The organism is Streptomyces sp. NPDC017095, from assembly GCF_044332325.1.
Lineage (GTDB): Bacteria > Actinomycetota > Actinomycetes > Streptomycetales > Streptomycetaceae > Streptomyces.
In genome coordinates, this window is sequence record NZ_JBIROU010000010.1 from 1 (window position 1) to 115,343 (window position 115,343).

The 115,343-nt window shown below is 72.1% G+C and carries 97 protein-coding genes, 3 pseudogenes and 1 riboswitch (1 of these 101 running past the window's edge); of the genes and pseudogenes, 64 read left to right on the forward strand and 36 right to left on the reverse strand.

Going from position 1 to position 115,343, the window contains the following annotated elements:
• Positions 1-1,128 (reverse strand): maltotransferase domain-containing protein (locus tag ACH4OA_RS20880; protein ID WP_397970121.1); only part of this gene is annotated, 1,128 nt, incomplete at its 3' end.
• Between the two features lie 334 nt (positions 1,129-1,462).
• On the opposite strand from ACH4OA_RS20880, the gene ACH4OA_RS20885 reads away from it, so the two are divergent.
• Positions 1,463-4,090: a glycosyltransferase family 1 protein gene (locus tag ACH4OA_RS20885; protein WP_365874635.1), complete on the forward strand. Its 2,628-nt coding sequence runs from the start codon at positions 1,463-1,465 to the stop codon at positions 4,088-4,090.
• A 3-nt stretch (positions 4,091-4,093) separates the two neighbouring features.
• Here the strand turns inward: ACH4OA_RS20885 and ACH4OA_RS20890 are convergent, their stop codons facing one another.
• The 3 genes from ACH4OA_RS20890 to ACH4OA_RS20900 form a co-directional block, all read right to left on the reverse strand.
• Complete coding sequence (locus ACH4OA_RS20890) at positions 4,094-4,615, reverse strand: DUF1990 domain-containing protein (protein WP_365874637.1); 522 nt, start codon at positions 4,613-4,615, stop codon at positions 4,094-4,096.
• A 72-nt stretch (positions 4,616-4,687) separates the two neighbouring features.
• On the reverse strand, positions 4,688-6,340 hold the full coding sequence (locus ACH4OA_RS20895) for a M4 family metallopeptidase (protein WP_397942930.1): 1,653 nt from the start codon (positions 6,338-6,340) through the stop codon (positions 4,688-4,690).
• 237 nt (positions 6,341-6,577) lie between these two features.
• Complete coding sequence (locus tag ACH4OA_RS20900; RefSeq protein WP_397942932.1) at positions 6,578-8,632, reverse strand: M4 family metallopeptidase; 2,055 nt, start codon at positions 8,630-8,632, stop codon at positions 6,578-6,580.
• Between the two features lie 339 nt (positions 8,633-8,971).
• On the opposite strand from ACH4OA_RS20900, the gene ACH4OA_RS20905 reads away from it, so the two are divergent.
• Both ACH4OA_RS20905 and ACH4OA_RS20910 read left to right on the forward strand, forming a co-directional pair.
• Positions 8,972-10,816, forward strand: coding sequence for an ABC transporter ATP-binding protein (locus tag ACH4OA_RS20905; RefSeq protein ID WP_397970122.1), 1,845 nt, complete (start codon positions 8,972-8,974; stop codon positions 10,814-10,816).
• Complete coding sequence (locus tag ACH4OA_RS20910) at positions 10,813-12,735, forward strand: ABC transporter ATP-binding protein (protein WP_397948779.1); 1,923 nt, start codon at positions 10,813-10,815, stop codon at positions 12,733-12,735. The genes ACH4OA_RS20905 and ACH4OA_RS20910 overlap by 4 nt, the downstream gene beginning before the upstream one ends.
• 26 nt (positions 12,736-12,761) lie before the next feature.
• Here ACH4OA_RS20910 and ACH4OA_RS20915 read toward each other — a convergent pair whose 3' ends face one another.
• The 5 genes and pseudogenes from ACH4OA_RS20915 to ACH4OA_RS20935 form a co-directional block, all read right to left on the reverse strand.
• Positions 12,762-14,168, reverse strand: coding sequence for a sulfatase (locus ACH4OA_RS20915; RefSeq protein WP_397970124.1), 1,407 nt, complete (start codon positions 14,166-14,168; stop codon positions 12,762-12,764).
• Positions 14,169-14,271: 103 nt separating this feature from the next.
• Complete coding sequence (locus ACH4OA_RS20920; RefSeq protein WP_365874649.1) at positions 14,272-14,367, reverse strand: putative leader peptide; 96 nt, start codon at positions 14,365-14,367, stop codon at positions 14,272-14,274.
• A 60-nt stretch (positions 14,368-14,427) separates the two neighbouring features.
• Positions 14,428-15,666, reverse strand: a complete 1,239-nt coding sequence (locus ACH4OA_RS20925; RefSeq protein ID WP_365874651.1) for a glycosyltransferase family 39 protein — start codon at positions 15,664-15,666, stop codon at positions 14,428-14,430.
• Positions 15,667-15,689: 23 nt separating this feature from the next.
• Positions 15,690-16,463: pseudogene (locus ACH4OA_RS20930) on the reverse strand (dolichyl-phosphate beta-glucosyltransferase); the annotation flags it as partial.
• A 77-nt stretch (positions 16,464-16,540) separates the two neighbouring features.
• Positions 16,541-17,056 carry a hypothetical protein gene (locus tag ACH4OA_RS20935; protein WP_397970126.1) on the reverse strand — a complete coding sequence of 172 codons (516 nt, stop codon included), beginning with the start codon at positions 17,054-17,056 and terminating at the stop codon, positions 16,541-16,543.
• Between ACH4OA_RS20935 and ACH4OA_RS20940 the strand changes: the two genes are divergently transcribed.
• Positions 17,051-17,284, forward strand: coding sequence for a hypothetical protein (locus ACH4OA_RS20940; protein WP_397970128.1), 234 nt, complete (start codon positions 17,051-17,053; stop codon positions 17,282-17,284). The two genes, ACH4OA_RS20935 and ACH4OA_RS20940, sit on opposite strands and share 6 nt — an antisense overlap.
• On the opposite strand, the gene ACH4OA_RS20945 is transcribed toward ACH4OA_RS20940, so the two are convergent.
• Both ACH4OA_RS20945 and glgX read right to left on the reverse strand, forming a co-directional pair.
• Positions 17,265-17,771, reverse strand: a complete 507-nt coding sequence (locus ACH4OA_RS20945; protein WP_397943062.1) for a SigE family RNA polymerase sigma factor — start codon at positions 17,769-17,771, stop codon at positions 17,265-17,267. The two genes, ACH4OA_RS20940 and ACH4OA_RS20945, sit on opposite strands and share 20 nt — an antisense overlap.
• Positions 17,772-17,911: 140 nt before the next feature.
• Positions 17,912-20,155, reverse strand: coding sequence for a glycogen debranching protein GlgX (gene glgX, locus ACH4OA_RS20950; protein WP_397948785.1), 2,244 nt, complete (start codon positions 20,153-20,155; stop codon positions 17,912-17,914).
• Positions 20,156-20,389: 234 nt separating this feature from the next.
• Between glgX and ACH4OA_RS20955 the strand changes: the two genes are divergently transcribed.
• From ACH4OA_RS20955 to ACH4OA_RS20980, 6 genes are all read left to right on the forward strand, one after another.
• Positions 20,390-21,613, forward strand: coding sequence for an Ig-like domain-containing protein (locus ACH4OA_RS20955; RefSeq protein ID WP_365874659.1), 1,224 nt, complete (start codon positions 20,390-20,392; stop codon positions 21,611-21,613).
• Positions 21,614-21,772: 159 nt separating this feature from the next.
• Positions 21,773-23,002 carry an Ig-like domain-containing protein gene (locus tag ACH4OA_RS20960; RefSeq protein WP_397970130.1) on the forward strand — a complete coding sequence of 410 codons (1,230 nt, stop codon included), beginning with the start codon at positions 21,773-21,775 and terminating at the stop codon, positions 23,000-23,002.
• An 81-nt stretch (positions 23,003-23,083) separates the two neighbouring features.
• Entirely contained in the window at positions 23,084-23,851 is a 768-nt protein-coding gene (locus tag ACH4OA_RS20965; RefSeq protein WP_397970131.1) for an enoyl-CoA hydratase/isomerase family protein, read from the forward strand.
• A gap of 196 nt (positions 23,852-24,047) precedes the next feature.
• Positions 24,048-24,656: an ATP-binding protein gene (locus tag ACH4OA_RS20970; protein ID WP_397948786.1), complete on the forward strand. Its 609-nt coding sequence runs from the start codon at positions 24,048-24,050 to the stop codon at positions 24,654-24,656.
• 64 nt (positions 24,657-24,720) lie between these two features.
• Entirely contained in the window at positions 24,721-25,521 is an 801-nt protein-coding gene (locus ACH4OA_RS20975) for a polysaccharide deacetylase family protein (protein WP_397942952.1), read from the forward strand.
• Positions 25,521-26,708, forward strand: a complete 1,188-nt coding sequence (locus tag ACH4OA_RS20980; protein WP_397970132.1) for a hypothetical protein — start codon at positions 25,521-25,523, stop codon at positions 26,706-26,708. The genes ACH4OA_RS20975 and ACH4OA_RS20980 overlap by 1 nt, the downstream gene beginning before the upstream one ends.
• Here ACH4OA_RS20980 and ACH4OA_RS20985 read toward each other — a convergent pair.
• Positions 26,675-27,328: a GNAT family N-acetyltransferase gene (locus ACH4OA_RS20985; protein ID WP_397970134.1), complete on the reverse strand. Its 654-nt coding sequence runs from the start codon at positions 27,326-27,328 to the stop codon at positions 26,675-26,677. The two genes, ACH4OA_RS20980 and ACH4OA_RS20985, sit on opposite strands and share 34 nt — an antisense overlap.
• A gap of 118 nt (positions 27,329-27,446) precedes the next feature.
• Here ACH4OA_RS20985 and ACH4OA_RS20990 point away from each other — a divergent pair, with 118 nt between their 5' ends.
• Positions 27,447-27,659 carry an EF-hand domain-containing protein gene (locus ACH4OA_RS20990; RefSeq protein ID WP_397942957.1) on the forward strand — a complete coding sequence of 71 codons (213 nt, stop codon included), beginning with the start codon at positions 27,447-27,449 and terminating at the stop codon, positions 27,657-27,659.
• Positions 27,660-27,721: 62 nt separating this feature from the next.
• Here ACH4OA_RS20990 and ACH4OA_RS20995 read toward each other — a convergent pair whose 3' ends face one another.
• Positions 27,722-28,510 (reverse strand): ABC transporter ATP-binding protein, encoded by a 789-nt coding sequence (locus tag ACH4OA_RS20995; protein WP_397970135.1) that lies wholly within the window; start codon positions 28,508-28,510, stop codon positions 27,722-27,724.
• Complete coding sequence (locus ACH4OA_RS21000; RefSeq protein WP_397970137.1) at positions 28,507-30,189, reverse strand: 2-isopropylmalate synthase; 1,683 nt, start codon at positions 30,187-30,189, stop codon at positions 28,507-28,509. The genes ACH4OA_RS20995 and ACH4OA_RS21000 overlap by 4 nt, the downstream gene beginning before the upstream one ends.
• Before the next feature lie 210 nt (positions 30,190-30,399).
• Between ACH4OA_RS21000 and ACH4OA_RS21005 the strand changes: the two genes are divergently transcribed.
• Positions 30,400-31,098, forward strand: a complete 699-nt coding sequence (locus tag ACH4OA_RS21005; RefSeq protein ID WP_397970373.1) for a FadR/GntR family transcriptional regulator — start codon at positions 30,400-30,402, stop codon at positions 31,096-31,098.
• Between the two features lie 114 nt (positions 31,099-31,212).
• Here ACH4OA_RS21005 and ACH4OA_RS21010 read toward each other — a convergent pair whose 3' ends face one another.
• A complete protein-coding gene (locus tag ACH4OA_RS21010) occupies positions 31,213-32,136 on the reverse strand; it encodes an AraC family transcriptional regulator (protein ID WP_397942962.1) in 924 nt (307 codons plus the stop codon).
• Between the two features lie 104 nt (positions 32,137-32,240).
• Between ACH4OA_RS21010 and ACH4OA_RS21015 the strand changes: the two genes are divergently transcribed.
• Positions 32,241-33,233 carry a zinc-dependent alcohol dehydrogenase family protein gene (locus ACH4OA_RS21015; RefSeq protein ID WP_397942964.1) on the forward strand — a complete coding sequence of 331 codons (993 nt, stop codon included), beginning with the start codon at positions 32,241-32,243 and terminating at the stop codon, positions 33,231-33,233.
• Between the two features lie 102 nt (positions 33,234-33,335).
• Positions 33,336-34,022 (forward strand): NAD(P)-binding domain-containing protein, encoded by a 687-nt coding sequence (locus tag ACH4OA_RS21020; RefSeq protein WP_365874823.1) that lies wholly within the window; start codon positions 33,336-33,338, stop codon positions 34,020-34,022.
• Between the two features lie 6 nt (positions 34,023-34,028).
• Here ACH4OA_RS21020 and ACH4OA_RS21025 read toward each other — a convergent pair whose 3' ends face one another.
• From ACH4OA_RS21025 to ACH4OA_RS21050, 6 genes and pseudogenes are all read right to left on the reverse strand, one after another.
• The gene (locus tag ACH4OA_RS21025) at positions 34,029-34,583 is read right to left on the reverse strand and encodes a glycoside hydrolase family 25 protein (RefSeq protein WP_397970139.1); all 555 of its coding nucleotides are present in this window, start codon (positions 34,581-34,583) and stop codon (positions 34,029-34,031) included.
• 37 nt (positions 34,584-34,620) lie between these two features.
• Positions 34,621-35,652 carry a phosphatidylinositol-specific phospholipase C domain-containing protein gene (locus ACH4OA_RS21030; protein WP_397970140.1) on the reverse strand — a complete coding sequence of 344 codons (1,032 nt, stop codon included), beginning with the start codon at positions 35,650-35,652 and terminating at the stop codon, positions 34,621-34,623.
• A 53-nt stretch (positions 35,653-35,705) separates the two neighbouring features.
• Positions 35,706-36,893: a WD40 repeat domain-containing protein gene (locus tag ACH4OA_RS21035; protein WP_397942968.1), complete on the reverse strand. Its 1,188-nt coding sequence runs from the start codon at positions 36,891-36,893 to the stop codon at positions 35,706-35,708.
• On the reverse strand, positions 36,880-37,284 hold the full coding sequence (locus tag ACH4OA_RS21040) for a hypothetical protein (protein WP_365874815.1): 405 nt from the start codon (positions 37,282-37,284) through the stop codon (positions 36,880-36,882). The genes ACH4OA_RS21035 and ACH4OA_RS21040 overlap by 14 nt, the downstream gene beginning before the upstream one ends.
• A 67-nt stretch (positions 37,285-37,351) precedes the next feature.
• Positions 37,352-37,693, reverse strand: coding sequence for a hypothetical protein (locus tag ACH4OA_RS21045; RefSeq protein WP_397970381.1), 342 nt, complete (start codon positions 37,691-37,693; stop codon positions 37,352-37,354).
• A 32-nt stretch (positions 37,694-37,725) separates the two neighbouring features.
• Positions 37,726-37,935: pseudogene (locus tag ACH4OA_RS21050) on the reverse strand (IS5/IS1182 family transposase); the annotation flags it as partial.
• Positions 37,936-38,380: 445 nt separating this feature from the next.
• Between ACH4OA_RS21050 and ACH4OA_RS21055 the strand changes: the two are divergent.
• The 4 genes from ACH4OA_RS21055 to ACH4OA_RS21070 are packed head-to-tail and all read left to right on the forward strand — an operon-like array spanning position 38,381 to position 45,710.
• Complete coding sequence (locus ACH4OA_RS21055) at positions 38,381-39,856, forward strand: ATP-binding protein (protein WP_397970142.1); 1,476 nt, start codon at positions 38,381-38,383, stop codon at positions 39,854-39,856.
• Positions 39,857-39,905: 49 nt separating this feature from the next.
• Entirely contained in the window at positions 39,906-42,695 is a 2,790-nt protein-coding gene (locus ACH4OA_RS21060; RefSeq protein WP_397970143.1) for a Z1 domain-containing protein, read from the forward strand.
• Positions 42,692-43,699, forward strand: coding sequence for a PD-(D/E)XK motif protein (locus ACH4OA_RS21065; protein ID WP_397970144.1), 1,008 nt, complete (start codon positions 42,692-42,694; stop codon positions 43,697-43,699). Before ACH4OA_RS21060 ends, ACH4OA_RS21065 begins: the two co-directional genes overlap by 4 nt.
• Positions 43,692-45,710, forward strand: coding sequence for an AIPR family protein (locus tag ACH4OA_RS21070; RefSeq protein ID WP_397970145.1), 2,019 nt, complete (start codon positions 43,692-43,694; stop codon positions 45,708-45,710). Before ACH4OA_RS21065 ends, ACH4OA_RS21070 begins: the two co-directional genes overlap by 8 nt.
• Before the next feature lie 722 nt (positions 45,711-46,432).
• Here the strand turns inward: ACH4OA_RS21070 and ACH4OA_RS21075 are convergent.
• Positions 46,433-48,409 (reverse strand): DNA cytosine methyltransferase, encoded by a 1,977-nt coding sequence (locus tag ACH4OA_RS21075; RefSeq protein ID WP_397970147.1) that lies wholly within the window; start codon positions 48,407-48,409, stop codon positions 46,433-46,435.
• Between the two features lie 485 nt (positions 48,410-48,894).
• Between ACH4OA_RS21075 and ACH4OA_RS21080 the strand changes: the two genes are divergently transcribed.
• From ACH4OA_RS21080 to ACH4OA_RS21095, 4 genes are read left to right on the forward strand one after another with little or no spacing between them, the layout of a single operon-like run.
• The gene (locus ACH4OA_RS21080) at positions 48,895-49,923 is read left to right on the forward strand and encodes an ATP-binding protein (protein ID WP_397970149.1); all 1,029 of its coding nucleotides are present in this window, start codon (positions 48,895-48,897) and stop codon (positions 49,921-49,923) included.
• Positions 49,872-50,939, forward strand: coding sequence for a hypothetical protein (locus ACH4OA_RS21085; RefSeq protein WP_397970151.1), 1,068 nt, complete (start codon positions 49,872-49,874; stop codon positions 50,937-50,939). The genes ACH4OA_RS21080 and ACH4OA_RS21085 overlap by 52 nt, the downstream gene beginning before the upstream one ends.
• Complete coding sequence (locus tag ACH4OA_RS21090) at positions 50,936-51,145, forward strand: ATP-binding protein (protein ID WP_397970153.1); 210 nt, start codon at positions 50,936-50,938, stop codon at positions 51,143-51,145. Before ACH4OA_RS21085 ends, ACH4OA_RS21090 begins: the two co-directional genes overlap by 4 nt.
• Positions 51,142-52,296: a hypothetical protein gene (locus ACH4OA_RS21095; protein ID WP_397970154.1), complete on the forward strand. Its 1,155-nt coding sequence runs from the start codon at positions 51,142-51,144 to the stop codon at positions 52,294-52,296. The genes ACH4OA_RS21090 and ACH4OA_RS21095 overlap by 4 nt, the downstream gene beginning before the upstream one ends.
• 1,053 nt (positions 52,297-53,349) lie before the next feature.
• On the opposite strand, the gene ACH4OA_RS21100 is transcribed toward ACH4OA_RS21095, so the two are convergent.
• From ACH4OA_RS21100 to gcvT, 4 genes are all read right to left on the reverse strand, one after another.
• Entirely contained in the window at positions 53,350-54,717 is a 1,368-nt protein-coding gene (locus ACH4OA_RS21100; protein WP_365874813.1) for an L-serine ammonia-lyase, read from the reverse strand.
• A 115-nt stretch (positions 54,718-54,832) separates the two neighbouring features.
• Positions 54,833-56,098, reverse strand: coding sequence for a serine hydroxymethyltransferase (gene glyA, locus ACH4OA_RS21105; protein ID WP_397942969.1), 1,266 nt, complete (start codon positions 56,096-56,098; stop codon positions 54,833-54,835).
• A gap of 14 nt (positions 56,099-56,112) precedes the next feature.
• On the reverse strand, positions 56,113-56,490 hold the full coding sequence (gcvH, locus tag ACH4OA_RS21110) for a glycine cleavage system protein GcvH (RefSeq protein ID WP_397970156.1): 378 nt from the start codon (positions 56,488-56,490) through the stop codon (positions 56,113-56,115).
• A 129-nt stretch (positions 56,491-56,619) separates the two neighbouring features.
• A complete protein-coding gene (gcvT, locus tag ACH4OA_RS21115; RefSeq protein ID WP_397970158.1) occupies positions 56,620-57,738 on the reverse strand; it encodes a glycine cleavage system aminomethyltransferase GcvT in 1,119 nt (372 codons plus the stop codon).
• Between the two features lie 156 nt (positions 57,739-57,894).
• A riboswitch (glycine riboswitch) is annotated at positions 57,895-57,996 on the reverse strand.
• 173 nt (positions 57,997-58,169) lie between these two features.
• Between gcvT and ACH4OA_RS21120 the strand changes: the two genes are divergently transcribed.
• The 11 genes from ACH4OA_RS21120 (at position 58,170) to ACH4OA_RS21170 (ending at position 70,997) form a co-directional block, all read left to right on the forward strand.
• The gene (locus ACH4OA_RS21120) at positions 58,170-58,844 is read left to right on the forward strand and encodes an AAA family ATPase (RefSeq protein WP_397943065.1); all 675 of its coding nucleotides are present in this window, start codon (positions 58,170-58,172) and stop codon (positions 58,842-58,844) included.
• Between the two features lie 66 nt (positions 58,845-58,910).
• Positions 58,911-59,702, forward strand: a complete 792-nt coding sequence (locus tag ACH4OA_RS21125) for an enhanced serine sensitivity protein SseB (RefSeq protein WP_397942974.1) — start codon at positions 58,911-58,913, stop codon at positions 59,700-59,702.
• 175 nt (positions 59,703-59,877) lie between these two features.
• The gene (locus tag ACH4OA_RS21130; protein ID WP_397943067.1) at positions 59,878-60,648 is read left to right on the forward strand and encodes an enhanced serine sensitivity protein SseB C-terminal domain-containing protein; all 771 of its coding nucleotides are present in this window, start codon (positions 59,878-59,880) and stop codon (positions 60,646-60,648) included.
• A 351-nt stretch (positions 60,649-60,999) separates the two neighbouring features.
• Positions 61,000-61,998, forward strand: a complete 999-nt coding sequence (locus ACH4OA_RS21135; RefSeq protein WP_365874799.1) for an ABC transporter permease — start codon at positions 61,000-61,002, stop codon at positions 61,996-61,998.
• A 34-nt stretch (positions 61,999-62,032) separates the two neighbouring features.
• Positions 62,033-63,799, forward strand: coding sequence for an ABC transporter substrate-binding protein (locus tag ACH4OA_RS21140; protein WP_397970159.1), 1,767 nt, complete (start codon positions 62,033-62,035; stop codon positions 63,797-63,799).
• Positions 63,800-63,871: 72 nt separating this feature from the next.
• Positions 63,872-64,879: an ABC transporter permease gene (locus ACH4OA_RS21145; RefSeq protein ID WP_397942978.1), complete on the forward strand. Its 1,008-nt coding sequence runs from the start codon at positions 63,872-63,874 to the stop codon at positions 64,877-64,879.
• Entirely contained in the window at positions 64,876-65,970 is a 1,095-nt protein-coding gene (locus tag ACH4OA_RS21150; RefSeq protein WP_365874793.1) for an ABC transporter ATP-binding protein, read from the forward strand. The genes ACH4OA_RS21145 and ACH4OA_RS21150 overlap by 4 nt, the downstream gene beginning before the upstream one ends.
• Entirely contained in the window at positions 65,967-67,877 is a 1,911-nt protein-coding gene (locus ACH4OA_RS21155; protein ID WP_397970161.1) for a dipeptide ABC transporter ATP-binding protein, read from the forward strand. The genes ACH4OA_RS21150 and ACH4OA_RS21155 overlap by 4 nt, the downstream gene beginning before the upstream one ends.
• Before the next feature lie 98 nt (positions 67,878-67,975).
• Positions 67,976-69,367: a M1 family metallopeptidase gene (locus ACH4OA_RS21160; protein WP_397970163.1), complete on the forward strand. Its 1,392-nt coding sequence runs from the start codon at positions 67,976-67,978 to the stop codon at positions 69,365-69,367.
• A 47-nt stretch (positions 69,368-69,414) separates the two neighbouring features.
• Positions 69,415-70,074 carry a trimeric intracellular cation channel family protein gene (locus tag ACH4OA_RS21165; RefSeq protein WP_365874789.1) on the forward strand — a complete coding sequence of 220 codons (660 nt, stop codon included), beginning with the start codon at positions 69,415-69,417 and terminating at the stop codon, positions 70,072-70,074.
• Between the two features lie 62 nt (positions 70,075-70,136).
• Positions 70,137-70,997, forward strand: a complete 861-nt coding sequence (locus ACH4OA_RS21170) for a thioesterase family protein (RefSeq protein WP_365874787.1) — start codon at positions 70,137-70,139, stop codon at positions 70,995-70,997.
• 107 nt (positions 70,998-71,104) lie between these two features.
• Here ACH4OA_RS21170 and ACH4OA_RS21175 read toward each other — a convergent pair whose 3' ends face one another.
• Positions 71,105-71,731, reverse strand: a complete 627-nt coding sequence (locus ACH4OA_RS21175; protein WP_397942984.1) for a TetR family transcriptional regulator — start codon at positions 71,729-71,731, stop codon at positions 71,105-71,107.
• Between the two features lie 162 nt (positions 71,732-71,893).
• On the opposite strand from ACH4OA_RS21175, the gene ACH4OA_RS21180 reads away from it, so the two are divergent.
• From ACH4OA_RS21180 to ACH4OA_RS21195, 4 genes and pseudogenes are all read left to right on the forward strand, one after another.
• Entirely contained in the window at positions 71,894-72,061 is a 168-nt protein-coding gene (locus tag ACH4OA_RS21180) for a hypothetical protein (protein ID WP_365879373.1), read from the forward strand.
• A gap of 32 nt (positions 72,062-72,093) precedes the next feature.
• The gene (locus ACH4OA_RS21185) at positions 72,094-72,384 is read left to right on the forward strand and encodes a DUF4190 domain-containing protein (protein WP_365879371.1); all 291 of its coding nucleotides are present in this window, start codon (positions 72,094-72,096) and stop codon (positions 72,382-72,384) included.
• A 53-nt stretch (positions 72,385-72,437) separates the two neighbouring features.
• A complete protein-coding gene (locus ACH4OA_RS21190; RefSeq protein WP_397970165.1) occupies positions 72,438-73,607 on the forward strand; it encodes a cysteine desulfurase family protein in 1,170 nt (389 codons plus the stop codon).
• Between the two features lie 186 nt (positions 73,608-73,793).
• Positions 73,794-73,913, forward strand: a pseudogene (locus tag ACH4OA_RS21195) (cysteine desulfurase NifS); the annotation flags it as partial.
• A 371-nt stretch (positions 73,914-74,284) separates the two neighbouring features.
• Here ACH4OA_RS21195 and ACH4OA_RS21200 read toward each other — a convergent pair.
• The gene (locus ACH4OA_RS21200; RefSeq protein WP_397948794.1) at positions 74,285-74,977 is read right to left on the reverse strand and encodes an N-acetylmuramoyl-L-alanine amidase; all 693 of its coding nucleotides are present in this window, start codon (positions 74,975-74,977) and stop codon (positions 74,285-74,287) included.
• Positions 74,978-75,036: 59 nt separating this feature from the next.
• Between ACH4OA_RS21200 and mnmA the strand changes: the two genes are divergently transcribed.
• Positions 75,037-76,167 (forward strand): tRNA 2-thiouridine(34) synthase MnmA, encoded by a 1,131-nt coding sequence (gene mnmA / locus ACH4OA_RS21205; protein ID WP_397942988.1) that lies wholly within the window; start codon positions 75,037-75,039, stop codon positions 76,165-76,167.
• Between the two features lie 46 nt (positions 76,168-76,213).
• Here mnmA and ACH4OA_RS21210 read toward each other — a convergent pair whose 3' ends face one another.
• Together ACH4OA_RS21210 and ACH4OA_RS21215 are read right to left on the reverse strand one after the other, a co-directional pair.
• Entirely contained in the window at positions 76,214-76,996 is a 783-nt protein-coding gene (locus tag ACH4OA_RS21210; RefSeq protein WP_397970167.1) for an alpha/beta fold hydrolase, read from the reverse strand.
• Between the two features lie 38 nt (positions 76,997-77,034).
• Positions 77,035-77,358: a DUF427 domain-containing protein gene (locus ACH4OA_RS21215; protein WP_365881744.1), complete on the reverse strand. Its 324-nt coding sequence runs from the start codon at positions 77,356-77,358 to the stop codon at positions 77,035-77,037.
• 64 nt (positions 77,359-77,422) lie between these two features.
• On the opposite strand from ACH4OA_RS21215, the gene ACH4OA_RS21220 reads away from it, so the two are divergent.
• From ACH4OA_RS21220 to gatB, 10 genes are all read left to right on the forward strand, one after another.
• On the forward strand, positions 77,423-77,962 hold the full coding sequence (locus tag ACH4OA_RS21220) for a TIGR00730 family Rossman fold protein (protein ID WP_365881742.1): 540 nt from the start codon (positions 77,423-77,425) through the stop codon (positions 77,960-77,962).
• A gap of 16 nt (positions 77,963-77,978) precedes the next feature.
• A complete protein-coding gene (locus tag ACH4OA_RS21225; RefSeq protein WP_397942992.1) occupies positions 77,979-78,668 on the forward strand; it encodes an SDR family oxidoreductase in 690 nt (229 codons plus the stop codon).
• 30 nt (positions 78,669-78,698) lie between these two features.
• On the forward strand, positions 78,699-79,706 hold the full coding sequence (locus tag ACH4OA_RS21230; RefSeq protein ID WP_397970169.1) for a methionine synthase: 1,008 nt from the start codon (positions 78,699-78,701) through the stop codon (positions 79,704-79,706).
• A gap of 15 nt (positions 79,707-79,721) precedes the next feature.
• Complete coding sequence (ligA, locus tag ACH4OA_RS21235; protein WP_397970171.1) at positions 79,722-81,917, forward strand: NAD-dependent DNA ligase LigA; 2,196 nt, start codon at positions 79,722-79,724, stop codon at positions 81,915-81,917.
• A 259-nt stretch (positions 81,918-82,176) separates the two neighbouring features.
• The gene (locus ACH4OA_RS21240) at positions 82,177-84,414 is read left to right on the forward strand and encodes a putative bifunctional diguanylate cyclase/phosphodiesterase (RefSeq protein ID WP_397942996.1); all 2,238 of its coding nucleotides are present in this window, start codon (positions 82,177-82,179) and stop codon (positions 84,412-84,414) included.
• Between the two features lie 140 nt (positions 84,415-84,554).
• Complete coding sequence (locus ACH4OA_RS21245; protein WP_397970173.1) at positions 84,555-85,049, forward strand: cupin domain-containing protein; 495 nt, start codon at positions 84,555-84,557, stop codon at positions 85,047-85,049.
• Between the two features lie 94 nt (positions 85,050-85,143).
• Positions 85,144-85,440 carry an Asp-tRNA(Asn)/Glu-tRNA(Gln) amidotransferase subunit GatC gene (gene gatC / locus ACH4OA_RS21250; protein WP_006130840.1) on the forward strand — a complete coding sequence of 99 codons (297 nt, stop codon included), beginning with the start codon at positions 85,144-85,146 and terminating at the stop codon, positions 85,438-85,440.
• A 5-nt stretch (positions 85,441-85,445) separates the two neighbouring features.
• Positions 85,446-86,942 (forward strand): Asp-tRNA(Asn)/Glu-tRNA(Gln) amidotransferase subunit GatA, encoded by a 1,497-nt coding sequence (gene gatA / locus ACH4OA_RS21255; protein WP_365941844.1) that lies wholly within the window; start codon positions 85,446-85,448, stop codon positions 86,940-86,942.
• Entirely contained in the window at positions 86,939-87,178 is a 240-nt protein-coding gene (locus ACH4OA_RS21260; RefSeq protein ID WP_365883766.1) for a hypothetical protein, read from the forward strand. The genes gatA and ACH4OA_RS21260 overlap by 4 nt, the downstream gene beginning before the upstream one ends.
• A 16-nt stretch (positions 87,179-87,194) precedes the next feature.
• On the forward strand, positions 87,195-88,709 hold the full coding sequence (gene gatB / locus ACH4OA_RS21265) for an Asp-tRNA(Asn)/Glu-tRNA(Gln) amidotransferase subunit GatB (RefSeq protein WP_365883765.1): 1,515 nt from the start codon (positions 87,195-87,197) through the stop codon (positions 88,707-88,709).
• Between the two features lie 50 nt (positions 88,710-88,759).
• On the opposite strand, the gene ACH4OA_RS21270 is transcribed toward gatB, so the two are convergent.
• Positions 88,760-89,557, reverse strand: a complete 798-nt coding sequence (locus tag ACH4OA_RS21270; protein ID WP_397970174.1) for an SAM-dependent methyltransferase — start codon at positions 89,555-89,557, stop codon at positions 88,760-88,762.
• Between the two features lie 184 nt (positions 89,558-89,741).
• Here ACH4OA_RS21270 and ACH4OA_RS21275 point away from each other — a divergent pair, with 184 nt between their 5' ends.
• From ACH4OA_RS21275 to ACH4OA_RS21295, 5 genes are all read left to right on the forward strand, one after another.
• Positions 89,742-90,308, forward strand: coding sequence for a GNAT family N-acetyltransferase (locus tag ACH4OA_RS21275; RefSeq protein WP_397943003.1), 567 nt, complete (start codon positions 89,742-89,744; stop codon positions 90,306-90,308).
• A 35-nt stretch (positions 90,309-90,343) separates the two neighbouring features.
• Positions 90,344-91,000 carry a hypothetical protein gene (locus ACH4OA_RS21280; RefSeq protein WP_397970176.1) on the forward strand — a complete coding sequence of 219 codons (657 nt, stop codon included), beginning with the start codon at positions 90,344-90,346 and terminating at the stop codon, positions 90,998-91,000.
• Between the two features lie 181 nt (positions 91,001-91,181).
• Positions 91,182-91,370, forward strand: coding sequence for a hypothetical protein (locus ACH4OA_RS21285; RefSeq protein WP_397943006.1), 189 nt, complete (start codon positions 91,182-91,184; stop codon positions 91,368-91,370).
• A 227-nt stretch (positions 91,371-91,597) separates the two neighbouring features.
• Entirely contained in the window at positions 91,598-94,639 is a 3,042-nt protein-coding gene (locus tag ACH4OA_RS21290; RefSeq protein WP_397970177.1) for an AAA family ATPase, read from the forward strand.
• 36 nt (positions 94,640-94,675) lie between these two features.
• Complete coding sequence (locus tag ACH4OA_RS21295; RefSeq protein WP_397970179.1) at positions 94,676-94,927, forward strand: DUF6191 domain-containing protein; 252 nt, start codon at positions 94,676-94,678, stop codon at positions 94,925-94,927.
• A gap of 379 nt (positions 94,928-95,306) precedes the next feature.
• Here the strand turns inward: ACH4OA_RS21295 and ACH4OA_RS21300 are convergent, their stop codons facing one another.
• Both ACH4OA_RS21300 and ACH4OA_RS21305 read right to left on the reverse strand, forming a co-directional pair.
• Positions 95,307-96,479 (reverse strand): PQQ-dependent sugar dehydrogenase, encoded by a 1,173-nt coding sequence (locus ACH4OA_RS21300; protein ID WP_397970181.1) that lies wholly within the window; start codon positions 96,477-96,479, stop codon positions 95,307-95,309.
• 114 nt (positions 96,480-96,593) lie between these two features.
• Entirely contained in the window at positions 96,594-97,592 is a 999-nt protein-coding gene (locus ACH4OA_RS21305) for an aldo/keto reductase (RefSeq protein WP_397943011.1), read from the reverse strand.
• A gap of 75 nt (positions 97,593-97,667) precedes the next feature.
• On the opposite strand from ACH4OA_RS21305, the gene ACH4OA_RS21310 reads away from it, so the two are divergent.
• The 6 genes from ACH4OA_RS21310 (at position 97,668) to serA (ending at position 107,887) form a co-directional block, all read left to right on the forward strand.
• Positions 97,668-98,645 (forward strand): 2-hydroxyacid dehydrogenase, encoded by a 978-nt coding sequence (locus tag ACH4OA_RS21310; protein ID WP_397943013.1) that lies wholly within the window; start codon positions 97,668-97,670, stop codon positions 98,643-98,645.
• Positions 98,646-99,022: 377 nt separating this feature from the next.
• Positions 99,023-102,220, forward strand: a complete 3,198-nt coding sequence (locus ACH4OA_RS21315; RefSeq protein WP_397943014.1) for a putative bifunctional diguanylate cyclase/phosphodiesterase — start codon at positions 99,023-99,025, stop codon at positions 102,218-102,220.
• Positions 102,221-102,550: 330 nt separating this feature from the next.
• Complete coding sequence (locus ACH4OA_RS21320) at positions 102,551-104,401, forward strand: acetolactate synthase large subunit (protein ID WP_365874743.1); 1,851 nt, start codon at positions 102,551-102,553, stop codon at positions 104,399-104,401.
• 30 nt (positions 104,402-104,431) lie between these two features.
• A complete protein-coding gene (gene ilvN, locus ACH4OA_RS21325; RefSeq protein ID WP_365874741.1) occupies positions 104,432-104,956 on the forward strand; it encodes an acetolactate synthase small subunit in 525 nt (174 codons plus the stop codon).
• Between the two features lie 116 nt (positions 104,957-105,072).
• Positions 105,073-106,071, forward strand: a complete 999-nt coding sequence (ilvC, locus tag ACH4OA_RS21330; RefSeq protein ID WP_365874739.1) for a ketol-acid reductoisomerase — start codon at positions 105,073-105,075, stop codon at positions 106,069-106,071.
• A 226-nt stretch (positions 106,072-106,297) separates the two neighbouring features.
• Complete coding sequence (gene serA, locus ACH4OA_RS21335; protein ID WP_397943017.1) at positions 106,298-107,887, forward strand: phosphoglycerate dehydrogenase; 1,590 nt, start codon at positions 106,298-106,300, stop codon at positions 107,885-107,887.
• Positions 107,888-107,988: 101 nt separating this feature from the next.
• Here serA and ACH4OA_RS21340 read toward each other — a convergent pair whose 3' ends face one another.
• From ACH4OA_RS21340 to ACH4OA_RS21350, 3 genes are all read right to left on the reverse strand, one after another.
• Complete coding sequence (locus ACH4OA_RS21340; protein WP_397970375.1) at positions 107,989-109,173, reverse strand: RNA polymerase sigma factor; 1,185 nt, start codon at positions 109,171-109,173, stop codon at positions 107,989-107,991.
• A gap of 8 nt (positions 109,174-109,181) precedes the next feature.
• Positions 109,182-109,589: a YciI family protein gene (locus ACH4OA_RS21345; protein WP_397943019.1), complete on the reverse strand. Its 408-nt coding sequence runs from the start codon at positions 109,587-109,589 to the stop codon at positions 109,182-109,184.
• Positions 109,590-109,707: 118 nt separating this feature from the next.
• The gene (locus ACH4OA_RS21350) at positions 109,708-111,006 is read right to left on the reverse strand and encodes a PucR family transcriptional regulator (protein WP_397970182.1); all 1,299 of its coding nucleotides are present in this window, start codon (positions 111,004-111,006) and stop codon (positions 109,708-109,710) included.
• 164 nt (positions 111,007-111,170) lie between these two features.
• On the opposite strand from ACH4OA_RS21350, the gene ACH4OA_RS21355 reads away from it, so the two are divergent.
• The 5 genes from ACH4OA_RS21355 to ACH4OA_RS21375 all read left to right on the forward strand — a co-directional run.
• The gene (locus ACH4OA_RS21355; protein WP_397970184.1) at positions 111,171-112,097 is read left to right on the forward strand and encodes a proline dehydrogenase family protein; all 927 of its coding nucleotides are present in this window, start codon (positions 111,171-111,173) and stop codon (positions 112,095-112,097) included.
• Positions 112,098-112,136: 39 nt separating this feature from the next.
• Entirely contained in the window at positions 112,137-113,768 is a 1,632-nt protein-coding gene (gene pruA, locus ACH4OA_RS21360; RefSeq protein ID WP_397970186.1) for an L-glutamate gamma-semialdehyde dehydrogenase, read from the forward strand.
• 88 nt (positions 113,769-113,856) lie between these two features.
• Positions 113,857-114,396 carry a GNAT family N-acetyltransferase gene (locus tag ACH4OA_RS21365; protein WP_397970187.1) on the forward strand — a complete coding sequence of 180 codons (540 nt, stop codon included), beginning with the start codon at positions 113,857-113,859 and terminating at the stop codon, positions 114,394-114,396.
• Positions 114,397-114,658: 262 nt separating this feature from the next.
• Positions 114,659-114,790, forward strand: coding sequence for a hypothetical protein (locus tag ACH4OA_RS21370; RefSeq protein WP_268744354.1), 132 nt, complete (start codon positions 114,659-114,661; stop codon positions 114,788-114,790).
• Positions 114,791-114,866: 76 nt separating this feature from the next.
• Positions 114,867-115,343: the 5' end (the start) of a 3-isopropylmalate dehydrogenase gene (locus tag ACH4OA_RS21375; RefSeq protein ID WP_365874720.1), read on the forward strand. Its footprint extends 567 nt past the window's final position; the window shows 477 of its 1,044 coding nt (coding positions 1-477); it begins with the start codon at positions 114,867-114,869; its stop codon lies off the right edge, out of view.

The following is a 115,343-nucleotide window of genomic DNA, read 5'->3' on the forward strand; positions in this document are numbered from 1 at the left end:
GGGGCGGTGGTGGAACCACTCGGGGTGTTTCTCCACCCAGGGGTGGTCGGGGGAGCACTGCAGGGCGAAGTCGAGCGCGATCTCCAGACCCAGCTCGCGGGCTTCGGCGACGAAGAAGTCGAAGTCGTCCAGGGTGCCCAGACCGGGGTGGACGGCGTCGTGGCCGCCTTCGGGGGAGCCGATGGCCCAGGGCACGCCGACGTCGTCGGGGCCGGCGGTCAGGGCGTTGTTGCGGCCTTTGCGGAAGGTGGTGCCGATGGGATGGATGGGCGGCAGGTAGACGACGTCGAAGCCCATCTCGGCGATCGGCCGCAGCCGGCGGGCGGCGGTGCGGAACGTGCCGTGCGGGCGCTCCGCGGTGCCCTCGGAGCGGGGGAAGAACTCGTACCACGAGCCGTACAGGGCGCGTTCGCGTTCCACCAGCAGCGGCATCGGATCGGATGCGGTGACCAGCTCCCGCAGCGGATGACGGGCCAGCACCGCCTCCACCCGCGGCGACAGGGCCTCCGCCAGGCGCCAGGCGGCCGGCCGGCCGGTGTCGCGCAGCGCCGCCACCGCGTCCAGGACCGGCTGCCGGTCCGCCTCCGGGACCCCGGCGGCGGCCCGCTCGTACAGCAGCGCGCCCTCCGTCAGGACCAGCTCGCTGTCGATGCCGGCCGGGATCTTGATCCGGGCGTGGTGCCGCCAGGTGGCGAGCGGGTCCGACCACGCCTCCACCGTGTAGGTCCAGCGGCCGGGTTCGCCCGCCGTGACGGTCGCGCCCCAGCGGTCGGTGCCCGGCGCGAGTTCCCGCATCGGCGTCCAGGGGCCGGGCCGGCCTGCCGGGTCCCGCAGCACCACGTTGGCCGCGACGGCGTCATGGCCCTCCCGGAACACGGTGGCGGACACCTCGAAGGACTCGCCGGTCACGGCCTTGGCGGGCCGGCGGCCGTGCTGGACCACGGGGCGGACGTCGAGCACGGGGATGCGGCCCACCGCGGTGGCCGCCCGCGCGGTGGGCCGTTCCCCGGCGGCCGGGGAAGCGGCGGCGCCGGGGGGCGTTACTCCTTTCCTGCCCGTCGTCTTCTTTCCTGCTGCCTTGGTCTTGCCGGGTGTCGGGGGTGGTGACGAGTGGTGCCTGGCGGGCATGACCGCTCCTGTCCGCTTCAACGGTGGTGTGGGCGGAGGGTGTGGGGAGGTGGGTCCTGCGGTGGTGCAGTGGTGCGCGTGCGGGATGTGTACCGGTGGAGCCTTCCCACCCGGTTCGGGTGGGCAATCCGGCACTGTGTTAACTACTCACGCGTACGTCCCTCCACAAGACCCTCCTCCTTCCGGGTGCCCGGCGACCGGGTCTTGACGCACCCCGACACCCCAGGCCGGTACGTCCCCACCGACCGCGCGGTAACCACTACCGTCGAAGGCGACGACGAGACGCACGACCGGACCACGTGCGTCTCACCCCGTAACGCGTCCGAGGTGGAATGTGAAGGCGATCCGTCGGTTCACCGTCCGTCCCGTTCTCCCCGACCCCCTCCGGCCGCTGAGCGACCTGGCGCGCAACCTGCGCTGGTCCTGGCATGCGGAGACGCGCGACCTGTTCCAGTCCGTCGACCCCGAGGCGTGGGCCGCGGCCGGCGCCGACCCGGTGCGGCTGCTGGGCAGCGTGCGGCCCGACCGGCTGGCCGAACTGGCCGGTGACCGGAGGTTCCTGCGCCGGCTCACCGCCGTCGCCGACGACCTCGACGACTATCTGTCCGGCGACCGCTGGTACCAGGAACAGGCCGACGGCCTGCCCGGTGCCGTCGCCTATTTCTCCCCGGAGTTCGGCATCACGGCCGCGCTCCCGCAGTACTCCGGCGGCCTCGGCATCCTCGCCGGCGACCATCTGAAGGCGGCCAGCGACCTGGGGGTGCCGCTGATCGGCGTGGGACTGCTGTACCGGCACGGGTACTTCCGGCAGACCCTCTCCCGGGACGGCTGGCAGCAGGAGCACTACCCGGTGCTGGACCCCAACGAGCTGCCCCTCACCCAGCTCGAGGAGGCCGACGGCACCCTCGCCCAGGTCTCGCTGGCGCTGCCCGGCGGCAAGGCGCTGCACGCCCGGATCTGGCTGGCGCAGGTCGGCCGGGTGCCGCTGCTGCTGCTCGACTCGGACGTGGAGGAGAACGACCTCGGCGAACGCGGGGTCACCGACCGGCTCTACGGCGGCGGCAGCGAGCACCGGCTGCTCCAGGAGATGCTGCTCGGCATAGGGGGTGTGCGGGCGGTGCGGACGTACTGCCGGCTCACCGGGCACCCGGTGCCCGAGGTGTTCCACACCAACGAGGGCCACGCCGGGTTCCTCGGCCTGGAGCGGATCGCCGAACTGTGCGCGGAAGGGCTGGACTTCGACGCGGCGCTGGAGGCCGTGCGGTCCGGGACGGTGTTCACCACGCACACCCCGGTCCCGGCCGGCATCGACCGCTTCGACCGGGAGCTGATCGCCCGGCACTTCGCCCCGGACGCCGAACTGCCCGGCATCGACGTGCAGCGCGTGCTGGAACTGGGCCGGGAGACCTACCCGGGCGGTGAGCCGAACCTGTTCAACATGGCCGTGATGGGACTGCGGCTGGCCCAGCGCGCCAACGGCGTCTCACTGCTGCACGGCCAGGTCAGCCGGGAGATGTTCGCGGGGCTCTGGCCGGGATTCGACGCCGAGGAGGTGCCGATCACCTCCGTGACCAACGGGGTGCACGCGCCGACCTGGGTGGCGCCGGAGGTGCTGCGGCTCGGGGCCCGGCAGGTCGGCGCCCAGCGGGCCGAGGACGCGCTGACCGTCGGCGGCTCCGAGCGCTGGGACTCGGTCGCGGACATCCCGGACGAGGACGTCTGGGAGCTGCGCCGCACCCTGCGCGAGCGGCTGGTGCTGGAGGTGCGCGAGCGGCTGCGCGCGTCCTGGCGGCAACGCGGTGCCGGGGACGCCGAGTTGGGCTGGATCGAGGGCGTGCTCGATCCGGACGTGCTGACCATCGGGTTCGCGCGCCGGGTGCCGTCGTACAAGCGGCTGACGCTGATGCTGCGCGACCCCGACCGGCTGACCGAGCTGCTGCTGCACCCCGAGCACCCGGTGCAGATCGTGGTCGCGGGCAAGGCGCACCCGGCGGACGACGGCGGCAAGCGGCTGGTGCAGGAGCTGGTCCGGTTCACGGACGACCCGCGGGTCAGGCACCGGATCGTCTTCCTGCCCGACTACGGCATGGCGATGGCGCAGAAGCTCTACCCGGGCTGTGACGTCTGGCTGAACAACCCGCTGCGGCCGCTGGAGGCGTGCGGCACCAGCGGGATGAAGGCGGCGCTCAACGGCTGCCTCAACCTCTCCGTGCTGGACGGCTGGTGGGACGAGTGGTTCCGGCCGGACTTCGGCTGGGCCATCCCCACGGCCGACGGCGCCGGCACCGATCCCGACCGCCGGGACGACATCGAGGCGGCGGCCCTGTACGACCTGCTCGAACAGCGGATCGCGCCGCGTTTCTACGAGCGCGGGCGGGCCGGGCTGCCGGACCGCTGGATCGAGATGGTCCGCCAGACGCTGTCCCTGCTCGGCCCGAAGGTGCTGGCCGGCCGCATGGTCCGCGAGTACGTCGACCGGCTCTACGCGCCCGCCGCCCGCGCGCACCGGGCGCTGACCCCGGACACCGCCCGGGACCTGGCCGGGTGGAAGGCGCGGGTGCGGGCCGCCTGGCCGGCGGTGAGCGTCGACCACGTGGAGACGACCGGGACGACCGCGGCGACGGCCACGGCGGAGCTGGGCGCCACCGTGGGGCTGCGGGTCCGGGTGGCGCTCGGCGAGCTGACCCCGGACGACGTGGAGGTGCAGGCGGTGTCCGGCCGGGTGGACGCGGAGGACCGCATCACCGACGCCACGGTGGTGCCGCTGAAACCGGCCGGCCCGCCCGACCTGGAGGGCCGCGTGCTGTACGAGGGCCCGCTCTCCCTGGACCGCACCGGCCCCTACGGCTACACGGTCCGCATCCTGCCCACGCACCGCCTGCTCGCCTCCCCGGCGGAGCCGGGTCTGGTCACGGTGCCGTCGCAGGAGGTGGTGGAGGGGGCGGGGATGGTGCTGCGGTGAGCCTCAGTCCTCGGACCCCCGGGTGGCCAGTTCCCTGAGCACCTTGCCGCACCGGCGGGCGTAGGCGTGCTGGAGGCCGCGGGTGGCCGGGCCGCCGGCCCGGGCGTACCACTTCGCCGCCTTGCTGAACGCGGCCACCGTGAGCCAGACGGTGCCGTCGCCGGTGCGGTCCACCACGAAGGCCTCCTCGCCGCACTCGGGGTGGCCTTCGAGGGTGCCGTAGGCCCAGCCGGCGCGGCGGGGTTCCTCCGCCGTCCAGATGATGCGGCAGGGGGCCTTGACGAGGCCGGCCAGGGTGACGGTGATGTCGACCCCGGGGGCCGCGCGGTCGGCGCCGGCGTCGATGCCGACGCCCAGGGCCCGGTGCATCTCCCAGGTCAGGACCGCCTCGGCGGCCCGCTGGAACACCGCCGCTCCCTCGCCGAGGCGGGTGCGGACGAGCAGGGGGTGGAAGCCGGGCGGACAGAAGGCCAGGTCGTCGCGGGTCGCGCCGACCGGCTCGTAGGTGAAGGGCGCCGAGGACATGGGTCACAAGGGTAGGGCGGCACCCGGGACCGGTCGGTCCCGGGTGCCGCCCTCGGCCGGAAAGGGGTGCGACTAGCTGACGTTGACCGCCGACCAGGCCGCCGCCACCGCGTTGTACTCGGCGCTGGACGAGCCGTACAGCGCGGACGCCGCGTTCAGGGTCGCCGTGCGGGCGGCCTTGTAGTTGGTCGTCGACGTCATGTACGTGGTGAGCGCCTTGTACCAGATCTGCAGCGCCTTGGCGCGGCCGATGCCGGTGACCGTGGAGCCGTTGTACGTCGGCGAGTTGTAGGTCACACCGTTGATCGTCTTCGAACCGCTGCCCTCCGCCAGGAGGTAGAAGAAGTGGTTCGCGACGCCGGACGAGTAGTGCACGTCCTTGCCGCCGACGGAGGAGGACCAGTAGTCCGACGAGCCGCCGTCCTTGCTGGGCTTGTCCATGTAGCGCAGCGGGGAGCCGTCGCCGTTGATGTCGATCTTCTCGCCGATGAGGTAGTCACCGGGGTCGCTGGCGTTGTTCGCGTAGAACTCCACGCCGGTGCCGAAGATGTCGGAGGTGGCCTCGTTCAGGCCGCCGGACTCGCCGGAGTAGTTCAGGCCCGCGGTGTTCGAGGTGACGCCGTGGCTCATCTCGTGGCCGGCCACGTCCAGCGAGGTCAGCGGGTCCGCGTTGCCGGAGCCGTCGCCGTAGGTCATGCAGAAGCAGCTGTCGTCCCAGAAGGCGTTGACGTACGCGTTGCCGTAGTGGACGCGGGAGTAGGCGCCGACACCGTTGTTCTTGATGCCGTTGCGGCCGAAGGTGTTCTTGTAGAAGTCCCAGGTCACGCCCGCGCCGTAGGCGGCGTCGGCCGCCGCGGTCTGGTCGGAGGAGGAGGTGGAGGCGGTGCCGGTGCCGAAGACGTTGGTGGAGCTGGCCACCAGGGTGCCCGTGCCGGACGTCTTGCGGGCCAGGTTGTACGTCTTGTGGCTGCCCCGCGCGCTGTCGGTGAGCTGGTACGTCGAGCCCGACTGCACCGAGTTGAGGGTGACCGTGCCGGAGTACAGCGTCTTGCCGGTCGCGTTCTCGATGCCCTGGTACTCGTAGAGCTTCTTGCCGGTGGCCGCGTCGGTGATGACGTGCAGCTGGTTCGGGGTGCCGTCGTCCTGGAGGCCGCCGACGACGGTCTCGTAGGCGAGGACGGGCTTGCCGGAACCGGCCCAGATGACCTTGCGGGCGCCGTCCGCGGTGGTCTTCGCGGAGCCGAGGGTCTTGGCGGCGGACACCGCCTGCTTCTCGGCGTGGGCGGCGCTGATCTGCGGCTTGAGCGAGGCCACCTTGACGGCCTGCTTGGTCGCCTTGGTGACGCCCTCGGTCTTGCCGGACTTGGCGGTGTGGACGATCAGGTCGCCGCCGAGTACCGGGAGGCCCGCGTAGGTGCGCTCGTAGCGGGTGTGGACGGTGCCGTCGACGTCCTTGACGACGTCCTTGACGACCAGCTTCTCCTTGGCGCCGAGGCCGATGCTCCGCGCGGTGTCGGCCGCGCCGGCCTGGGCCTTCTGTATCAGGGTGGTGCGGGCCGCGGCGGACAGCGTGGTCGGGGCGGCGGCCAGGGGCTTCGCCGCGGCGCCGGCCGGGGTCTGGGCGCTGGCGCTGGTGGTCACACCGGTGGCGAGGAGGGCTCCGGCGGCGACAGCGGTGGCGATGGCCAGCATGCTGCGCTTGTGACGCGTGTAGAGGGGGCTCACGCAAGCTCCTTCGTGGGGGAGTCCGGTCAGCGTGGGGTCACTGGCCGGAGTGTGTGGCGTGGGTGCTGCGGCGGGTGGAGAGAGAGTGACATCAGGGCCGCGTACATGTCATGACCCTGAAGTGATGTTGGCTGGAAATCGACGTTCAGGTGAATGTTTCACCGGGATGAACGGGTGTTGCCCGAAGGTGTCGAGCCCCCGGGCAGCGCCGTGATCACCGGCCTGACGAGGCGTTGCTTACGGGAACGTCAGCTTCCAGCCGTTGATCGTTCCCGTGTCGTAGGTGGCCTGATCCTGGACGCGCAGCTTCCAGGTGCCGTTGGCCGGTTCCGCCGAGGCGTTGACCGTGTAGGTCTCGGACACGTCGTCCGCCGAGTCCGAGGAGCTGGCGTTCTTCAGCCGGTAGGCGGTGCCCGAGGGGCCGACGAGGTCGATCACCAGGTCGCCCCGCCAGGTGTGCGCGATGTCCACGCTCACCTGGAGCGCGGCCGGCGCGTTCCCGGTCCGCCCGGAGACGGCGATGTCGGAGGTGACGGCCGGTCCGTTGTCCGGGATGGCCACCGGCGTGGTGCTCTCGTACGACGTGCCGCCGCCGCCCCCGCCACCGGAGCGGGAGCCGACCGCGATGCCCGCCCAGGCGTCCTGCACCGCCTTGTACTCCGCGCTCGTGGTGCCGTACAGCTCGCCGGCCGCCGCGAGGGTGCCGGTGCGGGCGCCCGCGTAGTTCGTGGTGGACGTCCACTTGGTGGTCAGCGCCCGGTACCAGATCTGCAGCGCCTTGTCCCGGCCGATGCCGGTGACCGGAAGCCCGTCCGCGGTGGGCGAGTTGTAGCTGACGCCGTTCACGACCTTGGCGCCGCTGCCCTCGCTCAGCAGGTAGAAGAAGTGGTTCGCCGGACCCGACGAGTAGTGCACGTCGACGCCGCCGATACCCGAGTACCAGTTGTCCTTGGACGCGCCGTCCTTGCTGGGCTTGTCCATGTAGCGCAGCGGGGTGCCGTTGCCGTTGATGTCGATCTTCTCGCCGACGAGGTAGTCGCCGGGGTCGGTGGTGTTGTTCGCGGAGAACTCCACACCCGCGGCCATGATGTCGCTGGTCGCCTCGTTCAGACCGCCGGATTCCCCGCTGTAGTTGAGGTTCGCGGTGGCCGAGGTGACCCCGTGGCTCATCTCGTGGCCGGCCACGTCCAGCGAGGTCAGCGGCTTGGTGTTGCCGGTGCCGTCGCCGTAGGTCATGCAGAAGCAGCTGTCGTCCCAGAAGGCGTTGACGTACGCGTTGCCGTAGTGGACGCGGGAGTAGGCGCCGACGCCGTTGTTCTTGATGCCGGTGCGGCCGAAGGCGGACTTGTAGAAGTCCCAGGTGAGCGCCGCGCCGTAGTGGGCGTCCGCGCCCGCGGTGGCGGCGTTCGACGCGGTCCCGTTGCCCCAGGTGTCCGAGGACTGCGAGAACAGGGTGCCGGTGCCGGAGGTGCCCCGGTTCAGGTTGTACGTCTTGTGGCCGCCGCGCGCCCCGTCGGTGAGCGTGTACGCCGAGCCGGACTGGGTCGTGGTCAGCGCGACCTGGCCGCTGTACTGGGTGTTGCCGGTGCCGGTCTCGATGCCCTGGTACTCGTGCAGCTTCTTGCCGGTGGCCGCGTCGGTGACGACGTGCAGCCGGTTCGGCGTGCCGTCCTCCTGGAGCCCGCCGACCACGGTCTCGTAGGCCAGCGCGGGCTTGCCGGTGGCCGCCCAGATCACCTTGCGGACGCTGTCCGCGGCCGTCCGGGTCCCGCCGAGCGCCTCCGCCCGCCGCACGGCCTGCCGCTCGGCGGCGGCCGCGGGGACGGCCGGGGTGAGCCCGGGGACCTTCAGCGTGGCGTTCGTGGCCCGGACCACCTCCATGGTCTTGCCGGACCGCGCGGTGGTCACGACCAGGTCGCCGCCGAGCACCGGCAGCCCCGCGTACGTCCGCTCGTACCGGGTGTGCAGCGTGCCGTCGCCGTCCTTGACCACGTCCTTGACGACCAGCTTCTCCTGGCCGCCCAGGCCGATCGCCCGGGCCGCGGCGGCCTTGCCGGCGTCGGCGTCCCGCATCAGCTCGGCCCGCTGCGAGGGGCTGAGCCGGAGCGCCGCGTGGGCGGAGCCGGTCTGCCCGGCTCGCGGCTGAGCCGGGGCGGCGGTGGCCGCGCCCGCCTGGACGGCGGCGGCGATCAGGGCGGTGACGCCCGCGAGGGCGACGGCGGCGGTGCGGCGGTGCGCCGGGTGGCGCCGGGCTGCGTGGGGGGTGCGTCCGCGAGAGGAACTGCTTCTCAACACTGACTCCTTCTGCATGACCGCGGGTCGCGCGGCCAGGGGAGACCGGACGGTGGGTTCGGGCGTCCGGGCAGAACAGGGCGTTACGCGGAACCAGGTGCGCGCTCGACCGGCCCGCACAGGTGTGCGGAAGCTGTGGGGTCGCTGTGAGTCGGCCTGGGAAGAGTGGCAGGGGATCTCCCGGTCTGTCAGGACCGCGTCAGAAAGTTGGCCGGAAACGGTTCGTTGACCGGATGTTCGGGTTCGGTATGCGAACTGTTGGTAAGCGACGGCCTGTTGAGCGGGGTCCGGCCAAAACTCGGTGGGCGACGCGGGCGGCGGTCCGTACGCTCCGGACTGATGTCCACGACACCCGCGACCGCCGACCGTTCCGCCGACCGGTCCGCCGTCCGCACCCTGCTGCGGCTGTGGCCGTACGTCCGCCCCGTCCGCGCGCGGCTGTTCACCGCCGCGTTCGTCGCGATCGTCGCCTCCTGTACCGGACTGGTCATCCCGCTCGTGCTGAAGTGGCTGGTCGACGGGCCGGTCGCGAGCCGGGACCCGGCGGGCATCCGGCTCGGCGCGCTGTACCTGCTCCTGCTCGGCCTCGCCGAGGCGGTCCTGTTCGGCGTCCGGCGCTGGCTCGTGGCCCGGCCGCTGTCGCACGTGGAGGCGGAGATGCGGGCCGCCCTCTACCGCCGGCTGCAGCGCCTGCCGGTCGCCTTCCACGACCGCTGGGCCTCCGGGCAACTGCTCTCGCGCGCCACCACCGACCTGATGCTGCTGCGCATGTTCCTCGCCTTCCCGCTGACCTTCCTGCTGGTCAACGCGGTGACGATCCTCGTCGGCCTGGTCATCATGCTGATGCAGGACTGGCTGCTGGGACTGGTCGTCCTCGGGCCCGCCCTGCCCGTGCTGTGGACCTGCGTGGTCTTCGAGGGGCGGTACGCGCGGGTGGCGCGGCGCGCCCAGGACCAGGTCGGGGACCTGACGACGGTGGTCGAGGAGAGCGTGCTCGGCATCCGGGTCGTCAAGGGGTTCGGCCGCCACCGCAGCCAGGAGCGCGCGTTCCGCGCGCTGTCGGCCCGGCTCCGCGGCACCGAGCTGCGCAAGGCGCGTCTGCTGGCCGTCATCTGGGGCGTCATCGTGGGCCTGCCCGAGATCGCGATCGGGGCGGCGCTGGTGCTGGGCACGGTCCGGGTGGCCGACGGCGGCCTGTCCGCGGGCACGCTGGTCGCCTTCCTCAGCACCGCGCTCGCGCTGCGCTGGCCGGTCGACTCCATCGGGTTCCTGCTGGCGATGAGCCAGGAGGCGGCGACCGCCACGGAACGCTACTTCGAGGTGATGGACGAACCCCCGGAGGACACCGCGGTCCTGACGCCGGGGGACCCGGCCACGGCGGACCCGGCGGATCAGGGCCCGGCCCCGGCGGCTCCGGCCACGGCGGGAGGCGGGGGCGGCAAGGGGCTGCGGTTCGAGGGTGTCTCGTTCCGGTACCCCGACGCGCCCGCCGGCTCGCCGCCCCTCCTCGCCCGGATCGACCTGCACATCCGCCCCGGCGAGTCCATGGCCCTGGTCGGCGCCACCGGCAGCGGCAAGACCACCCTCACCGCCCTCGTCCCCCGGCTGTACGAGGTCACCTCCGGCCGGATCACGCTCGACGGCGTGGACATCCGGGCGATGTCCCGCGCGGAGCTGCGCACCCGGGTCGCCGTGGCCTTCGAGGAACCCACGCTCTTCTCCGCCGGTGTCGGCGAGAACGTGCTCATGGGCGCGCCCGAAGGCGCCGGGAAAGAGGAGCTGGACCGGGCCCTTGCCATCGCCCAGGCCGGCTTCGCGCACGCCCTCCCGCACGGCACCGACACCCGCGTGGGCGAGCAGGGCCTCAGCCTCTCCGGCGGCCAGCGCCAGCGTCTCGCGCTGGCCCGCGCGGTGGTCGGCCGGCCCGCCTTCCTGGTGCTGGACGACCCGCTGTCCGCCCTGGACGTGCACACGGAGGCCGCCGTGGAGGCGGCGCTGCGGCAGGTCCTCGCCGACACCACCGCGCTGATCGTGGCGCACCGCCCGTCCACGGTGCTGCTCGCCGACCGGGTCGCCCTGCTGTCGGGCGGCCGGATCGCGGCCGTCGGCACCCACCAGCGGCTGCTGCGCGAGAACGCCGAGTACGCCCATCTGATGTCCGGGGAAGAGGAGGACTCCCGTTGACCAGTACGACCGCCTCCACTCCCGCGGTGTCCGACGACGACGGACCCGGCCGCTCCCGGCAGCCGGACGGCCCGGACGGCACCGGCGGTCCGGTCGGCACGGGTGGCCCGGACGGCACCGGCGGTGCGGACGACTCCTTCGAGCAGGACGTCCTGCCCGCGCCGCCCGGCGCCACCGCCGCCCTGCTGCGCTCGCTGCTCGCGCCCATGAAGGCCCGGGTCGCGCTCACCTCCGTCCTGCTGCTGGTCCAGCAGGCCGCGGCGCAGGCCGGCCCGCTGCTGGTGGCCTACGCCATCGACACCGCCGTACCCGCGGTCCGGGACGACCGGCACGGCCCGCTGATCGCGGTCGCCGTCGGCTACCTGCTGTGCGCCCTCGCCTCCGGCGGGCTCCAGTCCGCCTTCGTCGAGACCTCCGCGCGGGTCAGCCAGGACGTGCTGCTGGACCTGCGGGGCCGGATCTTCCGGCACGCGCAGGCGCTGAGCATCGACTTCCACGAGCGGTACACCTCCGGGCGGCTGATCTCCCGGTCCACCACGGACGTCGAGTCGCTGCGCGAACTCCTCGACGACGGGCTCCACGAACTGGTGTCCGTCATCCTGTCCTTCGTCTACATCGCGGCCATGCTGCTCTGGCTGGACCCCGGCCTCGGCGGGCTCGCGGTCGCCTCCCTCGTCCCGCTGTACCTGCTCGTCCGGCTCTACCAGCGGCGCGCGGGACGGGTGTACGGGGTGCGGTCCACGGCGATCGCCGCGGTGATCGTGAAGTTCGTGGAGACGGTGAACGGCATCCGGCCGGTGCGCGCCTTCCGCCGGGAGGCCGCCAACGACGCCGATTTCGCGGTGCTCAACACCCGCCACGAACGCAGCAACGGCGACGCGCTGCTGGAGATGGCCCGCTATGTGACCGGCTCCCGGCTGGTGGCCAACACGGCGGTCGCGGCGATCGTGCTCTGGGGCGCCCACCGGGTGGCGGACGGCTCGCTGGAGCTGGGCGTGCTGGCGGCGGCGGTGCTGTATCTGCGCCGGCTGTACGACCCGATCGACCGGCTCGGCATGTTCCTGAACTCCTACCAGTCGGCCGCCGCCTCCCTGGAGAAGATCGCCGGACTGCTGGCGCAGGAGCCGTCCGTGCCGGAACCGGCCGTCCCGCGCGGACTCCCGCCCGCCCGGCCCGGTTTCCCCGGCCGCGAGGTCGTCTTCGACGGCGTCCGGTTCGGCTACCGCACCGGCGGCGAGGTGCTGCCCCGCTTCGACCTCACGCTGCCCGCCGGACAGACGGTCGCGGTCGTCGGCTCCACCGGCGCGGGCAAGTCCACCCTGGCCAAGCTGCTCGCCCGGTTCTACGACCCCTCCGCCGGGCGCGTGCTGCTCGACGGCGTGGACCTGCGCGAGCTGTCGACGCCCGAACTGCGGCGCGGGGTCGTCATGGTGACGCAGGAGGCGTTCCTGTTCTCCGGCACGGTCGCCGACAACATCGCCATCGGCCGGCCCGACGCCACCCGGGAGGAGATCGAGCGGGCCGCGAAGGCGATCGGCGCGCACGAGTTCATCAGCGCGCTGCCCGACGGCTACGACACCGACGTCCGCAAGCGCGGCGGGCGCGTCTCCGCCGGGCAGCGCCAGCTTGTCGCCTTCGCCCGGGCCCTGCTCGCCGACCCGGCGGTGCTGATCCTGGACGAGGCGACCAGCTCGCTGGACGTGCCGGGCGAGCGGGCGGTGCAGCGGGCGATGTCGACGGTGCTGCGGGGCCGCACCGCCGTGGTGATCGCCCACCGGCTGTCCACGGTGGAGATCGCGGACCGGGTGCTGGTGATGGAGCACGGCCGCGTCGTCGAGGACGGCCGCCCGGCCGACCTCATCGCCGCGACCGGCCGGTTCGCGGACCTCCACCAGGCGTGGCGGGACAGCCTGGCCTGACCGCCCGGCCGCCTTATCCTCCGGCCCTATCCCGGGTACGGCAGCAGGCCGCTGGCGATCTTCTCCCAGGCCGCCTTCAGCTCGGCCAGCAGTTCGGGCCGGTCCTGGGCGAGGTCGGCCTGTTCGCGCAGGTCGGCGGCGAGGTGGTACAGGTGGTCGGTGCCGGCCGCGTCCTGGTAGTACTTCCAGCCGCCGCGGCGCAGCGCCCGGTTGGCCCGCACCCGCCAGAACAGGTCGCGTTCGGGCAGCCGTTCGCCGCGCAGCAGATAGCCGGCGAGGCTGGTGCCGTCCAGCGGGTAGGCGGGGTCGGGGCGGGCGCCGCCGAGTTCCAGCAGGGTCGCGGTCCAGTCGGGGGAGAAGTTCGGTTCGTGGCTGACCTGGCGGCCGTCGATCCGGGCCGGCCAGCGCACCAGGGTGGGCACCCGGATGCCGCCCTCCTGGAGGACGAACTTCTCGCCGCTCAGCGGCCACTGGTAGGACCAGCGCTCGCCGCCGTTGTCGCTGGCGAACAGCACCAGGGTGTTCTCCTCCTGCCCGGAGCGGCGCAGCGCGTCCAGCACCTCCCCGACGGCCGCGTCCAGGCTCTGCACCATCTCGGTGTACTTGGCGACCGAGCCGCCGTCGTAGTGGTTGAGGGCCGCGGTGACCTGCGCGGGTGTGCGCGCGGCGCGGATCCTGCCGGCGATCTCGGCGCCGGTCTCCTCGTCGCCCTCGGCGAGCCAGGGCCAGTGCGGGGTGGTGAAGTTGAGGTTGAGCAGCCAGGGCCGGGTGTGCCTGCGGCCGACGTACTCCACGGCCCGCTCGGTCAGCACGGTCGTGTAGTAGCGCAGGTCGCGGTACTCGGCGTCGCCCTCGTACAGGTCGTAGGTGCCGAGCTGGCCCAGCTTGGAGAAGTACTCCAGCACACCGCCGAAGTTGCCGAAGAACTCGTCCCAGCCGGACTTGGTGGGGCTGTAGTCGGGCAGCCAGCCGCAGTGCCACTTGCCGATGAGGGCCGTGTCGTAGCCGGCCTTCTTCAGCAGCGAGGCGAGGGTCGGATGGCTCGGGTCCAGGCCCTGGGAGGTGTTCGCCACGGGCTCGGCGAGGCCGCCCTTGGTACGGCCCGGGTAGCGGCCGGTGTAGAGGCTGAACCGGGTCGGCGAGCAGGTCGCCGAGCCGGAGTAGGCGTCGGTGAACCGCACGCCCTGCCGGGCCAGCCGGTCCAGGTTCGGCGTCTTGATGTGCGGTGCGCCGTAGGAGGAGAGGTCGGCCCAGCCGAGGTCGTCACCGAGGATGACCAGGAAGTTGGGGCGGCGTCCCGGGGAGGCGCCGGTGCGGGCGCGGAAGGGCTGCTCGGCGGGGGCGGCCTGGGCGGCGGTCGCGGGGCCGGCGACGGTGGAGACCGCGCCGCCGCCGAGCAGACCGCCGAACGTGCGGCGGGATATGTCGGACATGCGAGATCCTCGAAACGGCCGTGCCCCGGGGCGGGGCACGGCGAGGTGAAGGAGGGGAGAAGAGGCAGCAGAGGCAGCAGAGCAGAGGGAGCGGGGGCGCGGCTCAGCGACACAGGGCGCTGGACTGCCGGCACAGATCCACGTGCCGCCGCGCCACGAGCGCGAGGTGCGCGCGTGCGTGTTCCGTGGCAGGCCTCATGATCACAGGACGGTGCCAGCCGGCCGTGCGCGCCGTCAAGACGCTGTCCGCCAGGCGGGATCACGGCACGCCCAGCTCGAACAGGGCGTAGCCGGCGTACGAGCCGGAGGCCAGGGCCGCGATGCCCAGCAGGGTGCACTGCACCGGCAGGCTCAGCCGGCGCATGGCGACCGCGAGCGGCAGGAACAGCGGGAAGCACGGCAGCAGATAGCGGGAGATGTTGGCGACGATCTGCTGGCTGCCGAGGACCAGGGCGAGCGTGAGGACGGTGTACAGCACCAGCACGGCCGGCGGGCGCAGCCGCAGCAGCAGCGGCAGCAGCGCGCAGGCCAGCAGGATGACCCCGACCGAGATGACGTCCGCGAAGGGGTAGGCGAAGAGGTAGTCGAACTTGCCCACGGGCACGGACGTCAGCACGTCCAGGGTCTGTGCGCCGTAGTCGAAGCTGTGCGCCCAGGCGCCCGACTGGAGCTTGAAGTAGCCGCCCGGGTCGCCCATGCGGTCGCCGACCCAGAGCAGGTAGCCGAGCAGTCCGAGCGGTGCGATCGCCATGGCCAGCACCGGGCGCAGCACCCCGTCCTCGCGGCGGCGCAGGGCGAGCAGCGCGGCCACGGCGAGCGCGGCGATCAGCGCGCCGGCCGTGGGCCGGTTGAGGCCGGCCGCGAAGGCGAGCACCCCGGCGGTGAGCCAGCGGCGGGTCAGGACGGCGTGGCAGGCCCAGGCGGCCAGGGCCACGTAGAGGGAGTCGGAGTAGACCGCCCACTCCACGCCCGAGCCCGGCCACACCGCCCACAGCCCGGCCGCCGCGAACCCGGCCCGCCGGCCGCCGAACCGCTCGGCGACGGCGTAGACGCCCAGGGCGGCGGCGAAGGAGGCGACGACCGAGACCAGCAGCCCGGCGCCGTACGAGCCGAGGCCGGTGACCGCCGAGGCGAGCCGGATCAGGGCCGGGTAGAGCGGGAAGAACGCCGCCGAGTTGCCCTCCAGCGTGATCAGGCCGGTGGCGCCCGGGACCGGGACCAGCTTCGGGTCGTAGCCGTGCAGCGCGATCTGCTGGTACCACCAGCCGTCCCAGGTGGCCAGCACGTCCCAGGCGTGCGCGCCGCCGCCGAACCGCGGGTGCTTGGCGCGGTAGTCCCCGGTGGCGGACAGCAGGTACATGAAGGAGCAGAAGCCGGCCAGTTTCAGCGTGCCGAACACGGCGAGGACCGGTCCGTGCCGGCGGGCGGCGGCCCGTGCCCGGGAGCCGGGCGCGGGCGGGGCGGCCGGGGGCCGTATGCCGGGCAGGGTCGCGGTCACCGGACCACCGGGCCCGGGCGGCGGCGGGCCAGGGTGCGCCGCATCCGGACGATCCCGCGCAGGTCCGCGAGCGCCGTGGCCAGCAGGTCGACGCTGCTGTCCGGGTCGTCGACCCAGTCCACCGGCACCTCGTGGATGCGCAGGCCCGCCCGCTCGGCGAGCACCAGCAGCTCGGTGTCGAAGAACCACTCCCCGTCCCGCACCAGCGGCAGCAGCCGCTCGGCGGTCTCGCGCCGTACCGCCTTGAAACCGCACTGCGCGTCGGAGAAGCCGACCGCGAGGGTGCAGCGCAGCAGGACGTTGTAACAGCGGGATATCACCTCGCGCTTGGTCCCGCGCACCACTCGCGACCCGGGCGCCAGCCGGGTGCCGATGGCCAGGTCGGAGTGGCCCGAGATCAGCGGGGCGACCAGCGGCAGCAGCGCGGCGAGCCCGGTGGACAGGTCCACGTCCAGATACGCCAGCACGGGCGCCCGGGAGGCCGACCAGGCGGCCCGCAGCGCCCGGCCGCGGCCCTTCTCGGGCAGCCGCAGCGAGGTCACCTCGGTGAGTTCGCCGGCCAGCCGGGCGGCGATGGCCGGGGTGCGGTCGGTGCTCGCGTTGTCGGCGATGGTGATGCGGAACGGGTAGGGGAAGGTGTCCCGCAGGTGCGTGTGCAGCCGGCGGACGTTGGGCTCCAGGTCCTTCTCCTCGTTGAACACCGGTACGGCCACGTCCAGGACGGGGTCCGCGTGGGCCGCCCGCACAGGGGCGGCCCGGGGGGTGCGCCGGGGCGCCGGCGGCCGGCTGGGTCGGATGTGGGTCACGTGATTCCCCGTTGGTTCTGGTGTGCCGGGCGGGCCGCGGGCACACGGGTCGGGCGGAGGGACGCGGGCTAGCCGGCCGGGGGAGCCGTCGACGACGGCCCGTCCGACGGTTCCCCCGACGGCCCGGTGGGCGTGCCGGCGGGTGGGGTGGCCGGCGCCGTGGTGGTGCCGCCGGCGCGGGCGGTGGCCGTGGCGGACGGCGGCCGGTCCGTGGCGGTGGCCGTGCCGTCCGGCGGCTCGGAGGTGCCCCGGGTGCGGCCCGGCGCGGGCGGGTACGTCGGTGTCACGGACTCCGGGGAGGACGGCGTCCGGGACGGCGGCGCGGACGGAGTGGCGGACGGGGTGGCGGACGGGGTGGCGGGCGGGGTCGGTCCCGGACTGGTCAGGGGCGGCGCGGGCGCGGCGGGCCGGTCGCCGGCGGGGCCGGGCGGCCACAGCAGCAGGGCCATGCCGAGCCCGGCCACCGCCAGTACGGAACCGGCGGCCCGGCGCGCCGCGCGCACCCGGCGCCGGGCCCGCACCCCGGCCCGCAGCGCCTCCCGGTGCCGGGGTTCGAAGGGCGCCGGCTGCCGGTCCTGTTGCATGAGCCGCGTCAGCCGCCGCTCGAAGTGATCGGCGGGTTCGAAGGAATCCGCGGGCCCGAAGTGATCCCCGGGCTCCAAGGAATCCGCGGGCCCGAACGGATGCGCGGGCTCGAAGTGATCTCGGTGATCACCCGGGTGACCGAGGTGATCGGTGTGATCCATGTGATCGTCGTGATCGGTCTGGTCCATGCGGTCCACGGGCTCTCCCTCACCCCACCGGCTCGGTGACGTCGGCCAGCAGCCGGCGCAGCCGGGCCACCCCGCGCGCGGCATGGGACCGGGCCGTGCCCACCGGGCAGCCCAGGGTCTCGGCGACCTGCCGGTCGGGCAGGTCCTGGTAGTAGCGCAGCACGACGGCGGCCCGCTGGCGCGGGGTCAGCCGGGCGAGCGCCGCCTCCAGCCGGGAGCGCTCGGCGACGGCGGCCGACAGATCCCCGGCCGCCGCCGTCTCGGGCAGCTCCTCCACGGGCCGCTCACCCCACCAGCGGCGGCGGGCCGAGCGGGCCGCGGCCCGCGCCAGCACCTTGCGCACATAGGCCTCCGGCGCCTCGTCGGCGACCTTCGGCCAGACGAACCACAGCTTGACCAGGGACTCCTGCAACAAGTCCTCGGCACGGTGCCGGTCGCCCCCGGTGAGCAGACGGGCCAGATGGAACAACACCGACCAGCGGGCCGCCACGAACGCGTCGTACTCACCGGCCCTGGCCTGCTCCATCCTCACGGTCCCGTCCTCGCCGGCTGTCTACACCAGGAGAAAGGCCCTGGACCCCGGTCGGCGCTGCACCCGGCGGACGTGATCCGCGTCACGCCCGGCGTTCACCGGGGTCCCGCGCGGGTGTGCGGGTGTGCGGGTGTTCAGCGGACCCGCAGCAGCAGCACCGCCCGGGCCGGCACCGTGATCCGCGCACCCGCCCGGTGCACCGTGCCCGGCGCCTGGTCCTGCCGCTCCGCGGAGGTGTCCACGACGACCTCGTACCGCTCGGCCCACGGCGGACCCGGCAGCACGAAGGCGGCCGGCCGCTCGCCCGCGTGCAGCACCGCGAGGAAGCTGTCGTCCACCACCGGCGCGCCCCGCTCGTCCCGGCCCGGGATGTCCCGCCCGGACAGGTACATGCCGAGCGTGGCCGCGGGCGCGTACCAGTCGCCCTCGGTCATCTCCGCGCCCCGCGCGGTGAACCAGGCCAGGTCCCGCAGCCCGTCCGCGGTCTGCGCCCGCCCGGAGAAGAAGGCCCCCCGGCGCAGCACCGGGTGCCGGTGGCGCAGCGCGATCAGCCGCGCGGCCAGCTCGGACAGCGCCCGCCAGCCGGGCTCCCGGAGCAGCGACCAGTCCACCCAGCCGGTCTCGTTGTCCTGGCAGTAGGCGTTGTTGTTGCCGCGCTGGGTGCGGCCGAACTCGTCGCCCGCCACCAGCATCGGCACCCCGGTGGACAGCAGCAATGTGGTCAGCAGGTTGCGCAGCTGCCGGCGGCGCAGCGCCCGGACCCGCTCGTCGTCGCTCTCGCCCTCCGCCCCGCAGTTGAAGGAGCGGTTGTCGTCCGTGCCGTCCCGGTTGTCCTCGCCGTTGTCCTCGTTGTGCTTGGCCTGGTACGACACCAGGTCGCGCAGGGTGAAGCCGTCGTGCGCGGTGACGAAGTTGACGGAGGCGTAGGGCCGCCGGCCGCCCCAGGCGTACAGGTCGCTGGAGCCGGACAGCCGGTAGCCCATCTCCCGCACGTCCGGCAGGGCGCCCCGCCAGAAGTCCCGGACGGTGTCGCGGTAGCGGTCGTTCCACTCGGTCCACAGCGGCGGGAAGGCGCCCACCTGATAGCCGCCGGACCCGATGTCCCACGGCTCGGCTATCAGCTTCACCCGGCGCAACACCGGGTCCTGGGCGATGACCGCGAGGAACGGCGAGAGCATGTCGACATCGTGCATCGAACGGGCCAGCGCCGCCGCCAGGTCGAAGCGGAACCCGTCCACGCCCATTTCGGTCACCCAGTAGCGCAGCGAGTCGGTGATCAGTCGCAGCACCTGCGGCCGGACCACGTGCAGGGTGTTGCCGCAGCCGGTGTAGTCGGCGTACCGGCGGGCGTCGTCCTGGAGCCGGTAGTAGGCCCGGTTGTCGATGCCCCTCAGCGACAGCGTCGGGCCCAGCTCGCCCGCCTCCGCCGTGTGGTTGTAGACCACGTCGAGGATGACCTCGATGCCGGCCGCGTGCAGCGCGCGGACCATCCGCTTGAACTCGCCGACCTGCTGGCCGGCGGTGCCGGAGGCGGCGTAGGCGGCGTGCGGGGCGAAGTAGCCGATGGAGTTGTAGCCCCAGTAGTTCCGCAGGCCCCGGCGCAGCAGATGGTCCTCGTGCGCGAACTGGTGCACGGGCAGCAGTTCGACGGCCGTGACGCCCAGGGCGGTCAGGTGCTCGACCGCGGCCGGGTGCGCGAGCCCCGCGTAGGTGCCGCGCAGCTCCTCGGGGACGCCCGGGTGCAGCTTGGTGAAGCCCCGCACGTGCAGCTCGTAGATGACCGAGTCCGCCCAGGGCGTCTTGGGCCGGCGGTCGTCGGACCAGTCGTCGTCGTCGTGGACGACGACGCCCTTCGGGACGTACGGCGCCGAGTCCCGTTCGTCGCGCACGGTGTCGGCGACCGGCTGGTCCGGCCAGTCCCGCACATGCCCGTACACCTGCGGCGGCAGCGCGAACTCGCCGTCCACCGCGCGGGCGTACGGGTCGAGCAGCAGCTTGGCCGGGTTCCAGCGGGCGCCGGTCCACGGGTCCCAGCGGCCGTCGACCCGGTATCCGTAGCGCTGCCCGGGCAGCACGCCGGGCACGAAACCGTGCCATATCTCGTGCGTCAGCTCGGTCAGCGGCACGCGGGTCTCCCGGCCGCCCTCGTCGAACAGGCACAGCCGGACCGCCTCCGCCCCGCCGGCCCACAGCGCGAAGTTGGTGCCGGCCACCCCGTCCGGGCCGGTCCGGAACCGGGCACCCAGCGGGGTCGGCGTCCCCGGCCACACCGCCGGGGAGGGCGGTGCGGCCCGCCGGGCGCCGTTCACCACCGCCGGCTGCCCGCTTACGGCGGCCGGCTCCCCGGCCGGTGCCCGCTGCTCGGCTGCGCTCGTCACTGTCGGCCCCTCTTCTCGGTGGCTCGCCCGGGGCGCCCGGCCGCGCCGGCCGGCCCGGGGAGCGCCCCGCCCCCCGGCCGCCCGGCACGGCCGCGCCCCCCACGGCTCCGACGCGAACGCCGGGGTGCCCCCTGCCCGCGGCGGCACCCCGACGTGTCGTTCTCCCCCATGTTCTGCCCACCGCGTGGCTCGCACTCACGTTTCCCCGCGGCGGGCCCCGTCGTTGAGCCCGGTGTGAGGCACGCAACTGGACGCGCACGGCGCGCGGGGGCCGCGCTGGCCGCCGTACTGACATGGGCGGGGCTGCTCGCGGGCTGCTCCGCGACCGGCCCGGGACCCCTGGGCATGGGCGGGACGCTGGGCAAACCGGCGGTCCCCGAGGACGTCATCCGGGTGAATCCCGACGACGGGAGCAAGGCCGTACGGCCGGGCGAGCGGCTGCGGATCCGGGTGCCCGGGGGGCGCCTGGAGAAGGTGACCGTCGTCCGGGAACAGGACGCGCAGGCGTCCCCGGTGCCCGGCCGCATCAGCGACGACGGGCTGACCTGGCGGCCCGACGCGGACCGGCTGGCGCTCGCCGCCCGGTACACCGTCGACGCGGTCGCCCTGGACGCCCGGGGCCACCGCTCGGCCCGGCACACCACCTTCACCACCTACGTCCCCGACGAACGGTTCATCGCCTACGTCACGCCCGAGAACCGGGCCACCGTCGGCACCGGGATGATCGTCTCGCTCTCCTTCAGCCGGGAGATCACCGACCGCGCCGCCGTCGAACGCGCCGTCCGCGTCACGGCCCGGCCGCCCGTGGAGATCCGCCCGCACTGGTTCGGCAAGGACCGCCTGGACTTCCGTCCCGAGCGGTACTGGAAGCCCGGCACCGAGGTCACCGTGGGCCTCGGCCTGCGGGACGTCGAGGGCGCGCGCGGTGTCTACGGTCTCCAGGACAAGACGTTCTCCTTCACCGTCGGCCGCGACCAGGTCTCCCTGGTCGACGCGGCCCGGCACATGATGGAGGTCCGGCGCGACGGACAGCTCGTCGCCACCGTTCCCATCACCGCGGGCGCGCCCAAACACCCCAGCTACAACGGCAAGATGGTGGTGATGGACATGCTGGAGGTCACCCGCATGAACAGCCGCACGGTCGGCTTCGGCGGCGAGTACGACATCCCCGACGTCCCGCACGCCATGAAGCTCACCGACTCCGGCACCTTCCTGCACGGCAACTACTGGGCCCCGGACGCGCCCGGGCAGACCAACGTCAGCCACGGCTGCGTAGGCCTCAGGGACGTCAAGGGCGGCGCGTCGGACACGCCGGCCGGCTGGTTCTTCGACCGCAGCCTGGTCGGTGACGTCATCGAGGTGGTGCACAGCAAGGACAAGACGGTGGCGCCGGACAACGGGCTCGGCGGCTGGAACATGGCCTGGCGGCAGTGGACGGCGGGCAGCGCGGTGCGGTGACCGGGCCGAGGGGGCCGGAGTCGCGCTGGCGGGCGGGAGTTGCGACGGAACGGTGACATTCACCGGGGCGCCGCGCCCTCCACCAGGCAGTTAATATGCGCGCACCGAAGTGGTGGGGAGCGGGCCGGGTCCGACCTGGTCCGGCGAGGGGAGAACAACTTGAACATGCGGCCGGAAGCGGGGGCGTCGGTGGTGGGGCGACGAGGCCGCGGGAGACTGGTCCTGACAGCCGGGGCCCTGGTGCTGTCGCTCGCCGCGTGCGGCGGGGGCGGGGGCTCCGGGGCCGGCGCCGGGCCGGGCGGGGACAAGGGCGGCGCGCGCGACGGGCAGTCCGCGGCCGCGGTCAGCATCGCGCCCCGCCCCGGTGCCACCGGCGTCGACACCAGCGGCGCCCTGAAGGTCGGTGTCACCCGGGGCAGGCTGACCGAGGTGACCGTCAAGGACGCCAAGGGCGCGAAGGTCGAGGGGTCCATATCCGGCGGCGGCGCCTCCTGGACGCCGTCGACCCATCTGGCCGCGGGCACCGCGTACACCGTGCACGCGGTCGCCGAGGACTCCGCGGGCCGCAAGGCCGCCGAGGACTCCCGCTTCACCACCCTGACGCCGAAGAACACCTTCGTCGGCTCCTTCACCCCGGAGGACGGCTCCACGGTCGGCGTCGGCATGCCGTTCTCGCTGCGCTTCTCCCGGGGCATCACGCACCCGGCGGACGTCGAGAAGGCCGTCCGCGTCGCCACCGAACCGGCCGTGGACGTGGAGGGCCACTGGTTCGGCAACGACCGCCTGGACTTCCGCCCCGAGAAGTACTGGAAGGCCGGCACCAAGGTCACCGTCGACCTCGACCTGGACGGCGTCGAGGGCCGCGAGGGCGTCTACGGCAAGCAGCACAAGACCGTGACGTTCACCATCGGCCGCAACCAGGTGTCCGTCGTGGACGCCGAGAAGCACACCATGAAGGTCACCCGGGAGGGCAAGGTCGTCAAGACCATCCCGGTCACCACCGGCAAGCCCGGCTACGAGACCTGGAACGGCCAGATGGTCATGAGCGAGAAGCTGGCCGTCACCCGGATGAACGGCGAGACCGTCGGCTACGGCGGCGAGTACGACATCAAGGACGTCCCGCACGCCATCCGCCTCACCACCTCCGGCACCTTCATCCACGGCAACTACTGGGGCGGCGGCGCCTTCGGCAACTACAACGCCAGCCACGGCTGCGTGGGCCTGCGCGACGTGCGCGGCGGCTACGACGGCTCCGTCCCGGCGGCCTGGTTCTTCGACCACTCGATGATCGGCGACGTGGTGGTCGTCAAGAACTCCCACGACCGCACGGTGGACCCGGACAACGGGCTCAACGGCTGGAACATGCCGTGGGCCCAGTGGAAGAAGTGAGCCCCCGCTGACCCGACGGGCCCGGTGCTGTGACCTACCGCACCGGGCCCGATCGCGTTAGTCGCCGTTAACCTGGCCCCCATGACCGTCTCTCTCGAAGTCGCCGACGGCGTCGGTACCCTGCGTCTGGACCGGCCGCCGATGAACGCGCTGGACATCGCCACCCAGGACCGGCTCAAGGAGCTGGCCGAGGAGGCCACCCACCGTGCGGACGTGCGCGCCGTGGTCCTCTACGGCGGCGAGCGGGTGTTCGCGGCGGGCGCGGACATCAAGGAGATGCAGACCATGGACCACGCGGCCATGGTCCGGCGCGCCCGTGGCCTCCAGGACGCCTTCACCGCCGTGGCCCGCATCCCCAAGCCCGTCGTCGCCGCCGTCACCGGGTACGCGCTCGGCGGGGGCTGCGAGCTGGCCCTGTGCGCGGACTACCGCATCGCCGGGGACAACGCCAAGCTGGGCCAGCCGGAGATCCTGCTCGGGCTGATCCCGGGCGCCGGCGGCACCCAGCGGCTGCCCCGGCTGGTCGGCCCCTCCAGGGCCAAGGACCTGATCTTCACGGGCCGTCAGGTCAAGGCCGACGAGGCCCTGGCCATCGGCCTGGTGGACCGGGTCGTCCCGGCCGCCGAGGTGTACGAGCAGGCGCACGCCTGGGCCGCGCGGCTCGCCCAGGGCCCGGCGATCGCGCTGCGCGCGGCGAAGGAGGCCGTCGACACCGGTCTGGAGACCGACATCGACACCGGCCTCGCCGTCGAACGCGGCTGGTTCGCGGGCCTGTTCGCCACCGAGGACCGCGAGCGGGGCATGCGCAGCTTCGTGGAGGAGGGTCCGGGCAAGGCCAGGTTCCTGTGATCCCAGGGGGTGCGGAGCCGACCCGTCCAACCCGTTAGGAGGACGGGTACTGACGCGTTGTCCCGTTCGGGGTCCCTCGAAGGAGCGGTTTGTGGCAGCCTTGGAGCGGCCATGGACCCGTGCCGTCGAGGGAGCCCGGCGCTTGCCCGGAAGTGAACCGTCGCCGCAGGTCAGCCGGGACACCCGGAACATCGACATGACTGCGGCATATGCCGCTGGATTGGTGCCGGACGGAGGCGTACGGGGGGCGTATTCCTCCGGAACGGCCCCCAACGCGGCTCCGGACGGCCATCATGGGGGCATGGCGGGGCTGGAGGGCAACGGACAGCCGCGGGGAGACAGCCGTGCGGCCGTGGCACGCTGGTCGCCCGCGGTCGAGGACGAGCAGGCGCTCAAGGCGCTCGAACTGTTCGGCGATCCGGCACAGGGCGAGGTCCCGCTGCCCTCCCGTCCGGAGTCCGCCGCCACCGCCCGCCGGCTCACCCAGGTCGTCGTCCTGCGCACCTGGCGGCTGACGCCCCGGCTGGCCGAGGACGCCGTCCTGCTCGTGTCGGAACTCGTCGGCAACGCCGTGCGCCACACCGGCGCCCGCGTGTTCGGACTGCGGATGCGGCGCCGGCCCGGCTGGATCCGCGTCGAGGTCCGCGACCCCTCGCGTGGCCTGCCCTGTCTGATGCCGGTGCAGGAGACGGACATCAGCGGCCGCGGACTGTTCCTGGTGGACAAGCTCTCCGACCGCTGGGGCGTGGACCTGCTGCCGCGCGGCAAGACCACCTGGTTCGAGATGCGGGTCACCGACCGCTGAACGTTCCGCCGGGGCCGGTGCGTCATCGGGTGAATCACCCGATTTCTTACCGAACAACCCTTAAATGGTGCGGGTGACCCCCACCAACCGACGCGGTGCGCTGCGGGCCGGTGCCGGGCTCGTCGCCGGCGGCGCGCTCACCGCCGGATGCGGCACCGGCCCGGCCGCCGGCCCACCGGTCCCCGCCTCTCCCGCCGCCGCCTCCTCCGCATCGGCCCCGGCCGCCCCGCTCCCCGCCGCCCCCGGACCCCGCGCCTACCCCGGCCTGCCCGCCCAGATCTCCCACGGCCCGCGCACCCGCCCCCGGGTGGCCCTCACCTTCCACGGCCAGGGCGACCCGGCGCTCGCGCGCGCCCTGCTCACCACCGCCGAACGGCACGGCGCCCGGCTCACCGTGCTCGCCGTCGGCACCTGGCTGGACGCCCACCCGGCCCTGGCCCGCCGCATCCTCGACGGCGGCCACGACCTCGGCAACCACACCCAGCGGCACATCGGCGTCAACACCCTCGCCGAGGCGGACGCCCGCCGGGAGATCACCGAGTGCGCCGAGCGGCTCCGGCGGCTCACCGGCTCCATCGGCACCTGGTTCCGCCCCTCCCGCGCCCCGGCCGCCTCGCCGCTCGTCACCCGGCTGGCCCGCGCCGCCGGCTACCCGCACGTGCTGTCGTACGACGTCGACTCGCTCGACTACACCCGCCCCGGCGCCGCCGCCGTCACCCGCGCGGTCCTGGCCGGCGCGCGCGCCGGCTCGGTGGTGAGCCTGCACTTCGGCTATCCGGACACCGTCGCCGCCCTCCCCGACGTCCTCACCGAACTCGGCCGCCGCGGGCTGCGCGCGGTCACCACCACGGAGCTGCTGAGCTGATGCGAACCACGAAAGCCGTCCGTCTGCTGGCCGCCGGTGCCGCCGTCACCGCCCTGGCGCTGCTCTCCGCGTGCGACGGCGGATCCGGGGACCGCCCGCGGCGGGCTCCCGGCAGCACCGCGCCGGTCCAGCCGCGGGTGGACCGGCCGCGGGTGAACGTGCTGCCCGGGATGCCACCGGTCGACGACCCGGCCGACCTGTACGCGGCCGACCGGCCGAACCGGCTGTCACCCGCGGTCCGCGGCTTCCCCTCCCGGGTCTACGTCCCCAACACCAACTCCGACACGGTCACCGTCATCGACCCCGCGACCTACCGGGTCGTGGAGACCATCCCGGTCGGCCGCCAGCCCCAGCACGTCGTGCCGTCCTGGGACCTGAAGACGCTCTGGGTCAACAACGACCTGGGCAACACCCTCACCCCGATCGACCCGCGCACCGGCCGGGCCGGCCGGCCGGTGGACGTGCACGACCCGTACAACCTGTACTTCACGCCCGACGGCAAGTACGCCGTCGTCATGGCCTCCATGGACCGCCAACTGGTCTTCCGCGACGCCCACACCATGAAGGTCGTCAAGTCCGTCCCGGCCGGCTGCCACGGCGTCAACCACGCCGACTTCTCCCGCGACGGCCGCTACTTCATCGTCTCCTGCGAGTTCAGCGGCGACATCCTGAAGGTCGACACCGCGCGGATGAAGGTGCTGGGCCGGGAGAAACTCCCCCTGAGCGGCGCGATGCCGCAGGACGTCAAGGTCTCCCCGGACGGCAAGCTGTTCTACATCGCCGACATGATGGCCGACGGCGTGTGGATCCTCGACGGCGACCGCTTCACCCGGCCCCGGTTCCTCGCCACCGGCAAGGGCGCCCACGGCCTGTACGTCAGCCGGGACTCCCGCGAGATGTACATCTCCAACCGCGGCGAGGGCACCGTCTCCGTCTTCGACTTCGCCCGGAACCGGCTCACCCGGAAGTGGCGGCTGCCCGGCGGCGGCAGCCCCGACATGGGCGGGGTCTCCGCGGACGGCAAGGTGCTGTGGCTGTCGGGCCGCTACCACTCCGAGGTGTACGCCATCGACACCCGCACCGGCGCCCAGCTGGCCCGGATCAAGGTCGGCAGCGGCCCGCACGGCCTGGCCGTCTACCCCCAGCCGGGCCGCTACTCGCTGGGGCACACCGGCATCTTCCGCTGAAGCAGCAGCTCCGCGCCCACCACCCGGTAGCCGGCCGCCTGGAACGCCCGCAGACTGCGGGCGTTCCCCGGCGCGACCTGCGCCCACAGCGGCTCGGTGACGAGCTGCCGGGCGGCGGCCGCCAGCAGCCGCCCGAGCCCCCGGTGCCGGGCGTCGGCGTCCACCTCGACCGACACCTCCAGCCGCCCGGCGACCCCGCGCCCGAGCACCAGCACCCCGCCGTCGGCGGTCCAGGCGCGCACCGCGTCCCGGCGTTCGCGCGCGTACCGGATGCGCGGATGGCCGGCGTCCTCGATCTCGCGCAGCGCCGGCACCGGTTCCCCGGGCAGCGGACCGGCCACCAGCACCGCGTCCACCGTCTCGGCCCGGCGCCCGGTCCGGTCCAGCAGGGCGGTCAGGAAGCGCGGGTGAAGCGGTGCCGCCAGCGGATCGCAGTCCGTGCCGCGCAGCGCCGCCCGCACCCACTGCGGGTCCTCGTCGGTGAAGACCACCGAGTGCGCGGTGAAGGACAGCACGCCCGCGTCCCGCGGCGAAGGCTGCGGCAGCACGGTCGTACCGCCGTCCGCCGGCGGGAAGACGCCGGCCGCCGCCGCGTCGAGCAGGTCCCGCAAGGTCTGCATGGCTCCCCTCCCCGGGTCGTGGGTGGTCACCGTACTGGCGGGCGAGTGCGGGCCGTTAATCTGACCAGCGTCAGTACGCCAGCACGGCATGTGAAACACGAACAAAAGGGGCGGATCGGTGGCGGACATCGAGGAAGCACGCAAGCAGTTCCAGCGGATCGACGCGGACGGTGACGGGTTCATCACCGCGGCGGAGTTCAAGTCCGCCCTGGCGCAGCAGGGTGACTGGAACGTCACCGACACCGTCGCGGAGGCCATCATCAGGACCCGCGACCTGGACGGCGACAAGGTGCTGTCCTTCGACGAGTTCTGGACCTACCTGAACAAGTGACCCGAAGGACGGCAGGGAGCCGCCCGCCCCGTACGGGCCGGGCGGCTCCCTGCCGTCGTCCGTCAGCCGGTCCGCCGGACGCGCACGTTCCAGCGGCCCCCGTGCCGCTCCAGCGTCAGCGGCAGCCCGAAGCAGGCGCCGACCCGGTCGCCGGTGAGGACGGACTCGACCGGCCCGCAGGCCAGCACCCGGCCCGCGCGCAGCAGGACGGCGTGCGTGGTGCCCGCCGGCAGCTCCTCCAGATGATGGGTGACCAGCACCGTCGCCAGCGCGGGACGCTCCGCCCGCAGCGTCTCCAGCGCCTCGATCAGCCGCTCCCGGCCAGGCAGGTCCAGACCCGTCGCCGGTTCGTCCAGGAGCAGCAGCCGCGGCTCGGGCATCAGCGCCCGCGCGATCAGCGTCCGGCCGCGCTGCCCCTGCGACAGCGTCGGCCACCGGGCGTCCCGCAGCGCGCCCAGCCCCAGCGTGGCCAGCAGCGCCTCGGCCCGCTCCGCCTGCTCCGGGGTGGGCCGCCACCGCGGCACCGGCTCGACGGAGTTCGTCACGCCGGTGAGCACCACGTCCCGCACCCGCAGCGGCGAGGTCAGCGGATGGCGCGGGTCGACGTGCCCGACGCGCGTCCGCAGCTCGCGCAGGTCCACCCGGCCCAGCCGGTGCCCGAGCACCTCCACCGTGCCCCGGGTCGGATGCACCAGCGCGCCGAGCAGTCCGAGCAGCGTGGACTTGCCCGCGCCGTTGGCGCCGAGCAGCGCCCAGTGCTCCCCGGCCCGGACCGTCAGTGACACGTCCCGCAGCAGGGCCGTGCCGTCCCGGACGACGTCCACGCCCTCGGCGCGCAGCACCTCGCTCACCGCGCCGCCCGGTTCACCGCGGACAGCACCGCCCGCACCTCGGCCGACGGGCCCGTGCCCGCGCCCCAGACCGGGACGCCGTCCACCCGGCACTCGGCGAAGGCCGCCGCCGCGTCCCGCGTGACGCGCAGGACCTCCACCGTGAACCCGGCGCCGGCCAGCGCCGCGGCGAACGCGGCCGGCACCCCGGGGCCCGTGCCCTCGTGGTCGCCGGTCCGGCCGCCGGCCTCCAGCGTGCCGGTGAACCGGTGCACACCGGGCGCCTCCTCCTGCGCGGACCAGGCGTGCAGCCGCAGCGCGCCCTCCGTCAGATAGGCCGCGCGGAACAGCTCGTACAGCTCCTTCGGGGTGGCCTCGCGTCCGCTGTCGTCCGTCGCCTCCTGCACGATCCGCGCGAACTCCGGCCGCAGGTCCGGCGGCAGGTCGATCCCGGAGCCGCTCTTCAGCAGGTACGCCACCCCGCCCTTGCCCGACTGGGAGTTGACGCGGATCACCGCCTCGTACGACCGCCCGAGGTCCGCCGGGTCCACGGGCAGGTACGGCACCTCCCACGGCGCCTCCCGCTCGCTCAGCCCCGCCTCGGCGGCCCGGCGGGCGTGGTGGGCCAGCCCCTTGCTGATCGCGTCCTGGTGGGTGCCGGAGAACGCGGTGTGGACCAGCTCGCCGGCGTACGGGTGCCGGGGGTGCACGGGCAGCCGGTTGCAGTGCTCCACCGTCTCCCGTACGGCGTCGATGTCGCCGAGGTCGAGCATCGGGTCGACACCCTGGGCGTAGAGGTTGAGCGCCAGGGTCACCAGGTCGACGTTGCCGGTGCGCTCGCCGTTGCCGAACAGGCAGCCCTCCACCCGCTGGGCCCCGGCCAGCACGGCCAGTTCGGCGCAGGCCACGCCCGTGCCGCGGTCGTTGTGCGGGTGCACGGAGAGGATGACGCTGTCGCGCCGGGACAGGTGGCGGTGGACGTACTCGATCTGGTCGGCGTAGACGTTCGGGGTGGCGATCTCCACCGTGGCCGGCAGGTTGTGGGTCACCGGCCGGTCGGGGCTCGCGTCCCAGAACTCGGTGAGGCCGTCGCACAGTTCGAGGACGAAGTCGGGCTCGGTGAGGTTGAAGGTCTCGGGCGAGAACTGGAAGCGGACGCCGGGCGCGTCCCCGGCCCGCCGGGCCATGAGCTCCGCCGCCGCCCGCACGGTGCGCCGCACCTCGGCCCGGTCCCGCCCGAGCACCACCTCCCGCCACACCGGCGAGGTGGCGATGTACAGGTGGACGACGGCGCGCGGCAGCCCGGCGATCGCGTCGAAGGTCCGGTCGATCAGCTCGGCCCGGGCGGGTGTGAACACCACGGGCGTCACGTCGTCCGGCACGGCGCCGCCGACCGCGAGGTGCCGGACGAAGTCGAAGTCCGTCCGGCTGGCGGACGGGTAGCCCACCTCGATCTCCTTGAAGCCCGTCGCCACCAGCAGATCGAAGAAGCGGCGCTTGCGGGGCGTGTCCATCGGCTCGGCGAGCGCCTGGTTGCCGTCGCGCAGGTCCACGGGGACCCACAGGGGGGCGCGTTCGAGGCGGGCGGAGGGCCAGCTCCGGTCACCGGTGGGGACGTGGACGCGGTCCTGGTAGGGGCGGTAGCGGTGGTGGGGCATGGGACTGGGCCGCTGGGGATTCCAGACGGGAGTCGTGGTCATCGTCGGCTGTGGCCTTCGGCTCGGTCGGGCGGTGACCGGCGGCACGGAGCCCCACGGCGGGGCGCCGGTCGCGTCAAACCCCGCCGCGGCAGCCGAGGAGGAGCAGACCGCACAACGTCATGCGCGCTACGCTAGCGACTCCTCAGCTCCTCAGACAAGTGGGTTCCGTTCCGTGAACCGGCCCACGCCACGGACAAGTTGGTGATGTCGATGCCGCTCGGTGCCCTCCGCCCCAGCCCGCTGGTCGAACAGGCCGCGCAGCGCCTGCGCGAACAGATCGCGGCCGGCCACTGGCCGGTCGGCGCCAAGCTGCCCGGCGAGACCACCCTGGCCAGGGAGCTGGGAGTCGGCCGCTCCACGGTCCGCGAGGCCCTGCGCGCCCTGGCCGGCGCGGGACTGGTCCGGCCCCGGCAGGGCGCCGGGGTCTTCGTCCTCGCCGGCGAGCCCGTCGAGGACTGGCCCGCGCGGCTGCGCCGGGCCGCCGTCACCGACGTCTACGAGGTCCGCATGGGCGTCGAGGTGCAGGCCGCCCGGCTCGCCGCGCGGCGCCGTACACCGGGGGACATCGCCGCGCTGGCGGCCGCGCTGGCGGACCGCCGCGCTGCCGCCGCCGACGGCGACGCCGCGTTCGTGGAGGCCGACATCGCCCTGCACGCGGCCGTGGTCGCCGCCGCCCACAACCCGGTGCTGACCGGCCTGTTCGCCGAGTTCGTCCCCGTCCTGCGGGAGGGTCTGACGGCTCTGCTGGACCTCACCCGCCTGCGCGAGCGGGACCCCTGCACCGGGGACGCCACGCACGCGGCGCTCGTGGACGCGGTCACCGCCGGCGACCCGGAGGCGGCGGCGACGACCCTGGGCGCCGAGCTGGAGTCCACCCTGGCCCTGCTGCGGACCGGCTCGACGGCGTAGGGGCGCCCGCGCGCGGAGGAGACCGCCCGCCGCCGGCTCGGCTCGCCCGCGCGGAGGAGACCGCCCGCCGCCGGCTCGGCTCGCCCGCGCGGAGGAGACCGGCCCGCCGCCGGCTCAGCTCGCCCGGGCCGCTCTGCGGTAGCGGCCCGGCGCCACGCCGAACTCCCGTTTGAACGCCTTGGCGAAGGCGAACTCCGAGGTGTAGCCGGTGCGTCCGGCCACCTGGCTCAGGGACAGGTCGTCGTGGCGCAGCAGCCGGCCCGCCGTGGTCATCCGCCACCACGTCAGGTACGTCAGCGGCGGCTCGCCCATCAACGCCGTGAACCGGCGGGCGAACGCCGCCCGGGACAGCCCGGCCACCAGACCCAGCTCCGCCACCGTCCAGGCCCGGCCGGGTGCGCCGTGGAGCGCGCACAGCGCCGCCGCGACCGCCGGGTCGGCCAGTGCCGCCGCCCAGCCCCGGCCGCGGCCCGTCGTGTGCTCGCGCTCGCACCAGGCCCGCAGGATGTACAGCAGCAGGGTGTCCAGCAGCGAGGTGACGATCGCGTCGGTGCCCGGCCGCTGCTCCTCCAGCTCCATCCCGAGCAGTTCCACCGCCGCCCGCAGCGCACGGTGCCCGCCGACGTGGGCGGGCAGGTGCAGCACGTCGGGCAGCTCCGCGAGCAGCCGGCGCCCCCGGTCCCGGTCCAGCCGGTACGTCCCGCACAGGGTCACCGTGTCCGGGCGGCCCGCGCCCCGTTCCTCGGGCGGTCCGCTCCAGGTGCCGTCCGGCAGCAGCCGCATTTCTCCCAGCGGCACGTCGGGCCCGCTGGCCAGCCCGTGCCCCTGGCCGTGCGCGAGGAAGACGACGTCCCCCGGCGCCAGCGCCACCGGCTTCGCGTCCGGGAGGACCAGCCAGGCCGAGCCGCGCAGGATCACATGGAAGGCGGCGTCCTCGCCGTCGGGCCACTTCAGGCCCCAGGGCGCGTACTTGTAGCGGCGCGCGGAGTGCGGCCGGCCGGCCCGGATCGCGGCGACCACGTCGCTGAGCACGTCCATGCGGCGACCCTAGCCCTCCGGGTCCGCCCGGGGAAGACGATCGGACAGGAAACCGAGAGCACGGGACATGGAACGTCTCCCTGTCCCGCCGTAGCGTCGACGCCATGACGACGACCGCACGCACTGTGCTGTTCCACGAGACCGGCGGCCCCGAGGTGTTCACCGTGGAGGAGGCCGAACTGCCCGCGCCCGGACCGGACGAGGTCCTGGTCCGCGTCGAGGCGCTGGGCCTCAACCGCGCCGAGGCGATGCTGCGCACCGGCACCTACTTCTACCAGCCGCATCTGCCCGGCTCCCGCGACGGCTACGAGGCGGCCGGCGTGGTGACGGCGGCCGGCGCGGAGGTGACCGCCTTCGCGCCGGGCGACCCCGTGCTGTCGGCGGCCAACTTCCACCTCAGCACCCACGGCGTCTACGGCGACTTCGTGCTGCTGCCGCAGACCGCGCTGGTGCCGCGCCCGGCCGGGGTCGACGCGGTCACCGGCGCGGCCGTCTGGCTCACCTACACCACGGCCTACGGCGCCCTGGTCGAGCGGGGCCGGCTCCGGGCCGGCCACCGGGTGCTGATCACCGGCGCGTCCAGCGGAACCGGCACGGCCGCGATCCAGGTGGTCCGGCGGGCCGGCGCGGTGCCGATCGCCACCACCCGCACCGAGGCCAAGCGGCGGGCGCTGCTCGACCTCGGCGCCGAGCACGTCATCGTCACCGCGGACCAGGACGTGACCGAGGAGACCCGGCGGGTGACCGGCGGCCGGGGCGCCGACCTCGTCCTGGACGCGATCGGCGGACCGTACCTGCGGGAACTGGGCGCGGCGGCGGCCCGCGACGCCCTGCTGATCAGCTACGGCTGGCTGTCCGAGCGCCCCACGGAGCTGCCCATGCAGTGGCCGCTGACCGTGCACGGCTACAACAACCTCGCCCTCACCGAGAGCGCCGAGGGCCGCGACCGCGCCGCCCGCTACCTCGCCTCCGGCCTGGCCGACGGCTCGCTCCGCCCACTGGTCGGCGAGGTGTTCGACGGCCTGGACCGGATGGCGGACGCGCACCGGCTGATGGAGTCCAACCGGCACACGGGCAAGATCGTCGTACGGGTCTGAGTCGTCACCCGTCCGGCTCCCGGCGTCACCCGTCCGGCGCGGCCGTGGAATAAGAGCGGCGGGGTCCGGGTTGACGCCCACCGGAGCGATGCATGCTCATGCATGTATCAAGGAACGCGGAGGCGTGTCATGAAGATCGGCATCATCGGAGCCGGGTACATCGGCGGCAACCTCACCCGGCGGCTCACCGCCCTCGGCCACGAGGTGGCCGTGGCCAACTCCCGGGGCCCCGAGACCCTGAAGGACCTGGCGGAGGAGACCGGCGCCACCCCGGTGCTGGCCGCGGACGCGGCCGAGGGCGCCGAGGTCGTCGTCGTCACCGTCCCGCTGAAGGCGGTCCCGGACCTGCCCGCGGGCCTGCTGGACGGCGCGGCGGACGGCTTCGCGCTGATCGACACGAACAACTACTACCCGCAGCGCGACGGCCGGATCGACGCCATCGAGGACGAGGGCCTGCCCGAGAGCCGCTGGGTCGAACAGCACCTGGGCCACCCGGTGGTGAAAGCGTTCAACGGCACCTACGCCCAGGACCTGCTGGACCGCCCGCTGCCCGCCGGCCACGCCGAGCGCATGGCGCTCCCCGTCGCCGGGGACGACGAGGACGCCAAGGCGAAGGTGCGCGCCCTGATCGACGAACTCGGCTTCGACACCGTCGACGCCGGCGGCATCGCCGACTCCTGGCGCCAGCAGCCGGGCACTCCGGTCTACGGCCTGCGCGCGGGCGTGGACGCGGTGCGCGAGGCCCTGGCGGCGGCACCCCGGGAACGCCCGGCGGACTTCCGCGCCTGAGCCCTGCTAGGACGTGGCCCAGTCGCGCAGGTCGTCCGCGTCCGTGAACCGGGCCACGTTCTTGTCGTGGGGCTCGCTGGTGTACTGGTGGAACCGCCACTTGGCCGTGATGCGCGGCTTGCCGGCGCTGACGTAGTCGGCGATCCACAGCCCGTCCCCGGCATAGGACGTGGTGTCGATGTCCAGCCAGAAGTGCCGGTTGCAGTAGAGCAGGATCCGGTTGTCCGGCCGGGACTCCTTCAGCTTGCGCAGGAAGCGGTCCTTCTCCGCGTTGCTGGCGTGGGTTCCGTCGCCGGTGTTCTCCCAGTCGACGGCGAGGAGGTCACCCGGGCGGTCCGGGGCGTGGCGCAGGAAGTGATCCGCCTGGTCGCCGAGATGGCCGGGCCACAGGAAGTGGTAGAAACCGACGACCAGTCCGGCGTCGCGGGCGGTCTTCGTCTGGGCGGCGAGCCGGGGGTTGACGTAGGACCGCCCCTCCGTCGCCTTGATGAAGACGAAGGAGAGGCCGTCCGTGTCGTAGGAGGAGGGCTGGAAGGCGCTGACGTCGATGCCATGGAGCATGGGGGATGTGTGCCCTCCGCGTCCGTGGCCGGAACCTTCAGCCCCGGCTCGTCACCGAACCGAGTACGGACGCGGACTTCGCCGACCAGTCGGAGGTGACGAGGCTCGCGTGGGCCTTGGCCAGCAGGGCGAGCCGGGCCGCGACTTCGGCGTCCGTCGGGTTGGTGGAGGAGATCGCCGGGGACACGTTGTGGGCGTCCGTCGCGATCAGGATGTAGTGGTTCGCGGAGTAGAACGACGTGTCGTAGCCCTTGTTCACATAGGTCGCCGCGTCGCCGTCGAAGAAGACGAACCAGGGGCGTATCGAGGCGTCGTAGCGGCCGGCGCGCGGATCGCCGTTCGCCGCCCCCAGCACGGCCGGGAAGGCCTGAGCAGCGGAGATGTTCCCGGCGGCGGACAGGTCGCGCAGATGGTCGCCGTACTCCTCGTCCGTCCAGTAGCTGTCGAACGGGTTGGACTGCTCCACCGTGCCCGGGATCAGGTCGAAGAGGAACTTGCCCCGCAGGGCGTCCCGGGACGGCCAGGCGTCGGCCTTGGCCGCCGCGTCCAGCGTGGGGTAGGTGCCGCCGAGCAGATCGGCCGGCTTGTAGACGCCGGAGCCCAGCTTCTGTGCGACGAGCGCGTCGAACTCGTCCGGTCCGAGGCCCGCCTTGTCGTTGAACCCCACCTTCATCTCGACCTTGACGACGACCGGCGGATGGTCGGGGTGGAGCTGGTTCCAGGCGGCCATGTTGTCCAGACAGCTGCCGAGGTCCTGGTTACGGCTCTTGCTGTACAGCTCGCCCGGCGTCTTGGCCGCCTCGCAGTTGTTGTCGTTGCCCAGCGGGTTGCTGTGGCTGACCCGCCAGCGGTGGCTGATGCTGTCGACGTAGACGTCCAGCTCCAGCAGCGCGGCACCGGAGTCCAACGCCTGCGCGAAGTACGGGTACTTGTCCTGCTCGTAGGCGTTGTGCGTGCCGATCGCCGTCGTGGCGGAGAACTTGGGCGCCGCCGCGTGGGCGCTCACCGGGGCCACCGCCAGCAGAGCGGCGGCGCCTATCAGCGCCGCCGGCCGTCTTCTCACCCGCATGCCCGAACTTCCCTTCGCTGTCGCCGAGTTGACGGCAGCGTAGGGCCGGTCGGTTACCGCGCGGTAGCCCCTGGCGGAACATCGGCCTCCGTGCCGGGCAGCCGCCACCACAGGCTCGTCGTCCCGTCGGTGCCCACGGTGGCCACCAGTCGGGCGTCGGGGCTGAAGGCGACCGCGGTGACCCGCTCGGCGCCGTCACCGAACGGACGGCCCAGCGGGCGCGGGCGCGCGCGGTCGGCGACGTCCCACAGCCGTACGGTCCGCGCGGCGTCCACGGTGGCCAGCAGCCGCGCGTCGGGGCTGAAGGCGAGCGCGGTCGTCCGCAGCCCCGGAGTGCCGAAGGCGGGCCCCGCGGCCTCGGGGCGGCGCGGGTCCGACACGTCCCACAGCCGCACCGTCCCCTCGGCGCCGGCTACGGCCAGGGTGTGCCCGTCGGCGGAGAACTGGGCGGCGTCGACCCGCTGCTGGAGCCGGCTCAGGGTGGTGAGCCGCAGCGGCCGTCCCGCGTCGAGGCGCAGCTCCGTCAGCCGGGTGGAACCGGCCGTGCCCGCGTCGGCGAAGACGACCCGGTCCCGGCCCGCCGCCACCGCCTTCACCTCGCGCGGGGCGCCGTCGACGGACCACCGGGTCGCCCCGGAGCCCACGGCGAGCGCCCGTACGTCCGGCCCGCCGGCCGTCACCAGCGTGCGGCCGTCCGGACTGGCCCCGACGGCCGTCACCCGGCCCACGCCCGGCGGGACGGCGACCTGCCGGGGATGCCCGGGATCGGCCATGTCCCAGGTGCCGGCCGAGGACCGGGAGACCGTCACCAGCAGCCGGCCGTCCGGCGTGAACGCCAGTGCCTCGGCCCGTCCGCGCGGACCGAGCCGGCCGGCCGCGGTCAGGCTCCAGCGTTCCGGACCGGGGCCCTCGGCCTGCCCCGGCACCATCGCCTGCCAGGGACCGGGCAGCACCTTCTGCACCGCCGCGGCCGTCAGGCACGTCAGGGTGACCAGCCAGGTGGTGAGCAGCCCCGGAAGCCACCGCCCCCAGGCCGCCGGCCGGTACCGCAGCGGCGCCCGCGCCGGGCCCTCCGGCACCGCCTCCGTGACCGGCTCAGGCGCCGCCTCCGGCACCGGGCGTGCCCCCAGCGCCGCGATCAGCCGGGCACCGGGCCCCCCGTACGGCGCAGGCGGCAGGTCGGCAGGGTGCAGGGCCAGCGCCAGCACCAGACGGCCGAGCGCGCTGTCAGCTCGCAGCACTGGACCCCCTCGGCTGCGACAGCGCCTCTTCGTCCACGGCGGCCTGCCGGGCGGTGGGCAGCGGGGGCTCGTGCTGCTGGCCCGCGCCCGCGCCGGAGACCGGGATCACCTGGAAGAACTTCGCGACGACCAGCGGAGTCGTCACCCCGACGGCGAACGCGGCGGTCGCGTTCGGCAACTGCCCGGAGTTCCCCAGCGCCGCGGTCAGCCCGAACCCCGCGAACAGCCGCAGTGCGATCGCCACCAGCATCACCGGCCGGTCGGCACGGGTGCGCCACGGCCAGCGCCAGCGGCTGCGCGGACCGGTCGGACGCATCAGCGCCGAGAGGTTGAGCGCTTCGGCCACACTGCTGCCGAGCAGTCCCCACAGCGCGGGGTACAGGTCGATCACGCTCTGATGGTAGCCCTCTGTCAGGACATGACAGCCTTCTGTCACACACCCTGTCGGGGGACCCCCGTCAGCACTCGATGATGTTCACCGCGAGCCCGCCGCGCGCCGTCTCCTTGTACTTCACGGACTTGTCGCCCTGTCGCATCATGCCCTTGGCTTGCATGTTCGGGGGTAGCTGAGTGGCCCTGCACGCCAGCAGGGGCTTCTCAGGGACTTTCGGCCGGGAGGAGGCCTGCAGCCAAGCGTCCATCGCGGCGAGCCCTCGCCGCCCCGCACCGGGCATGAAATGAGCGTAGTGCTTGAGGGTGACCTTCGGTGTCGAGTGCCCGAGCCACTTGGACAGGCTGACGACCGACTCGCTGGCCTCCAGCTGCACGCTCGCGTAGGCGTGGCGGAGGACGTGGAGCATGTCCTCGCGTGGGGCGGCGTAGCGCGGGACCCGGCGGATTGGCGCAGGGTGAGGTTGGTGCGCCAGTACGCGGCCAGCAGCAGCACCCGGCCACCCAGTGGCAGCGACCACAGCCGGCCCATGTGGACCGGATCGGCCCTCTCACGCCGCAGCGCGGTGATCAGCTAGGCGAACTGCCCCGGGCTCAGCCCGGTGAACGGACCTATCCACGAGGGCTCCGATGCCGTGATCACACCAGCCACGGCAAGATCATCTTGCCCCTGGGCAGCAGTTACGGGACAGCCTTTAGTGCCGCAGTGACGCAGCTGCAGTCCTGGAACCCTCCCGGAATACCGACCCCGGCGAGGCATTAGCGCTGCCGGTCAGCAACTGGCACGCGCCGTGGTTACACACGGAACGGTCGGCCGGATCTGGGGGTGAGATCTTCGTGTTCTCCGCCCAAGTAGCCAAGTGGCGCGTACGCGTTGCGCCTCGCGGAGCTGGGGACAGCCCTTCAGAGAGATCACCTACGTCAGACAAGCCCCGTTCGGTAGGATGCTCCGAACGGGGGACTCGGCTGTCGTGGGGCGAGTAGCGGCACACTCACCGCACGAGGTCTGACAAGTCCTGCCGTATGCCGCTCCCCGGAGCACACAGGCGAACCGACCGCACAGGACTGACCGGGTACACCGGGTACGGAGCGTGAAGATGGACTTCGACGTCGCCGCTCCCGACCCTGCTGGCATGGTGGCGTCGCTCAGTTCGCTCGGTTACTCGCTTCCAGCCGCCGTCGCAGACCTTGTGGACAACAGCGTCTCCGCTGAGGCCCGGAACATCGACGTCGACTTCACGTGGAACGGACAGAGTTCCTGGATCGCTGTGACGGACGACGGCAGAGGGATGACGGAGCCCGAGCTTGTGACCGCCATGACGGTGGCGGCCCGCGGCCCGTCAGCCGAGCGGAGTGCCACGGATCTCGGCCGTTTCGGTGTGGGGCTGAAGTCCGCCTCGTTCTCCCAGTGCCGCAAGCTCACCGTCGCCACGGTCAGGGGCGGAGTCTGGCACGTCCGGACGTGGGACCTCGGCGTCGTGGAGCACTATAAGGAGTGGCGGCTCCTCCGTGACCCCGGCGACACGACCACCGCTCTCCTGCGTCGGATCGCGGGAGACATGCAGCACGGGACCATCGTCCTGTGGGAGCAGCTCTCCGGTTACTACAACACTGCCGTGGCCAGCGACGACGAAAAGACGCAGGCCCAGTTCTATGCGGAGGCGGAGCGCACCGAAGCCCACCTTGCGATGGTCTTCGCCCGTTTCCTGGAGCGTCCGGCCCGGTGCCAGCTTCGGGTGCGTGGCTCCGACCTCTCCCCGTGGGACCCGTTTCTGTCCACGCACCCGTCGGTTCAGCGGATCCCCTGGGAGCCTCTGCCGCTGGGATCGGAGTCGGTGCGCGTGGAGCCCTTCGTCCTCCCGACGGCGCAGCGGCTCTCGGAAACTGAATACAAGTCGGCTGCCGGGCAGAAGGGATGGCTAGGGCAGCAGGGGTTCTATGTCTACCGCCGTGACCGCCTGATCCTTGCCGGTGACTGGCTGGGGATCCGCGGCCTCCGGCGCGAGGAGAAGTACAACCTCGCGCGGATCGCTGTGGACATCCCTGCGGAGGCCGACAAAGACTGGGGCGTGGACGTGCGCAAGGCGAGCGTCGTTCCACCCGTCTCCTTGCGGCGTCACCTGGAGAGGATCGCCAGGTACACGCGCGAGGCGGCCTCCCGCTCGGCACGACAGCGTGGTCAAGTCGTGTCGCGGGCGCATGGTGACCCCCTGAAGTTCGCCTGGAAGGTGAAGCGCCACGACGGCCGGATCGTTCTGCGCATCAACAGAAAGCACCCCCTGGTGAAAGCAGCGATGGACGACCAGGGCGGCAATCCGGACGTCGTCCGCTCGATGATCCGCCTCCTTGAGGAGACGGTCCCGGTCACGGCGCTCCGCATGCTCCACGAGACCGACACGGTCGACGACCCCGAACCCTTCGGCGGTCCGGGACCGGCCGCTCCGGAGACTGTCGACATCGCCCGCCAGGTGTACGAAGCACTCCTTGGGCAGGGCCGCTCCCCTGAAGACGCCCGGGGAGTACTCAGCTCCATGTCTCCCTTCGACGAGCAACAAGGTTTCTGGAACTCCTGACCCACCTGGTAGTCCCCACTCCCAACCGACCCGGCCGCAGGAGGTCGCTGTGAGCACCGCCCCCGAAGACAGTCTCGAGAAGGCCGAGCAGACCGCGGTGCTGCTCCTGCCGGGTGACCGCCAGGCAACGCCGGCCGAGGTGGACTTCGCGGTGAACACAGCGGTCAGCATCCTCGCTGCCCAGGGGATCACCGTGGACCGTGACCAGGTGCGGAAGGTACTCGAGGCCCGGGCCTCCGTGTTCCAGGCCGATTCCTCCGCGATGAAGGACGACGAGGGCCACGTGCCCTGGCTTGCCGACGCGAAGGCCGACCGGAAGTGGGACTTCTGGGACCGCTACCGGCGCTACCTCCTGAGCGTCTCCAAGCTCCCGACGCAGGTCGTGCGCCGACTCGACCAGAGCACGGACGACGTTCTCGGTGAGCTGGAGGACCCTCAGCGGGAAGGCATCTGGCGCCGGACCGGGCTCGTTATCGGACAGGTTCAGTCCGGCAAGACGGGGCAGTTCATCGGGCTCGCCGCGAAGGCGGCCGATGCCGGCTACCGGCTCATCGTGGTGTTTGCCGGGATCCACAACGACCTGCGCAGCCAGACCCAGCTCCGTATCGACGAGGGGCTCCTCGGGTTCGACACCCAGTATCAGTTCCGCTCGGACGACGACGCGCATCGTCATATCGGTGTTGGCGCGATGTCACACGGCAAGCGCCTGAAGGCGGCGTCGCTCACTACCAGTCACGAGAAGGGGGACTTCGCCCGCAAGACGGCGGCCTCCGCGAACGTGCCGGTGGGCAGCGTCCCGGTGGTCCTCGTGGTCAAGAAGAACCGGCGGATTATCGACAACCTGCGTGACTGGGTGATCGACAACCACGGCGTGGAGGACCCGGAGACCGGCCGGATGGTCGTTCCCGACCTCCCCTTGTTCGTGATCGACGACGAAGCCGACAACGCCGGGGTGAACACATCTAAGGACCCCGACACCAACCCGTCGGCGATCAACAAGGCCATCAGGCGGTTGGTCAACAGCTTCACGAAGGCGTCCTACGTCGGCTATACCGCGACTCCCTTCGCGAACATCTACATCAACCCCGACACCGACCATGACGAGCTGGGCCCCGACCTCTTCCCGGAGAGTTTCATCCGCACCCTGCGGGCCCCGTCCAACTATCTCGGTCCCGAGCGTCTCTTCGGCCTGCAGACCGACGGCGACGAGGAGGACATCGAGCCGCTGCCACTCATAAGGCACATCAAGGACACAGATCTCTGGGTGCCAGACAAGCACAAGTCTTACCACCAGGTTCCCGACTTTCTGCCCGAGTCGCTGCAGCGCGCCATCCGGTCCTTCGTCCTGACTTGCGCGGCACGTCGAGCACGGGGGCAGGTCGCCGTGCATAACTCCATGCTGGTGCACGTGACCCGCTTCACGGCCGTACAGCAGCAGATCTGCGACCAGATCGACGCCCACGTGCGTCTGCTCTTCGATGTTCTCCAGGACCGGTTCAGCAGTGCCCGCGAAGAACTCGAGGAAGAGCTGCGGGAACTCTGGGATGAGGACTTCGTCCCCTGCACCGAGGACATGACCGGGGGCAGGCTCGATTGGGAAGACATCGAACCCCACCTCCACGCCGCCCTTGCGAAAATCACCGTTATGGCTGTCAACGGTGCGGCGAAAGACGCCCTCCAGTATTACGAACGCCGGGAGACCGGCCTGTCGGTCATCGCCGTAGGCGGCGAGAAGCTCTCCCGCGGCCTGACCCTCGAAGGGCTGTCGGTCAGCTACTACCTGCGTGCCTCCAAGACGTACGACACCCTGCTGCAGATGGGCCGCTGGTTCGGCTACCGTCCCCGCTACGAGGACCTGTGCCGGCTGTATACGACACGTACGCTGCAGCGCCAGTACGCGGAGATCACCGCAGCCACCGACGAACTCCGGCGCGACGTCGAGGAGATGTCCGCAGTGGGACTCACCCCCCGTGAGTACGGTCTCAAGGTCAGGACCTCGTCGCTCGGCCTCGGTATCACGGCCTCCAACAAGATGAGGCAGGGCACGCGTGTCCGCCTCAGCTACTCCGGTGAGCTTCCTGAGACGACCATCTTCGACCTCTCCGAAAAGGTGGTTCGTAGGAACCACGAGCTCCTTAAGTCGTTCGCCGCGCGCCTCGATGTGATCTCCGCCGGGAACGTTGACGAGCGGAGCGGGAGCATCACCTGGAGTGGCGTCGCAGCCTCGGACGTCACCGAGGGTTTTCTCGACTCTTACCTCACCGACCGGCAGGCCCAGCGGGTGCGGCCGGCCTTCATCGCAGAGTACGTGCGCCAGTGCGCCAAGCAGGGTGAGCTTGGCAACTGGACGATCCGCCTCGCCAGCCGACTGCCCGAGGGTGCGGCGGCCGAGATCGCTGGCCATTCCATCGGCCTCATCACACGCAGCCACTCCAAGTCCTCGGAGGTCGTTCCCGGCCGCTACACGATCAAGCGTGTCCTCAGCCCTGCCGACGAGTTCTGCGACCTCACCGAGGAACAGTACGACCGGGCGCTGAAGGCCACGAAGGAGGCCGCGAAGGGGAAGCTCAACAGGAAGGGCGAACCGCTCGATCCGGACACCCCCCGCGGCCGGCCTCTGCGTCACCAACGTCGCCCTGACCAGCCGTTGCTTCTGCTGTACCCCCTCAGCCCTGCCGAGGTGGCCAAGTCGTCGAGGAACCCCGAGCCGGTCGCTCCGCTGGTCGGGTTTGCCATCAGCTTCCCGTTCTCCCGCCACCAGTTGAAGACCGAGTACGTGGTGAACGACATCTGGTTCAAGCAGGACATGGAATTCGACGACTTCGAGGACGAAGAGTGATCGACGAGAGTGTGTGGCAGGAGCTGGAGGCCCATCAGCAGACCCCGGGCAGGTCCACCCGGCGGCTCCACCCCGACTCCCCGCACGACATCCAGGTGTCGGTGACGCACCCTGCCCTCCGACGGATGCTGCTGCTCGGCACCGACGCTAGGACCGCCGACACCGTACGTCAGGAAATCCACGAACTGCCGGCCACCCGCGGCCTGCAGCTGAACCTGTCGTCGGTGTCCGGCAATCACTACGAGCTCCAGGTGATGCTCACCGACGACGAACTCACCGAGGTCTTCACCCCGCTCGTTACCGACATCGCAGAGGTGGTGCGGGAGGCACCGACAACCGAGACGGCTGCGGAGGCCGCGGTTCGCCGCTACGTCCGGTGGCAGCAGCTGCTGCGCTCCGTGTCGCGCGACGGCCTGTCCCGACAGGCTCGGTGCGGTCTCTTCGGTGAACTCCACTTCTTCCTCGAGTACGTGCTTCCGGCTGTGGACCAAAACACGGCCGTCAGCTCCTGGACCGGCCCCCGGCAGACAAACCAGGACTTCCAGCTGCCCGGCGCCGCGGTCGAGGTAAAGGCGACCACAGCGCGCTCTCCCAGGACGGTCCAGATCGCGAGTGAGCGGCAGCTGGACACGGCCGACGCGACGCCCCTAGCACTGGCTCATGTCGTCCTCGACGACCGGCAACGTGGGCTCGGCAGGAGTTTGAACGCCCTGGTGGACGAGATACGGGCCCGTCTGACCTCACCGTCCGCCGCCCAGCGCTTCGAGAATCTGCTGGTCCAATCCGGCTATCTGCCGAATCAGCGGGACCTCTACGATCACGATCGATACACCCTGCGTCGCAGCGAATTCTGGACGGTCGGGGAGGGTTTCCCCCGCATCGTTGAGGCCGAACTGCCGCCTGGGGTGGGCAACTGCACATACACCATCGACGTGTCGGCACTGACCGCCCACAGCGTGACCGCTGAGACACTCGTCGACCTGATCCGAGGAACCCATGGCTGAGCACGACCTCCACGACTACTCACGCGCGCTGGTGACCGACATCCAGGCGCTGGCGGACGCCGAGGGCGGCTCGATCCCGAACACGTTTACCCAGCACGTACTCGAGATCCTTGAGGAGGCTGGGGTGGTCACCGACGCTGCGCTCGCCTACCACTCCTCCCGGGGGCTGGAGATCTACGGCTACGGTCTGCCCGAGGACGGGTCCAGCCTCGACCTCTACACCACCGACTTCAACCTGACACCGATGAGCAGCAAGCTGACCAAGGCCGAGTCCGACAGGCTCTTCCGCAGGCTGTTCGCGTTCCTGGGCAAGCACGCAGCCATCCGCCCTAACCAGGAGGACAACACCGACGTGCACGACATGTGCGTCGGTGTGGAGAAGGCACTGTCGAACGTTCCGAAGATCCGCCTCTTTCTCCTCAGCAACCGGGTCAGCACGACGAGTGCCCCGGGACCCGGGGAGTTCGAGGGAATCCCTGTCACACACGAGCTCTGGGACCTTGCGCGGCTCCACCGGCACGAGACCTCCGGGAGCATCGGCGAGCCCATCAAAGTGACCTTCGAGCGTCCTCTTCCGTGCCTGGCGGCGCACAGCGACGAGCCGAACTACTCGGTCGTCCTGGCCGTCATCCCCGGCCGACAGCTTGCCGAACTGTACAAGGAGCACCGGACCCGGCTGCTCGAACTCAACGTCCGGTCCTTTCTCCAGACCCGCGGTGGCGTGAACAAGGGCATCCGCGAAACCCTGCTGAAGGATCCGAGCCGCTTCCTCGCCTACAACAACGGCGTGACCGCCACTGCCTCGGACGTGGACTTCGAGACCGACGAGCACGGCAGTCCCGTCGCCATCAGGAGCATGACAGGCCTCCAGATCGTCAACGGCGGCCAGACCACCGCCTCACTGCACCACGTCCTGACCCATGACAAGCGGGACCTGGACGGGGTCCACGTGCAGATGAAGCTCACGATCGTCGATCCCGCGTACTTGTCCGAGATCGTTCCGAGGATCTCCCAGTACTCCAACACCCAGAACAAGGTGACGTTGGTCGACTTCAGCTCGAACCACGAGTTCCACGTCGCCTTCGAGCGTGTCTCCCGCAGCCTGTGGGCTCCCGCGACCGACGGCAGCGGTCAGGAGACGCGATGGTTCTACGAGCGGGCGCGGGGTCAGTACACCGACAAGTCCGCCGAGCACGAGAGCCGCGCCGCCCAGCGCAAGTTCAAGCTGATCACGCCGAGCCGACAGAGATTCAGCAAGTCTGACCTGGCCACCTTCGTACACTCCTGGGAGCAGCTCCCGTACTGGGTGAGTCGCGGCGCTCAGAAGAACTTCGCCCACTTCATGGAGCGGATCGAGAAGTCCGATCCCGTCGTGGACGTGCAGTACTGCAAGCGCGCCATAGCCACCGCCCTCCTCTTCCAGGCTGCCGACCGGATCGCCCGTGCGCACTCGGCCGGCAGTCACAAACGGCTGATCACGACCTACACGGTCGCCCGGCTCTCGCTCGCCGCCGAGAAGCGAATCGACCTCGACAGGATCTGGAACGAACAGGGCACTACGGACGCCCTAGACGACGCCCTCGACGAACTCTGTCCCTTGATTATGGAGGCGGTGATCACCGGCGATCGGCACGTGTCGGAGTGGGCGAAGAAGCCCGACTGCTGGGACGAGGTTTCCCGCATTCCGTGGACACTTCCCGACGCGCTGGCCGCCGAGCTCACGGCCGAGCCGTTCGAGATCGCCTCTCCCGAGAGTACCGAGTCCGACGAGGCCGAAGCCGCCGTCGAGGACATCCCCAGCGAGGAGTGGCAGGCTCTGGCGGACTGGGCCCGCGAAGGCCGGGTTCTGCGCGCCGTGGACAGGCAGCTCGCCGACCGTGTCGCGCAGCGACTGTCCCAGGGGCGGCGGGTCACCGGGATCCAGGCCAAGCAGGCGATGGAGGTTTATGAAGAGGCTCTGCGGCACGGGTTCCACCCCACGCCCGCCGGCCTCGACCGCGAGACCGAGTGAGAGCGGCAGCCCCCGACAGCCGGGGCTGCCGCTATAGGGCTCCCTCCCGCATACAGGTCGTTGATGGCGTCTTCTGCCCGTCTCAGCACGATGCGCCCGTCTCCATCACTGAACACGAGCAGCTTGGTACCCGGGCTGATGCCTGCTTCGGCGAGGATCCCGAGCGGGATCTCCACACGACCGGCCTCGTCGACGTCGAGTTCTGCGGGTTCTCGGATCATCTAGGTCAGTCTGCCTCCCGGAGCACGCCCACGATATGGCCGCCCAAGATGGCCTCATGAGCACACACGAAGGATGGGTGAGCACGCCTTGGAGCGAGCTAAGAGGCTGCCGAGTACGGGACACCGAACCGGAGAAGACCCTCAAGAGCACTGTGCACGCCCTCGGACTCCGCTTTCGGCTGCACCGTAAGGTCGCTCCCCGCTGCCTGCGGACTTCGTGCTGCCCCGGTGCTCCGTCGCGGTCTTCGTCGACGGTTACTTCTGGCACGGCTGCCCCTCCCACGGCATGCGGGAATTCCCAGGGCCGAACGCCTCGCGCTGGGAAGCCAAGATCACGACCAACATGGAAAGGGACGCCAGGAACACAGAAGCGGCGAGAGACGCCGGATGGACCGTAGTGCGCATCTGGGAATGTGAGGTCAGGGCCGACGCCGGGCCGACCGCCCAGCGCATCGTCCACGCCGCCCACCGCAGCTTCCCTGTTCTCCCGGGAGGGCCGTGTCAGCCTGTCCTTACCGCAACATCCAAGGTGGGTTCGGCTCCCTCGTCCTCCTGCGGACGGGTCGGGCAGTAGTCGCTCAGCGGGCAGCTTCCACAGACGGGCTGCTTGTCACGACACAGGTGCTCGCCGATAAACCTGATGGCGGCCATCCGCACCGGAGCGTCCCTGCCGGCGCCGAGAAGTTTGATGAGGTTGAGCCGACCCTCGGTCAGTCGGTTGGTCAGGTGCGATTCGTTCTGCTGAACCCTCGCAGCCACCCGCAACGCACTCTGGCCGACCAGCATTATGTCGCCGCCGGCCAGCAGTCTGAACAACGCGAGCTCAGCCGGCTTGAGCCCCATCACCTTGCCGTGATCAAGAACCGAATCCGCGTTCACCCAGACCTCGGGCTTGTTGACGACCGGAGTGAGCCTGCCCTCCAGACGCTTGCGGAGTGCTGCTGTCGGCGCAGCGGTCACGAGGGCAAGATAGACGTCCTGCGTCAGTTCCCTGTGCCCAGCGACCTCGTTCATCACGTCGGAGAGCTGCTTCGGGTGCAGCTTGCTTCCCGAGAGCACCGCCATGACGAGAGCCCCGAGCGGCTTCATTTTCCGGCCACCGGGGAACTGGTACCACTGCTTGCCCGCACGCTGCTCCTTGGCCCAGCGGGTCAGCTCCTCACGTACCTTCGGCCACTTGTCCCCGGCCTCGTCCCCGGCGGGAACATCTTGCGGCAGGAGGACCCGGGCCGCGGCTTCGCCCAACAGCGGGGGAACCGCATTGCCAATCTGGCGGAAGGCGTCGCTCCGCGTACCCGCGAACCGAAAGCGGTCCGGGAAGGTCTGGATCCTCGCGGCTTCACGCACGGTCAGCGTTCGCGCCTCTTCAGGATGGATGTACCAGTAACCATCCTTGGCGATGTGCGCGGTGATCGTGCGGCTCAATTCCTTCCAGTCCAACTTCTTGTACTTGTCGGTGAATTGCTCCGCGTCGTACCTCTGGAAATCCTTCTCGTCCTCTTCCAGTTTCTCTTCAAGCTCGGAGTAGAGGGTTTTGGAATCCATGACCGTGAAGATCCTGAAGTCGTCCCTACGAACCCGCCGCGTCATGTGGTCGTGAATTACACCCTTGTCTGCCCTTCTGCGCATCTCCTTGGCGAAGGAAGAGAGCTTCGGCTCCTGCTGCTCGTCGTAGTCGCCGACTCGGGCACCTACCGCTTTCAAAGGCTCCGGATTGAGTGCAGGAAGGTCGCCGATGGCATCCCGAAGGGTGGTCTGTTTCTTCGGTTTGCCCCAAGCGAAGCCGCCACCGTCTCTCCGTGCGAGGAGGATAAGACGCTTCCTGTGCTGTGGCACGCGATAGTTCCACGCATCGACGAGACGCACCTGGGTCACGTACCCAAGGCTTTCCAGCTTTGCCTCGATGATACGGATCACGCTGAAGTCATCGGCAAGCCCCATATCGGGGACGTTCTCCATGAGGACAGCACGTGGAAGGAGCCGCTCCACCACATCGACGTAGGCGCGCCAGAGTTCCTTACGGAGATCGTGCGGGTCACGGTTGTGGTACTCGACCAAGTGCCGGATCTTGCTGCGTCCGGCACGACTGAACGGCTGGCAGGGAGGGCCTCCCGCGACGATGTCGATCTCGGCGCCAGAGTCAAGGATTCGCTGAACGAATTCCCCTCGCTGGCTGTCATCCCCGAGGTCGACGCAGAGACTCATTCCCGGAAAGTTCGCTGCATGCGTCTCGCGAGCCCGCTCGTCAAAGTCCACCGCCGCAGCGGTGGTCCATCCGGCCCGCTCAAGGCCCAAGCTCAGCCCGCCAGCACCCGAGAAGAGGTCGACAGCCAGACGTTTACCTTTTCCGTAACCGGACTGGACCCATTTCTTGAAATCGTCCGGCTCACAGTGGTGCCTGTGCTTGTCCAGTTTGAGGCAGTCGCTCCGCTCCAGGGGCACGCCATACGTGCTTTTCGCCCCCTTCTCCTTCGCCACGACCCACTCCTCCGTACCTGATGACCTGAACGACCTCCAGGAGATCACGCACGACGCTGTGGAGGCAAGGCTTCCGGCCGGTCCGCGCCGCCGCAAAGCCTCATCTGTCACGCGGGTGACCTGCCTGGTGAACACTGCTGTTCACTCACCGTGTCCCATTGGTAACTTGAAGCAGTGTTCTACTCTTGAGTCACCCCATGCTAGAGGACGCCCCCTGGGCTACTCTTCGGGACTCCCCAGTTCCGGTTGTGATACGTCCACACACGTCACCTGTCTCAACGAACCCCCGAACCAGAAGACACGTTCGATCACAGGGCTGTGCCCCTTCGTCGGGCGTCGGGTGCCCAACCACCGTGAACTCCCGTCCCGGCGCACGTACTGCCCAAATTCCCTGAGCAGCGTCTCCAGAGCCCTCCCCGCCGTTAGGGTCGCAGCTGGCACTCCTCGGGCTGGAGTGCGGGTGGGAAGCGGTCAGAGGGGCGAGCGTGAACTCCGAGAACACACAGACGTTTCTACGTCCCCGTGCGCGCCTGATGAGCACACTCGGTGAGGAGCTGATCAGCAACGAGCGGGTGGCGCTCACCGAGCTGGTCAAGAACGCCTACGACGCCGATGCGAGCCTGGTTGTGATCAGATTCAACGGGCCGTTGGAGGAGGGCTACGGTTCCATCGAGGTGTGGGACGACGGACACGGTATGTCCCCCGAGGCCGTCCGGGACACCTGGATGGAGATTGCCACACCGTTCCGGCACCGTGCCCCGCGCAGTGAGCAGTTCGGGCGAAGGGTGCTCGGTGCAAAGGGAATCGGGCGCTTCTCCGCAGCCCGTCTCGGCGCCGTGACCGCGATCAAGAGTCGCAAGGCCGGCGGTCCCGAGGTGAACATCCGGCTTGACTGGAGCGACTTCGCCGCCGAGAACGCCTACATCGACCAGGTGCCGGTCCAGTGGAACGTGGGCGCTCCCGCGGTGTTCGCCGACAACGGCCAAGCGCGACGCCTCTTCGACGAGGTGACAAGTGCTTTCCGCGCGAGCGAGAAACAGCCCGCCTGGACGGGCTCTCACGGCACCCTCGTTCGGCTCGAAGGGCTTCGGCAGGACTGGGGGGCCGAGTCGGTGGAGAGCCTGAAGCGATCCCTGTCCCGACTTCTCCCCCCTCCCCCTCCTGCGGAGCTGGGCGTACCCGACCAGCCGGAGTTCGCGATCTACCTCTCCCTTCCGGCTGGGCCGTTGGACCACCACACCGGTTTTGTCGGGGCCAGCGAAGCTCTGGCACACCCGCACTACCGCCTCATAGGGGCCATCGACGAAAACGGTCTCGCCGACCTGACCATGACCAACCTGACGTCTGGGCAGTCGGAGACCCTGAACCAGTACCTCTTCCCGTCGCACGGGAAGGCACCCAAGTGCGGTCCCCTGAAGCTCGACCTCCGTACCTGGGACCTCGACTGGCGTCCCTCAAGGAGATGCTCAACATCGACCTCGGGGCCCGCAACATCACCGAGGTCCGTAAGCTGATCAAGGATAACAGCGGTGTCGCCCTCTACCGGGACGGCTTCCGGGTGCAGCCCTTCGGCGAGGTCGACTTCGACTGGCTGGGTTTCGACCTCCGCCGTGTGAACAACCCCACCATGCGGTTCTCCAACAACCAGGTCGCGGGTTTCGTGTACATATCGGCGGACGGCAACCCCGGGCTTCGGGACCGGTCGCACCGGGAAGGGCTCATCGACTCGCCCGAGTACGAGGACCTGAAAGGTGTCCTGACCCAGGCCGTGAGCCGACTCGAGACCTGGCGCTACGGGCTGCGCCGTCCGAAGCGAGAGAACCGCGAGTCGGATCCGATTACGGTGGACATCCCCTCAGGTGCTGGAAGCGACCGCCACGGCCTGTTCCAGAACTTCACGCTCTCGCCCGTCCGGGACGTCGTCAACTCGAAGTACCCGGACGACATCGAGTTGAGCCGCGCACTGGAGGAGGCTCAGGAAACGATTGACGAGAGCGTCGACAAGGTCCAGGAGGTCCTCTCGCAGTTCTCCCGCCTCGCGACTCTGGGAGCGCTGGTCGACGTCGTACTGCACGACGGTCGAACGGCACTGACCCGCATCGCCTACGTCCTCCGCCGGCTGAATAAGCTGGCGGGCCGCAAGCGCGACGAGGACGAACAGCTCGCCTCCGCTCTCGCGAAAATGCACGTCGACCTCACCGCACAGGAACAGGCTCTGGACCGGCTCTTCACCCGCGTCGAGCCGCTGAGCGGCCGACGGCGAGGCCGTCCCCGCGCTCTGTCCCTCCAAGCCGCGATCGACGAGGCTGTCGCGGTCCACGAGGGCACGCTCGAGAAGCACGGCATCGCCGTCACCGTCAGCGGCGAGGACGTGACAGTGACGGCTGACCCCGGTGACATCTCCCAGGTGGTCCACAACCTCGTAGGAAACTCGCGATCTACTGGCTCTCCACCCTGCCCGAAGGGAAGGAACGCGCCATCCTCATCGAGACGAGGCGGACGCCCGAGGACGATGTCGACATCGACGTGAGTGACAGCGGCCCCGGAGTACGTGAGGAGATCCAAGAGATGATCTTCGATACGTACTTCAGCGACAAGGAGGACGGCATCGGGCTGGGCCTCAGCATCGCCGACAGCGTCGTGAAGGATTTCTACGACGGCGATCTGTCCCTGGTGACGCCAGGGCCCCTCGCCGGAGCCACGTTCAGGGCGAGACTGCGAAGGAGAGTCGGGTGACGGACGGGGGCGCGGTGTATCGGGTCTTGATCGTCGAGGACGAGGTGGACATCGCGGAGGAACTGTCCGAGATGCTCGTTGAGGAGCTCTCGGACCTCGGGGCGCTCGACATCCACGTCGAGAACGATTTCGACGAAGCTGAACGCCTGCTGGAGACGCAGGCGTTCGATCTGGTTGTTCTGGATGTCAGGGACGCGACGCGAGGTGGCTCCACCTCCCACCCCAACCTGCAGGGCCGCGAACTGTACGACCGGATAGCCAAGACTCGCTGGGTGCCCGTCGTCTTCTGCACCGGCCTCGCGGAGCAGGTGAGCGATTTGGCGCAGCCACCACTCATCCAGGTGGTCCCGAAGAACCGGCTGGACGACGCCGTCACCGCGATACGGGACGGCCTTGAGTCCGGTGCCCCGGTCCTCACCCGGCATGTCACCGCCCTTGTGGACGAGTACGTGCGCGGATTCCTGCGGGACGAGATTGCTCCGAACTGGGACAGGCTCGCGGCTGCCGACCGTAGCCAGATCGCCCCCGCCCTCGTGCACCGCCTCGCAGCCTGGCTGAAGGAGAACGCGGTCGAGGCTCTCGGAGCAGTGCTCGGTTCCTCCGAGGACCGTGTGATGGGACACGCGTCGACCGCCCGGATGTACTTGATGCCACCGGTCACGAAACACGTGACCGCCGCAGACGTTCTGCGGGATCCCCAGGACGGCTGGTGGGTTGTCCTCACGCCTGCATGCGACCTCTACGAGGACTTGCCCGGCGGCGGCAATCGTGCCGCCAAGGCCGAGTACGTGCGTCTCGCCAAGGCGGTTCCGTTGAGCGAAGCACCCTTGATCGCTCGTTGGATCGAGGCCGGATCCCCTGTCAAGGGGAGCCGGGAGCGGAACGCGGCTCTGGAGATGTTCCGCGACAACAAAGCCCGTTACCGGATTCTGCCCAAGTACCTCGACATCCCGGATCTCCTGGTCGACTTCGAGATCGTGCAGTCTGTTCCGTTGGCCGAGGTCCGCTCGTGGATCCGCGTCGCCACGCTGGACAGCCCGTTCGCCGAGGCCATGCTGACCTCGCACGGGCACACGGTGGCCAGGATAGGCACCCCGGTCGTCGACTTCGAGAACATCAAGCAGTCCCTGGGCCTGAGAGGGAAGGGGTAGGCCGCGGACCAGAACTCGGTTCCGAACCCTCTTACCACGACGAAGGACGCCAAGCGGTCCTGATTCTCGGCCCGGGTGATCAGTTGTCAGCCCTCTCGCCCGCGCGCTGGATTCTGCAGCGTGATCTGAGCCCGACCGGGTCAAGGATCTCAGACGGCAGAGTCGTGGGGTCCTGTAATCCATGGGAGGTGAGCTGGCGCATGCCTCCGCAGGGCCTGATACGCCGGCATGGACTCATGAACAAGTGCGAAGGGGGGAGCGCTCTTCAACCGGTGGCACTCTCCGGCAAGACTTTCAGCGAAGACCAGCAAGGTGCGGTGGGCGTAACCTTCTCGTTGGTCTCTAGCTGAAGCCCCGGACAGGTCCGCTTTCCTCAGCACTGTCTTCCATTGTGCGTGGGTCACCGGCACAAAGAGACTTCCTGCTGTCCCGTCATCTGCTCACATGCGTGGAGAGATTCATCTTTCGAATCACTGCTCGCGCAGCCGCGCAGCACTCTCGTTCCTGTGTGCCCAGTTGGTCGGAGAGGGATACGTTAACCAGCACAGGATGACACCGGCGCCCCGCTTGAAGCGTGATGTTTCCTTGCGACCGTCAGTACCCTCGCACGACGACGATGCTGTCTCGGCGACGCCGACAGGAGGGTCTGTGGAAGGCCGACAACCCGGTGCCCCGGCTCCTGGCCACTCGTGGTGCCCTTCCCGGTGGCCAGCCGGTGGCCGGACGCCTTCGGACGACGTAACAAGAGGGAGCACAGGGCAAGCAGTCGCACATGCTCTGATCAGGCAGAACATCACTGGGCAGTATGACCAGGCACCACGCAGCACGATCGCTCACGGTCTCGTAATGCGTAGGTCTCGTGACATGGCCGCGTGTGGCCAGCTGCGTGCCCCACGATAAGGCGGCATGGCCCCTCGGAGGCGGCGCAAACCATCTCAAGAGCAAGGCGCAGCGGGGACATCCCAGGGAGGTCCCCGGGACTCTCCGTCACGTTAGCAGGGAAGGCCCCGACAGCGCTGAAAGTTGCGAACGCGCTGGTCAGGGCCTGTTCCCCTAGCACTCGATGATGTTCACCGCGAGCCCGCCGCGCGCCGTCTCCTTGTACTTCACGCTCATGTCCGCGCCGGTCTCCTTCATCGTCTTGATGACCTTGTCCAGGGACACCTTGTGGGAGCCGTCGCCGCGCATCGCCATCTTCGCGGCCGTGACCGCCTTCACCGCGGCCATGCCGTTGCGCTCGATGCACGGGATCTGCACCAGGCCGCCGACCGGGTCGCAGGTCAGGCCCAGGTTGTGCTCCATGCCGATCTCGGCCGCGTTCTCCACCTGCTCCGGGGAGCCGCCCAGCACCTCGGCGAGCGCGCCCGCCGCCATGGAGCAGGCGGAGCCGACCTCGCCCTGGCAGCCGACCTCGGCGCCGGAGATGGAGGCGTTCTCCTTGAAGAGCATGCCGATCGCGCCGGCGGCGAGGAGGAAGCGGACCACGCCGTCCTCGTCCGCGCCCGGCACGAAGTTGATGTAGTAGTGCAGGACCGCCGGGATGATGCCGGCCGCGCCGTTGGTCGGGGCCGTCACGACCCGGCCGCCGGCCGCGTTCTCCTCGTTCACGGCCATGGCGTAAAGCGTGATCCACTCCATGGCGTGGGCCAGCGGGTCGCCCTCGGCGCGTAGCTGGCGGGCCGAGACGGCGGCGCGGCGGCGGACCTTCAGACCGCCGGGCAGGATGCCCTCCCGGGACATGCCGCGCTGGACGCAGGCGCGCATCACCCGCCAGATCTCCAGCAGGCCGGCGCGGATCTCCTCCTCGGTGCGCCAGGCCCGCTCGTTCTCCAGCATCAGCGAGGAGATGGACAGGCCCGTCTCCTTGGTCAGGCGCAGCAGCTCGTCGCCCGTGCGGAACGGGTACTTCAGGACCGTGTCGTCCAGCTTGATCCGGTCCGCGCCGACCGCGTCCTCGTCCACGACGAAGCCGCCGCCGACCGAGTAGTACGTCTTGGCCAGCAGCTCGGTCCCGGAGGCGTCGTACGCCCGGACCGTCATGCCGTTGGCGTGGTACGGCAGGGCCTGGCGGCGGTGCAGGACCAGGTCGTCGTCGAAGGAGAACGGGATCTCGTGCGTGCCGAGCAGCGACAGCCGGCCCGCCCGCTTGATCGTCTCCACCCGCGCGTCGGCGCCCTCCACGTCCACCGTGCGCGGCGAGGCGCCCTCCAGGCCGAGCAGCACCGCCTTCGGGGTGCCGTGGCCGTGGCCGGTGGCGCCGAGCGAGCCGTACAGCTCGCAGCGCACGGCCGCGACGGAGCCGAGCAGATCCTCGTTGCGCAGCCGGCGGGCGAACATCCGCGCCGCGCGCATCGGGCCGACCGTGTGGGAGCTGGACGGGCCGATGCCGATCGAGAACAGGTCGAAGACCGAGATGGCCACGGGTGACTCCTCAAGACGGGATGGTGCGATGGGGTGGTGCACCGGGGTGGTACGGGGCGCGGGCACCGCGCACGCCGGGTTCTTCCCGTGTGCGCGGCGCCTCGCGAAAGGCGGCCTACTTGTTCAGACCGGGGTACAGCGGGTGCTTGTCGGCGAGCGCCTTGACGCGCGCCTTGAGCGCCTCGGCGTCGAACTCCGGCTTCAGCGTCTCGGCGATCACGTCCGCGACCTCGGCGAAGTCCTCGGCCGTGAAGCCGCGGGTGGCCAGGGCCGGCGTACCGATGCGCAGGCCGGAGGTGACCATCGGCGGGCGCGGGTCGTCCGGGACGGCGTTGCGGTTGACCGTGATGCCGACCTCGTGCAGCCGGTCCTCGGCCTGCTGCCCGTCCAGCTCGGAAGCGCGCAGGTCGACCAGGATCAGGTGCACGTCCGTACCGCCGGAGAGCACGTTGACCCCGGCCTCGCGGGCGTCGGCGGCCGTCAGCCGCTCGGCGAGGATGCGGGCACCCTCCACCGTGCGGCGCTGGCGCTCCTTGAACTCCTCGCTCGCCGCGACCTTGAAGGAGACCGCCTTGGCCGCGATCACGTGCTCCAGCGGACCGCCCTGGAAGCCCGGGAAGACGGAGGAGTTCAGCTTCTTCGCGAACTCCTTGCGCGCGAGGATGATGCCGCCGCGCGGGCCGCCCAGCGTCTTGTGCGTGGTGGAGGTGACCACGTCCGCGTACGGCACCGGGTTGGGGTGCAGACCGGCGGCGACCAGGCCGGCGAAGTGCGCCATGTCGACCCACAGGTACGCGCCGGTCTCGTCGGCGATCCGGCGGAACTCGGCGAAGTCGAGCCGGCGCGGGTACGCCGACCAGCCGGCGATGATCACCTTGGGGCGGTGCTCCTTGGCGAGCCGCTCGACCTCGGCCATGTCGACCAGGCCGGTCGCGGCGTCCACGTGGTAGGCGACCACGTCGAACTGCTTGCCGGAGAAGTTCAGCCGCATCCCGTGGGTCAGGTGGCCGCCGTGCGCGAGGTCCAGGCCGAGGATGGTGTCCCCGGGCTGGGCCAGCGCGAACAGGGCCGCCTGGTTCGCGGAGGCACCGGAGTGGGGCTGCACGTTGGCGTACTCGGCGCCGAACAGCTCCTTGACCCGGTCGATGGCGATCTGCTCGGCGACGTCGACGTGCTCGCAGCCGCCGTAGTAGCGGCGGCCCGGGTAGCCCTCGGCGTACTTGTTGGTGAGGACCGAGCCCTGGGCCTCCATGACCGCGAGCGGCGCGAAGTTCTCGGAGGCGATCATCTCCAGCGTCGACTGCTGGCGCTCCAGCTCGGCGCCGACCGCGGCGGCGATCTCCGGGTCCAGCTCGTGCAGGGGTGTGTTCAGGACAGTCATGGGGCTACGACTCCTCAGCCGGCGGTGAAGGCGGTGTACTCGTCCGCGGAGAGCAGCTCGGCCGGCTCGTCCGTGATGCGTACCTTGAACAGCCAGCCGCCCTCGAAGGGCACGGAGTTCACCAGCGACGGGTCGTTGACGACGTCCTCGTTGACCTCGGTGACCTCACCGGTGACCGGCGAGTACAGATCGGAGACCGACTTCGTCGACTCCAGCTCGCCGCAGGTCTCGCCCGCGGACACGGTGGAGCCGGCCTCGGGGAGCTGGACGAAGACGACATCGCCGAGCGCGTTGGCCGCGTGCTCCGTGATGCCGACCGTCGCGACGCCGTCCGCGGTGGCCGACAGCCACTCGTGCTCCTTGCTGTAGCGCAGCTGCTGGGGGTTGCTCATGGCCTGAATTCTCCTGTACGCGCGGGAGTGATGGTGACGGGGGACTACGGAAACCGCTGGTGGGCGGGTGAATGTGCGCAGGCTCACGCGACGGCGCGGGACCGGGGTCCCACGGCCGTGGCCGGCCGGTTACTTCCGGCGCTTGTAGAACGGCAGCGCCACGACCTGGTACGGCTCGTGGGTGCCCCGGATGTCCACGCCGACGCCCTCGGTGCCCGGGGCGGCGTGCGCCGCGTCGACGTAGGCCATGGCGATCGGCTTGCCCAGGGTGGGGGAGGGGGCGCCGGAGGTGACCTCGCCGATCACCTCGCCGCCGGCCACGACGGCGTACCCGGCGCGCGGCACCCGGCGGCCCTCGGCGGCCAGGCCGACCAGCACCCGCGGCGGGTTCTCCTCGGCCCGGACGGCGGCCCGCTCCAGCGCCGCGCGGCCCACGAAGTCGCCCTCCTTCTCGAACTTCACCACCCGGCCGAGGCCGGCGTCGAAGGGGGTCAGGGAGGTGGTCAGCTCGTGCCCGTACAGCGGCATGCCGGCCTCCAGGCGCAGCGTGTCCCGGCAGGACAGCCCGCACGGGACCAGCCCGGCGCCCTCGCCGGCCTTGGTCAGCGCCTGCCACAGCTCCACGGCGTGCTCCGGCCGCACGAACAGCTCGAAGCCGTCCTCGCCGGTGTAGCCGGTGCGGGCGATCAGCGCCGGGACGCCCGCGACCGTGCCGGGCAGGCCGGCGTAGTACTTCAGGCCGTCCAGGTCGGCGTCGGTCAGGGACTTCAGGATGCCGGGGGACTCCGGGCCCTGGACGGCGAGCAGCGCGTAGGCGTCCCGGTCGTCGCGGACCTCGGCGGCGAAGCCGGCCGCGCGCTCGGTGAGCGCGTCCAGCACCACCTGGGCGTTGGAGGCGTTGGCCACGACCAGGTACTCGGTCTCGGCCAGCCGGTAGACGATCAGGTCGTCCAGGATGCCGCCGTCGTCCTGGCAGATCATGGTGTAGCGGGCGCGGCCGGCCCCCACGGTGGCGATGTTGCCGACCAGCGCGTGGTTCAGGAACGCGGCGGCCTCGGCTCCGGTGACGGTGATCTCGCCCATGTGGGAGAGGTCGAACAGACCGGCCCGGGTCCGCACGGCCAGGTGCTCGTCGCGCTCGGAGCCGTAGCGCAGGGGCATGTCCCAGCCGGCGAAGTCGGTCATCGTCGCGCCCAGCGAGCGGTGCACGGCGTCGAGCGCGGTGTGACGGAGTTCGGTACTGCTCATCGGTCGGTCGTCTCCCAGGCAGAAGGGACGGGCGAGGAACGTTCCTCCCCATCTGTCATCGGAACCTGAGAGGTTCGCCTGGACCGCCACGGGGACGGTCACGGCTTGCACCTTGGGTGGGACCGCCGGATACGGCGGCCCGCTTTTCAGATGTGCCTCGCCCGCGCGGTAACGGGGCCTGAGAGATTCAAGGGAGGGACTTGCTCCTTCGGCGTCCCAGGGGCCCGGGGGGCCTGGGAACTCTCCCGCGCGGATTCAAACGGCCGGTATGCAGTTGGCGGGCTCATCATTGCACGCCGCACCCCGGCCAGCCAGAGCCCACTGATCGTGACCGGTCCGTGGCCGTACGCGCACACATCGCGGACCGTTGCCCATTACCTTCTCTTTACATACAACGGGCATGGAGACCACCGAGCCCACTGGGGAGGACGATCAGGGTGCACAGGACCTCGGCCCACACCGCCCACGCCGGCCTGACGATGCCGGCGCAGCCCTCCGCCGCGGCCCGGGGACGCGGCGCCGGCCGTCCCGCGCCGGCCGTCCGCGATCTGCGCGACCGCGCGGGCCGCAGCCCGCACGCCCTGCTCTTCGGCCCCCGCGACCTGGTCGTGGTCACCGGCCTGCCCGGCAGCGGCAAGTCCACCCTGATGCACCGCGCGGTCGCCGGCCCCCGCGTCGACTCCCAGGACACCCGCGACCGCTGGGCCGCCCGCGTCCCCGGCCTGCTGCCCTACGCCCTGTACCGCCCGCTGGTCCGCCTCGCCCACTACGCCGCGCTGCGCCGGGCCCTGCGCGACGGCGGGGGAGTCGTCGTGCACGACTGCGGCACCCAGCCCTGGGTGCGCGCCTGGCTGGCCCGCGCGGCCCGGCGCCGGGGCGGCACCCTGCACCTGCTCCTGCTCGACGTCAGCCCCGGCACCGCCCGGCAGGGCCAGCGCGAGCGCGGCCGGGGCGTCTCCCGCTACGCCTTCCGCCGTCACCGCCGGGCCACCGCCCGGCTGCTGCGCGCGGCGGAGCGGGGCGAACTGCCCGACGGCTGCGGCACGGCCGTGCTGCTGGACCGGGACGCGGCGGACGTCCTGGGCCGGGTGGGCTTCGCCCGGTGAGGGACTGTCACCGCCACCCGCTAGCCTTCTCGCACACGACAGCGGTTCCCAGCAGGCGGTAGGCACATGGACTTCCCGGCGGACCTTCCCGCGGACTTCCCGGCACAGGCACACCCCCAGCCGCACGGCGGCTGGCCCGGCAACGAGCTGGAGGAGGTGCTGTCGGCGTCCCTCGGCGTCCCCACGGCGGGCGGCCGGATCATCGAGGTCCTCGGCCGCAGCCTGCTGTGGGTCCCGCTGCCCGGCGGCGGCGGCCCGGACAGCGTCCCGCTGGACCTGCCGACGCTGGACCTCGGCGGCCAGGCGTACGTCCCGGTGTTCAGCTCCGAGGAACAACTGCGCCAGGTGGCCGGTCCCCACATGGCGTACACCATCGCCCCGGCGGTGGAGTTCGCCCGCGGCCTGCCCGCGCAGGTCGGCATCGCCGTCAACCCCGAGGGCGTGGTGGGCATACCGCTGCCGCCCGCGGCCGTGGCCGAGCTGTGCCGGGCGGGCCGCACCCCGCTCGACGGCCCCGGCACCGGCGGCCGGGTCCGCCTCTTCGAGCCGGACTGGCAGGACGACCCGGTCGACTTCCTCGCCGCCGCCTCCGCCGAGTTCGACACCACCGGCGTGGTGCTCACCGCCCGCCGCTGCCTCGCCGTCGTCGAGACGGGCGAGCCGGTGATGTTCGTGGGCGTGGAACTCTCCCAGTGGGAGGGCGACCTGCGCGCCCGCCCCCTGGAGGCCCTCGGCCGGGCCCTCGGCCGGGTCCCGGTCACCTGGCCGGTCAACCTCGTCCTCCTGGACGTCACCGACGACCCGGTGGCCACCTGGCTGAAGGCCAACGTGCACCCCTTCTACCGGAACGGCCACTGAACCGGGCCCTCCACGGGGGCGCGGGGCACGCGCGAGAACCCCGCCACCCACCCGCACCGGCGCGCGACGCCACGGGCCCGGCGCTGCCGGGCGCATAAGCTGTGCTCACACGCCGGGTCATGAAGAAGAAGGGGCACACCAGGTGAGCGCGAGCCACAGCGGCGGCGTCGAGCACATGCTGCGCCAGGTCACGCCCGGACGCTACGACGCCTACGAGGCCCTGCTGCGCGCCCTCGCCATCCCCTCCGCCGGCCAGATCTGGATGCTGCTGTGGCACGGCCAGGCCGGCTCCCCGGACGCCCAGTACGGGACGATGGAGGTGGAGGGCTTCCCCTACGCCCCCTGTGTGACCTCCGCCCAGGAACTGTCGGCCAGCGGCTGGAACCGTTCCTACGAGGTGGCCGACGGCCTGGACGTGGCCCGCACCCTCTACCCCGACCACTACGGCCTCTGGCTCAACCCGCACGCCCCGGGCGGCGGCGTCGGCATCCCCTGGCTGGATCTGCGCCGCATCGCCACCGGTCTGGACCGCCAGCCCGCCGGGCCGCTGCGGCTGTCGGAACCCGGCATCGAGATCCCGCAGTTCTACGCGCTGCTCGCGCAGAACGCGCACCGCACCCCCGCGCTGCGCTCGCTGCGCCGCGCCTGGGTGCAGCCCGCGCTCGGCGCGCCGTACCTCGCCATCGGCCTGGAGGTGTACGACGCCTCGCCCGCCGCGGTGGACTCGGTGCGGGCGATGATGCAGCAGTCCGTCGGCGCGGTCCCGGAGGGGCTGCCGGTGTCGACGGTCGCGATGAGCGACGACTACGACCCGGTGGTGATGTGGATGCGGGCCAACGCGCGCCCCTTCTACGACCGCGAGGCGCATGCCCCCGCGCCCCACCCGCAGCTCCAGGCCCCGCCGTCCGCCGGCTACGGCTACCCGCCGGTCCACGGCGGCTACTGAGCAGCCGGCCCGCGTGCCGGGCCTCTTGGCACGCAGTGCATGATGGACCGGACGGGCGGCTCTCTGCGCGCGTAGACATCCGCCATACGTCCCGAACCGCGCCGAATCGGCGTTCTGTCCCAACTGGCCCGCGTCCGAGGGCCGTTACCCACTGTTCGGATAACGGAATCCCCCGCACTGCATCACGGTTGCGCATACTTTCTCCGTCAGCTCTGGCGGGTGATCGCAACGACGCTGAAGACTCCCGGATCAGACACGAGGCCGAAGGCCCTGTGATCGATGGCAAGTCGACAAAGCCGCAATCCGCGGCAGGCGCAGGCCGGTCACCACCGGCGAGAGGGGTCGCTCACCGTGACCGCACCGATCGAGACCACCGGAGCGGCAGCCGAGGTGCAGCCGGAGGCTGTGCTGGCGGGTGCCGGAAAGGGGCAGATCGAGGGTCGTTCCCTGGGCCAGATCGCCTGGACCCGGTTCAAGAAGGACAAGGTGGCCGTCGCGGGCGGCGTCATCGTGATCCTGCTGATCCTCCTCGCACTCCTCGCGCGCCCCCTCCAGGCCCTCTTCGGGCTCGACCCCAACGACTTCCACCAGGACCTGATCGACGCCAACACCTCGCTGCCCACGGGCAGTCTGGGCGGCATCAGCGCGGACCACCCGCTCGGCGTGGACCCCAAGTTCGGCCGCGACATCGCCACCCGGATCCTGGAGGGCTCCTGGGTGTCGCTGGTGGTCGCCTTCGGCGCCACGGTCCTGTCCAACGTGATCGGCGCCGTGATGGGCGTCGTCGCGGGCTACTACGGCGGACGGGTGGACGCGGTCATCAGCCGGATGATGGACACGTTCCTCGCCTTCCCCCTCCTGCTGTTCGCCATCTCCATCTCCGCCACGCTCCAGGGCGGCGCGTTCGGCCTGAGCGGGCTGCCGCTCCACCTGAGCGTGCTGATCTTCGTCATCGGCTTCTTCAACTGGCCGTACCTGGGCCGGATCGTGCGCGGCCAGACCCTCGCCCTGCGCGAGCGCGAGTTCGTCGACGCCTCCCGCGGCATGGGCGCCAAGGCCCCGTACATCCTGTTCCGGGAGCTGATGCCCAACCTGGTCGGCCCGATCATCGTCTACTCGACGCTGCTCATCCCGACCAACATCCTCTTCGAGGCGTCCCTGAGCTTCCTCGGCGTGGGCATCCAGCCCCCGCAGGCGTCCTGGGGCGGCATGCTCCGCGAGGCGGTCACCTTCTACCAGGTCGACCCCATGTTCATGATCGTCCCTGGTCTCGCCATCTTCGTGACCGTCCTCGCCTTCAACCTGCTCGGCGACGGACTCCGCGATGCACTCGACCCGCGCAGCCGCTGACGACGGCCGCCGAAGAGCCCGTAAGTTTCCAACAATGGAGGGGAAAGCGCCCATCATGCGAAGGTCAGCGCTGGCCGCGATCGCGGCCATCGGCTCCGCAAGCCTGCTTATTGCCGGCTGCAGCAAGGCCGATGACAACAAGAACGAGAACAAGTCGGCCGGGGCCAACGCCGCGACCAAGGGCGTCGTCAACGCGTCCGACAAGAAGGGCGGGACGCTCACCTACGAGCTGTCCGACGTCCCGGACTCGTTCGACCCGGGCAACACGTACTACGCCTACATGTACAACCTCAGCCGGCTGTGGGCCCGCCCGCTGATGACCTTCAAGCCCGGCGCCGGCGAGGAGGGCAACACCCTCGTCCCGGACCTCGCCGCGAGCAAGGGCCAGCCGAGCGACGGCGGCAAGACCTGGACGTACAAGCTGCGTGCGGGCCTGAAGTACGAGGACGGCTCGCCGATCACCTCGAAGGACGTCAAGTACGCCGTCGAGCGCTCCAACTTCGCGCGTGACGTGCTCTCCCTCGGCCCGAACTACTTCCAGCAGTTCCTGGCCGGCGGCGACAAGTACAAGGGTCCGTACAAGGACAAGAGCGCCAAGGGCCTGTCCTCCATCGAGACGCCGGACGCCACCACCGTCGTCTTCCACCTGAAGCAGGCCTTCCAGGAGTTCGACTACCTGGTCGCGGCCCCGCAGACGGCTCCGGTGCCGCAGGCCAAGGACACCGGCGTCGACTACGTCAAGCACATCGTCTCCTCGGGCTCGTACAAGTTCCAGAGCTACCAGGAGGGCCAGCAGGCCGTCCTGGTCCGCAACGAGAACTGGGACGCGAAGACGGACCCGCTGCGCAAGCAGCTCCCGGACAAGATCGTCGTCCGGCTGAAGGTCAACCCGGAGACGATCGACAAGGACGTCCTCGCGGGCAACGCCATCGACCTCGGCGGCACGGGTGTCCAGGCCTCGACCCAGGCCCAGGTCATCACCGACGCCGCGAAGAAGGCCAACACCGACAACACCTACGGTGGCCGCCTGGTCTACCTGGCGATCAACACCACGGTCGCGCCGTTCGACAAGGTCGAGTGCCGCAAGGCCGTGCAGTACGCCATCGACAAGGTCTCGGTGCAGACCGCCGAGGGCGGCCCGATCCGCGGTGAGATCGCCTCCACCGTGCTGCCGCCGGACATCCCGGGCTACGCCGAGTCCGACGTCTACGCCAGCAAGGACAGCAAGGGCGACGCCGCCAAGGCCAAGCAGCTGCTGAAGGACTGCGGCAAGACCTCGATCAACACGAACATCTCGGCCCGTTCGGACCGTCCGCAGGAGATCGACGCGGCCACGGCGATCATCGCCTCGCTGAAGAAGGTCGGCATCAACGCCAGCCTGAAGCAGTTCCCGTCCGGCAAGTACTTCACCGACTACGCGGGTGTCCCGAAGTTCACGCGCAAGCAGAACATCGGCCTGCACATGATGCAGTGGGGTGCCGACTGGCCCTCCGGCTACGGCTTCCTCCAGCAGATCCTGAACGGCAAGGCGATCAGCCAGTCGGGCAGCACCAACCTGTCGCAGTACGACAACAAGGACGTCAACGAGCTGCTGGGCAAGGCGATCGGCACCGAGGACGACACCGAGCGCAACAGCCTCTACACGCAGATCGACAAGAAGACCATGGACGACTCCGTCCTCGTCCCGCTGACCTACTTCAAGGTCCTGCTGGCCCGACCGCAGAACTACACCAACCTGGTCTCCACGGCGGCCTTCAGCGGTCAGTACGACTACCTCAACATCGGCGTCGAGTCGAAGTAGCAGCCCCGGAAGGCAGGTGAAGGCATTGGTGCCCGCGGGCTTCGCGGCCCGCGGGCACCAGCGCCGATCCCCGTGATCTCGTACATCCTCCGCCGGACGTTCGCGGCAGTGATCCTGCTGCTGGTCGTCTCCGCGGTCACCTTTGCCATCTTCTTCCTGCTGCCACGGCTCGCCGGCCAGACAGCGGACCAGCTGGCGCAGCAGTACATCGGCAAGAGCCCGTCGAAGGCGGACATCGCCGCGGTCAAGCACAACCTCGGTCTGGACCAGCCCGTCTACGTCCAGTACTGGGACTTCATCAAGGGGATCGTGGCCGGCGCCGACTACAACCTCGGGCCCACGACGGTGCACTGCGACGTGCCGTGCTTCGGTTACTCCTTCAAGGACCACGTCGCGGTCTGGCCGCAGCTCACCTCGCGCATTCCGATCACCCTCTCGCTGGCCGCCGGGGCCGCCGTGCTGTGGCTCGTCTCGGGTGTGGCCATCGGTGTCGTCTCCGCGCTGAAGCCGCGCTCCTTCTTCGACCGCACCTTCATGGGCGTCGCGCTCGCCGGTGTCTCGCTGCCCATGTTCTTCACGGGGAACCTGGCGATCCTGCTCTTCGTCTTCAAGTGGCCGATCTTCGGACGCGACTACGTCCCGTTCACCGAGAACCCCGAGCAGTGGGCCAACACTCTCTTCCCGGCCTGGTGTTCGCTGGCCCTGCTGTACTCCGCCATCTACGCGCGGCTCACCCGCTCGGGCATGCTGGAGACGATGAACGAGGACTTCATCCGCACGGCCCGCGCCAAGGGCCTGCACGAGCGCAAGGTCGTCATCCGGCACGGTCTGCGCGCCGCCCTCACCCCGATCATCACCGTGTTCGGCATGGACCTCGGGCTGCTGCTCGGCGGCGCGGTGATCACCGAGAGCGTCTTCTCACTGGACGGCATCGGCCGGTACGCGGTGCAGGGCATCACCGACAACGACCTGCCCAAGATCCTCGGCGTGACCCTGCTCGCCGCCTTCTTCGTCGTGATCGCAAATCTTGTGGTGGACGTGCTCTACGCCGCCGCCGACCCGCGGGTGAGGCTCTCGTGACCGAACTCTCCAAGACCGGCGCCGCGGTGGGCGAGCGCACCGAGCCCGGCAAGGCACCCGACGCCTTCCTGGAGGTCCGCGACCTCAAGGTGCACTTCCCGACCGACGACGGCGTGGTCAAGTCCGTGGACGGGCTCAGCTTCTCGCTGGAGAAGGGCAGCACCCTCGCCATCGTGGGCGAGTCCGGCTCCGGCAAGTCGGTGACCTCGCTGGCCGTCATGGGCCTGCACCGGCTCGGCCCGCGCGGCAAGAACGTGCGGATGTCCGGCGAGATCTGGCTGGACGGCAAGGAACTGGTCTCCGCCGACCCGGACGAGGTGCGCAAGCTGCGCGGCCGGGAGATGGCGATGATCTTCCAGGACCCGCTGTCCGCGATGCACCCGTACTACAAGGTCGGCGACCAGATCGTCGAGGCGTACCGGGTCCACCACGACGTCAGCAGGAAGGCGGCCCGCACCCGGGCCATCGAGATGCTGGACCGGGTCGGCATCCCCGAGCCCGCCAAGCGCGTCGACGGCTATCCGCACGAGTTCTCCGGCGGTATGCGCCAGCGCGCCATGATCGCGATGGCGCTGGTCAACAACCCCGAGCTGCTGATCGCGGACGAGCCGACCACCGCCCTCGACGTGACCGTCCAGGCGCAGATCCTCGACCTGATCCGGGACCTGCAGAAGGAGTTCGGCTCCGCGGTCATCATGATCACCCACGACCTCGGCGTGGTCGCCGAGATCGCCGACGACGTCCTCGTGATGTACGGCGGCCGGTGCGTGGAGCGAGGCCCGGCCGACGAGGTCTTCGAGCAGCCGCAGCACCCCTACACCTGGGGCCTGCTCGGCTCGATGCCCCGCATCGACCGCGAGACCTCCGAACGGCTCATCCCGGTCAAGGGCTCGCCGCCGAGCCTCATCAACGTCCCCTCGGGCTGTGCCTTCCACCCGCGCTGCCCGTACGCGGACATCCCGAAGGGGAACGTCACCCGCACGGTGCGCCCCGAGCTGGAGCTGGTGGGCACCGGGCACTGGTCCGCCTGCCACCTCCCGGCCGAGGACCGCCAGCGGATCTGGACCGAAGAGATTGCGCCGAAGCTGTGAGTGAGACCAAGAAGACGGACACTGCCGCCGACGCCGCGGTCCCGCAGCAGGCGACGGCCCCCGAGGACGCCCCGGCACGGCGCGAGGAGCGGGAGGTGCTGCTCAAGGTCGAGGGCCTGACCAAGCACTTCCCGATCAAGAAGGGCATCCTGCAGCGCCAGGTCGGCGCGGTGAAGGCCGTCGACGGCATCGACTTCGAGGTGCGCCGGGGCGAGACCCTGGGCGTGGTCGGCGAGTCGGGCTGCGGCAAGTCGACCATGGGCCGGGTCATCACCCGGCTCCAGGACCCGACCGACGGCCGGATCACCTTCGAGGGGCGGGACATCACGCGGCTGAGCGCCGCGCAGATGCGCCCGCTGCGCCGCGACATCCAGATGATCTTCCAGGACCCGTACGGCTCCCTGAACCCGCGCCACACCATCGGCTCGATCGTCTCGGCGCCCTTCCGGCTCCAGGGCGTGGAGCCCGAGGGCGGCGTGAAGAAGGAGGTCCAGGGGCTGCTGGAACTGGTCGGCCTCAGCCCGGAGCACTACAACCGCTACCCGCACGAGTTCTCCGGCGGCCAGCGCCAGCGCATCGGCATCGCCCGAGCGCTCGCCCTGAAGCCGAAGCTGGTCGTGGCGGACGAGCCGGTCTCCGCGCTGGACGTGTCGATCCAGGCGCAGGTCGTGAACCTCATGGACGACCTCCAGCAGGAGCTGGGCCTGACCTATGTGATCATCGCCCACGACCTCTCCGTCGTCCGGCACGTCTCGGACCGGATCGCGGTGATGTACCTCGGCAAGGTCGTGGAACTGGCCGACCGCACCTCGCTGTACGAGGCGCCGATGCACCCGTACACCAAGGCGCTGATGTCGGCGGTGCCGGTGCCGGACACCAGGCGCCGGGGCCGCAAGAGCGAGCGCATCCTGCTCCGTGGTGACGTGCCGTCGCCGATCGCACCGCCGTCCGGCTGCCGCTTCCACACCCGCTGCTGGAAGGCGACGCAGATCTGCCAGACGACCGAGCCGCAGCTCGTCGAGTTGCGGCCGGGCCAGCGGGTGGCCTGCCACCACCCCGAGAACTTCGCCGACCAGGCTCCGCAGGACACGGTCCTGCTGTCGGCGGCGAAGAAGGCGTCGGAACTGGTCCCGGACGCGGTCATCGCGGCCGGCGCCCCCGGGAAGGAACCGGCGGCGGAGAGCGGGGCGGCCGAGGACACGACGGCCGAGCAGACGGCGGCCGGGGAAACGGCCACGGAGGGGGCGGCTTCCGAGAAGCCCGCCGCCGACGAGACGGCGGCCAAGGCGGAGACCGTCGAGAAGCCCGCCGCCGAGGCGGAGGCCACCAAGGCGGGGGCCGCCGAGGAGACCGCTGCGAAGGCGGGGGCCGCCAAGGAGGCCGCTGTCGAGGCGGAAGCTGCCAAGACGGCGGCTGCCGAGGAGACCGCTGCGAGGGCGGCGACTGCGAAGACGGCGACTGCCAAGACGGCGGTTGCCGGAGCGGAGACGGCCACCGGGACCACGGCCGCCGACACGGAGGCCGCCGGCACGGCGAAGCCGGCCGCGAGCCCCGAGGCCTCTACGGAGACCGCGGGCGTCACTTCGAAGACCCCGGAGGGCGCCGCGGAAACCTCGAAGGCAACTTCGAAGACCCCGGCTGCCACTTCAGAGTCCCCGGAGGCCCCCGCAGCCACTCCGAAGACCCCCAAGGCGACCGCGAAGACCCCGGCGGCCACTTCGAAGACCCCCGAGGCCCCCTCCAAGGCTTCCGCCGGGTCCGAAGCCGCCGAGACCGCCGCGGATCCCGAAGCCGCCGCGGCCCTCGCGGCGGCGGACGCGTCCGAGGAGAAGACCGGTCCGGGCGCGAAGTCCACGACCGGGAAGCCCTCCGCCGGGACCGACTCCCAGGAGTCAACCGGCAAGTAGCACATGACGACTGAGCAAAGTCATGTACATGTCTGAACGGGAGAGTGCAGAGTCGTCCGTGTCCGGCCACTGATCGGCACGCTCGGAAGGGACGACCCATGGCACTCTCCCGTTCGGCACGTATCGCAGCCCTCGTCACCGCGGCGGCCTCCTTCCTCACCATCGCCGCCTCCGCCGCCCCCACCCAGGGCGCCCCCGGCATCGGCGATCCCTACTTCCCCCGGCTAGGCAACGGCGGCTTCGACGCCCGCCATTACGACCTGGACGTCTCCTACGCCCCGGACACCGGCCGCCTGGACGGCCGTACCACCCTCACCGCGCGCGCCACCCAGACCCTGTCCTCCTTCGACCTCGACCTCCAGAAGCTGGAGATCACCCGGGTCGAAGTCGACGGCAGACGCGCGGAGTTCACCCGGGACGGCGACGAGGTCACCGTCACCCCGCGCCACCCGCTGGCCGAGGGCCGCGACTTCACCGTCTCCGTCACCTACGGAGGCGTACCGGAGCCGCTCGGCGGACCCATCGTCTTCGGCTCGTCGTACGGCTGGATGAAGACCGCCGACGGCGTCTTCGTCGCCTGCGAGCCCAACGCCGCCTCCACCTGGTTCCCGTCCAGCGACCACCCCGCCGACAAGGCCACCTACGACATCCGGATCAAGGCGCCCCGGGGTCTGACCGCCGTCTCCAACGGCCGGCTGGTGTCGACGTACGACAAGGACGACTCCACCCACACGCACTGGCGCGAGTCCAGGCCGATGGCGTCCTACCTCGCCACCGCGACCATCGGGAAGTTCGACGTGCGCACCGGCCGCACGCCCGGCGGCATCCCGGTCTACGTCGCCATCGACCCCGTGCTGAAGGACGCCAACAGCGTCGACGTGTACGCCGTCACCGCCGCGGCCACCGACTACTGGTCGCAGGTCTTCGGGCCGTACCCGTTCGAGGAGACCGGCGCCATCGTCGACGACATGCCGCAGGCCGCGTTCTCGCTGGAGGTGCAGAGCAAGCCCGCCTACTCGGCCGTGCGCAGCGAGTCGACCATCGTGCACGAGCTGGCCCACCAGTGGTTCGGCGACTCGGTAAGCGTGGCCCAGTGGAAGGACATCTGGCTGAACGAGGGCTTCGCCACCTACGCCCAGTGGCTGTGGGCCGAGCACCAGGGCACCCGCTCCGCGCACGACTCCTTCCGCGCCGCCTACGACGCCCGGCCCGCCGACTCCGCCTTCTGGCAGATCAAGCCGGCCGACCCGCAGCGGGACACCATGTTCTCCTCCGCCGTCTACCAGCGCGGCGCGATGACGCTCCAGGCGCTGCGCGAGCGGATCGGCGACCCCGCCTTCTTCCGGCTGCTGCCCGCCTGGACCAGGCTGCACCGGTACGGCAACGCCGACACCGCCGGTTTCGTCCGGCTCGCGGAGCGGATCAGCGGCCGGCAGTTGGACGACCTGTTCGACACCTGGCTGTTCACGCCAGGGAAACCCGCCCTGTGAGCCCCACTTCGTAAGGCACGGGCACCCTGGCGGGTGAGAATGTCAGGGTGCAGCTCCAGCAACTCTTCAGTCCGTCCGTCCAGCACACGCTCGATGTGATCGGCATCTTCGTGTTCGCGATCTCCGGCGCCCTGCTGGCCGTCCGCAAGAACTTCGACGTCTTCGGCATCGCCGTGCTCGCCGAGGTGACCGCGCTGGGCGGCGGACTCTTCCGTGACCTGGTCATCGGAGCCGTGCCGCCCGCCGCCTTCACGGACCTCGGGTACTTCGTGACCCCGCTGCTCGCCACCCTCGTCGTCTTCTTCCTGCACCCGCACGTGGAGCGCATCCAGGCGGCGGTGCTGGTCTTCGACGCGGCCGGCCTCGGGCTGTTCTGCGTCAGCGGCACGACGAAGGCGTACGGCTACGGCCTCGGGCTGACCGCCTCGGCGGCGCTGGGCCTCGCCACCGCGGTCGGCGGCGGTGTGCTGCGGGACGTGCTGGCCAACGAGGTGCCCTCGCTGCTGCGCTGGGACCGCGACCTGTACGCGGTCCCGGCCATGGTGGGCGCCACGATGGTCGTGCTGTGCCTGCGCTACGACGCGCTCACCCCGCTCACCAGCGGGATCGCCGCCGTCACGGCCTTCGTGCTGCGGCTGCTCGCCATGCGGTTCCACTGGCGGGCGCCCCGGGCGTGGAACCGCCGTTCGACGGTGACCGAGGAGTAGCCGACATCTCGCTGAAACAGGGAAAGCTACCGCTTAGTAGTTCGCTGTTGTACCGTTCCCGCATGCCCGAAGCAGCTACCGTTCCCCATTCGCGGGCCGTGATCGGCGACAGCGAGTTCGACCGCGACACCATGGTCACCCGGCGCGAGCCCGGTGTCTACGACATCGACCTCTCGGCCGGCTGGACCATCATCAGCGCCGTCAACGGCGGCTATCTGCTGGCCGTGCTCGGCCGGGCCCTCGCGGACACCCTCCCGCATCCGGACCCGTTCACCATCTCCGCGCACTACCTGACCGCCTCCCGGCCCGGCCCGGCGGTCGTCCGCACCGAGACCGTCCGCGCCGGCCGGACCCTCTCCACCGGCCAGGCTTCGCTCTTCCAGTACGACGACGACGGCAACGAGGTCGAGCGCATCCGCGTCCTCGCCTCCTACGGCGACCTCGACGCCCTCCCCGACGACGTGCGCACCACCGCCACCCCGCCCGTGATCCCGCCGCTGGAGCGGTGCCTCGGCTCCGAGGACGGACCGGCCCCGGTCGAGGGCAGCTCCGCCATCGCCGACCGGCTGATGCTCAAGCTGGACCCCGCCACCCTCGGCTGGGCGCTCGGCAGCCCCTCCGGCAAGGGCGAGATGCGCGGCTGGTTCGGCCTCGCCGACGGCCGCGACGCCGACCCGCTCTCGCTGCTCCTCGCCGTGGACGCCCTGCCGCCCACCGCCTTCGAGATGGGCCTCAAGGGCTGGGTGCCGACCGTGGAACTCACCGTCCACGTCCGCCACCGCCCGGCCCCCGGCCCGCTGCGGATCTCGATCACCACCCGCAACCTGGCCGGCGGCTTCCTGGAGGAGGACGCGGAGGTCTGGGACAGCGACGACCGGCTGGTCGCACAGTCCCGCCAACTGGCCCGGGCCAAGCTGAGCTGACACCCCGACCACCCGCAAGGGCCGGCCCCTCGGGGGCCGGCCCTTACGCGATGCCGGGGCCGTCGCGTCGCGGGCTCCCGCGCGCAGACCCTCGCGCGGGATCGGTGTCAGTCCAGCCAGTGGGTGCGGCCCAGGGTGATGAGGCGCAGCCGGCGGGCGGCGAGCCGGGTCACCCGGTCCCGCTCCTCGGGCGCCTCCTGTGCCTCCAGGAACAGCGAGGCGGTGACGAGCATCTGGTCGACGTAGAGGTGCGCGAGCATCAGCAGGTCGTCGTCGCTCCAGCCGTCCGCCTCCGGGTCCTTGGCCAGCTCGTCCTTCACCTCCTCGGCGAACCGGTGCAGTTGGTCCCGGATGGCCTCGCGCACCGGCTGCACCCCGCCATGTCGTTCCCGGGCGATAAACCGGACATGCGCGGGGTACGCGTCTACATGACCGGCGATCAACTCGACGGCACGCGTGATGCGTTCCTCGCTGTCGCCGGCCGTGGTGGACACCGTCGTCCGCACCATCGGGTGCAGGCTGCCCAGCGCCTCGTCGACCAGGGCCACACCGAGGTCGGCGGTGGAGCGGAAGTGCCGGTAGAAGGCGGTCGGGGCGACCCCGACGGCCCGGGTGACCTCGCGCAGGCCCAGGCTGCTGAGGCTCTGCTCCTCCAGCAGGACGAGCGCCGCGTCGAGGAACGCCTGCCGGGTCTTCTGCTTCTGGGCCTGCCGGATGCCGAGGGTGTGACTCATGTCATCCAGTTAACAACTGTTCTCCGGAATTGAAAAGCCGCGGAAGGGGTTAGACTCAAAGTCAGTGAACAAGTGTTACCACAACTGTTCACCCAAACTTCACACCGGCTGGCGCTTCGCACCGGCTGACCACGAGGCACCCCGGAGGGGGGATCCGATCCCATGCTGTTCCTCGTCGCCGCGTTCATGCTGCTCGGAGTCGTGCTGGGCACCGTGGCCCACGCGCCGCTGACCGTCACCGCCGTCCTGGCCGCCGTGATCGCCGTCTGGCTCGGCGTGTTCGCGCTCCGCGAGCGCCACGGACGCCGCCGCGGCACCTCGGCCCACTGACCGCCGCACCAGGATCCCGGGAGCTGAGCACCATGCATCTGACCGCACCGGCCACCGGCCGCACCGACACCCGTCCCCGCGCCCGCACCCGGGGCCGTGACGCCGACGGCATGGCCGTGGCGTCCTTCGTCCTCGGCCTGCTCGGTCTGCTCGTCCTCAACCTCTTCCTCGGCCCGGTCGCCATCGTCCTGGCGCTGGCCGCCCTCTGGCGCGGCACGGCCCGCCGGGGCCGCGCCTACCTGGGCCTCGGCCTGGGCGTCGCCGACCTGATCGTCCTGGTGACGGCGATGGAGATCTCGGGCACGGTGTCCTGGAGCCTGTGACGCCCGCCGGCGGACGGGGCCCGCCGCGGGGGAGCCGTAGAATCGGGCTCACCATGGCTTACCTCGACCACGCCGCGACCACCCCGATGCTCCCGGAGGCGGCAGAGGCGTTCGCCGCCCGGCTGGGCATCACGGGCAACGCCTCCTCCCTGCACGCGTCCGGCCGGCAGGCCCGCCGCACGGTCGAGGAGTCCCGCGAGACCCTCGCGGAAGCCCTCGGCGCCCGCCCCAGCGAGGTCGTCTTCACCTCGGGCGGCACCGAGGCCGACAACCTGGCCGTCAAGGGCCTGTACTGGTCCCGCGTCGACGCCGACCCGGCCCGCACCCGGGTCCTCGCCAGCCCCGTGGAGCACCACGCCGTCCTGGACGCGGTGCACTGGCTCGGCGAGCACGAGGGCGCCACCGTCGAGTACCTCCCCGTCGACTCCCACGGCCGCGTCCACCCCGAGGCGCTGCGCGAGGCCATCGCCCGCAACCCCGACGACGTCGCCCTGGCCACCGTGATGTGGGCCAACAACGAGATCGGCACCGTCATGCCGGTCCGGGAACTGGCCGACGTGGCCGCCGAGTTCGGAGTCCCGCTGCACGCCGACGCGGTCCAGGCGTTCGGTCAGCTCCCGGTCGGCTTCGCGGCCTCGGGCCTGGCCGCCATGACCGTCTCCGGGCACAAGATCGGCGGTCCGTACGGCATCGGCGCCCTGCTCCTCGGCCGTGAGCACACGCCCGTGCCCGTCCTGCACGGCGGCGGCCAGGAGCGGCACGTCCGCTCCGGCACGCTGGACGTCCCGGCCGTCGCCGCCTTCGCCGTCGCCGGCCGGCTCGCCGCCGAGCGGCAGGAGTGGTTCGCCCGCGAGATCGGCGCCCTGCGCGACCGGCTCGTCGACGCCGTCCGCACGGCCGTGCCGGACGCGATCCTCGGCGGCGACCCGGCACCCGGCGGCCGGCTCCCGGCCAACGCCCACTTCACCTTTCCCGGCTGCGAGGGCGACTCCCTGCTGCTCCTGCTGGACGCCCAGGGCATCGAGTGCTCCACCGGCTCCGCCTGCACCGCGGGCGTCGCCCAGCCCAGCCACGTCCTCCTCGCCACCGGCACCGACCCGGACCTGGCCCGCGGCACCCTGCGCTTCTCCCTCGGCCACACCTCCACCGAGGCCGACGTCGAGGCGGTGGCCAAGGCCATAGCCCCAGCAGTCCAACGCGCCCGCGCGGCAGGCCTGACGTAGCCACCGGGAGCGCCCGGCCCTGGCCCGGCCCCAGGTCCGGCCCCGGCCCGGCCCCAGGTCCGGCCCCGGCCCGGCCTCCTGGCCCGGCCCCGGCCCGGCCTCCTGGCCCGGCCCCAGGTGCGGCCCTGGCCCGGCCTTCTGGTCCGGCCCCGGCCCGGCCTCCTGGCCTGGCTCCCGGCCCGGCCTCTGGCCCGCGGCACCCTCTGCTTCTCCCTCGGCCACACCCCCACCGAGGCCGACGTCGAGGCGGTGGCCAAGGCCATCGCCCCGGCGGTGCAACGCGCCCGCGCGGCGGGCCTGACGTAGCCGCCGGGAGCGCCCCGGCCCCCTGCTGCCCGGCCCCCTGTGGCCCGGCCCCTGTTTTGGTCTCTCGGCCCGGCCCCCAGGCCCGGCCCCTGGCCCCCCGGCCCGGCCCCCAGGCCCGGCCCCTGGCCCCCCGGCCCGGCCCCCTGGCCCGGCCCCCTGGCCCGGCCCCCTGGCCCGGCCCCCTGGCCCGGCCCCCTGGCCCGGCCCCCTGGCCCGGCCCCTGGCCCCCTGGCCCGGCCCCCTGGCCCGGCCCCCCGGTCCGGGCCCCCTGGCCCGGCCCCTGGCCCCCCGGCCCGGCCCCCTGGCCCGGCCCCCTGGCCCGGCCCCCCGGTCCGGCCCCCAGCCCCGGCCTCCCAGCCCGGCCCCCGGCCTCACCCCGCCGCAGGCGCCCCGGCGGGTGCGGCGTGGACCAAGCGCAGGTATCGGTTCCAGTCCCACAAGGGGCCCGGGTCCGTGTGGTCCGTGCCCGGTACCTCCGCGTGGCCGATGATGTGCTCCCGGTCCACCGGGATGCCGTAGCGTCCGCATATCGCGGCCGTCAGCCGGGCCGAGGCCGCGTACAGGGCGTCGGTGAAGGACGCGGGGTCCGTCACGAAGCCCTCGTGCTCGATGCCGACACTGCGTTCGTTGTACTCCCGGTTGCCCGCGTGGAAGGCCACGTCCAGCTCGCGGACCAGCTGGGTGATCCGCCCGTCCCGGCGCACGACGTAGTGCGCCGCCGCGCCGTGCGCCGGGTCCTGGAAGACCTTCACCGCCGACGCGTAACCGCCCTGGGTGACATGGACGACCACCCGGTCCACCGGGTAGTCGGCCGGCCGGTCCGCCAGGCGGTAGTTCGCCGCTGAGGCCGCCACCCAGCGCGCGCCCCGGAAGTCCACCGCGCCCGCCGTCCGCTGCCTGTCCACGCCGGGCAGCCGCCACCACAGCCGGCCCAGCTCCTCCCGGGCCAGCAGCGCCGTGCCCACGGCCACCGCGGCCCCGCCCACCAGCAGCGCGCGCCGGCCCGGCCGCCGGTCCCCGTCGCCCGCCGCCGTCCCCCTGCCCGTCCCCGAAGTCGCCCCCATGCCGGATCAACGGACAACCGGCGGACCAGGTTCCCGCGCCCCCGTACCCTGGAAGGGTTATGACTGACACCCCGCAGCGCACCCGCCCCCTCCGCGTCCTCGCCGCCATGTCCGGCGGGGTCGACTCCGCCGTCGCCGCCGCGCGCGCCGCGGAAGCAGGCCACGACGTGACCGGCGTCCACCTCGCGCTCTCCGCGAACCCGCAGTCCTTCCGCACCGGCGCGCGGGGCTGTTGCACCATCGAGGACTCGCGCGACGCCCGCCGCGCGGCCGACGTCATCGGCATCCCGTTCTACGTCTGGGACCTCGCCGACCGCTTCCGCGAGGACGTCGTCGAGGACTTCGTCGCCGAGTACGAGGCCGGCCGCACCCCGAACCCGTGCCTGCGCTGCAACGAGAAGATCAAGTTCGCCGCGCTGCTGGACAAGGCGCTGGCCCTCGGCTTCGACGCCGTCTGCACCGGCCACTACGCCCAGGTGATCGTGCGCGAGGACGGCTCCCGCGAGCTGCACCGCGCCTCCGACCTGGCCAAGGACCAGTCGTACGTCCTCGGGGTGCTGGACGACCGGCAGCTCGCGCACGCGATGTTCCCGCTCGGCGACACGGTCACCACCAAGGAGGAGATCCGCGCGGAGGCCGCACGCCGGGGCCTGGCCGTGGCCAGGAAGCCCGACTCGCACGACATCTGCTTCATCGCCGACGGCGACACCCAGGGCTTCCTGGCCAAGCGGCTCGGCAAGGCCGAGGGCGACATCGTGGACGAGTCCGGCGCCAGGCTGGGCACGCACGAGGGCGCGTACGGCTTCACCATCGGCCAGCGCAAGGGCCTCAGGATCGGCACCCCGGCCCCGGACGGCAAGCCGCGCTACGTCCTGGACATCTCCCCGGTCACCAACACGGTCACCGTCGGCCCGGCCGACGCCCTGGACGTCACCGCCCTCACCGCGGTCAAGCCCCGCTGGTGCGGCGCCGCCCCCGCCGGCCCCGGCGCCTACACCGCCCAGCTGCGCGCCCACGGCGACGAGACCCCGGTCACCGCCGAACTGACCGGCGGCGAGCTGCGCGTGACCTTCGCCGCACCGGTCCGCGGCGTCGCCCCCGGCCAGGCGATCGTGCTCTACGACGGCACGCGCGTGGTGGGCTCGGCGACGATCGCGTCCACCACGCGCGCGACGGCCGCGGCGGTCTGAGCCGCCCGGTCCGCCACCCCGCGGGCGGTCTGAGCCGCCCGGTCCGCTACCCCGTGAAGAACTCCGCCAGCACCGGCCCCAGCACGTCAGGCTCCACCATGTGGGTCTGGCCCGGCAGGACGCGGTAGGTGCCCCGCGGTGCGGCCCGGGCGATCGCCTGGCCCGCCCGGTGCATCCACTCCGGGCTCGCGCCGCCCGCGACCGCGAGCACGGGCACCGGGATCGCGGCGACCCGGTCCGCGGGCAGCAGCCCGTCGCCCATGACCGCGTCGTCGTGCGCGAGGCTCGGCGCGAGGGCCTCCATGCCGGGCCACATGGGGGACTGGCGGGCGCCCTGGATCACCTCCTCGCCGAGGCCCGTCAGGCGCAGGAACAGCTCCACCGCGTCCCCGCGCCGGCCCTCGGCGAGCGCCGCGCCCAGCCGCTCCTTGTAGGCGGCCTCCCGGGCGGCGCCGTCCGCCAGGTGGTCGGCGTACGGCACCTCGTACACCGCCGCCCGGGACACCGGCAGTCCGCCCGCCGCCGCGCGCAGCACGAGCGCGCCGCCCGAGGAGACCCCGAACAGCGCCGCCTCGCCGCCCACCGCGCCGGTCAGCGCGGCCAGGTCCTCGATCTCGCGGTCCACCGCGTACGGCCCGCCGGCGCCGCTCTCGCCGCGGCCCCGGCGGTCGTAGACGACGGCCGTGCAGTGGTCCGCGAGCCGCTGGGCCAGGGGCAGCAGGGTGCCGCCGGTGGACATCGCACCGCTGACCAGGATCACCGTGGGCCCCTGGCCGGTCACGTGGTACGCGAGGGAGATGCCGTCGCGCGAAGTCGTCTTCTTGTCCATGCCCGTGCAGACTGCCGTACGGCACGGGGCTCATCCGGTCATGACACGTCGGTGTCGTAGAAGCAGTAGTGGTCCTTGATCTCCGCGACCTCCGGCTTGGGGTCGGGGTACGCCCAGACGAGGTCGGCCGCCTCCGGCAGCGACCAGTAGGACGCCGTGCCCTTGAAGGGGCACACGGTGTGCGTTCCGGACGGGGTCAGCAGATCCAGGCGTACGTCCTCGGCGGGGATGTAGTACCGCACCGGACAGCCCGTCTCGCGCAGCTCCAGGGGGCGGTCGGATTCCGCGAGCACCTGGCCGTCGCGCACCACGCGCACGTGCCGCTCGCTTCGCTGGACGGTGATCGTGTGTCCTTGGCTCATACCGGTTCAGCACCGCACGGGCCGCGCTTCTTCCCGCCCGCGCGGACACCGTACGGTAGGGGCCATGAACATCTGCGTCTTCCTGTCCGCCGCCGACCTCGACGAGCGCTACACGCGTCCCGCGCGCGAGTTCGCGGAGCTGATCGGCAAGGCCGGCCACACCCTGGTCTGGGGCGGCTCCGACGTCGGCCTGATGAAGGTGGTCGCCGACGGCGTGCAGGAGGCGGGCGGCCGGCTGCTGGGCGTCTCCGTGGAGTTCCTGGCGAACAAGGCGCGGCCCGGCGCCGACGAGATGATCGTCGCGGCCGACCTCGCCGAACGCAAGAGGCTGCTGCTGGAGAAGGCCGACGCCGTGGTGATCATGGTGGGCGGCACCGGCACGCTGGACGAGGCCACCGAGATCCTGGAGCTGAAGAAGCACGGCCGCACCGAGAAGCCGGTCGTGCTGCTGAACACGGCGGGCTTCTACGACGGGCTGCGCGAGCAGTTCCGCCGGATGGAGGCCGAGGGCTTCCTGCCCCGCCCGCTGGCCGAGCTGGTGTTCTTCGCGGACGAGCCGGTCCGCGCCCTGGCCTACCTGGAGGAGCAGTCCGCCGGCCGGTGATGCGAGCATGGGCGGCATGGCTACTCATGTGATCACCGGGGCCGGATCCGGCATCGGCGCGGCCGTGGCCCGCCGGCTGCACGCGCGCGGGGACGACCTCGTCCTGCACGTGCGCGACGCGGGCCGCGCCAAGGAACTGGCGGCCGAGTTCCCCGGCGCCCGCACCCTGGCCGGCGACCTCGCCGACCCGGACAAGCTGTCCTGGGCGCTGTCCCACCAGACGCTCCCGGACCGGGTGGACTCCCTGCTGCACATCGCCGGGGTCGCCGACCTCGGCGGGGTCGGCGACCTCACCCCGAAGTCCTGGCGCCACCAGCTCAACGTCAACCTGGTCGCGCCCGCCGAGCTGACCCGGCTGCTGCTGCCGCAGCTGCGGGCCGCCCACGGCCAGGTGGTCTTCGTCAACTCCGGCGCCGGGCTCAGCGCGTCCGCCGGCTGGTCGGCGTACGCCGCCTCCAAGCACGGTCTGAAGGCCCTCGCCGACTCCCTGCGCCAGGAGGAGCACGCCCACGGCGTCCGCGTCACCTCCGTCTACCCCGGCCGCACCGCCAGCCCCATGCAGGCCAAGGTGCACCAGCAGGAGGGCAAGGAGTACGACCCGGCGAAGTGGATCGACCCCGAGTCCGTCGCCACGACGATCCTGATGGCCCTGGACCTGCCCAGGGACGCGGAGGTCAACGACCTGACGGTGCGCCCGGGGCGCTGACCCGGCCGCCGGGTTCCGTAGGCTGCCCTGGTGAGCGAAAACAGCCAGTTCAGGTTTCCGGGAGCCACCGGTGTCGGCTCCCTGCCCGGCACGGACGCGCGGGAGGCCGCCAAGACCGCCATGGGCAGCTTCGGGGACTTCCCCTTCCTGCCCGAACTCCCCGCGCGCGGGCCCGGCGCCGACATGACCGGCCGCACCGCCGGGATGCTGGTCGAGCTGTACGCGCGCGTGGAGCCCAGCGGCTGGCGGCTCGGCGACCGGCCGGGCCGGGACACCCGGCGGGCCAGGTCCTGGCTGGTGCAGGACCTGGACGCCCTGGAGGAGTTCACCCACGGCTACGAGGGCGACCTGAAGGTGCAGACCGTCGGCCCCTGGACGCTGGCCGCCGCCCTGGAGCTGCGCAACGGCGAGGCCGTCCTGTCGGACCCCGGCGCCTGCCGGGACCTCGCCGCCTCGCTCGCCGAGGGGCTGCGGGCGCACCTGGCCGAGGTGGGGCGGCGCGTCCCGGGCGCCCGGCTCGTCCTCCAGCTCGACGAGCCCTCCCTCACCGCCGTGCTGCGCGGACAGGTCCGCACGGCGAGCGGCTACCGGACCCACCGGGCGCCGGACCGGCAGGTCGTGGAGGCGGCCCTGCGCGAGGTCTTCGGCGCGCACGCCGGCGGGCCCGTGGTCGTCCACTCCTGCGCGCCGGACGTGCCGTTCGCGCTGCTGCGGCGGTCCGGCGCGGCGGCCGTCTCCTTCGACTTCGCGCTGCTCACCGAGCGTGACGACGACGTGATCGGCGAGGCCGTCGAGGGCGGTACGCGGCTGTTCGCCGGTGTCGTGCCGGGCACGGACGGCCCGTTGTCAGACCCTGCCGGTAGCGTCATGGGTGTCAGGACGCTGTGGCGCAGGCTGGGGCTGTCTCCGGGGTTGCTCGCGGAGGCGGTCACGGTGACTCCGGCGTGCGGTCTGGCGGGGGCCTCTCCCGCCTACGCGCGCCAGGCGCTGGACCACTGCGTCCGGGCGGCGAGATCCCTCGCGGACAACCCAGAGTAACGGGAGGACGACACGGTGGCCGGCGACAAGCAGGCGGAGACGACGGCGGTGCCCGCCGAGGCCCGTGAGCAGCACGCGCAGCTGGCGGAGCAGATCGAGGAGCACCGCTTCCGGTACTACGTGAAGGACGCTCCGGTCGTCAGCGACGCGGAGTTCGACCGGCTCCTGAAGTCCCTGGAGGCCCTGGAGGAGCACTATCCGCAGCTGCGCACGCCGAACTCGCCCACCCAGAAGGTGGCGGGGGCGTACGAGACGGAGTTCACGGCGGTCGAGCACCGCCAGCGGATGCTCTCGCTCGACAACACCTTCAACGACGACGAGCTGGCCGCCTGGGCGGACCGCGTCGCCAGGGAGCTGGGCGAGCAGGCGTACCACTTCCTGTGCGAGCTGAAGGTGGACGGCCTCGCGGTCAACCTCACGTACGAGAAGGGCCGGCTCACCCGCGCGGCCACCCGCGGCGACGGCCGCACCGGCGAGGACATCACCCCGAACGTGCGCACCATCGCGGAGATCCCGGACCGCCTCGACGGCGACAAGGTGCCCGACCTGGTGGAGATCCGCGGCGAGGTGTACTTCCCGATGGAGAAGTTCCTCGAACTGAACGAACGTCTGGTCGCGGCCGGCGACAAGCCGTTCGCCAACCCGCGCAACGCCGCCGCCGGTTCGCTGCGCCAGAAGGACCCGCGGGTCACCGCCACCCGCCCGCTGCACATGGTCGTCCACGGCATCGGCGCCCTGGAGGGCTACACGGGCATGACCCGGCTCTCCCAGGCGTACGACCTGCTGAAGACCTGGGGCCTGCCCACCTCCCCGCACAACCGCGTGGTCGACGACCTGGACGGCGTACGGCGGTTCATCGCGTACTACGGCGAGAACCGTCACTCCGTGGCGCACGAGATCGACGGCGTCGTGGTCAAGCTGGACGAGATCCGCCTCCAGGGCCGGCTCGGCTCCACCGCGCGGGCGCCCCGCTGGGCGATCGCCTACAAGTACGCGCCGGAGGAGGTCAACACCAAGCTGCTCGACGTCAAGGTGGGCGTCGGCCGCACCGGCCGGGTCACGCCGTACGCCCAGGTCGAGCCGGTCACCGTCGCGGGCAGCGAGGTGGAGTTCGCCACCCTGCACAACCAGGAGGTCGTCCGGGCCAAGGGCGTCCTCATCGGCGACACCGTCGTGCTGCGCAAGGCCGGTGACGTCATCCCGGAGATCCTCGGTCCGGTGGTGGACCTGCGGGACGGCGGCGAGCGGGAGTTCGTGATGCCCGGCGAGTGCCCCGAGTGCGGGACGCCGCTGCGGCCCATGAAGGAGGGCGACATCGACCTCCGCTGCCCCAACGCCCGGACCTGCCCGGCCCAGTTGCGCGAGCGGGTCGCGTATCTGGCGGGCCGCGAGTGCCTGGACATCGAGCACTTCGGCGCGGTGGCCGCCGCCGCGCTGACCCGGCCGCTGGAGCCGGCCGACCCGCCGCTGGTGGACGAGGGCGACCTGTTCGACCTGACGGTGGAGAAGCTGCTGCCCATCAAGGCGTACGTCCTCGACCCGGACAGCGGTCTGCCCAAGCGGGACCCGAAGACCGGTGAGGAGAAGGTCGTCACGGTCTTCGCCAACCAGAAGGGCGAGCCGAAGAAGAACACCCTCGCCCTGCTGGCGAACATCGAGGCGGCCAAGTCCCGGCCGCTGGCCCGCTTCCTCAACGGGCTGTCCATCCGCCATGTGGGACCGGTGGCCGCGCAGGCCCTCGCCCGCGAGTTCCGCTCCGTCGACCGGATCGAACAGGCGACCGAGGAGGAGCTGGCGGCCACCGACGGCGTCGGCCCGATCATCGCCGCCGCGCTCAAGGAGTGGTTCGCCGAGGACTGGCACCGCGAGATCGTCCGCAAGTGGAAGGCCGCCGGGGTCCCGCTGGAGGACGAGTCTCCCGGCGAGGACGAGGGGCCGCGTCCGCTGGAAGGGCTCACCGTCGTCGTCACCGGCACCCTGGAGCACTTCACCCGGGACGGCGCCAAGGAGGCCCTGCAGACCCGCGGCGCGAAAGTGACCGGTTCCGTGTCCAAGAAGACCTCGTTCGTCGTGGTGGGTGACAACCCCGGATCGAAATACGACAAGGCCATGCAGCTGAAGGTTCCCGTTCTGAACGAGGAGGGTTTCGGGGTCCTGTTGGAGCAGGGACCGGAAGCGGCGACGGAAGTCGCGCTTCCGACCGGGGAGTAGCGGTTGAAGGCCACCCGATCGGCGCATATCAGTTGCATACGGGTGGCCCGGGCGCATTCGGGCAACCGTCGGAGACCGCTGCCCGTGGAAGCCTTCCGCGGCCTACTGTTGAGGTGTGCGCCTGCCGTGCCCAGCTACGGCTGGGGCATCTCCGTGCCCTCACGAGGCCCGGGGAGGGTTTCTTCGACGCGGAGCTGCTGATGGTTGTCGGGCATCGGGCCGCGTGGCGTGGGCACCGCCGGCTGTGAGAGGGACGGGAATGAAACCGACCGAGAGCGCCGCCCCGGACACATGGCTGCGTCTGCGCCGCCGCGCGGGCGCCCGGCGCGCGAACCGGTGGACCGTACGGGCCGACGGCCGTACGGGCGTGCGGATCCGCCTCGCCGGACCGGGCGCCGCCACCGAGCCGCCCGCCGCTCCGCCACCGTCCGCCGGCCCCGCCCTGACCGGCACCGGCACCGAAGCGCACCCGTCCTGGCCGGCACTGCCCGCGGCCGTCGTCGCCGCCGCGGGCCTCGTCCTGGCCGCCGGTTTCTACCGCGCCTACACCGGCCACCACGCCCTGTTCCCGAGCGGCACGGTCGGCTGGGCGCTCGCCCTGCTCACCGGCGTCATCGTCGGCCACCTCGTCATGCTGGGCCGCGCCCGCTGGTCGGGCGGCACCGGCTCGGGCGCCGCCCTCACCCTCGCCGTCCTGCTGCTGTACGGCTGGGTGCCCGCCGGCCTGGTCAGCCTCACCGTCGTCGTGCTGGTCGGCATCGCCCGCCGGCACCGCTGGCGGCAGGGCGTGCTGCACGGCGCGGTGGACGTCCTCGGCATCGGCGTCGGCGCCCTGCTGCTCGGCGCGTGCGGCCCGGTGCCCACCGTCGAGGAGCCCTGGCGGCCCGCCGGCTGGAGCGTCACCACGGTCCCCGAGGTCGTCCTGGCCGCGGTCGCCTACCTGGCCGTCAGCCGCGGCCTGCTGTGGTACCTGCACGCGCCGCGCGGGCGCGGCGCCCTGCCCACGGTCACCCGCACCGCCCTGGTCAGGCAGGGCCTGGTGGCCGTCGCGCTGCTCGGCATCGCGCCGCTGCTGTGCGTCGTCGCCGACGCCCGGCCGGTACTGCTGCCGCTCTTCGCCATCCCGCTGATCGCCCTGGACTCCACGCTGTGGATGGCGCGCGCCCGTGCCGAGGAGCAGTTGCGCGACCCGCTGACCGGGCTGCCCAACCGGCAGTGGCTGCTGGAGCGCATCTGGACCGCCCTGGACGACGCCGACCGCATCGGCGCGCGCGCCGCGCTCATGCTGATCGACCTCGACCGCTTCCGGTCGGTGAACGACACGCTCGGGCATCTGGCCGGCGACCGGCTGCTGCTCCAGATCGCCGACCGGCTCCGGCTCGCCCTGCCGCGCGGCGCCGAGGCCGCCCGGCTCGGCGGTGACGAGTTCGCCGTCTTACTCCCCGTCGCCGACTCCACCACGTCGGCCACCCGCGTCGCCCGCGGCCTCGTCACCGTCCTCAGCTCCCCGCTCGACCTGGACGGGCTCACCCTCGTCCTGGAGGCCAGCGCCGGCGTCGCCGTCTTCCCCGACCACGCGCTCGACGCCGAGGGCCTGCTGCGCCGCGCCGACGTCGCGATGTACCAGGCGAAACGCGACCGCACGGGCGTCGAGGTGTACGAGTCCAAGCGCGACTCCAACACCCCCGACCGCCTCGGCCTGCTGGGCGACCTGCGCCGCGCGCTGGACGCGCAGGAGGTCGAGCTGCACTACCAGCCCAAGGTCCGCTTCGACGGGCAGGTCGCCGGCCTGGAGGCGCTGGTCCGCTGGGTGCACCCGGAGCGCGGCAAGGTGCCGCCGGACGAGTTCATCGCGATAGCCGAGTCCTCCGGCCTGATGCCCCACCTCACCGAGTACGTGCTGGAGACCGCGCTCGGCCAGGTCGCCCGGTGGCGCGCGCAGGGCCTCAGGGTCCCGGTCGCCGTGAACGTCTCCCCGCGCGACGTCCACACGCCCGGCTTCGCCGGCTCCGTCGCCGCCCGGCTGGCCCGGCACGGCGTCCCGGCCGGGGCGCTCCAGCTGGAGATCACCGAACACGTGCTGCTGGAGGACCCGCAGCGGGCCGCCGACACCCTCGCCGGGCTCACCGCCCACGGCGTGAAGATGTCCCTGGACGACTTCGGCACCGGGTACTCCTCCCTGGTGCACCTGCGGCGGCTGCCGGTCAGCGAGCTGAAGATCGACCGCTCGTTCGTGGCCCGGCTCGCCGTCGACACCGAGGACGCCGAGATCGTGCGCTGCACGGTGGACCTCGCCCACTCGCTGGGCCTGCTGGTCGTCGCCGAGGGCGTGGAGGACGACGAGACCTGGGAGCGGCTGCGCGACCTCGGGTGCGACGCGGTGCAGGGCTGGCTGGTCGCCGCGGCGATGCCGCCTCAGGAGGCGACCGCGTGGCTGCTGGCGCGCGGCTCCCGCGGCTGGCAGCGCCCGCCCGCCGCGCTCCCGGCCGCCGACTAGCCGCCCGGCCCACGCGGACCACCGGCCCGCGTGATCCACTGGCCCGCGTGGCTCACCGGACCACCGGCCCGCGCGGACCACCGGTTCCACCAGCTGCGATGGGGGCCCCGAGCCCCGCGAGCTCCACGGAAAGAAGCGCCATGTCCCTGTTCGTGCCCAGGTTCGACGACACCGTGCTGGTCCGGGACGCCGGGGCCGAGGTCGTCGGCGACGCCCCCGTCGCCGTACGGCTGCTGGCCGACAGCAGCGCCGCCGGCGGCGCGCTGTCCACGGTGCGGGTCACGCTCGCCGGGGGCGCCGACGGCGCCCGCCCGCATGTCCACCACCGCTCGGCGGAGATGTTCTACCTGCTCGACGGCGAGGCCGAGGTGCTGTCCGGCGACGACGTCGTCACCGCCGCGCGCGGCGACCTGATCATCGTCCCGCCGGACCGCCCGCACGCCTTCGCCGCCGCTCCCGGCAGCACCGCCGACCTGCTCGTCGTCATCGCCCCGGGCGTCGAGCGCTTCGATTACTTCCGCCACCTCCAGCGCGTCCGCCTGGGCGAGGCCACCCGGGAGAGCCTGCTGGAGGTCCAGGAGCTGTACGACAATCACTTCCTGAAGAGCGAGTCGTGGGACGGCCGGCACCGCTGAGGTCCGCCCCCGCGGCAAACCGTTTCACGGGCACGGGCCCCGGCCCCATAGGATTGAGCCCAAACCACACACTCTCACCCCAGAGGATCGCTGCATGCCTGGCATCACGCGCGAGGAGGTCGCCCACCTCGCCCGGCTGGCGCGTCTGGAGCTGAAGCCCGAAGAACTCGACCACTTCGCCGGCCAGCTGGACGACATCATCGGCGCGGTAGCCCGCGTCAGCGAGGTCGCCGACCAAGACGTACCGCCGACCTCGCACCCGCTCCCGCTGACGAACGTCATGCGGGCGGACGAGGTCCGTCCCTCGCTCACCCCCGAGCAGGCGCTCTCCGGCGCCCCCGCCCAGGAGCAGCAGCGTTTCAAGGTGCCGCAGATCCTGGGGGAGGAGTGACCATCATGACGGACACCATCATCAAGCTCACGGCCGCGCAGACCGCCGAGAAGATCGCCTCCGGCGAGCTGACGGCCGTCGAGGTCACCGAGGCCCACCTCGCCCGCATCGAGGCCGTGGACGAGAAGGTCCACGCCTTCCTGCACGTCGACCGCGAGGGCGCCCTCGCCCAGGCCCGTGCCGTGGACGAGAAGCGGGCGCGCGGCGAGAAGCTGGGCCCGCTGGCCGGCGTCCCGCTCGCGCTGAAGGACATCTTCACCACCGAGGGCGTGCCCACGACCGTCGGCTCGAAGATCCTCGAAGGCTGGATCCCGCCGTACGACGCGACGGTCACGCGGAAGCTCAAGGCCGCCGACGTCGTCATCCTCGGCAAGACCAACATGGACGAGTTCGCCATGGGCTCCTCCACCGAGAACAGCGCCTACGGCCCGACCGGCAACCCCTGGGACCTCACCAGGATCCCCGGCGGTTCCGGCGGCGGTTCCTCCGCGGCGCTCGCCGCCTACGAGGCCCCGCTCGCCATCGGCACCGACACCGGCGGCTCCATCCGCCAGCCGGCCGCCGTCACCGGCACGGTCGGCGTGAAGCCGACGTACGGCGCGGTGTCCCGGTACGGCATGGTCGCCTTCTCCTCCTCCCTCGACCAGGGCGGCCCCTGCGCCCGTACGGTCCTGGACGCGGCCCTGCTGCACGAGGTGATCGCCGGCCACGACCCGCTGGACTCCACGTCCATCGACGCCCCGGTCCCGCCGGTCGTCGAGGCCGCCCGCAACGGCTCGGTCGAGGGCATGCGCGTCGGCGTCGTCAAGCAGTTCCGCGGCGAGGGCTACCAGGCCGGCGTCATCCAGCGCTTCGACGAGTCGGTGGCGCTGCTGAAGGAGCTGGGCGCCGAGATCGTCGAGCTGGACTGCCCGTCCTTCGACCTCGCCCTGTCGGCGTACTACCTGATCGCGCCGTCCGAGTGCTCCTCCAACCTCGCCCGCTTCGACGGCCTGCGCTACGGCCGGCGGACCGGCGACGACGGCAGCCACTCGGCCGAGGAGGTCACCTCCCTGACCCGCGAGGCCGGCTTCGGCCCCGAGGTCAAGCGCCGCATCATGCTCGGCACGTACGCCCTGTCGAGCGGGTACTACGACGCGTACTACGGCTCCGCGCAGAAGGTCCGCACGCTGATCAAGCAGGACTTCGACCGGGCCTTCGAGCAGGTCGACGTGATCGTCTCCCCGACGACCCCGACCACCGCCTTCCCGATCGGCGAGCGCGCCGACGACCCGATGGCGATGTACCTCGCGGACCTGTGCACCATCCCGACCAACCTGGCGGGCAACGCGGCCATGTCCCTGCCCTGCGGCCTCGCGCCGGAGGACAACCTCCCGGTGGGCCTCCAGATCATCGCCCCGGTGATGAAGGACGAGCGCCTCTACCGGGTGGGGGCCGCCGTCGAGGCCGCCTTCGTGGAAAAGTGGGGTCACCCGCTGCTGGAGGAGGCTCCGTCGCTGTGAGCAAGCTGTCGAAGGCCAAGGACTTCAAGAAGTCGAAGTCCGGTACGTACCTGTCCATGGCCACCACTGCCTTCGGCGCCGTGAGCGTCGTCAAGCAGATCAAGAAGGCCCGCCTGGAGAACGACACGCTGCGGCTGATCGACGCCACCGTGTCCGCCGCCGCCATCGTCACCGGCCTCGCCATCCTCTACCGCGAGCTGAAGCGGCTGGGCGACGACGACGTCCTGCTGGGCTGAGAGGGAAGTTTTCACCGTGACCACCACGACCGACCTGGTGTCGTACGAGGACGCCCTGGCGGCGTACGACCCCGTCATGGGCCTTGAGGTCCATGTCGAACTCGGCACCGCGACCAAGATGTTCTGCGGCTGTTCGACCTCGCTCGGCGCCGACCCGAACACCCAGACCTGCCCGGTCTGCCTCGGCCTGCCCGGCGCGCTCCCGGTCGTCAACGCGACCGGCGTCGAGTCCGCGATCAAGATCGGCCTCGCGCTGAACTGCGAGATCGCCGAGTGGTGCCGCTTCGCCCGGAAGAACTACTTCTATCCGGACATGCCGAAGAACTTCCAGACCTCCCAGTACGACGAGCCGATCGCCTTCGACGGCTACCTCGACGTGCAGCTGGAGGACGGCGAGACCTTCCGCGTGGAGATCGAGCGCGCCCACATGGAGGAGGACACCGGCAAGTCGACGCACGTCGGCGGCGCCACGGGCCGTATCCACGGCGCGTCCCACTCCCTGCTGGACTACAACCGCGCCGGCATCCCGCTGATCGAGATCGTCACCAAGCCGATCGTGGGCGCCGGCGAGCGCGCCCCCGAGGTGGCGAAGGCGTACGTCCGCGAGCTGCGCGAGGTCATCCGGGCCCTCGGCGTCTCCGAGGCCCGCATGGAGATGGGCCAGATGCGCTGCGACGTCAACCTCTCGCTGATGCCCAAGGGCAGCGAGAAGTTCGGCACCCGGAGCGAGACGAAGAACGTCAACTCGCTGCGTTCGGTGGAGCGGGCGGCCCGCTACGAGATCATGCGCCACGCGGCCGTGCTCTCCTCCGGCGGCACGATCATCCAGGAGACCCGCCACTTCCACGAGGACACCGGGTCCACGACCTCGGGCCGCGTGAAGGAGGAGGCCGAGGACTACCGGTACTTCCCGGAGCCCGACCTGGTGCCGGTCGCGCCCTCGCGCGAGTGGGTCGAGGAGATCCGCGCGGCCCTGCCCGAGCCGCCGCTGGCCCGCCGTACCCGGCTGCTGGCCGACTGGGGCATCTCGGCCACGGACATGCAGGCCATCCTCAACGCCGGCGCGCTGGACCCGATCGTCGCCACGATCGACGCCGGCGCCGACGCGGCCTCCGCCCGCAAGTGGTGGATGGGCGAGCTGGCGCGCAGCGCCAACGAGTCCGGCAAGGCCCTGGACGAGCTGGCGATCACCCCGCAGCAGGTGGCCCGGGTCACCGAGCTGGTCGCCAAGGGCGACCTGAACGACAAGCTGGCCCGCCAGGTCATCGAGGGCGTCCTCGCGGGCGAGGGCACCCCGGACGAGGTGGTCGACAAGCGCGGCCTGAAGGTCGTCTCCGACGAGGGCGCGCTGACCGCCGCCGTCGAGGAGGCCATCGCCGGCAACCCGGCCATCGCGGACAAGATCCGCGGCGGCAAGGTGGCCGCGGCCGGCGCCCTGGTCGGCGCGGTCATGAAGGCCACCCGCGGCCAGGCCGACGCGGCCCGCGTCAAGGAGCTGATCCTCGCCCAACTGGGCGTCGACGAAGGCTGACGAGTCAAGGCGTACGGCCCCGGAAGGCACGTCCTTCCGGGGCCGTACGGCTATGCCCGGCGGCCCACCACCCGGGCGAAGCCCAGCGTGCGTCCCCGGTCCGCGCGGAGCATCTCCACGGACCGGCCCGCCATGCGGACGTGCAGGTCGCTCGGGCTCTCGTCGGCGACCACCTCGCTCCACAGCAGCCAGTCGCGCCAGCCGTCCTCCAGCCAGTCGGCCGTCTCGACCGCCACGGCACCGCTGCGGGTCCAGTGGCGCCGCCACCAGCCGGTGGAGTGGAAGCACCAGAAGGCGGGCTCCCACCAGGGCTTCAGATGCTCGGGCGGCTCGCTGCCCGGCAGTTCCTCGCGCAGCGCGGGGACGACGACTCCGATGCGGCCGCCCGGTTTCAGCAGCCGGGTCAGCGTGGGCAGGTAGAGGTCGTCGGTGCCGAAGTACTGGTACGCGTCGACGGACACGATCGCGTCGAAGGAGCCCTCGGCGAACGGCAGGTCGTGCGCCTCGGCGGACACCGGCAGCACCCGGTCGGCCACCCCGGCCTCCGCGAGGCGTACGGCGTTCTCGTCGGGCGTGATCCACAGGTCGGCCGCGACGACCTGGACGCCGTACTCCCGGGCCAGGAAGACGGAGGTCATCGCCCGTCCGCAGCCGAGGTCGAGCACGCGCGCGTCCGGTGGCAGGTCCGCCAGGCCCAGCGCGGGGGCGAGCCACTCGAGCTGCCACAACGCGTGCGGGCCCATCTGGTTCTCGACGGCCCAGCGGGCGTCGTAGCCGTTGCTGCGGGGGTAGCGGGGATGGGTGACGCGCTGGGTGAGCGCGTCGGATGCGGTCGGTGTGTCGGTCACAAGCACCCATGCCTAGCAGCCGGGAACACCGCCCCGCACCCGGTTTTCCCGCCCGGAAGGCCGCGGGGTCGTACGCGCCGGAGTCCGCGGCGGCCGGGCGCCGCCGGCGGATGTGGTGATCACCCGTACCTTTGCTCTGCCGCCGGGCCCCGGCGGACGGACCGAGGGAAGGACGAGCGGCACGATGTACGCGATATCACTGGGTGCGGACGGCGCCGAACTGCGGCCCCTGGAGGTCTGGCACGCCGGCGAGCTGCTGGCCAACATCGACCGGGGACGGGAGTTCATCGGGCGGCACGTCGGCCTGGCCGAGGTGGTCGGCGATCTCGACGGCGCCCGCGCCTGGCTGAGGTCGTACGCCGACAAGCGCGCCGCCGACGCCGGCGGCCTGCACGGGATCTGGCTGGACGGGCGGCTGGTCGGCGGGCTGCTGTTCCGTGTCTGGGACACCGCGAGCGGGGTGTGCGAGGCCGGCTGCTGGCTGGAGCCGGCCGCGGCCGGCCGTGGGCTGGTCACCCGCGGTATGCGGCTGCTGTGCGACTGGGCCTTCGAGGAGCGCGGCATGCACCGGGTGGAGTGGCACGTGTCCTCCGCCAACGAGCCGAGCATCAACGTGGCCCGGCGGCTCGGCATGACCCGCGAGGGCGTGCTGCGCGAGAACTACCCGCACCGGGGCGTGCGCACCAGCACCGAGATCTGGGCGCTGCTGGCACCCGAGTGGCGTGCGGCACGCGCGCGTGCCGCACGTTAAGGGACCTCTCAGAGAGCGTCCGTACGGTGCCGGACATGGCAACGAAGACAGCGGGAGACGCCGCGGCGGGTTCCGGGACCGGCACCGGGACGCGCGAGGACGACGAGACGAAACCGACGACCGCCACTGGGGACGGCGCCGACGGGACCACGACCGCCACTGGGGACGGCGCCGACGGGACCACGACCGCCACTGGGGACGGCGCCGACGGGACCACGACCGCCAAGGACGCCGGGGTCGATGGGGTCGATGTGACCGGCGAGGACGGCGGGGCGCGGGACGCCGATTCCGAGGCGTCCTCCGGGGTCGGGCTGGGCGCGGGCGCCGTCGTCTCCGCCGCGCTGGGCCTGGTCTCGCTCAGCGGCAGTTGGATCGGCACCGTCGCCGCCGCCCGCGAGCAGCTCGTCGGCCAGCTGCGGACCTCCACCAGCGCGAGCGTCGGCACGCAGCTCAAGGAGGTCTACGGCGACTCCTGGCACACCACCGCCCTGTGGGCCGGCCTGTTCGCCCTGGCCGCGCTGGTCACCGGCGTGGTCGTGCTGGTCCGGCCCGCGTTCGGCGCACCCGGCCGGCCGCGGCCCGCCTGGATCAGGTCGGTCGCCTGGGCGGGCGTCAGCCTCGGCGTCGTCGGTCTGCTGCTGGCCGTGCTGAAGTACTCCGACGCGCTCCTGGGGCTGCCCTCCGCCGGCTGAGGTGCCTTAGGGCGTCCGCGCGCGCCGCACCGGCCGGTAAGGCCCTACTTACGCGCGGATGCCGGACGGCGGCGGCGGGAAGATGCGGAACCCTCCCGATGCGGCACACCCCTGGTGAAGACGAAAGTGGAGTCGTCGCGGAACGCGGCGCACACCCACCGAATCTCCCGGAGGAACCGCCATGTACAGCCTGGAACTGCACCAACTCCGCTCCGCCGAGCTGCGCCGCGAGGCCCAGCTGGAGCGCCTGGCCCGCGAGGCCGTCCGCTCCCGCCGCGCCGCGCGCCGCGAGCGAACCGGCGACGGTGCCCCGGCCGCCGAGTCGCATACCGCCGGCCCCCGCCGGCACGGCCGGCCCCGCACCGCGTGACGGCAGGGGTACGGAGCGGCCGGACGGGGGTCGGCCGCTCGGGGCCCGAGGGCCGTACGGCTTCCCGGCGGAGCCGTACGGCCCTTCCGCCGTCCCCGTCCGCCTCCGCGCCTTCGGCGGTGCCGTCGTCCGGGGCCGGACACGGCGGGACGAATCGGCCGAGCACCGGTACGACCATCACACCGGGGCTGTGGAAAACCAGTGCCGGGCCCTCCCGGCCTCGTGCGATGCTCGGGCCCGTGGAGAACAGGTCTGTCAGTCCCGTGTTCGTCGGCCGCGCCGCCGAGTTGGCCGTGCTGAGCGACGCGCTCGGCCGCGCCGGCGCCGCCGAGCCGCAGGCGCTGCTGCTCGGCGGCGAGGCGGGCGTGGGCAAGACCCGCCTCGTGGAGGAGTTCGCCACGGCCGCCGCCGGCCGTGGTGCCGTCGTCGCCGTCGGCGGCTGTGTGGAGATCGGCGCCGACGGGCTGCCGTTCGCGCCCTTCTCCGCCGCGCTGCGCGCCCTGCGCGACGCCCTGCCCGCGGAGTTCGCCGCCGCCGCGGCCGGCCAGGAGGAGGAACTGGCCCGGCTGCTGCCCGACCTCGGCGAGGCCCCGGCCGGCCGCCACGACGAACAGGGCATGGCCCGCCTGTTCGAACTCACCGCCCGGCTGCTGGAGCGGGTCGCCGCCGCCCACACCGTCGTCCTCGTCCTGGAGGACCTGCACTGGGCCGACGCCTCCACCCGCCACCTGCTCGCCTATCTGTTCCGCACGCTGCGCGCCGGCCGGCTGCTGGTGCTGGCGAGCTACCGCTCCGACGACATCCACCGCCGCCACCCGCTGCGCCCCCTGCTCGCCGAACTGGACCGGCTGCGCACCGTCCGCCGCATCGAACTCGATCGCTTCACCCGCGAGGAGGCCGGCCGCCAGATCGCCGGCATCCTCGCCGCCGAACCCGACCCCGCCCGAGTCGACGAGATCTACGCCCGCTCCGACGGCAACGCCTTCTTCATCGAGGAACTCGCCGTCGCCGACTGCCAGGGCAACTGCACCGGCCTCACCGACTCCCTGCGCGACGTGCTCCTCGTCCGGGTCGAGGCGCTGCCCGAGAGCGCCCAGCGGGTCGCCCGGATCGTCGCCGAGGGCGGCTCCACGGTGGAGTACCGGCTGATCGCCGCCGTGGCCGAACTGGCCGAGGACGACCTCATCGAGGCGCTGCGGGCCGCGGTCGGCGCCAACATCCTCACCGTCACCCGGGCCGGCGACGGCTACCGCTTCCGGCACTCCCTGGTCCGCGAGGCCGTCGCCGACGACCTGCTGCCCGGCGAGCGCTCCCGGCTCAACCGGCGCTACGCGGAGGCACTGGAGGCCGAACCCACGCTCGTCCCGGCCGACGCCCGGGTGATGCGCCTGGCCACCTACTGGTACCACGCCCACGATCCGGCCAAGGCCCTGCCCGCCGTCCTGGCCGCCGCCGTCGTCGCCCGCCGCCGGCACGCCTACACCGAGCAACTGGGCCTGCTGGAGCGGGCGATGGAGCTGTGGGACAGCGCCCCGCGCGAGGTGCGCGCCGCCCTGCGCCCCGTCGACTACGCGGAGGTCTATCCTCCGTGCGGCTGCGACCCGGCCACCACCCCGCTGCGCTTCCTCGACCTGATGGCCGAGGCGGCGGTGGCGGGCCGTTTCGGCGGGGAGCGCGAACGCGCCCTGAAGATCACCAAGCGGGCCCTGCGCCTGCTGGAGGAGGACCCGGACCCGCTGCGGGCCGCCTGGTTCTGGGTGCAGCGCTCCCGGCTGGTCCAGGCCCAGGCCCGCGGCGACGGCTGGCAGGAACTGGCCACCGCCCAGGAGCTGGTGCGCGGCCTGCCGCCGTCCGAGGTGCACGCCGAGGTGCTGGCGGTCGCCGCCAACTGGTCGATGCAGCACCGGCCCGGCCCCGAGGCCCTCGCCGCCGCCGAGCGGGCCGTGGAGTACGCCCGCATGGTGGGCGCCCGCGAGACCGAACTGCACGCCCTGCTCACCCTGGGCGGCCTGACCGTGGAGGCCGGCGACCCGGAGGCCGGGCTCGCGCAGATGCGGCAGGTCCTGCGGGACACCCTGGACGAGGGCGTGCACCCGGTGGCGGGCCGCGCCTATGTGAACCTGCCGTCCGCGCTGCGCGGCGTCGGCCGGGACCGGGAGGCCGTCCCGCTGCTGCGCGAGGGCATCGAGTTCTGCCGCCGGTACGGCCTGCTGGACTCCGGGGCCTGGGCCTGGGGCAACCTCTCCGACGCGCTGGACGCGCTCGGCCGGTGGGACGAGGCCGCCGAGGCCGCCACACACGCGGCCCAGGTCGGGCACAGCGCCAAGCCCCGGGCCGCCGGCGCCCTGCGCCTGGCCCATCTCGCCCTGGCCCGCGGCGACCTCGCCGAGGCCGGCCGGCAGCTCGCCGCCGCCCGCGCCTGGTACGGCACCCATGACCCGAGACCCCAGCAGTCCCTGCCGCTGGTCCGCATCACCCTCGGGGTCGCCGCCGCCGAAGGCCGGATCGCCGACGCCCGCGCGGCCCTGCTCCCGGCCCTGGACGCCGGGTTCCCGCCCGGCACCCACCGCCACGGCTGGCCGCTGCTGCTGGCCGCCGCCACCGCCGAGGCCGACGCCCGCACCCTGCCCGCCGCGCTGCCCGGCCGCACCGAGATGCTTGACCGGGTCTCGGCGGCCGTGCGGACCCTCACCGCCGACGTGCCCCTGTGGGAGGGCTACAGGGCGTGGACCCGGGCCGAACTGCTCCGCGCGACGGGCCGGGACACGGCCGGGACCTGGGCCCCGGTCGTCGCCGCCTTCGAGTGCCTGGACCGGCCCTACGACCTCGCCCGGGTCCGGCACCGGCTGGCCGCGGCGCTGCTGGCCGGGGGATGCGAGGAGGAACGCGACCGCGCGGTGGAACTGCTCCGGCTGGCCGCGGCGGTCGCCGACCAGCTGGGGGCCCGCCCGCTCGCCGACGCCGCCGCACAGCTCGCCCAGCGCGCCCGGCTGCCGCTGGGCCGCGGCTCCCGGCGGGCGCCGGCCGCCGACCCGGCCGCGGCGTTCGGCCTGACCAGCCGGGAGCGGGACGTCCTCGGCCTGGTCGCGGCCGGCCGCACCAACCGCCAGATAGCCGAGGAGCTGTTCATCTCGCCGAAGACCGCGAGCGTCCACGTCTCCAACATCCTGAGCAAGCTGGGCGTCTCGGGCCGGGGCGAGGCGGCGGCGGTGGCGCACCGGCTCGGCCTGTTCGTGGCCGGGACGCTCGCTGCCGAAACGCCCGGCTGAGACCTACGCTGGAGGAAACCGGCAGGAGGGGGAGCCGTGTTCAACGCCTTCGAGGACCTGTTCGCGCCCGGCCGTAAGCACACGCGGGACGAGCAGAACCGGCTGGAACTGACCCGTGAGGACGTCGGCGACACCGACCCGGGCCACGGCCCCATCGACCTCACCTCGGGCAAGGCGGTCATACGCCTACCGGACGCAAACCCGAACCCGGAACTGGCCCCGGACCCGGACGCGGTCCCGGTCCCGGAAGCGGACGCGGACGCGGCGGAGAGGGAGACGGCGCCGTAGCGGCCCCCGGCCGTCGGCGCGCGGGCACGGGGCCGCGGCGCCGAGCGCCGACCCCCCCGAGCGCCGACCCTCCGAGCGCCGACCCTCCGAGCGCCGACCCTCCGAGCGCCGACCCGGAGGCGGATGCGGACGGAGAGGGAGGCGGCGCCGTAGCGACTTCCGGCCGTCGGCGCGCGGGCGCGGGCCCGCCGCGCCGGGTGGATCGCGCCCGACCCGGATCTCCGGGCCTGGCCGTGCAGACGCCCGGGTCCCGGGCACGGCGGTGCAGGCGTCGGGTCCCGGGCCCGGCCCTGCCGGGCGGTCCGCGCCCGGCCCGGTCCTCCGGGCACGGCCGCGCAAGGCGCCGGGTCCCGGGCCCCGTCCTGCCGGTCCGTCCCGGTCAGCGCACCTGGACTTCCAGCAGTCGGTCGTCGCCCTCGTGTGGGGTGCCTCGGCCGTCTGTGTTGCTGGTGATCAGCCAGAGTCGGTCGCCGGCCGCCGGGGCCACCGTGCGCAGCCGGCCGTAGTCGCCGGTGAGGAACGCCTGCGGGGTGGCGGCGGCCGCCGTGCCGTTCAGCGGGACGCGCCACAGGCGCTCGCCCTTGAGAGCGGCCATCCAGATCACGCCGTTCACGAAGGCGATCCCGCTGGGCGAGGCGTCGTCGGTGTGCCACTGGGCCAGCGGATCGTGGAAGCGGGTGCCGGCGGACCGGCCCTCGGCCTCGGGCCAGCCGTAGTCGTCGCCCGGCTTGATCGCGTTCAGCTCGTCCCAGGTGTCCTGCCCGAACTCCGAGGCGAACAGCCGCTGCCGACCGTCCCAGGCCAGACCCTGGACGTTGCGGTGGCCGGTGGAGTAGACGACGGAGCCGGGGAACGGGTTGCCGGGCGCCGGTTCGCCCTCCGGGGTCATGCGCAGGATCTTGCCGCCCAGCGACGCGCGGTCCTGCGCCAGCCCCCGTCGGCCGCTCTCCCCGGTGCCCGCGTACAGCATGCCGTCCGGGCCGAACGCGATCCGGCCGCCGTTGTGGATGGTGCCCTTGGGAATGCCCTTGAACACGGTGTCGGGAGCGTCCAGTCGGTCACCGGCCGGCCGGCGTTCGTCGTAGCGCATCCGGACGATGCGGTTGTCGGAGGCCGAGGTGAAGTAGGCGTAGATCATGTGGTCCGAGGCGTAGCCGGGGGAGAGGGCGATGCCCAGCAGTCCGCCCTCACCGGCCGGCGCGACCCCGGGGACCGTGCCCAGTTCGGTCTTCCGGCCGGTCTTCGCCTCGATCCGGGTGACGGTGCCCTCGTCCCGGGAGGAGACCAGCAGGTCGCCGCCGGGCAGCGGAGCCAGCCCCCAGGGAGTCTTCAGCCCCTCGGCCACCGTGCGCAGCACCCGCGCCGAGCCCTTGGCCGGAGGAGCCGGCGCGGACGGCACGGACGGCGCGGTCCCCGCCGAGGAGGCGCCGCCCGGCGCCGTGGCGGCCGGTGCCCGGCCCGGCCCGTCCCCCGCGCCCGAGGAGCAGCCCGCCGTCAGCAGCAGGGCGGTCGCGGCCAGCACGGCCGGTGCGGTTCGGCGTCGCACGATCACGGTCCCTTCGAGGCGGCGGCCCACGGCGGGCGCTTCGCCCTCATCCTCCGCCCCCGCCGCCGCGTCCCGCCTCCCCGGCGGCCGACGGCCCGAAACCGCCGACGGCCCGGAACCTCAGTCCCACGAACCCTGCGCCGCCGGCAGCCGCGCCACCTCCGCCAGGTCCCGCGCGGTCAGCCGCAGCCCGGCGGCCGCCGCGTTCTCCGCGGCCCAGCGCTCCCGCTTGGTGCCCGGCAGCGCGATCACATGACGGCCCTGCGCCAGCACCCAGGCCAGCGCCACCTGGGCCGGGGTGACCTGCTCGCCGTGGCGGCGGGCGACGCGCCTGAGGCCCGCGACGATCGGCTGGTTGGCCGCCATCATCTCGGCGGTGAACCGCGGGTGCCGGGCGCGCACGTCGTCCCGCTCGAAGCCCTCGCCCGGCGTCAGCGTGCCGGTCAGGAAGCCGTTGCCGAGCGGCATCGCCGCCAGGAAACCGACCCCGCGCGCCTCGCACCACGGCAGCAGCGCCCCCAGCGCCTCCGGGGACCACACCGACAGCTCCGCCTGCACCGCGCTCACCGGGAACACCTGCTGCACCCGCTGCAACTGGCGCAGCGTCGCGTCGTGCGGCCCGCCGCCCGAGCGGCGCCCGACGCGCGCTCCCAGCGCGCACAGGCCCAGCGCCCGCACCTTCCCGGCCCGCACCAGATCGGCCATCGCGCCCCAGGTCTCCTCGACGGGCACCTCGGGGTCGGCGCGGTGCAGCTGGTACAGGTCGATCACGTCCGTCTGGAGCCGGCGCAGCGAGGCGTCGCAGGCCCGCCGCACATAACCGGGGCGGCCGTTGGCCACGACGTGCTGCTCGCCCACCAGCAGCCCCACCTTCGTGGACACGAAGGCGTCCCGGCGCCGTTCCCTGAGCACCCGGCCCAGCAGCAGCTCGTTGGTGAACGGGCCGTACATGTCCGCGGTGTCGAGCAGATCGCAGCCGAGGTCCAGCGCCCGGTGCACGGTTCTGACGGACTCCTCGCCCCGCCGCCGCGATCCGCTGTACGCCCAGCTCATCGGCATGCATCCGAGTCCGACGGCCCCCACCGCGAGTCCCCCCGCGCCGATCGTCCTGCGCTCCACCTGCTCGTGAACCTCCCTCTGCCCGGCCCCCAACCTAACCTCTGCGCCCGCGCACGCCTGACATAGCCTCCTGGCATGAGCGCAGACGTCTGGCTTCCCTTGCCGCCCGAGGAGATCGAGGGGCTGCCCGCCGGGCCCCGCTATCTGTTCTGGGACGGAGGTGACCACGGCGACCAGCCGTTTCCCGGCGACCCGGCGGAGTGCGCCGTCTATGTGGTGCCGTACATGAAGCGGCTGTCGGTCCGGGTGGGGCCGCTGGCGCAGCTGACCGGCGTCCGGGTCGTCCAGACGCTCACCGCCGGCGTCGACGACATCACCGAACGGCTCTCCGCGCTCCCGCCGGGCGTACGGCTGTGCAACGCGCGGGGCGTGCACGAGACGAGCACGGCCGAGCTGGCGCTCACCCTGACCCTCGCCGCGCTGCGCGGTCTCCCGGGCTTCGTCCGCGCCCAGCAGCGGGAACGCTGGGAGAGCGCCTTCCGTCCGTCCCTCGCCGACCGCAACGTCCTGATCGTCGGCTACGGCTCCATCGGTGCCGCCATCGAGGACCGGCTCGCGCCCTTCGAGGTCGCGCGGGTGGCGCGCGTCGCACGCTCCCGGCGCACGACGGCGCGCGGTCCCGTGCACCCGATCACCGATGTGCTCTCACTGCTTCCGGACGCGGACGTCGTGATCCTCTGCACCCCGCTCACGGAGGCCACGAAGGGCCTCGTCGACGCGGAGTTCCTGGCCAGGATGCGGGACGGCGCGCTCCTGGTGAACGTCGCGCGCGGTCCCGTCGTCGACACCGGCGCCCTCCTCGCCGAGCTGGAGCGCGGCCGGATCCTGGCGGCCCTGGACGTGACCGATCCCGAGCCGCTGCCCGCCGGCCACCCGCTGTGGCAGGCGCCCGGCGTGCTGATCACCCCCCATGTCGGCGGCCCCTCCTCGGCCTTCCTGCCGCGCGCCAAGCGGCTGATCGCGGACCAGTTGACCCGCTATGTGAACCGCGAGCCGCTGCGGAACGTGATCCTCACCACCGGGTCCGACGCGGCGGGAGCAAACGGGCGGTAGCCCGCTTCCGGCACCCTCCGCGACCTTTCGGACGCGGCCTGTACCCGCATACCCGCTGGTCGTCACGGAGCGTAGAGACGCTATGTCCCTGAGTGACGATCCTGGTGTATCGTCCCCGACAGGGGCTGCGCCGCTGACCGTTCGGCGCTGGGGATGGACATTTCGTATTCGTGAGGGGGGCGACGGGCGATGCACGGCCTATGGACGAACGATCCGACGCGGCGGAGCCGCCGACGGCGACCCTGGCGCACGGCCACGCGCAGGCGCGGCCGGTACACCAGCCAGCACCAGCGCAGGACCGGCGGGCGTCGCCGGCACGCGTATCCGGCGCAGCGGGACCGCCGGGACCCGGGAGCGGCACGCACCGGGAGGCCCCGGTGAGCGCTTCGACCTCGATGACGACCACCCTCGACGACGCGGTGCGCGCGCCGCACCCGCACGACGAGGCACCGCCGCCCCGCCGGCCGGCCGCCGGTGAGAACCGGCGCCTGGCGGAGCAGCTCGCGCTGGCCGTGGTCTGCGCGGCCTACGCCGCCGGCGCCGCGTTCGGCTGGGGCACGGAGCAGGTCGCGGACGCCATGGGCGACTTCGGCCTGAGCGCGGCAGCGGCCACCGCCGCGGTCTCCTGCTTCCTGTACGCCCGCGGCACGCGCGTCCGCTTCCGCTCCGCCTGGCTGCTGTTCGCCCTGTCGGCGGCGATGACGGCCCTCGGCAACGCGGTCTGGGGGTGGTACGAGGTGGTCCTGGACGCCGACGTGCCCAGCCCCAGTTACGCCGACCTGTTCTTCCTGTGCTTCGCGCCGCCCGCCATCGTCGGCCTGCTGGTCCTCGCCAAGCGGCCGGTGAGCAGGGCGGGCTGGATCTGCCTCGCGCTGGACGCCTGGCTGATCGGCGGCTCGCTGCTCACCCTGTCGTGGAGCCTCGCGCTCGCCCAGGCGGCCCGGATCGACGGGTCGAGCGTGGCCCACGCCGCGCTGTCGCTGGCGTACCCGCTGCTCGACATCGCGCTGGTCAGCATGGTCCTCGCGCTGCACTTCCGGCGCGCTCCGGGCAACCGCACGGCGGTGAACACCGCGATCGGCGCGCTCGCGCTGACCGTGATGTGCGACGCCCTGTTCACCTCGCCGCTGCTGCACAGCAGCTACCGCTCCGGCCGGTTGCTGGACGCGGGCTGGTTCGCCGGTTCGCTGCTGCTCGCCTACGCCCCCTGGGCCGCGCCCCGGCGGCAGGGCGTGCCCCGGACCCCCGCGGCCGAGCGGCACACACGCGTGGTCCACGAACACGTACCGGGTCAGCGCGGCCCGGACCGGCACGGCACCGACCGGTACAGCCCGGACCGGCATGGCACCGACCGACACGGCCCGGACCAGCACGCCCCAGGCCAAAGGCACACCGGCCAGGGCTACACCGACCAGGGCTACACCGGCCAAGGGAACAACAGCCAGAGCAACAACGGCCACGGGCACACCGGCCAGGGGATCAACGGCCAAGGCAACAACGGCCACGCGCACACCGGCCGGTGGCACACGGCCCGGCAGAGCGCCGCCGGCCGGTGGCACGCCGCCCACCAGCCCGTGTCCCCGCTGCCCGGACCGGGCGGCGAGCCCGGCCGGTACCCGGCGGACCGGCCGCTCACCGGCTCCCTCGCCGCCCTCACGCCGTACCTGGCCGCGGCGGTGTGCACCCTCGGCATCCTGTACAACGTCCTCAACGGCCGCAGGCCGGACCACGTCGTGCTGATCACCGCGGGCGCCGTGGTGCTGGCGCTCGTGATCCGGCAGGGGATCATGCTGCTGGACAACATCACCCTCACCCAGGAGCTGGCGCAGAAGGAGAACCACTTCCGCTCCCTGGTGCAGGGCTCCAGCGACGTCATCATGATCGCCGCGCCGAACGGCATCCTCCGGTACGTCTCGCCGGCCGCCGCCGGGGTGTACGGCCGGCCCGCCGAGGAACTGGTGGGCAGTGAACTGGCCGGGCTGATCCACCCGGAGGACCTGGGCTGCGTGGTGCACGAGGTGCGCCGCTTCCTCGCCGCGAACCCGCTGGAGGAGCCCACCACGCGCATCGAATGCCGCTTCCGCTCCGGCGACGGCGGCTGGCTCAACGTGGAGTCGACCGTCAACCGCCACCAGGGCGGCCTGATCTTCAACAGCCGGGACGTCACCGAACGGGTCCGCCTCCAGGCGCAGTTGCAGCACAACGCCGAGCACGACCCGCTGACCGACCTGCCCAACCGGGCGCTGTTCACCCGGCGGGTGCAGCAGGCCCTGTCCGGCCGCCGGGCCACCGACCGGGGTGCCGTACTGCACGGCACGGCAGTGCTCTTCATCGACCTCGACGGCTTCAAGGCGGTCAACGACACGATCGGCCACCAGGCCGGGGACGAACTGCTCATCCAGGCCGCCCGCAGGCTCCAGGACGCGGTCCGCCAGGGCGACACCGCCTCCCGGCTGGGCGGCGACGAGTTCGCGGCCCTGATCGTCGGGGACGGCTCCCGGGACCGCGCGGCCCGGGAACGGAACATCCTGGAGCTGGCCGACCGCCTCCGGGTGACCCTCTCCCAGCCGTACGCCATCGACGGCAACGATGTCCGGGTCAACGCCTCCATCGGCGTCGCCTTCGCCGAACCGGGCCTCGGCGCGGGCGAGCTGCTGCGCAACGCCGACCTGGCGATGTACCGCGCGAAGTCGGCCGGAAAGGGCCGGGTCGAGCTGTACAAGCCGCAGATGCAGCAGGACGTCGTGCGCAAGGCGGAGCTGGCCACCCGGCTGCGCGCCGCGCTGCACGACGGCGAGTTCACCCTGCTGCACCAGCCGGTGGTGTCGCTGGCCGGCGGCCGGATCACCTCGGTGAGCGCCCAGGCGCGCTGGCGCTCCTCCCAGGGCGTGCTGTTCACCCCGGCCGAGTTCCTGCGGGTGGCCGAGGACGGTGACAAGACCGCCGAGCTGGACCGCTGGACCCTCCAGGAGGCCGTGGCGCAGGCGGCCGAGCGGGCCGCGGCCGGCGTCGCCGTCCCGGTGGCGGTCCGGGTGGGCGCCCGGCGGCTGCTGGACCGCTCCTCGCCGCTGGCCTCGGTGGAGGCGCTGCTGACCCGGCACGGGCTGCCGCCCGGGGCGCTGATCGTCGAGCTGTCCGACACCGATCCCCGGGTCCCGCTGGAGGAGCTGGAGCGGCGGCTGAACGCGCTGAGCCGGCTCGGCGTGCGGATCGCCCTGGACGGCTTCGGCAGCGGCTACGCGGCCATCACGGCGCTGCGGCGGCTGCCCGTGGACATCCTCAAGCTGGACCGCGGTCTGGTCGAGGGCGTGGTGGAGTCGGCGCGGCTGTACAAGATCACCAGTGGTCTGCTGCGGATCGCCGGCGATCTGGGCCTGCAGTCGGTGGCCGAGGGCGTCGACCTGCCCGAGCAGGTGGTCGCGCTGCGGGCGATGGGCTGCACCCACGGGCAGGGCATGGCGTTCGCCGGTCCACTGGACGAGTACCGGCTGCGCCGGGCGCTGGGATCCGGCCACTATCCGGTGCCGCATGCCCCGGCCGAACCCGCGTTCGCGGGCAGTGCGCGAGAGCCGTAGGGGGTGTACACCGGAAGTGTGCCCGCCGTGTTCGGAGGTGGAAGTGGCCTTCGCTCACATGCTGAGACGCCCGTCCCACCCACTTGACACGTGGTGCGTGCCGGGGGGAGGGTCAGTGCCATGCGCACCCGAATTCTCGTACTTGGACAGCGCGTCGGCTGAGCTGGGAACCGCCGGAGGACGATCCGGACTCCCCAGCGACCTCACCGGCGCGCTCCCCTCGCTTGCCTTGCGGCACGAGGGGTTTTTTGTTGCACGGGCACCTTCCGTGCAGCGGCCCGACTCCGCCCGAACCTCGCAAAAACCCTCAGCATCGAGAAGAGAATGCCGATGACCGAGCAGGCCACCGGGGCCCACCATCCGCAGCCGCGGCCCCGTTCCGGAGGACAGCACTCCGCCCCCGTCGAGCACGTCACGGGTGCGCAGTCCCTCATCCGCTCCCTCGAGGAGGTCGGCGCGGACACGGTATTCGGCATTCCCGGCGGTGCGATCCTCCCGGCGTACGACCCGCTGATGGACTCCACCCGGGTGCGGCACGTCCTGGTCCGGCACGAGCAGGGCGCCGGTCACGCGGCCACCGGCTACGCGCAGGCCACCGGCAAGGTCGGCGTCTGCATGGCGACCAGCGGCCCCGGCGCCACCAACCTGGTCACGCCGATCGCGGACGCGCACATGGACTCGGTGCCGATGGTCGCGATCACCGGCCAGGTCGCCTCCAAGGCGATCGGCACGGACGCCTTCCAGGAGGCGGACATCGTCGGCATCACCATGCCGATCACCAAGCACAACTTCCTGGTCACCAAGGCCGAGGACATCCCGCGGACGATCGCGCAGGCGTTCCACATCGCCTCCACCGGCCGCCCGGGCCCGGTCCTGGTCGACATCGCCAAGGACGCGCTCCAGGCGAAGACCACCTTCTCCTGGCCGCCGGTGATGGACCTGCCGGGCTACCGGCCGGTGACCAAGCCGCACGCCAAGCAGATCCGCGAGGCCGCCAAGCTGATCACCGCCGCCCGGCGGCCCGTCCTGTACGTCGGCGGCGGGGTGCTCAAGGCGCACGCCACGGCGGAGCTGAAGGTGCTGGCCGAGCTGACCGGCGCGCCGGTCACCACCACCCTGATGGCGCTCGGCGCGTTCCCCGACAGCCACCCGCAGCACCTGGGCATGCCCGGCATGCACGGCAGCGTCGCCGCGGTCACCGCGCTGCAGAAGGCCGACCTGATCGTGGCCCTCGGCGCCCGCTTCGACGACCGGGTCACCGGCAAGCTGGACAGCTTCGCGCCGTACGCCAAGATCGTCCACGCGGACATCGACCCGGCGGAGATCGGCAAGAACCGCGCCGCGGACGTGCCGATCGTCGGTGACGCCCGCGAGGTCATCGCCGATCTGGTGCAGGCCGTGCAGAAGGAGCACGCCGAGGGCCACCGGGGCGACTACACCGCCTGGTGGAGCGACCTGAAACGGTGGCGCGAGAACTACCCGCTCGGCTACGACCTGCCGGGCGACGGCTCGCTCTCCCCGCAGCAGGTCATCGAGCGCGTCGGCAAGCTGGCCCCCGAGGGCACCGTCTTCGCCGCGGGCGTCGGCCAGCACCAGATGTGGGCCGCGCACTTCATCGAGTACGAAACGCCCGCCACCTGGCTCAACTCCGGCGGCGCCGGCACGATGGGCTACGCGGTCCCGGCCGCGATGGGCGCCAAGGCCGGCCGCCCGGACCGGACCGTCTGGGCGATCGACGGCGACGGCTGCTTCCAGATGACCAATCAGGAACTGACCACCTGCGCCCTGAACAACATCCCGATCAAGGTCGCCGTCATCAACAACGGCGCCCTCGGGATGGTCCGCCAGTGGCAGACCCTCTTCTACAACCAGCGCTACTCCAACACCGTGCTGCACAGCGGTCCGGACGACGTCAACCCCGCGGCCCGCGGCACCCGCGTGCCGGACTTCGTGAAGCTGTCGGAGGCGATGGGCTGCGTGGGCCTGCGCTGCGAGCGCCCCGAGGACCTGGACAAGGTCATCGCGGAGGCCAACTCCATCAACGACCGCCCGGTCGTCGTCGACTTCATCGTCCACGAGGACGCCATGGTCTGGCCGATGGTCGCCGCCGGCACCTCCAACGACGAGATCATGGCCGCCCGGGACGTCCGCCCCGACTTCGGCGACAACGAAGACGACTGACCGTCAACAGGCAAGGAAGAGCAGAACACCATGTCCAAGCACACGCTCTCCGTCCTGGTGGAGAACACGCCGGGCATCCTCGCCCGGATCGCCGCCCTGTTCTCCCGGCGCGGCTTCAACATCGACTCGCTCGCGGTCGGCGTCACCGAGCACCCCGACATCTCCCGCATCACCATCGTGGTGACCGTCGAGGACCTGCCGCTGGAGCAGGTGACCAAGCAGCTCAACAAGCTGGTCAACGTGCTGAAGATCGTCGAGCTGGAGCCCGGCCAGGCCGTGCAGCGCGAACTCGTCCTGGTGAAGGTCCGCGCCGACAACGAGACCCGCTCCCAGGTCGTGGAGATCGTCCAGTTGTTCCGCGCCAAGACCGTGGACGTCTCCCCGGAGGCCGTGACCATCGAGGCCACCGGTTCCACCGACAAGCTGTCCGCCATGCTGAAGATGCTGGAGCCGTACGGCATCAAGGAGCTGGTCCAGTCCGGCACCATCGCGATCGGCCGGGGCGCCCGTTCGATCACGGACCGGTCGCTGCGCGCACTCGACCGGACAGCGTAAGACCCCGTCCGGGCGGCCGCGATCAGGGTCGCCCGGATGCCGAGACCCGCGAACTTCCGTCCCGCCCGCCGTCATACGGTGGGACGCACCACCTGCACACAAGGAGAGAACCCAAAGTGGCCGAGCTGTTCTACGACGCCGACGCCGACCTGTCCATCATCCAGGGCCGCAAGGTCGCGGTCATCGGCTACGGCAGCCAGGGCCACGCCCACGCCCTGTCGCTGCGCGACTCCGGTGTCGACGTGCGTGTCGGTCTGCACGAGGGCTCGAAGTCCAAGGCCAAGGCCGAGGAGCAGGGCCTGCGCGTGGTGACCCCGGCCGAGGCCGCCGCCGAGGCCGACGTCATCATGATCCTGGTCCCGGACCCGATCCAGGGCCAGGTCTACGAGGAGTCCATCAAGGACAACCTCAAGGACGGCGACGCGCTGTTCTTCGGCCATGGCTTCAACATCCGCTTCGGCTTCATCAAGCCCCCGGCCGGCGTGGACGTCTGCATGGTCGCCCCGAAGGGCCCGGGCCACCTGGTGCGCCGTCAGTACGAGGAGGGCCGCGGCGTTCCGTGCATCGCCGCCGTGGAGCAGGACGCCTCCGGCAACGCCTTCGCGCTGGCCCTGTCGTACGCCAAGGGCATCGGCGGCACCCGCGCCGGCGTCATCAAGACCACCTTCACCGAGGAGACCGAGACCGACCTCTTCGGCGAGCAGGCCGTGCTGTGCGGTGGCACCGCGGCCCTGGTCAAGGCGGGCTTCGAGACCCTGGTCGAGGCCGGCTACCAGCCGGAGATCGCCTACTTCGAGTGCCTGCACGAGCTGAAGCTGATCGTCGACCTCATGTACGAGGGCGGCCTGGAGAAGATGCGCTGGTCGGTCTCCGAGACCGCCGAGTGGGGCGACTACGTCACCGGCCCGCGCATCATCACCGACACCACCAAGGCCGAGATGAAGAAGGTCCTCGCCGAGATCCAGGACGGCACCTTCGCCCGGAACTGGATGGACGAGTACCACGGCGGCCTGAAGAAGTACGACGAGTACAAGCGGCAGGACTCCGAGCACCTGCTGGAGACCACCGGCAAGCAGCTGCGCAAGCTGATGTCGTGGGTCGACGAGGAGGCGTAAGCCCTACGCGGCAGGGGCCGGAGCGACTGCTTCGGCCCCCGTTGTCCACCCCGTCCAGCCCCGGACGGGTGATCCTTCCGCAGAGGCGTAATACGACGCCCCTCGCGCCACTACACTTCTGCACAACACGCGTCAGGCCCACAGCGTCGTGCGTCTTCCGCGGCTAGCCCCTCCTCCGCCTGCGGCCGTCGGGACGGCCGTCCGCATCGCACATGTGAGGACTCACGTGAGCTCGAAACCTGTCGTACTCATCGCTGAAGAGCTGTCGCCTGCCACCGTCGACGCCCTCGGTCCGGACTTCGAGATCCGGCACTGCAACGGGGCGGACCGCTCCGAGCTGCTGCCGGCCATCGCCGAGGTGGACGCGATCCTGATCCGTTCGGCCACCAAGGTCGACGCCGAGGCGGTCGCCGCCGCGAAGAAGCTCAAGGTCGTCGCGCGGGCCGGCGTCGGCCTGGACAACGTCGACGTCTCCGCCGCCACCAAGGCCGGCGTGATGGTCGTCAACGCCCCGACCTCCAACATCGTGACCGCCGCCGAGCTGGCCTGCGGTCTCCTCCTCGCCACCGCCCGCAACATCCCGCAGGCCAACGCCGCGCTGAAGAACGGCGAGTGGAAGCGCAGCAAGTACACGGGCGTGGAGCTGGCCGAGAAGACGCTGGGTGTCGTGGGCCTGGGCCGCATCGGTGCCCTCGTCGCGCAGCGCATGTCCGCCTTCGGCATGAAGGTCGTCGCCTACGACCCCTATGTGCAGCCCGCGCGGGCCGCGCAGATGGGCGTCAAGGTGCTCTCCCTGGACGAGCTGCTGGAGGTCTCCGACTTCATCACCGTCCACCTGCCCAAGACGCCCGAGACCCTCGGCCTGATCGGCGACGAGGCGCTGCGCAAGGTCAAGCCGAGCGTGCGGATCGTCAACGCGGCGCGCGGCGGCATCGTGGACGAGGCGGCGCTGTACGCGGCGCTGAAGGAGGGCCGGGTCGCCGGCGCCGGCCTCGATGTGTACGCGAAGGAGCCCTGCACCGACTCCCCGCTGTTCGAGCTGGACCAGGTCGTCTGCACCCCGCACCTCGGCGCGTCGACGGACGAGGCGCAGGAGAAGGCCGGCATCGCCGTCGCCAGGTCCGTCCGCCTCGCCCTGGCCGGCGAGCTGGTGCCGGACGCGGTCAACGTCCAGGGCGGTGTCATCGCCGAGGACGTCAAGCCGGGCCTGCCGCTCGCCGAGCGCCTGGGCCGGATCTTCACCGCCCTGGCCGGCGAGGTCGCGGTCCGCCTCGACGTCGAGGTCTACGGCGAGATCACCCAGCACGACGTGAAGGTGCTGGAGCTGTCCGCGCTCAAGGGTGTCTTCGAGGACGTCGTCGACGAGACCGTGTCCTATGTGAACGCGCCGCTGTTCGCGCAGGAGCGCGGCGTCGAGGTGCGCCTGACCACCAGCTCGGAGTCGGCCGACCACCGCAACGTGGTGACCGTGCGCGGCACGCTGGGCACCGGCGAGGAGGTGTCGGTCTCCGGCACGCTGGCCGGTCCGAAGAACGTCCAGAAGATCGTCGCGGTCGGCGAGTACGACGTCGACCTCGCGCTCGCCGACCACATGCTCGTCCTGCGCTACGAGGACCGTCCGGGTGTCGTCGGCACCGTCGGCCGCATCCTCGGCGAGGCCGGCATCAACATCGCCGGCATGCAGGTCGCCCGCGCCACGGTGGGCGGCGAGGCGCTGGCCGTGCTGACCGTGGACGACACGGTGACCGCCACCGTCCTGGCCGAGCTCGCCGCGGAGATCGGCGCCACGTCCGCCCGCTCGGTGAACCTGGTCTGACGACGCACCGGGGCCGACCGGCCCCGCCTCCCGGACGGACCGGCCCCGGGGCCGGTCCGTCCGGCGTTTCCCGGCGCGGCAGGCGTGCCGGCCGGGACCCGTCAGCGCTGCCGGCGGGCGTTGAGCCGGGCGGCCTGGCGCGTCAGGTGGTCGCGCTCGGCGAGGTGGGGTGCCTGGTGCGCCGCCTCGGCGTACAGCCGTGCCGCGGTCACCGGGTCGCCGGCGCGCTCGTGGAGGTACGCGGCCACGGCGGTGTGGCGGGGCAGCGAGGGGTCCAGCGCCGCGAGTTCCGCGAGCCCGGCGCGCGGTCCGTCGGCCTCCCCGACGGCGACCGCCCGGTTGAGCCGGACCACCGGGCTGCCGGTCAGGCGCACGAGTTCGTCGTACCACTCGACGATCTGCACCCAGTCGGTCTCCTCGGCGGCGGGCGCGTCCGCGTGGAGCGCGGCGATGGCGGCCTGGGCCTGGAACTCGCCCAGCCGGTCCCGGGCCAGGGCCGCCTGGAGGACGCCGACGCCCTCGGCGATCAGCGCGGTGTCCCACCGGCTCCGGTCCTGCTCGGCGAGCGGCACCAGCGTGCCGTCGGGCGTGGTCCGGGCGGCCCGCCGGGCGTGGTGGAGCAGCATGAGGGCGAGCAGCCCGGCCGCCTCCGGGTGGTCGACGGCGGCCGCGAGCTGCCGGGTGAGCCGGATGGCCTCGGCGGCGAGGTCGATCTCGCCGGAGTAGCCCTCGTTGAAGACCAGGTACAGGACGCGCAGCACGGTGGCGACATCGCCGGGCCGGTCGAAGCGCACGGTGGAGACGGTGCGCTTGGCCCGGCTGATGCGCTGCGCCATGGTCGCCTCGGGCACCAGACAGGCCCGCGCGATCTGCCGGGTGGTCAGCCCGCCGACGGCGCGCAGGGTGAGCGCGACCGCGGACGCCGGGGTCAGCGACGGATGCGCGCACAGGAAGTAGAGGTGGAGCGTGTCGTCCGCCGAGGGCGCCGGCCCGGGTGCCGGCTCCTCCGCGGCACGGTCCTCGCGCCGGCGGCGCGCGGCGTCGGCGCGCGTCGCGTCGAGGAACTTGCGCCAGGCCACGGTGACCAGCCAGCCCTTGGCGTCCCGGAGCGGCTCCGCACTGCCCGGGCCGGGCCCGGAAGCCGGGGCGGAACCGTCCGCCCGGACCCGGAGCGCCTCGACCAGCGCGTCCTGCACGGCGTCCTCGGCCGCCGCGAAGTCGGCTCCGCGGCGGACGAGGACGGTGAGCACGCTCGGCGCGAGAGCGCGGAGCAGGGCCTCGTCCATCGGGGGCGTCACTCCGTGATGGTGGGCGGCGCGGTCAGGAACGGGCGCACCTCCAGCCACTCGTGGATCGGCTTGCCGCCGGCCCCCGGCGCGGCCGACAGCTCCCCGGCCAGCTCGACGGCCCGCTCATAGCCGTCGACGTCGATCACCATCCAGCCCGCGATGAGGTCCTTGGTCTCGGCGAACGGTCCGTCGGTGACCGGCGGGCGCCCCTCGCCGTCGTAGCGCACCCACGCCCCCTCCGGGGCGAGTGCCTGGCCGTCGACGAACTCGCCGGTCTCCTCCAGCCGGGCCGCGAAGTCGTGCATGTACCGCATATGGGCCGAGATCTCCTCGGGCGTCCAGCGGTCCATCGGTACGTCGTTGACCGCGGCCGGGGCGCCTCGGTAGTGCTTGAGCAGCAGGTACTTGGCCATCGTCGGGGCTCCTCCTCGCCGGTGCGACCCATTGTGGCCGCATCCACCACGGGGACGGAGCCGGTCCCGGGTTCTCGACATCACCGCCGGATTTTTTTTCCGCCGGAGTGTGCGGCGGTCACAGCCGGGAGCGTTTCAGGGCCATGTGGAGCAGGAGGCGGTCCTCGCCGTCGTCCAGGTCCAGGCCGGTGAGCTGTTCCACCCGGGACAGCCGGTAGTACAGCGTCTGGCGGTGGATGCCCAGCTCGGAGGCGGTGCGGCCGGCCTGTCCGGCGCAGTCGAGGTAGACCTCCGCCGTGCGGGCCAGCTCCCGGTGGGCGGGGGAGAGGAGCGCGCCGGTGACGCGGTCGTGCGCGGCCTGCGGCGGCAGCGCGGTCAGCAGCCGGTACGCCCCGATGCCCGCCCACTGCGCGACCGGCCCGAACCGCGGCTCGGCCAGCGCGGCGCGCGCGGCGTCGGACGCCTGCTGCCACATGGTGCCCAGTTCGGCGAGGCCCGCCCCCGGTTCCCCGACGCCGGCGGCGGGTCCGCCCGTCCCGGCGGCCAGGCCGGCGGGCCCGCCCGCCCGGACCGCCGCCGCTGCCGCCGTCCGCGCGCCGGCTCCGCGCGCCCGCGCGCCCCGCGACTCCTCGGCCTCCTTCAGCAGCCGCGTGGCGGCGGCCACCGCCGGGGCGGGCACGTCCGTGCTGCGCAGCCGGACCAGGACCGCCAGGCTCAGGCCCGTCGCGCCCCAGGGCAGGGTGCACAGCGCCGTGGCGTGCGGGACCGTGCGCGGGGCCGGGGCGTCGTCCGGGTCGGCCGCCGGCCAGGGCGCGACGCAGACCAGCGTGTGCGGGCCGTCGGCGCGGGGGCCGAGGGCGGTGCGCAGGTCGGCCACCGCCATGTCCCGCTGCCAGCCCCGGTCCGCGGTGAGCACCGCCCGCAGCTCGCGGCTCAGTCCGGCCCCGGCCTCCGCCTCGTCCGCGAGCAGCGCGCCGATCCGGTCGGCGACCCGCATCGCGGCGGCGAGCTGGGCGTCGGTCGGCCCGGGGTCGCCGTCCAGCAGCCAGACGTAGCCGAGGACGACGCCCCGGTGGCGTACGGGCAGGCAGATCCGGCCGCGGTAGACGCCGGCCTCGGTGCTCGGCGGGATGCGCACCGGCGCGGTGGCGCGGGTGATGCCGAAGCCCTCGAACCAGGCCCGGACCGGCGCCGTGGAGCGCCGGGTCAGGATCGAGCGGGTGCGCACCGGGTCCAGCGCGGACGGGTCCAGTTCGTCGTCGCTGTCGTAGGCGCCGAAGGCGATCAGTTCGAAGTCGCGGTTCTCCAGGGTCGCGGGGACGCCCAGCAGCTCCGAGATCTCGTCCACCAGCTCCTGGTAGTCACCCGCGCGGTGGAAAGAAGCAGAATCGGCCTTCACCCGGGCATTCTCCCCCATGTTCCGGCCACCTTCATACAGGTGTCTGAGATCCCGGGCACGGATGCGTGACAGCTGTCGATGGCCCACGATCGGAGAGATCCTTAGGTTTCACGGTGGTTCTCCGTGCCGTACCCGAATCGTCGGGCTCCGGCCGAATTGGTGCTTGTCTGTGGAGGTGCCCCGTGCTGGGTCCCGTGATTCTCGCCGCGTCGCGCAGCGACCGGATGCGACGCCTGATCTCGGCGGCCCCGGTGACCAAGCAGGTCGTCGACCGCTTCATCCCCGGTGAGACCGTGGCCGACATCGTCCCGATCATCAGGGAGATGACGGCCAAGGGCCTGGAGCTGACGATGGACGTCGTCGGCGAGGACATCACCACCCCGGAGCAGGCCACCGCCGCCCGGGACGCCTACCTGGAGCTGATCGGCCGGCTCGCCGAACTGGAGCTGGGCGAGAAGGTCGAGATGTCGGTCAAGCTCTCCATGTTCGGCCAGGCGCTGGACGGCGGCCACGAGCTGGCCCTCGCCAACGTCCGCCCGGTCGTCGAGGCCGCCGCCGCCATCGGTACGACGGTCACGCTGGACGCCGAGGACCACACCACCCTGGACTCGATGTTCGCCATCCACGAGGAGCTGCGGAAGGACTTCCCGCAGACCGGCTGCGTCATCCAGGCGTACCTCTTCCGCACCGAGACCGACGCGCGCCGCCTCGCCGAGGCCGGCAGCCGCGTCCGCCTGGTCAAGGGTGCCTACAAGGAGCCCGCCGAGGTCGCCTACCAGCAGAAGCACGAGATCGACAAGGCCTACGTGCGCATCCTGCGGATACTGATGGAGGGCGAGGGTTACCCGATGATCGGGTCCCACGACCCGCGTCTGATCGCCATCGCCCAGGAACTGGCCCACCAGGCGGGCCGCAAGCCGGCCGAATACGAGTTCCAGATGCTGTACGGCATCCGGAGCGAGGAGCACCTGCGGCTGGCCGCAGAGGGCCACCGCATGCGCGTCTACACCGCCTACGGCACCGACTGGTACGGCTACTTCATGCGCCGCCTGGCGGAGAAGCCGGCCAACCTGCGCTTCTTCCTCCGCTCGATGGTCAGCAAGGGCTGAGCCCGCACACCCGCTCACGTACAAGGAGTTACGGATCTCATGGACGCTGTGACCCAGGTCCCCACCCCGGTCAACGAGCCGGTGCACGGCTACGCCCCCGGCTCGCCCGAGCGCGCCCGGCTGGAGGTCAAGCTCAAGGAGCTGGCCGACAACCCGATCGACCTGCCGATGACCATCGGCGGCGAGAAGCGGCTGGGCGGCGGCGAGCCGTTCCGGGTCGTGCAGCCGCACAACCACAAGGCCGTCCTCGGCACCGGCCGCCACGCCACCCGGCAGGACGCGCAGGACGCCATCGACGCGGCCCTCGCCGCCGCCCCGGCCTGGCGCGCCATGTCCTTCGACGACCGCGCCGCGATCATCCTGCGCGCCGCCGAGCTGCTGGCCGGCCCCTGGCGCGAGACGATCGCCGCCTCCACCATGCTGGGCCAGTCCAAGACCGCCCAGCAGGCCGAGATCGACAGCCCCTGTGAGCTGGTCGACTTCTGGCGCTTCAACGTCCACTACGCCCGCCAGATCCTGGCCGAGCAGCCCCCGGCGAACTCCCCGGGCGTGTGGAACCGGCTGGACCACCGTCCGCTGGAGGGCTTCGTCTACGCGATCACGCCCTTCAACTTCTCGGCGATCGCCGCGAACCTGCCCACCGCGCCCGCCCTGATGGGCAACGTGGTGGTCTGGAAGCCGTCCCCGACCCAGACCCACGCGGCCGTCCTCCTCATGGAGCTGCTGGAGGAGGCGGGCCTGCCCAAGGGCGTCATCAACCTCGTCACCGGCGACGGCATCGCGGTCTCCGAGGTCGCCCTGGTCCACCGGGACCTCGCGGGCATCCACTTCACCGGCTCGACCAAGACCTTCCAGTACCTGTGGAAGACGGTCGGCAACAACATCGAGAAGTACCGCTCCTACCCGCGTCTGGTCGGCGAGACCGGCGGCAAGGACTTCCTGGTCGCCCACCCGAGCGCCGACCGCGCGGTGCTGAAGACGGCCCTGACCCGGGGCGCCTTCGAGTACCAGGGCCAGAAGTGCAGCGCCACCTCCCGCGCCTACATCCCGGCCTCCATCTGGAACTCGGGCTTCAAGGAGGAGTTCGCCGCCGAGGTCGACTACCTCACCATGGGCGACGTCACCGACCTGTCCAACTTCCTGGGCGCGGTGATCGACGAGCGGTCCTTCGCCAAGAACAAGGCGGCCATCGACCGCGCCAGGCAGGACCCGTCCTGCACGATCGTGGCCGGCGGCTCCTACGACGACTCGGTCGGCTACTTCGTCCGCCCGACCGTCATCGAGTGCACCGACCCGGAGAACGAGGTGTTCACCACCGAGTACTTCGGTCCGATCCTCGCGGTGTACGTCTACGAGGACGACCGGTACGACGAGATGCTGACCCAGATGGAGTCGGTGTCGGACTACGCCCTCACCGGTTCGGTCGTCGCGGGCGACCGTGCCGCCGCCGCGTACACGATGGACAAGCTCCGCTTCGCCGCGGGCAACTTCTACATCAACGACAAGTCGACCGGCGCCGTCGTCGGCCAGCAGCCCTTCGGCGGCGGCCGCGCCTCCGGCACCAACGACAAGGCCGGCGCCCCCCAGAACCTCCAGCGCTGGACGCTGACCCGCGCCATCAAGGAAACCCTGGTCCCGCCGACCGACTACGGCTACCCGCACATGGGCTGACCCGCCCCGCGATCCCCGGCCCGGGAGGCCCGCCGCGCGGCGGGCCTCCCGGGCCGTCGCCATGTCCGCGGAAAGGGATACTGGCGGCATGACCCAGCCTGCCCGCATCGTGCACACCGCCGACCTCGATCCCGCCGGACTGCGGGAGATCCGTGGTCTGTTGGACGACGCCTTCGACGGGGACTTCTCGGACGAGGACTTCGACCACGGGCTGGGCGGGGTCCACGCGCTTATCCGGGACGGCCGCGGGCTCGCCGCGCACGGGGCGCTGGTGATGCGGCGGGTGCGGCACCGGGGGAGGTGGCTGCGCACCGGGTACGTGGAGGCGGTCGCCGTGCGGGCCGATGTGCGGCGGACCGGGCTCGGCGGGCGGGTGATGGCCGGGCTGGAGCGGATCGTGGACCGGGCCTACGACCTCGGGGCGCTGTCGGCGAGCGACGAGGGCGCGCCGCTGTACGCCGCCCGGGGCTGGCAGTGCTGGCCCGGACAGGTGCACGCCCTGTCCCCGGACGGCGTCGTGCGGCTGGCGGACGAGGAGGGCGGGGTGTACGTACGGCCCGCGCTCGCCGGTCCGCTCGACCCGGCCGGCGAGCTGGTCTTCGACTGGCGGGACGGCGACATCACCTGACGGCGTGCCGGGCCGGGGGCCGAAAGCCCAGCTCAGGGCGGTCCTCGTCTCAGATAGTAGGAAGTCCGAGTAAGTGGGCAGACAGACGCGGGCGGCTCCCTTAACGTGAGAGGAGCCGAACGTCTCGCTCGATCCAGCGAATGGCGGCCGTGAGCCGGCCCGCGCAGGCAACCCCTGCGGCCGACGCTCCCCGCCTCATCCGGCGTCTCGTATCCCCTTGCCGCGCTTTCGCGTGCGCCGTTTGCCGAAGGAGTCGATCCCCATGGCCGAGACGACCGCCCACCGCCGAGTCCGCCACGCGTCCCGCACCAGCGAGTCGGACCGCAAGAACGCCGCCGCCGCCCTCCAGCGCGCCCTGGACCGCCGGGACAACGGCGGCGAGACCGGCCACTGAGCCGGCTCCCCCCGCCGGACTGTCCGCATCGCGGACACCGCGTGTCATCACCTGGGACGAGGAGTAGGGTTCCCGCATGTCTCGCAGCATCAATCTCGCAGTGATCCCCGGTGACGGCATCGGCCAGGAGGTCGTGGCCGAGGGTCTCAAGGTCCTCTCCGCCGTCCTGCCGCAGGATGTGAAGCTGGAGACCAAGGAGTACGACTTCGGCGCCCAGCGCTACCACGCCACCGGTGAGACCCTCACCGACGCCGACCTGGACGCGCTCAAGCGGCACGACGCGATCCTGCTCGGCGCCATCGGCGACCCGAGCGTCCCGTCCGGCGTCCTGGAGCGCGGCTTCCTGCTGAAGCTCCGCTTCGCCTTCGACCACCACGTCAACCTGCGCCCGTCGAAGCTGCTCCCCGGTGTCGCCACCCCGCTCGCCGGCCAGCCGGAGATCGACTTCGTCGTGGTCCGCGAGGGCACCGAGGGCCCGTACACGGGCAACGGCGGCACCATCCGCAAGGGCACCGCGCACGAGGTCGCCACCGAGGTGTCCGTCAACACGGCC

Bases quoted from the DNA above. Each gene is read 5' to 3' on its own strand.
- ACH4OA_RS21175 (WP_397942984.1), bottom strand. From the start codon at position 71,731: ATGAGTCACACCCTCGGCATCCGGCAGGCCCAGAAGCAGAAGACCCGG.
- gcvH (WP_397970156.1), bottom strand. From the start codon at position 56,490: ATGAGCAACCCCCAGCAGCTGCGCTACAGCAAGGAGCACGAGTGGCTG.
- ACH4OA_RS21370 (WP_268744354.1), top strand. From the start codon at position 114,659: ATGGCCGAGACGACCGCCCACCGCCGAGTCCGCCACGCGTCCCGCACC.
- ACH4OA_RS21000 (WP_397970137.1), bottom strand. From the start codon at position 30,189: ATGACCACGACTCCCGTCTGGAATCCCCAGCGGCCCAGTCCCATGCCC.
- ACH4OA_RS20980 (WP_397970132.1), top strand. From the start codon at position 25,521: ATGCGAACCACGAAAGCCGTCCGTCTGCTGGCCGCCGGTGCCGCCGTC.
- ACH4OA_RS21220 (WP_365881742.1), top strand. From the start codon at position 77,423: ATGAACATCTGCGTCTTCCTGTCCGCCGCCGACCTCGACGAGCGCTAC.
- pruA (WP_397970186.1), top strand. From the start codon at position 112,137: ATGGACGCTGTGACCCAGGTCCCCACCCCGGTCAACGAGCCGGTGCAC.
- ACH4OA_RS21340 (WP_397970375.1), bottom strand. From the start codon at position 109,173: ATGGACGAGGCCCTGCTCCGCGCTCTCGCGCCGAGCGTGCTCACCGTC.
- ACH4OA_RS20935 (WP_397970126.1), bottom strand. From the start codon at position 17,056: ATGCAACAGGACCGGCAGCCGGCGCCCTTCGAACCCCGGCACCGGGAG.
- ACH4OA_RS21215 (WP_365881744.1), bottom strand. From the start codon at position 77,358: ATGAGCCAAGGACACACGATCACCGTCCAGCGAAGCGAGCGGCACGTG.
- ACH4OA_RS21225 (WP_397942992.1), top strand. From the start codon at position 77,979: ATGGCTACTCATGTGATCACCGGGGCCGGATCCGGCATCGGCGCGGCC.
- ACH4OA_RS21210 (WP_397970167.1), bottom strand. From the start codon at position 76,996: ATGGACAAGAAGACGACTTCGCGCGACGGCATCTCCCTCGCGTACCAC.
- ACH4OA_RS20905 (WP_397970122.1), top strand. From the start codon at position 8,972: ATGTCCACGACACCCGCGACCGCCGACCGTTCCGCCGACCGGTCCGCC.
- ACH4OA_RS21030 (WP_397970140.1), bottom strand. From the start codon at position 35,652: ATGCGGGTGAGAAGACGGCCGGCGGCGCTGATAGGCGCCGCCGCTCTG.
- ACH4OA_RS21280 (WP_397970176.1), top strand. From the start codon at position 90,344: ATGGCAACGAAGACAGCGGGAGACGCCGCGGCGGGTTCCGGGACCGGC.
- ACH4OA_RS21020 (WP_365874823.1), top strand. From the start codon at position 33,336: ATGTATCAAGGAACGCGGAGGCGTGTCATGAAGATCGGCATCATCGGA.
- ACH4OA_RS21185 (WP_365879371.1), top strand. From the start codon at position 72,094: ATGCATCTGACCGCACCGGCCACCGGCCGCACCGACACCCGTCCCCGC.
- ACH4OA_RS21365 (WP_397970187.1), top strand. From the start codon at position 113,857: ATGACCCAGCCTGCCCGCATCGTGCACACCGCCGACCTCGATCCCGCC.
- ACH4OA_RS21310 (WP_397943013.1), top strand. From the start codon at position 97,668: ATGAGCGCAGACGTCTGGCTTCCCTTGCCGCCCGAGGAGATCGAGGGG.
- ACH4OA_RS21005 (WP_397970373.1), top strand. From the start codon at position 30,400: ATGCCGCTCGGTGCCCTCCGCCCCAGCCCGCTGGTCGAACAGGCCGCG.
- ACH4OA_RS21070 (WP_397970145.1), top strand. From the start codon at position 43,692: ATGGCTGAGCACGACCTCCACGACTACTCACGCGCGCTGGTGACCGAC.
- ACH4OA_RS21245 (WP_397970173.1), top strand. From the start codon at position 84,555: ATGTCCCTGTTCGTGCCCAGGTTCGACGACACCGTGCTGGTCCGGGAC.
- ACH4OA_RS20920 (WP_365874649.1), bottom strand. From the start codon at position 14,367: ATGAGGCCTGCCACGGAACACGCACGCGCGCACCTCGCGCTCGTGGCG.
- ACH4OA_RS20975 (WP_397942952.1), top strand. From the start codon at position 24,721: ATGGTGCGGGTGACCCCCACCAACCGACGCGGTGCGCTGCGGGCCGGT.
- ACH4OA_RS21085 (WP_397970151.1), top strand. From the start codon at position 49,872: ATGCTCAACATCGACCTCGGGGCCCGCAACATCACCGAGGTCCGTAAG.
- ACH4OA_RS21010 (WP_397942962.1), bottom strand. From the start codon at position 32,136: ATGGACGTGCTCAGCGACGTGGTCGCCGCGATCCGGGCCGGCCGGCCG.
- ACH4OA_RS21055 (WP_397970142.1), top strand. From the start codon at position 38,381: ATGGACTTCGACGTCGCCGCTCCCGACCCTGCTGGCATGGTGGCGTCG.
- ACH4OA_RS21240 (WP_397942996.1), top strand. From the start codon at position 82,177: ATGAAACCGACCGAGAGCGCCGCCCCGGACACATGGCTGCGTCTGCGC.
- ACH4OA_RS20985 (WP_397970134.1), bottom strand. From the start codon at position 27,328: ATGCAGACCTTGCGGGACCTGCTCGACGCGGCGGCGGCCGGCGTCTTC.
- ACH4OA_RS20970 (WP_397948786.1), top strand. From the start codon at position 24,048: ATGACTGCGGCATATGCCGCTGGATTGGTGCCGGACGGAGGCGTACGG.
- gatC (WP_006130840.1), top strand. From the start codon at position 85,144: ATGCCTGGCATCACGCGCGAGGAGGTCGCCCACCTCGCCCGGCTGGCG.
- ACH4OA_RS21275 (WP_397943003.1), top strand. From the start codon at position 89,742: ATGTACGCGATATCACTGGGTGCGGACGGCGCCGAACTGCGGCCCCTG.
- ACH4OA_RS21350 (WP_397970182.1), bottom strand. From the start codon at position 111,006: ATGGGGGAGAATGCCCGGGTGAAGGCCGATTCTGCTTCTTTCCACCGC.
- ACH4OA_RS20965 (WP_397970131.1), top strand. From the start codon at position 23,084: ATGACCGTCTCTCTCGAAGTCGCCGACGGCGTCGGTACCCTGCGTCTG.
- ACH4OA_RS21180 (WP_365879373.1), top strand. From the start codon at position 71,894: ATGCTGTTCCTCGTCGCCGCGTTCATGCTGCTCGGAGTCGTGCTGGGC.
- ACH4OA_RS21025 (WP_397970139.1), bottom strand. From the start codon at position 34,583: ATGCTCCATGGCATCGACGTCAGCGCCTTCCAGCCCTCCTCCTACGAC.
- ilvN (WP_365874741.1), top strand. From the start codon at position 104,432: ATGTCCAAGCACACGCTCTCCGTCCTGGTGGAGAACACGCCGGGCATC.
- gcvT (WP_397970158.1), bottom strand. From the start codon at position 57,738: ATGAGCAGTACCGAACTCCGTCACACCGCGCTCGACGCCGTGCACCGC.
- mnmA (WP_397942988.1), top strand. From the start codon at position 75,037: ATGACTGACACCCCGCAGCGCACCCGCCCCCTCCGCGTCCTCGCCGCC.
- gatA (WP_365941844.1), top strand. From the start codon at position 85,446: ATGACGGACACCATCATCAAGCTCACGGCCGCGCAGACCGCCGAGAAG.
- ACH4OA_RS20890 (WP_365874637.1), bottom strand. From the start codon at position 4,615: ATGTCCTCGGCGCCCTTCACCTACGAGCCGGTCGGCGCGACCCGCGAC.
- ACH4OA_RS21290 (WP_397970177.1), top strand. From the start codon at position 91,598: ATGCTCGGGCCCGTGGAGAACAGGTCTGTCAGTCCCGTGTTCGTCGGC.
- ACH4OA_RS21200 (WP_397948794.1), bottom strand. From the start codon at position 74,977: ATGGGGGCGACTTCGGGGACGGGCAGGGGGACGGCGGCGGGCGACGGG.
- ACH4OA_RS21015 (WP_397942964.1), top strand. From the start codon at position 32,241: ATGACGACGACCGCACGCACTGTGCTGTTCCACGAGACCGGCGGCCCC.
- ACH4OA_RS21140 (WP_397970159.1), top strand. From the start codon at position 62,033: ATGGAGGGGAAAGCGCCCATCATGCGAAGGTCAGCGCTGGCCGCGATC.
- ACH4OA_RS20945 (WP_397943062.1), bottom strand. From the start codon at position 17,771: ATGGAGCAGGCCAGGGCCGGTGAGTACGACGCGTTCGTGGCGGCCCGC.
- ACH4OA_RS21130 (WP_397943067.1), top strand. From the start codon at position 59,878: ATGCTGCGCCAGGTCACGCCCGGACGCTACGACGCCTACGAGGCCCTG.
- ACH4OA_RS21160 (WP_397970163.1), top strand. From the start codon at position 67,976: ATGGCACTCTCCCGTTCGGCACGTATCGCAGCCCTCGTCACCGCGGCG.
- ACH4OA_RS21045 (WP_397970381.1), bottom strand. From the start codon at position 37,693: ATGCTCCACGTCCTCCGCCACGCCTACGCGAGCGTGCAGCTGGAGGCC.
- ACH4OA_RS21170 (WP_365874787.1), top strand. From the start codon at position 70,137: ATGCCCGAAGCAGCTACCGTTCCCCATTCGCGGGCCGTGATCGGCGAC.
- glyA (WP_397942969.1), bottom strand. From the start codon at position 56,098: ATGACTGTCCTGAACACACCCCTGCACGAGCTGGACCCGGAGATCGCC.
- ACH4OA_RS21345 (WP_397943019.1), bottom strand. From the start codon at position 109,589: ATGGCCAAGTACCTGCTGCTCAAGCACTACCGAGGCGCCCCGGCCGCG.
- ACH4OA_RS21190 (WP_397970165.1), top strand. From the start codon at position 72,438: ATGGCTTACCTCGACCACGCCGCGACCACCCCGATGCTCCCGGAGGCG.
- ACH4OA_RS20915 (WP_397970124.1), bottom strand. From the start codon at position 14,168: ATGTCCGACATATCCCGCCGCACGTTCGGCGGTCTGCTCGGCGGCGGC.
- ACH4OA_RS21125 (WP_397942974.1), top strand. From the start codon at position 58,911: ATGGACTTCCCGGCGGACCTTCCCGCGGACTTCCCGGCACAGGCACAC.
- ACH4OA_RS21285 (WP_397943006.1), top strand. From the start codon at position 91,182: ATGTACAGCCTGGAACTGCACCAACTCCGCTCCGCCGAGCTGCGCCGC.
- ACH4OA_RS21320 (WP_365874743.1), top strand. From the start codon at position 102,551: ATGACCGAGCAGGCCACCGGGGCCCACCATCCGCAGCCGCGGCCCCGT.